The 111521-nt window shown below is 67.2% G+C and carries 103 protein-coding genes, 2 pseudogenes and 3 riboswitches; of the genes and pseudogenes, 61 read left to right on the forward strand and 44 right to left on the reverse strand.

What is annotated here, in order from left to right; all coding sequences use genetic code 11:
• Positions 1-112: 112 nt before the first annotated feature.
• Together AC5RUF_RS08660 and purB are read right to left on the reverse strand one after the other, a co-directional pair.
• A complete protein-coding gene (locus AC5RUF_RS08660; RefSeq protein WP_494130297.1) occupies positions 113-790 on the reverse strand; it encodes a PadR family transcriptional regulator in 678 nt (225 codons plus the stop codon).
• Between the two features lie 255 nt (positions 791-1045).
• Positions 1046-2461 carry an adenylosuccinate lyase gene (gene purB, locus AC5RUF_RS08665; RefSeq protein ID WP_494130298.1) on the reverse strand — a complete coding sequence of 472 codons (1416 nt, stop codon included), beginning with the start codon at positions 2459-2461 and terminating at the stop codon, positions 1046-1048.
• Positions 2462-2708: 247 nt separating this feature from the next.
• Between purB and AC5RUF_RS08670 the strand changes: the two genes are divergently transcribed.
• The 4 genes from AC5RUF_RS08670 to AC5RUF_RS08685 all read left to right on the forward strand — a co-directional run bounded on the left by AC5RUF_RS08670 (position 2709) and on the right by AC5RUF_RS08685 (position 5335).
• Positions 2709-2951, forward strand: coding sequence for a hypothetical protein (locus AC5RUF_RS08670; protein WP_494130299.1), 243 nt, complete (start codon positions 2709-2711; stop codon positions 2949-2951).
• Between the two features lie 4 nt (positions 2952-2955).
• On the forward strand, positions 2956-4242 hold the full coding sequence (locus AC5RUF_RS08675; protein ID WP_494130300.1) for a WXG100 family type VII secretion target: 1287 nt from the start codon (positions 2956-2958) through the stop codon (positions 4240-4242).
• A 622-nt stretch (positions 4243-4864) separates the two neighbouring features.
• The gene (locus AC5RUF_RS08680) at positions 4865-4987 is read left to right on the forward strand and encodes a hypothetical protein (protein WP_494130301.1); all 123 of its coding nucleotides are present in this window, start codon (positions 4865-4867) and stop codon (positions 4985-4987) included.
• A 75-nt stretch (positions 4988-5062) separates the two neighbouring features.
• The gene (locus AC5RUF_RS08685) at positions 5063-5335 is read left to right on the forward strand and encodes an integrase core domain-containing protein (protein ID WP_494130371.1); all 273 of its coding nucleotides are present in this window, start codon (positions 5063-5065) and stop codon (positions 5333-5335) included.
• Between the two features lie 525 nt (positions 5336-5860).
• On the opposite strand, the gene AC5RUF_RS08690 is transcribed toward AC5RUF_RS08685, so the two are convergent.
• The gene (locus tag AC5RUF_RS08690) at positions 5861-7153 is read right to left on the reverse strand and encodes a NucA/NucB deoxyribonuclease domain-containing protein (RefSeq protein ID WP_494130302.1); all 1293 of its coding nucleotides are present in this window, start codon (positions 7151-7153) and stop codon (positions 5861-5863) included.
• A gap of 180 nt (positions 7154-7333) precedes the next feature.
• Here AC5RUF_RS08690 and AC5RUF_RS08695 point away from each other — a divergent pair.
• Positions 7334-7512: pseudogene (locus tag AC5RUF_RS08695) on the forward strand (IS481 family transposase); the annotation flags it as partial.
• 126 nt (positions 7513-7638) lie between these two features.
• On the opposite strand, the gene AC5RUF_RS08700 reads toward AC5RUF_RS08695, so the two are convergent.
• Positions 7639-8052, reverse strand: coding sequence for a phage holin family protein (locus AC5RUF_RS08700; RefSeq protein WP_493997776.1), 414 nt, complete (start codon positions 8050-8052; stop codon positions 7639-7641).
• Positions 8053-8093: 41 nt separating this feature from the next.
• On the opposite strand from AC5RUF_RS08700, the gene AC5RUF_RS08705 reads away from it, so the two are divergent.
• The 4 genes from AC5RUF_RS08705 to AC5RUF_RS08720 all read left to right on the forward strand — a co-directional run bounded on the left by AC5RUF_RS08705 (position 8094) and on the right by AC5RUF_RS08720 (position 13209).
• Positions 8094-9233, forward strand: a complete 1140-nt coding sequence (locus AC5RUF_RS08705; protein ID WP_494130303.1) for a histidinol-phosphate transaminase — start codon at positions 8094-8096, stop codon at positions 9231-9233.
• Positions 9234-9377: 144 nt separating this feature from the next.
• A complete protein-coding gene (gene pdhA / locus AC5RUF_RS08710) occupies positions 9378-10628 on the forward strand; it encodes a pyruvate dehydrogenase (acetyl-transferring) E1 component subunit alpha (RefSeq protein WP_494130304.1) in 1251 nt (416 codons plus the stop codon).
• Positions 10625-11599 carry an alpha-ketoacid dehydrogenase subunit beta gene (locus AC5RUF_RS08715; protein ID WP_494130305.1) on the forward strand — a complete coding sequence of 325 codons (975 nt, stop codon included), beginning with the start codon at positions 10625-10627 and terminating at the stop codon, positions 11597-11599. Before pdhA ends, AC5RUF_RS08715 begins: the two co-directional genes overlap by 4 nt.
• A 71-nt stretch (positions 11600-11670) precedes the next feature.
• Entirely contained in the window at positions 11671-13209 is a 1539-nt protein-coding gene (locus tag AC5RUF_RS08720; RefSeq protein ID WP_494130306.1) for a dihydrolipoamide acetyltransferase family protein, read from the forward strand.
• Between the two features lie 80 nt (positions 13210-13289).
• Here the strand turns inward: AC5RUF_RS08720 and AC5RUF_RS08725 are convergent, their stop codons facing one another.
• Together AC5RUF_RS08725 and AC5RUF_RS08730 are read right to left on the reverse strand one after the other, a co-directional pair.
• Positions 13290-14585: an aminotransferase-like domain-containing protein gene (locus AC5RUF_RS08725; protein WP_494130307.1), complete on the reverse strand. Its 1296-nt coding sequence runs from the start codon at positions 14583-14585 to the stop codon at positions 13290-13292.
• A 71-nt stretch (positions 14586-14656) separates the two neighbouring features.
• Positions 14657-15625 (reverse strand): helix-turn-helix transcriptional regulator, encoded by a 969-nt coding sequence (locus AC5RUF_RS08730; RefSeq protein WP_493997248.1) that lies wholly within the window; start codon positions 15623-15625, stop codon positions 14657-14659.
• A gap of 469 nt (positions 15626-16094) precedes the next feature.
• Here AC5RUF_RS08730 and AC5RUF_RS08735 point away from each other — a divergent pair, with 469 nt between their 5' ends.
• Together AC5RUF_RS08735 and AC5RUF_RS08740 are read left to right on the forward strand one after the other, a co-directional pair.
• Positions 16095-17054, forward strand: a complete 960-nt coding sequence (locus tag AC5RUF_RS08735; protein ID WP_493997249.1) for a lantibiotic dehydratase C-terminal domain-containing protein — start codon at positions 16095-16097, stop codon at positions 17052-17054.
• 32 nt (positions 17055-17086) lie between these two features.
• Positions 17087-17275, forward strand: a complete 189-nt coding sequence (locus AC5RUF_RS08740; RefSeq protein ID WP_494130308.1) for a hypothetical protein — start codon at positions 17087-17089, stop codon at positions 17273-17275.
• A gap of 163 nt (positions 17276-17438) precedes the next feature.
• Here the strand turns inward: AC5RUF_RS08740 and AC5RUF_RS08745 are convergent, their stop codons facing one another.
• A complete protein-coding gene (locus tag AC5RUF_RS08745) occupies positions 17439-17999 on the reverse strand; it encodes an NADPH-dependent FMN reductase (RefSeq protein ID WP_494130372.1) in 561 nt (186 codons plus the stop codon).
• Positions 18000-18111: 112 nt separating this feature from the next.
• Here AC5RUF_RS08745 and AC5RUF_RS08750 point away from each other — a divergent pair, with 112 nt between their 5' ends.
• Positions 18112-18717: a TetR/AcrR family transcriptional regulator gene (locus AC5RUF_RS08750; RefSeq protein WP_494130309.1), complete on the forward strand. Its 606-nt coding sequence runs from the start codon at positions 18112-18114 to the stop codon at positions 18715-18717.
• Here the strand turns inward: AC5RUF_RS08750 and AC5RUF_RS08755 are convergent.
• Complete coding sequence (locus AC5RUF_RS08755; RefSeq protein WP_494130310.1) at positions 18714-19172, reverse strand: hypothetical protein; 459 nt, start codon at positions 19170-19172, stop codon at positions 18714-18716. The genes AC5RUF_RS08750 and AC5RUF_RS08755 overlap by 4 nt on opposite strands.
• A gap of 295 nt (positions 19173-19467) precedes the next feature.
• Between AC5RUF_RS08755 and AC5RUF_RS08760 the strand changes: the two genes are divergently transcribed.
• Positions 19468-20802, forward strand: coding sequence for an MFS transporter (locus tag AC5RUF_RS08760; RefSeq protein WP_494130311.1), 1335 nt, complete (start codon positions 19468-19470; stop codon positions 20800-20802).
• Between the two features lie 68 nt (positions 20803-20870).
• On the opposite strand, the gene ald is transcribed toward AC5RUF_RS08760, so the two are convergent.
• Entirely contained in the window at positions 20871-21989 is a 1119-nt protein-coding gene (gene ald, locus AC5RUF_RS08765) for an alanine dehydrogenase (RefSeq protein WP_494130312.1), read from the reverse strand.
• Positions 21990-22161: 172 nt separating this feature from the next.
• Entirely contained in the window at positions 22162-22626 is a 465-nt protein-coding gene (locus AC5RUF_RS08770; RefSeq protein WP_494130313.1) for a helix-turn-helix domain-containing protein, read from the reverse strand.
• Between the two features lie 164 nt (positions 22627-22790).
• Here AC5RUF_RS08770 and AC5RUF_RS08775 point away from each other — a divergent pair, with 164 nt between their 5' ends.
• Both AC5RUF_RS08775 and AC5RUF_RS08780 read left to right on the forward strand, forming a co-directional pair.
• A complete protein-coding gene (locus tag AC5RUF_RS08775; protein WP_494130314.1) occupies positions 22791-23954 on the forward strand; it encodes an alcohol dehydrogenase catalytic domain-containing protein in 1164 nt (387 codons plus the stop codon).
• A 1-nt stretch (position 23955) separates the two neighbouring features.
• Positions 23956-25065 (forward strand): alpha/beta hydrolase, encoded by a 1110-nt coding sequence (locus AC5RUF_RS08780; RefSeq protein ID WP_494130373.1) that lies wholly within the window; start codon positions 23956-23958, stop codon positions 25063-25065.
• Here the strand turns inward: AC5RUF_RS08780 and aceB are convergent.
• Positions 25062-26660 carry a malate synthase A gene (aceB, locus tag AC5RUF_RS08785; RefSeq protein WP_494130315.1) on the reverse strand — a complete coding sequence of 533 codons (1599 nt, stop codon included), beginning with the start codon at positions 26658-26660 and terminating at the stop codon, positions 25062-25064. The genes AC5RUF_RS08780 and aceB overlap by 4 nt on opposite strands.
• Before the next feature lie 116 nt (positions 26661-26776).
• Complete coding sequence (locus AC5RUF_RS08790) at positions 26777-27415, reverse strand: RNA polymerase sigma factor (RefSeq protein ID WP_494130316.1); 639 nt, start codon at positions 27413-27415, stop codon at positions 26777-26779.
• A 201-nt stretch (positions 27416-27616) separates the two neighbouring features.
• Between AC5RUF_RS08790 and AC5RUF_RS08795 the strand changes: the two genes are divergently transcribed.
• Genes AC5RUF_RS08795 through AC5RUF_RS08815 form a run of 5 tightly spaced genes read left to right on the forward strand, consistent with a single transcriptional unit; the run spans position 27617 to position 30057 of the window.
• Positions 27617-28210: an Asp23/Gls24 family envelope stress response protein gene (locus tag AC5RUF_RS08795; RefSeq protein ID WP_493997565.1), complete on the forward strand. Its 594-nt coding sequence runs from the start codon at positions 27617-27619 to the stop codon at positions 28208-28210.
• A 23-nt stretch (positions 28211-28233) separates the two neighbouring features.
• Positions 28234-28413 (forward strand): hypothetical protein, encoded by a 180-nt coding sequence (locus AC5RUF_RS08800; protein WP_493997566.1) that lies wholly within the window; start codon positions 28234-28236, stop codon positions 28411-28413.
• A complete protein-coding gene (locus AC5RUF_RS08805) occupies positions 28410-28814 on the forward strand; it encodes an Asp23/Gls24 family envelope stress response protein (protein ID WP_493997567.1) in 405 nt (134 codons plus the stop codon). Before AC5RUF_RS08800 ends, AC5RUF_RS08805 begins: the two co-directional genes overlap by 4 nt.
• Positions 28811-29425, forward strand: a complete 615-nt coding sequence (locus AC5RUF_RS08810; protein WP_494130317.1) for a DUF6286 domain-containing protein — start codon at positions 28811-28813, stop codon at positions 29423-29425. Before AC5RUF_RS08805 ends, AC5RUF_RS08810 begins: the two co-directional genes overlap by 4 nt.
• Positions 29426-29439: 14 nt before the next feature.
• Complete coding sequence (locus AC5RUF_RS08815) at positions 29440-30057, forward strand: alkaline shock response membrane anchor protein AmaP (protein WP_493999031.1); 618 nt, start codon at positions 29440-29442, stop codon at positions 30055-30057.
• 50 nt (positions 30058-30107) lie between these two features.
• Here AC5RUF_RS08815 and cycA read toward each other — a convergent pair whose 3' ends face one another.
• Positions 30108-31610, reverse strand: coding sequence for a D-serine/D-alanine/glycine transporter (gene cycA, locus AC5RUF_RS08820; RefSeq protein WP_494130318.1), 1503 nt, complete (start codon positions 31608-31610; stop codon positions 30108-30110).
• A gap of 287 nt (positions 31611-31897) precedes the next feature.
• A riboswitch (glycine riboswitch) is annotated at positions 31898-32005 on the forward strand.
• A gap of 147 nt (positions 32006-32152) precedes the next feature.
• Between cycA and gcvP the strand changes: the two genes are divergently transcribed.
• The 7 genes from gcvP to AC5RUF_RS08855 all read left to right on the forward strand — a co-directional run bounded on the left by gcvP (position 32153) and on the right by AC5RUF_RS08855 (position 40324).
• The gene (gene gcvP, locus AC5RUF_RS08825; RefSeq protein ID WP_494130319.1) at positions 32153-35002 is read left to right on the forward strand and encodes an aminomethyl-transferring glycine dehydrogenase; all 2850 of its coding nucleotides are present in this window, start codon (positions 32153-32155) and stop codon (positions 35000-35002) included.
• A 12-nt stretch (positions 35003-35014) separates the two neighbouring features.
• Positions 35015-36154: a glycine cleavage system aminomethyltransferase GcvT gene (gcvT, locus tag AC5RUF_RS08830; RefSeq protein ID WP_494130320.1), complete on the forward strand. Its 1140-nt coding sequence runs from the start codon at positions 35015-35017 to the stop codon at positions 36152-36154.
• Positions 36155-36476: 322 nt separating this feature from the next.
• The gene (gene gcvH / locus AC5RUF_RS08835; protein WP_493998582.1) at positions 36477-36854 is read left to right on the forward strand and encodes a glycine cleavage system protein GcvH; all 378 of its coding nucleotides are present in this window, start codon (positions 36477-36479) and stop codon (positions 36852-36854) included.
• Positions 36851-38158 (forward strand): serine hydroxymethyltransferase, encoded by a 1308-nt coding sequence (gene glyA / locus AC5RUF_RS08840; RefSeq protein ID WP_494130321.1) that lies wholly within the window; start codon positions 36851-36853, stop codon positions 38156-38158. The genes gcvH and glyA overlap by 4 nt, the downstream gene beginning before the upstream one ends.
• An 11-nt stretch (positions 38159-38169) precedes the next feature.
• Positions 38170-39585 carry an L-serine ammonia-lyase gene (locus AC5RUF_RS08845; protein ID WP_493998067.1) on the forward strand — a complete coding sequence of 472 codons (1416 nt, stop codon included), beginning with the start codon at positions 38170-38172 and terminating at the stop codon, positions 39583-39585.
• Between the two features lie 87 nt (positions 39586-39672).
• The gene (locus AC5RUF_RS08850; protein WP_493998068.1) at positions 39673-39906 is read left to right on the forward strand and encodes a hypothetical protein; all 234 of its coding nucleotides are present in this window, start codon (positions 39673-39675) and stop codon (positions 39904-39906) included.
• Positions 39899-40324, forward strand: a complete 426-nt coding sequence (locus tag AC5RUF_RS08855) for a ChaB family protein (protein ID WP_494130322.1) — start codon at positions 39899-39901, stop codon at positions 40322-40324. The genes AC5RUF_RS08850 and AC5RUF_RS08855 overlap by 8 nt, the downstream gene beginning before the upstream one ends.
• A gap of 16 nt (positions 40325-40340) precedes the next feature.
• Here the strand turns inward: AC5RUF_RS08855 and AC5RUF_RS08860 are convergent, their stop codons facing one another.
• Both AC5RUF_RS08860 and AC5RUF_RS08865 read right to left on the reverse strand, forming a co-directional pair.
• The gene (locus AC5RUF_RS08860) at positions 40341-40988 is read right to left on the reverse strand and encodes a hypothetical protein (protein ID WP_494130323.1); all 648 of its coding nucleotides are present in this window, start codon (positions 40986-40988) and stop codon (positions 40341-40343) included.
• A 62-nt stretch (positions 40989-41050) separates the two neighbouring features.
• Complete coding sequence (locus AC5RUF_RS08865) at positions 41051-41836, reverse strand: SDR family oxidoreductase (RefSeq protein WP_494130324.1); 786 nt, start codon at positions 41834-41836, stop codon at positions 41051-41053.
• Between the two features lie 222 nt (positions 41837-42058).
• Between AC5RUF_RS08865 and ctaD the strand changes: the two genes are divergently transcribed.
• From ctaD to AC5RUF_RS08895, 6 genes are all read left to right on the forward strand, one after another.
• Positions 42059-43813, forward strand: a complete 1755-nt coding sequence (gene ctaD, locus AC5RUF_RS08870; RefSeq protein ID WP_493998392.1) for an aa3-type cytochrome oxidase subunit I — start codon at positions 42059-42061, stop codon at positions 43811-43813.
• A 128-nt stretch (positions 43814-43941) separates the two neighbouring features.
• A complete protein-coding gene (locus AC5RUF_RS08875) occupies positions 43942-44406 on the forward strand; it encodes a DUF4383 domain-containing protein (RefSeq protein ID WP_493998391.1) in 465 nt (154 codons plus the stop codon).
• A gap of 304 nt (positions 44407-44710) precedes the next feature.
• Complete coding sequence (locus tag AC5RUF_RS08880) at positions 44711-46519, forward strand: L-lactate permease (protein WP_494130325.1); 1809 nt, start codon at positions 44711-44713, stop codon at positions 46517-46519.
• A 59-nt stretch (positions 46520-46578) separates the two neighbouring features.
• Positions 46579-47970, forward strand: a complete 1392-nt coding sequence (locus tag AC5RUF_RS08885; protein WP_494130326.1) for an FAD-binding oxidoreductase — start codon at positions 46579-46581, stop codon at positions 47968-47970.
• A gap of 95 nt (positions 47971-48065) precedes the next feature.
• Positions 48066-48947, forward strand: coding sequence for a Rieske (2Fe-2S) protein (locus tag AC5RUF_RS08890; protein ID WP_494130327.1), 882 nt, complete (start codon positions 48066-48068; stop codon positions 48945-48947).
• Positions 48948-48971: 24 nt separating this feature from the next.
• On the forward strand, positions 48972-49949 hold the full coding sequence (locus AC5RUF_RS08895) for an aldo/keto reductase (RefSeq protein ID WP_494130328.1): 978 nt from the start codon (positions 48972-48974) through the stop codon (positions 49947-49949).
• Positions 49950-49983: 34 nt separating this feature from the next.
• Here the strand turns inward: AC5RUF_RS08895 and AC5RUF_RS08900 are convergent, their stop codons facing one another.
• Positions 49984-51579 (reverse strand): Na+/H+ antiporter, encoded by a 1596-nt coding sequence (locus AC5RUF_RS08900; protein ID WP_494130329.1) that lies wholly within the window; start codon positions 51577-51579, stop codon positions 49984-49986.
• Between the two features lie 290 nt (positions 51580-51869).
• Between AC5RUF_RS08900 and AC5RUF_RS08905 the strand changes: the two genes are divergently transcribed.
• From AC5RUF_RS08905 to AC5RUF_RS08915, 3 genes are all read left to right on the forward strand, one after another.
• Positions 51870-52547, forward strand: coding sequence for a TetR/AcrR family transcriptional regulator (locus AC5RUF_RS08905; protein WP_493998702.1), 678 nt, complete (start codon positions 51870-51872; stop codon positions 52545-52547).
• A gap of 37 nt (positions 52548-52584) precedes the next feature.
• Entirely contained in the window at positions 52585-55110 is a 2526-nt protein-coding gene (locus AC5RUF_RS08910; protein ID WP_494130330.1) for an MMPL family transporter, read from the forward strand.
• A gap of 146 nt (positions 55111-55256) precedes the next feature.
• Positions 55257-55631 (forward strand): VOC family protein, encoded by a 375-nt coding sequence (locus tag AC5RUF_RS08915; RefSeq protein ID WP_493996539.1) that lies wholly within the window; start codon positions 55257-55259, stop codon positions 55629-55631.
• A gap of 70 nt (positions 55632-55701) precedes the next feature.
• On the opposite strand, the gene AC5RUF_RS08920 is transcribed toward AC5RUF_RS08915, so the two are convergent.
• Both AC5RUF_RS08920 and AC5RUF_RS08925 read right to left on the reverse strand, forming a co-directional pair.
• The gene (locus AC5RUF_RS08920) at positions 55702-56031 is read right to left on the reverse strand and encodes a hypothetical protein (RefSeq protein WP_493996538.1); all 330 of its coding nucleotides are present in this window, start codon (positions 56029-56031) and stop codon (positions 55702-55704) included.
• 210 nt (positions 56032-56241) lie between these two features.
• Positions 56242-58137 carry an ABC transporter ATP-binding protein gene (locus tag AC5RUF_RS08925; RefSeq protein ID WP_494130331.1) on the reverse strand — a complete coding sequence of 632 codons (1896 nt, stop codon included), beginning with the start codon at positions 58135-58137 and terminating at the stop codon, positions 56242-56244.
• 90 nt (positions 58138-58227) lie between these two features.
• Here AC5RUF_RS08925 and AC5RUF_RS08930 point away from each other — a divergent pair, with 90 nt between their 5' ends.
• Complete coding sequence (locus tag AC5RUF_RS08930; RefSeq protein WP_493996536.1) at positions 58228-58713, forward strand: MarR family winged helix-turn-helix transcriptional regulator; 486 nt, start codon at positions 58228-58230, stop codon at positions 58711-58713.
• A gap of 77 nt (positions 58714-58790) precedes the next feature.
• Here the strand turns inward: AC5RUF_RS08930 and AC5RUF_RS08935 are convergent, their stop codons facing one another.
• Positions 58791-59249: a MarR family winged helix-turn-helix transcriptional regulator gene (locus AC5RUF_RS08935; protein WP_494130332.1), complete on the reverse strand. Its 459-nt coding sequence runs from the start codon at positions 59247-59249 to the stop codon at positions 58791-58793.
• A 1-nt stretch (position 59250) separates the two neighbouring features.
• Positions 59251-61002, reverse strand: a complete 1752-nt coding sequence (locus AC5RUF_RS08940) for an MDR family MFS transporter (RefSeq protein ID WP_493996534.1) — start codon at positions 61000-61002, stop codon at positions 59251-59253.
• A gap of 320 nt (positions 61003-61322) precedes the next feature.
• On the opposite strand from AC5RUF_RS08940, the gene AC5RUF_RS08945 reads away from it, so the two are divergent.
• Both AC5RUF_RS08945 and AC5RUF_RS08950 read left to right on the forward strand, forming a co-directional pair.
• Positions 61323-62939 carry an ATP-binding protein gene (locus AC5RUF_RS08945; RefSeq protein WP_494130333.1) on the forward strand — a complete coding sequence of 539 codons (1617 nt, stop codon included), beginning with the start codon at positions 61323-61325 and terminating at the stop codon, positions 62937-62939.
• 101 nt (positions 62940-63040) lie between these two features.
• Complete coding sequence (locus AC5RUF_RS08950) at positions 63041-64420, forward strand: DUF2254 domain-containing protein (protein WP_494130334.1); 1380 nt, start codon at positions 63041-63043, stop codon at positions 64418-64420.
• A 77-nt stretch (positions 64421-64497) separates the two neighbouring features.
• On the opposite strand, the gene AC5RUF_RS08955 is transcribed toward AC5RUF_RS08950, so the two are convergent.
• Both AC5RUF_RS08955 and AC5RUF_RS08960 read right to left on the reverse strand, forming a co-directional pair.
• Positions 64498-65259, reverse strand: coding sequence for a sulfite exporter TauE/SafE family protein (locus tag AC5RUF_RS08955; RefSeq protein WP_494130335.1), 762 nt, complete (start codon positions 65257-65259; stop codon positions 64498-64500).
• A gap of 47 nt (positions 65260-65306) precedes the next feature.
• Complete coding sequence (locus tag AC5RUF_RS08960) at positions 65307-65897, reverse strand: rhodanese-like domain-containing protein (RefSeq protein ID WP_494130336.1); 591 nt, start codon at positions 65895-65897, stop codon at positions 65307-65309.
• A 140-nt stretch (positions 65898-66037) separates the two neighbouring features.
• Here AC5RUF_RS08960 and AC5RUF_RS08965 point away from each other — a divergent pair, with 140 nt between their 5' ends.
• A complete protein-coding gene (locus tag AC5RUF_RS08965) occupies positions 66038-66295 on the forward strand; it encodes a metal-sensitive transcriptional regulator (protein ID WP_493998252.1) in 258 nt (85 codons plus the stop codon).
• A 56-nt stretch (positions 66296-66351) separates the two neighbouring features.
• On the opposite strand, the gene AC5RUF_RS08970 is transcribed toward AC5RUF_RS08965, so the two are convergent.
• Positions 66352-67749, reverse strand: coding sequence for an MBL fold metallo-hydrolase (locus tag AC5RUF_RS08970; protein WP_493998251.1), 1398 nt, complete (start codon positions 67747-67749; stop codon positions 66352-66354).
• 170 nt (positions 67750-67919) lie between these two features.
• On the opposite strand from AC5RUF_RS08970, the gene AC5RUF_RS08975 reads away from it, so the two are divergent.
• Positions 67920-68105, forward strand: a complete 186-nt coding sequence (locus tag AC5RUF_RS08975) for a DUF8730 family Cys-rich protein (RefSeq protein WP_494130337.1) — start codon at positions 67920-67922, stop codon at positions 68103-68105.
• Between the two features lie 95 nt (positions 68106-68200).
• On the forward strand, positions 68201-68761 hold the full coding sequence (locus AC5RUF_RS08980; protein WP_494130338.1) for a GNAT family N-acetyltransferase: 561 nt from the start codon (positions 68201-68203) through the stop codon (positions 68759-68761).
• Here AC5RUF_RS08980 and thiD read toward each other — a convergent pair.
• The 3 genes from thiD to thiM form a co-directional block, all read right to left on the reverse strand.
• On the reverse strand, positions 68748-69623 hold the full coding sequence (thiD, locus tag AC5RUF_RS08985) for a bifunctional hydroxymethylpyrimidine kinase/phosphomethylpyrimidine kinase (RefSeq protein ID WP_494130339.1): 876 nt from the start codon (positions 69621-69623) through the stop codon (positions 68748-68750). The genes AC5RUF_RS08980 and thiD overlap by 14 nt on opposite strands.
• The gene (gene thiE / locus AC5RUF_RS08990; protein WP_494130340.1) at positions 69611-70297 is read right to left on the reverse strand and encodes a thiamine phosphate synthase; all 687 of its coding nucleotides are present in this window, start codon (positions 70295-70297) and stop codon (positions 69611-69613) included. Before thiE ends, thiD begins: the two co-directional genes overlap by 13 nt.
• Positions 70294-71175 carry a hydroxyethylthiazole kinase gene (gene thiM / locus AC5RUF_RS08995; protein WP_494130341.1) on the reverse strand — a complete coding sequence of 294 codons (882 nt, stop codon included), beginning with the start codon at positions 71173-71175 and terminating at the stop codon, positions 70294-70296. Before thiM ends, thiE begins: the two co-directional genes overlap by 4 nt.
• Positions 71158-71247: riboswitch (TPP riboswitch) on the reverse strand. Its footprint overlaps the gene before it by 18 nt.
• Before the next feature lie 103 nt (positions 71248-71350).
• On the opposite strand from thiM, the gene AC5RUF_RS09000 reads away from it, so the two are divergent.
• Positions 71351-72481 (forward strand): serine hydrolase domain-containing protein, encoded by a 1131-nt coding sequence (locus tag AC5RUF_RS09000; protein ID WP_494130342.1) that lies wholly within the window; start codon positions 71351-71353, stop codon positions 72479-72481.
• 66 nt (positions 72482-72547) lie between these two features.
• On the opposite strand, the pseudogene AC5RUF_RS09005 reads toward AC5RUF_RS09000, so the two are convergent.
• The 3 genes and pseudogenes from AC5RUF_RS09005 to AC5RUF_RS09015 all read right to left on the reverse strand — a co-directional run.
• Positions 72548-73141: pseudogene (locus tag AC5RUF_RS09005) on the reverse strand (maleylpyruvate isomerase family mycothiol-dependent enzyme); the annotation flags it as partial.
• A gap of 114 nt (positions 73142-73255) precedes the next feature.
• Positions 73256-73915, reverse strand: a complete 660-nt coding sequence (locus AC5RUF_RS09010) for a response regulator (RefSeq protein ID WP_494130343.1) — start codon at positions 73913-73915, stop codon at positions 73256-73258.
• 40 nt (positions 73916-73955) lie between these two features.
• Complete coding sequence (locus tag AC5RUF_RS09015) at positions 73956-75284, reverse strand: sensor histidine kinase (protein WP_494130344.1); 1329 nt, start codon at positions 75282-75284, stop codon at positions 73956-73958.
• Positions 75285-75420: 136 nt separating this feature from the next.
• On the opposite strand from AC5RUF_RS09015, the gene AC5RUF_RS09020 reads away from it, so the two are divergent.
• The 3 genes from AC5RUF_RS09020 (at position 75421) to AC5RUF_RS09030 (ending at position 78544) form a co-directional block, all read left to right on the forward strand.
• Positions 75421-76224, forward strand: coding sequence for a MerR family transcriptional regulator (locus AC5RUF_RS09020; RefSeq protein ID WP_494130345.1), 804 nt, complete (start codon positions 75421-75423; stop codon positions 76222-76224).
• A gap of 381 nt (positions 76225-76605) precedes the next feature.
• The gene (locus AC5RUF_RS09025; protein WP_494130346.1) at positions 76606-77487 is read left to right on the forward strand and encodes a hypothetical protein; all 882 of its coding nucleotides are present in this window, start codon (positions 76606-76608) and stop codon (positions 77485-77487) included.
• A gap of 211 nt (positions 77488-77698) precedes the next feature.
• Positions 77699-78544 carry an aldo/keto reductase gene (locus AC5RUF_RS09030; RefSeq protein ID WP_494130347.1) on the forward strand — a complete coding sequence of 282 codons (846 nt, stop codon included), beginning with the start codon at positions 77699-77701 and terminating at the stop codon, positions 78542-78544.
• An 82-nt stretch (positions 78545-78626) separates the two neighbouring features.
• On the opposite strand, the gene AC5RUF_RS09035 is transcribed toward AC5RUF_RS09030, so the two are convergent.
• The gene (locus tag AC5RUF_RS09035) at positions 78627-79166 is read right to left on the reverse strand and encodes a hypothetical protein (protein WP_493998097.1); all 540 of its coding nucleotides are present in this window, start codon (positions 79164-79166) and stop codon (positions 78627-78629) included.
• Positions 79163-79408 (reverse strand): hypothetical protein, encoded by a 246-nt coding sequence (locus AC5RUF_RS09040; protein WP_493998098.1) that lies wholly within the window; start codon positions 79406-79408, stop codon positions 79163-79165. Before AC5RUF_RS09040 ends, AC5RUF_RS09035 begins: the two co-directional genes overlap by 4 nt.
• 157 nt (positions 79409-79565) lie before the next feature.
• On the opposite strand from AC5RUF_RS09040, the gene AC5RUF_RS09045 reads away from it, so the two are divergent.
• Positions 79566-79829: a hypothetical protein gene (locus AC5RUF_RS09045; protein WP_494130348.1), complete on the forward strand. Its 264-nt coding sequence runs from the start codon at positions 79566-79568 to the stop codon at positions 79827-79829.
• Positions 79830-79888: 59 nt separating this feature from the next.
• Here the strand turns inward: AC5RUF_RS09045 and AC5RUF_RS09050 are convergent, their stop codons facing one another.
• Both AC5RUF_RS09050 and AC5RUF_RS09055 read right to left on the reverse strand, forming a co-directional pair.
• Positions 79889-81259, reverse strand: a complete 1371-nt coding sequence (locus AC5RUF_RS09050) for an FAD-binding oxidoreductase (RefSeq protein WP_494130349.1) — start codon at positions 81257-81259, stop codon at positions 79889-79891.
• Positions 81260-81439: 180 nt separating this feature from the next.
• Complete coding sequence (locus tag AC5RUF_RS09055) at positions 81440-82210, reverse strand: Ltp family lipoprotein (protein WP_494130350.1); 771 nt, start codon at positions 82208-82210, stop codon at positions 81440-81442.
• A 565-nt stretch (positions 82211-82775) separates the two neighbouring features.
• Here AC5RUF_RS09055 and AC5RUF_RS09060 point away from each other — a divergent pair.
• From AC5RUF_RS09060 to AC5RUF_RS09070, 3 genes are all read left to right on the forward strand, one after another.
• Positions 82776-85169: an ATP-binding cassette domain-containing protein gene (locus AC5RUF_RS09060; protein ID WP_494130351.1), complete on the forward strand. Its 2394-nt coding sequence runs from the start codon at positions 82776-82778 to the stop codon at positions 85167-85169.
• Positions 85170-85466: 297 nt separating this feature from the next.
• On the forward strand, positions 85467-87365 hold the full coding sequence (locus tag AC5RUF_RS09065; protein WP_494130352.1) for an FAD-binding monooxygenase: 1899 nt from the start codon (positions 85467-85469) through the stop codon (positions 87363-87365).
• A gap of 101 nt (positions 87366-87466) precedes the next feature.
• A complete protein-coding gene (locus AC5RUF_RS09070; RefSeq protein WP_494130353.1) occupies positions 87467-87979 on the forward strand; it encodes an ASCH domain-containing protein in 513 nt (170 codons plus the stop codon).
• On the opposite strand, the gene AC5RUF_RS09075 is transcribed toward AC5RUF_RS09070, so the two are convergent.
• A complete protein-coding gene (locus AC5RUF_RS09075; protein ID WP_494130354.1) occupies positions 87951-88559 on the reverse strand; it encodes a hypothetical protein in 609 nt (202 codons plus the stop codon). The two genes, AC5RUF_RS09070 and AC5RUF_RS09075, sit on opposite strands and share 29 nt — an antisense overlap.
• A gap of 307 nt (positions 88560-88866) precedes the next feature.
• On the opposite strand from AC5RUF_RS09075, the gene AC5RUF_RS09080 reads away from it, so the two are divergent.
• A complete protein-coding gene (locus AC5RUF_RS09080) occupies positions 88867-89694 on the forward strand; it encodes a hypothetical protein (protein WP_494130355.1) in 828 nt (275 codons plus the stop codon).
• Positions 89695-90006: 312 nt separating this feature from the next.
• Here the strand turns inward: AC5RUF_RS09080 and AC5RUF_RS09085 are convergent, their stop codons facing one another.
• Positions 90007-90744: an SDR family oxidoreductase gene (locus AC5RUF_RS09085; protein ID WP_494130356.1), complete on the reverse strand. Its 738-nt coding sequence runs from the start codon at positions 90742-90744 to the stop codon at positions 90007-90009.
• A gap of 112 nt (positions 90745-90856) precedes the next feature.
• Here AC5RUF_RS09085 and AC5RUF_RS09090 point away from each other — a divergent pair, with 112 nt between their 5' ends.
• A complete protein-coding gene (locus AC5RUF_RS09090) occupies positions 90857-91810 on the forward strand; it encodes an AraC family transcriptional regulator (RefSeq protein WP_494130357.1) in 954 nt (317 codons plus the stop codon).
• Positions 91807-92883: a hypothetical protein gene (locus AC5RUF_RS09095; protein WP_494130358.1), complete on the forward strand. Its 1077-nt coding sequence runs from the start codon at positions 91807-91809 to the stop codon at positions 92881-92883. The genes AC5RUF_RS09090 and AC5RUF_RS09095 overlap by 4 nt, the downstream gene beginning before the upstream one ends.
• Positions 92884-92915: 32 nt before the next feature.
• Here AC5RUF_RS09095 and AC5RUF_RS09100 read toward each other — a convergent pair whose 3' ends face one another.
• Complete coding sequence (locus AC5RUF_RS09100) at positions 92916-94295, reverse strand: LssY C-terminal domain-containing protein (protein ID WP_494130359.1); 1380 nt, start codon at positions 94293-94295, stop codon at positions 92916-92918.
• 59 nt (positions 94296-94354) lie between these two features.
• Entirely contained in the window at positions 94355-94852 is a 498-nt protein-coding gene (locus AC5RUF_RS09105; protein ID WP_493997734.1) for a GNAT family N-acetyltransferase, read from the reverse strand.
• A 260-nt stretch (positions 94853-95112) separates the two neighbouring features.
• Positions 95113-95179: riboswitch (guanidine-III (ykkC-III) riboswitch) on the forward strand.
• Between the two features lie 10 nt (positions 95180-95189).
• On the opposite strand from AC5RUF_RS09105, the gene AC5RUF_RS09110 reads away from it, so the two are divergent.
• The 3 genes from AC5RUF_RS09110 to AC5RUF_RS09120 are packed head-to-tail and all read left to right on the forward strand — an operon-like array spanning position 95190 to position 97788.
• Positions 95190-95504 (forward strand): DMT family transporter, encoded by a 315-nt coding sequence (locus tag AC5RUF_RS09110; protein ID WP_493997735.1) that lies wholly within the window; start codon positions 95190-95192, stop codon positions 95502-95504.
• Positions 95505-95535: 31 nt separating this feature from the next.
• Entirely contained in the window at positions 95536-96222 is a 687-nt protein-coding gene (locus AC5RUF_RS09115) for an ABC transporter ATP-binding protein (RefSeq protein WP_493997736.1), read from the forward strand.
• 3 nt (positions 96223-96225) lie between these two features.
• Positions 96226-97788: a DUF6297 family protein gene (locus tag AC5RUF_RS09120; protein ID WP_494130360.1), complete on the forward strand. Its 1563-nt coding sequence runs from the start codon at positions 96226-96228 to the stop codon at positions 97786-97788.
• On the opposite strand, the gene AC5RUF_RS09125 is transcribed toward AC5RUF_RS09120, so the two are convergent.
• A complete protein-coding gene (locus tag AC5RUF_RS09125) occupies positions 97707-98531 on the reverse strand; it encodes a DUF4386 domain-containing protein (protein WP_494130361.1) in 825 nt (274 codons plus the stop codon). The genes AC5RUF_RS09120 and AC5RUF_RS09125 overlap by 82 nt on opposite strands.
• A 70-nt stretch (positions 98532-98601) precedes the next feature.
• On the opposite strand from AC5RUF_RS09125, the gene AC5RUF_RS09130 reads away from it, so the two are divergent.
• Positions 98602-99342 (forward strand): TetR/AcrR family transcriptional regulator C-terminal domain-containing protein, encoded by a 741-nt coding sequence (locus AC5RUF_RS09130; RefSeq protein ID WP_494130362.1) that lies wholly within the window; start codon positions 98602-98604, stop codon positions 99340-99342.
• 77 nt (positions 99343-99419) lie between these two features.
• Here the strand turns inward: AC5RUF_RS09130 and AC5RUF_RS09135 are convergent, their stop codons facing one another.
• Positions 99420-100940 (reverse strand): GMC family oxidoreductase, encoded by a 1521-nt coding sequence (locus tag AC5RUF_RS09135; protein ID WP_493997644.1) that lies wholly within the window; start codon positions 100938-100940, stop codon positions 99420-99422.
• Positions 100941-101037: 97 nt separating this feature from the next.
• Complete coding sequence (locus AC5RUF_RS09140) at positions 101038-102465, reverse strand: aldehyde dehydrogenase family protein (RefSeq protein WP_494130363.1); 1428 nt, start codon at positions 102463-102465, stop codon at positions 101038-101040.
• Positions 102466-102638: 173 nt separating this feature from the next.
• Here AC5RUF_RS09140 and AC5RUF_RS09145 point away from each other — a divergent pair, with 173 nt between their 5' ends.
• On the forward strand, positions 102639-103178 hold the full coding sequence (locus AC5RUF_RS09145; RefSeq protein ID WP_494130364.1) for a dihydrofolate reductase family protein: 540 nt from the start codon (positions 102639-102641) through the stop codon (positions 103176-103178).
• 24 nt (positions 103179-103202) lie between these two features.
• On the opposite strand, the gene AC5RUF_RS09150 is transcribed toward AC5RUF_RS09145, so the two are convergent.
• Both AC5RUF_RS09150 and AC5RUF_RS09155 read right to left on the reverse strand, forming a co-directional pair.
• Entirely contained in the window at positions 103203-104714 is a 1512-nt protein-coding gene (locus AC5RUF_RS09150; RefSeq protein ID WP_494130365.1) for an APC family permease, read from the reverse strand.
• 134 nt (positions 104715-104848) lie between these two features.
• On the reverse strand, positions 104849-105856 hold the full coding sequence (locus tag AC5RUF_RS09155) for an AraC-like ligand-binding domain-containing protein (protein WP_494130366.1): 1008 nt from the start codon (positions 105854-105856) through the stop codon (positions 104849-104851).
• Between the two features lie 250 nt (positions 105857-106106).
• Between AC5RUF_RS09155 and AC5RUF_RS09160 the strand changes: the two genes are divergently transcribed.
• Positions 106107-106316, forward strand: a complete 210-nt coding sequence (locus AC5RUF_RS09160; RefSeq protein ID WP_493998579.1) for a hypothetical protein — start codon at positions 106107-106109, stop codon at positions 106314-106316.
• Positions 106316-106846 (forward strand): TetR/AcrR family transcriptional regulator, encoded by a 531-nt coding sequence (locus AC5RUF_RS09165; protein ID WP_494130367.1) that lies wholly within the window; start codon positions 106316-106318, stop codon positions 106844-106846. Before AC5RUF_RS09160 ends, AC5RUF_RS09165 begins: the two co-directional genes overlap by 1 nt.
• Positions 106847-106903: 57 nt before the next feature.
• Here AC5RUF_RS09165 and AC5RUF_RS09170 read toward each other — a convergent pair whose 3' ends face one another.
• Together AC5RUF_RS09170 and AC5RUF_RS09175 are read right to left on the reverse strand one after the other, a co-directional pair.
• The gene (locus AC5RUF_RS09170; protein WP_494130368.1) at positions 106904-107503 is read right to left on the reverse strand and encodes a TetR/AcrR family transcriptional regulator; all 600 of its coding nucleotides are present in this window, start codon (positions 107501-107503) and stop codon (positions 106904-106906) included.
• 130 nt (positions 107504-107633) lie between these two features.
• Positions 107634-109313, reverse strand: a complete 1680-nt coding sequence (locus AC5RUF_RS09175; protein ID WP_494130369.1) for an amidohydrolase — start codon at positions 109311-109313, stop codon at positions 107634-107636.
• A gap of 204 nt (positions 109314-109517) precedes the next feature.
• On the opposite strand from AC5RUF_RS09175, the gene AC5RUF_RS09180 reads away from it, so the two are divergent.
• Positions 109518-111452 (forward strand): primary-amine oxidase, encoded by a 1935-nt coding sequence (locus AC5RUF_RS09180; RefSeq protein ID WP_494130370.1) that lies wholly within the window; start codon positions 109518-109520, stop codon positions 111450-111452.
• Positions 111453-111521: the final 69 nt, after the last annotated feature.

Consider the following 111521-nt stretch of genomic DNA (forward strand, 5'->3'; position numbering starts at 1 on the left):
GGGCACAGTGCCCGGCCCCGCCGTCGTCTGTGGGCTGCCCGCAGGCAACCGGGTTTCCCCACGCCACGGGTTTCCTCGGGCTCGGGTTTCCTCAGACTTTGGCTTCCTCCGCTTACGGTGCCTCGTCCGGCCCGGCGGGGGTTTCGCCGGCAAGGATCAGGTACAGGGAGCGCTTCGTCTCGCCCAGCAGGGCCGCGGCGGCGGCCACCTGCTCCGGGTCCCCGGCCATTCCGACCTGGCGGGTGGCCGCTGCGAGCTCGTGCAGCAGGGCACGCAGGTCCGGGCCGCTGTGGGCCCTGTTGAAGTCGCCGAACGGGTCCGAGGTTTCGGCCTGGGCTGCGGCCCGCCCTTCCTCGGTGAGGCTGGCGAGTTTGCGGCCGCCGTTGACCTCGATGGTAACCAGCCCTTCATCCTCCAGCTGGGCCAGCGTGGGATAGATGGCACCCGGGCTGGGCTGCCAGCGGCCGTTGGTGCGTTCGCTGATGGCCTGGATCAGCTGATAGCCGTGCATGGGCTCCTGGGCCAGCAGCAGCAGGACGGCTGCGCGCACGTCGCCGCGCCCTGCCCGGCGTCCGCCCGGTCCGTGATGGCCCCTGCCGCGACCGCGCCACGGCATGCCGCCGGGCATGGCTCCTGCTCCGCGGGGGCCGCCCGGGCCAAAGCCGCCCAGCCCGCCCGGTCCGCCTGGCCCGAATCCGCCGAAGCCTGCCGGCCCTCCCGAGGTGCGGTGGCAGCGGCTCGGCTCCTGGGCCGCCTCCTGCGGGGTGTCAAAGGGATGGAATTTATGCATGGCCTTCTCCTTCTGAAGACGTTCGCACTGGCCGTCACGCGACCATCAGCCTGAGTCCTAAAGAAGCGCTTCAATAACATCACGATATATCGTGAGCAATCGTAAGTTCAAGGGTCTGCCGGTGTGTTCGTGGTACCGGATCCCGCAGGGGCGGACTGCCCCGGGAAAACGAGAAGGCACGATTTACCGTTTTTTGGCTGGAAAACGGTAAATCGTGCCTTCTCGTGTGTCAGACGCAGGGCCCGCAGCGGCGGACTACTTGAGGTGGTCCACCAGCTCTTCCGCGATTCCGGTGTACTTGCCTGGGGTGAGGGCCTGCAGGCGTTCTTCCGCTTCGGCGGGCAGGCCAAGACCCGCAATGAATTCCTTCATCCGGTCGGCGTCCACGCGGTGTCCGCGGGTGAGGTCCTTGAGGCGTTCATACGGGTTTTCCATGCCCGGCGTGCCGGCCACGGCTTCGGCGCGCATCACCATCTGGATGGCCTCGCCGAGCACCTCCCAGTTGGTGTCCAGGTCCGCGGCCAGGACGGCGTCGGCCACGTCCAGGCGCTCCAGGCCCTTCGCCACGTTCGAGATGGCCAGCAGGGAGTGGCCGAAGGCCACGCCGATGTTGCGCTGGGAGGAGGAATCGGTGAGGTCGCGCTGCCAGCGTGAGGTCACCAGGGTGGAAGCCAGGGTGTCCAGCAGGCCGTTGGAGATTTCGAGGTTGGCTTCGGCGTTTTCGAACCGGATCGGGTTCACCTTGTGCGGCATGGTCGAAGAGCCGGTGGCACCCTCCACGGGTACCTGAGCGAAGTAGCCGATGGAGATGTAACTCCACACGTCGGTGCAGAAGTTGTGCAGGATCCGGTTGAAGCGGGCCATGTCGGCGTAGAGCTCGGCCTGCCAGTCGTGGGATTCGATCTGCGTGGTGAGCGGGTTCCAGGTCAGGCCAAGGCCCTCCACGAAGCTGCGCGCCACCTGCTGCCAGTCGGCCTGCGGCACGGCCGCGTAGTGGGCTGCGTAGGTGCCGGTGGCGCCGTTGATCTTGCCCAGGAACTCGGTGTTCCGGATGCGGCGCAGCTGGCGGGAGAGGCGGTGCACCGTAACCGCCAGTTCCTTGCCCAGGGTAGTGGGGGTGGCCGGCTGTCCATGCGTGCGCGAGAGCATGGGAACGCTGCGGGTGTCCTCGGCCATGGCAGCGATTTGGTCCACCAGGTGCTGGGCGGCGGGGAGCCAGACGTTCTCTACGGCACCCTTGATGCCTAGTGCGTAGGAAAGGTTGTTGACGTCTTCGGAGGTGCAGCCGAAGTGCACCAGTGCCTTGAGCTCCTCGATGCCCACCCCGGCCAAACGGTCCGCAATGTAGTACTCCACGGCCTTAACGTCGTGAACCGTGCGCTTCTCGATCTCGCCGAGCTCCGTGACGGAATTGCCGTCGAACCCGGTGACGATTTCGCGCAGCTTGTGCTGCTGCTCCGCGTTCAGCGGCTTGGTGCCGGGAAGAACGGCGTTGCTGGTCAGGTGGATCAGCCATTCCACCTCCACGTGGGTCCGGTCGCGGTTCAGGGCGGCTTCGGACAGGTAATCCACCAGCGGTGCTGCAGTGCTGCGGTACCGGCCGTCCAGGGGGCCCAGGGCGATGGCGGGAGTCACGGAGGCAAGGGATACACGGGAAACAGATTCAGCCATGCGGCAATTCTTTCATGCCGGTGCGTCGGAACCGGTGTGTGACTTTCCGGGGGGGGGGGGGGCGACGTCGGCTGACCTCTCCTCCACAGAACCCCCGGTAGGAGCCGGAGGGTGGGGGAGTCCCCACCGCTGCGCCCGGTCATCGTCGGCGGCGGGCCGTGGTGCCTAACTTGAGTGGGGCGGGCACGGGCAGGGCCGGCACCAACACGGTATGTGAAAGAGCACAGCGGAGGAACGCATGAATCAAATGGCTGCGGCCGCATATGCACAGGAAACCGCGCATCAGTTGGTGTCCTGCGCCGGGGAAACGGACCAACGTGAGGACGAAGTGGCCGCGGCGGCGGGTGTCCGCTGGGTATCGCCTGCTGCAGATGCATTCCGGCACGCGTTGGCGGCATCTGTTCAGGAACTGCCGTGGGTGGCGGACCAGCTGCGGGCGGCCGCCGCAGATCTGCAACAGGACCCGACCACGATGATCGCGGGAGGCTGACCGGATGGGTGCCATCGGGGCTGCAGACAGCCTCCGCGATCAGCCGGCGTTCCAAGTGAGGGGTGGTTCGGCCGGACTGCTGGTGCAGTTGGAGGATCTTGCACGGGTGGCGGATCGGCTGGGAACCACTACGTCCATGCTGCGGAACCTTGAGCAACGGGTCAACGGCCTGTGGCTGGAGGCTGGAGCATGGGGAGGCGGCTCCGTAACCGCAGACCGTGTCCGGGCACGGATGCTTGACGCGTCTTTCGCCCTGCGGAGATCGGCGGCCGCCCTCGAGGAGCTCACCGAGGGCGTGCGGGAGAGCGCCCGCAGCTACGCCGCCACCGAGGGTCGGGTGCAGCTGCGGATGCCCTGGGCCGGCGCGGTGTCCCCCTGGCCGGCACCTCCGGCCAGCGGGGGAACCCTGGTGCCGACCCGCGGCCAAATGGAGGCCGCGCTGGGTTCCGTGGCTGACGAAGTGGCTCTGCAGGCGGCCCTGGCGCTGCTGAAGACCGCAGGGGTGACGGAGCTGCGGCCCGTGACGGTAACCGCGCTTCCCGGGAAGTCGGAGAACATCCGGCTGGACGGAACGGCGGCCGGCCTGCTCGCCCGGTCGCGGGTGCTCAAGGACGGAAACGATCCGGGAGTGGTCGAAGTCCTCCGTATTGAGGAGGGCGGCAAACACACCTTTGTCGTCGTCCTGCCGGGCACGCAGGGCTGGTTTTCCGACGGGGGATCCGTGCCGTTTGACCTCGCAGGAATGGGAGAGGCCCGGGGCCGCGAAAGCCAGTATGTTGCCGCTGCCGTGGCGGAAGCACTCCGGCAGGCAAACGCCGAAGCCGGCAATTCCGTGGTGCTGTCCGGATACAGCCAGGGCGGAGACCATGCCGCCAATGTCGCAGCGTTCCTCGCCACCGAGAGCCAGTATCAGGTGGACTTTGTGCTGACGGCCGGCAGCCCCACCGGCACGGCCAACCTACCGCCGGGTGTGCCGGCCCTGCATCTGGAGCACGAGCGGGACTGGGTCCCGGGGCTCGACAGCGTGCCCAATCCGGATACCCCGGACCGGGTCACCCTGACCCTGACGGATCCGGTTGCCACCCCCGGAGGGGAGCCGGCCGGCCTGGGCCCGGCGCACCGGCTGGAGAACTACCTCGACGGTGCGGCGCTCGCGGATGCCAGCGACGATGCTTCGGTGCGGACAGCGTTGGGGTCGCTGTCGTTGGCGGTGGGAGCGGGGCAGGCCACCAGGCACTTGTACCGTTTTGAGCGGGAACCGCTGCCGCAGCGGGAGGCATCTGCCCGCTAGCGCCGGCTGCAGCACGTGGTCCCGAACCGGGGTACACCTCAACGCCTGCCCCGCCGGTGAGACGGGTCTCGTCCAGGAGATGATCCCCGGTGCATTCGGGTGTTGGGCGCCGGCCGCTAGGTGTACTGAGACAGCACGTTAGTTACACGGGAAATGGGTGAAGACCTCTTAGATTTGGTGGTTACCACACACACCCGAAACCAAGAGGTCTTCATGTCCCCCCATAATGCCCGACTGGCTCCTGCCGGATGAATGATCCTGATCCAGCGCGTCACCGCGGGCCGGCCTGTTGCCCATGGGCCAAAGTCATTCAAGCCCGCATCGAGCACCGTTCCGGGCCCTCGGACCCGGCCGCCCGCACCGGCGTCGGTACCCGGACGGTGTCCAGGATCCTCGCCCGTGCTTTGATGCCCTAGCTTTGGGAACTGGGTCCGCTGACCGGGAGCAGGATCCGCGCCGCCCGGTCGACCGACTGCCGGTACGAACGCGACGCTCCCGGAGACATGATCCGCATCGACGTGAAGACACTTGGCCGGATCCCTGTCGGCGGCGGCTGGCGGGCAGACCCGAACCAGTCCGCCCGCAACCACAACGCCGGAGAGTCGGCTTCGACTACGTCCACGTGGCCGTGGACGACCACTCCCGGCTCGCGTTCGTCGAAGTCCATCCCGATGAGAAAGGGGCCACCTGCGACGGGTTCCTGGAACAGGCCGCGGCATTCATGGCAGCCCACGGGCACCAGTGAAACGGGTCATGACAGACAACGCCTTCGCGTACCGGCTTTCGAACGATTTCCAGTCCGTGCTGGCCGGTTTGGGCGATCAAGCCCCGGCATCCGTGGCAGAACTGCAAGGCCGAACGGTTCAACCGCACCCTGCAGGAAGGCTGCGCCTACCGGCAGGTTTTCGACTCCGCTGGTGCCTCGTTATCGTGCCTCGGTGGCAGGACTGCGCACCAATCCCACCAGCATCAATTCGACCGCTCATCTGGCCTGCCTCTGATGAGGTTCTCTACACGTCGAACTCACGTATCAAGGCCCTCCACAACTTGCGGGTCGTGGAGCATTTTCGCCGTCAAACTGCGAGGTTCATAATTGCCGCCGCCGTACGATGAGCCGCTGCGAAGAACTAACGGAGGTCGACCCAACGGTTCCGGCCAGCACTGGAGGAGGTAGCGTTCACTGGGCTCCTCTACTATCTGGTCTCGGTTGATGTCCCGACCGGAGGAGTAGATGCGGAATCTGTACCGATGATGGTCCTGACTCTCTAGTGAACCGATCATTATCGACCTGACTTCGTCATTACCCAGAGTGAGCGTGCCTTCACCGAGCTTGACCGATGTCTCCTCGACATCTTCCCAATGATCATTGGTAAGCAACGTGGGTGCCTCGCTCAATACTTCCAGATTGATTAGCACTGGCCCTCCCCAAATGCCCGTGACCACCTGCAGTCCCAAATCTTGGAGAGGATCAGGCTCGGCTTGGCGTCGAGACGCCATGAAGGCCTCTACAAGCCGAGCCTGATCGACAGGAGGAGGCGATACCAGTAAGGAGAATCTGTGGCTACTCGCAGGTACGATCCAGCTTCCAGATCTGATCACGCTATTGCCTCCAGCCGCGTTAGAGCGAAGTCACAACATAGAAAGGATCGTTGTTGATGACCCTTGCGGAGAGGTAGAAGGAACCCAGAGCAGTTCCGGCTTCTCGATTGAGCGCCGCTGGGATCATGCAGCGGCTGAATCCGAGTGGGCCGGTCGACCCTCCAGCTGGGAGGAAGCAGTTTTCAAAGACACGAGCAGTGCCTCCACTGGTGAAACCACCTTGATTTGTTGAAGCAAACGGGTACTCATCGCACTCGTACCCGGTTGGGCGTGTCAGGCTGCTCGGGCAGGAAGTAGACCTGTTTCGGTTCTGCAGCGTCGTATCCACGAGTCGAGTCAAAGGGTTCGCCGGGGAAGCACCTGGAAGACCTGAGGCTTGAGCCCTATTGATGTGGTCGCGGAATTCGTACCACTCAGTACCTTGGTAGTTTAGCCCGGGGGTAATCTGCGGGTTGATGCACCCCCAGCCGACGTTTCCGGGCAATGCGTTGTCACATCGGATAGCGATAGATTGCCGCGACGAAGTGACAGCATTCGTGATGCCGGGAGTTCTGAAGGTCGTCGTCCACGTAGTGGAACTGTTTTCGACTGCCCCGGCCGCGGTGGCGGTGGTGTTGAAGTAGGCCTCACCGGACACGTACTGGTTAACCACCAGCGCTTTGGTCGGCATCGACGAGCTGACTGTAGTGCAGCTGCCCGCGCAAGCTGCTGTACCAGTCACTGTGATCCCTGCTGCTTCTCCTGTGATAACGCTTGGAACGATTTCGTACTGGTGTGCCCAGGTCCCGCTTCGGGCGGAAGTGTAGATGTAACTTACTTCGAGAAACTCCATTGTTCCGGTGACGCGGGCAACACCATTCGTTGAGAAGACACCGCAGGAGTCTGTCCGGTTCGCAACATATCTGTTTGTCGCTTGTTGACAGAATGAAGGAACTGGTTGAATTGCGAAAGGCGTTATTTCGGGCTCACTGGGATTCGCGGCATCTTTTGCTTTTATTCGCTTCGACATTAAATCCGACACCGATTTGCTCTCGTCCTTGGGATTCGAGGTGATGCAGGAGACTGTTTGCCCTTCCAGGGGCTGAGGGCACTCCCCCTGGCCCTTCCTCGTTTCCAGACCGTTCGCTACTAATGACTGTGGCGTTACTTGTACAGGTGTGTCGATAAGCTCGGAGGAGCCACCGATCGTCGTCATCGAATCGACAGATGCAGTCGTATCGGATTGGGCTCCAGCCGGGCTGGGTCCTATAAACAAGGTAAGTACGAGCAGGGTAAATGCAGTCGAGAGCGTTTCCCTCATGATTTCCCCCAATTAAGAAAATATAGCCAAGCTGAGGGTAGGTATCTGAGCGTGGATTAATCAAGGGATAGCGATAATCGCGTCGGTACCCGGACGGTGTCCAGGATCCTCGCCCGTGCTTTGATGCCCTAGCTTTGGGAACTGGGTCCGCTGACCGGGAGCAGGATCCGCGCCGCCCGGTCGACCGACTGCCGGTACGAACGCGACGCTCCCGGAGACATGATCCGCATCGACGTGAAGACACTTGGCCGGATCCCTGTCGGCGGCGGCTGGCGGGCAGACCCGAACCAGTCCGCCCGCAACCACAACGCCGGAGAGTCGGCTTCGACTACGTCCACGTGGCCGTGGACGACCACTCCCGGCTCGCGTTCCGTGGCAGAACGGCAAGGCCGTAGCTAGACCTCTACAACCACCACCGCCCGCACGGCAGCCTCGGAGGCAAAACACCCATCACCCGTGTAACTAACGTGGTGCCTGAGTACAACTAGCGCTGCCCGCTAGCGCCGGCTGCGCCTCCGCGCGCCGGTCACGGTGTCCAGCACCATGGAAACAACACTAATGATGACCGCACCGAAAATGGCCGTCCAGAAGAAGGAATCAACGTCAAACCGGATAGGCGTGTAGCTGCTGAGCCACGCGGTGAGTTCGAGCATGGCGGCGTTGATGATGATCCGGAAGAGGCCGAGCGTCAGAATGGCCAGGGGTAAGGTGAGGCCCTGCGCTATCGGCCGGACCAGGGCGTTGACCAGCCCGAAGATCAAGCCGATGAAGAGGTACGCGAGCACCGTATCCCATGTGGAATTACCGGTCATGCTGCCCGTTTCCGCGGTCAGCGTCAGGCCGGGGAGAAGCCACGAGGCAATCCAAAGGGCTATGGCGTTCAAGACAATCCGCAGAAACAGTGTGACCATGCACTCATGCTGGCAGATAGCGGGCTATTAGTGTTAACGCCATGACCACTACCGAGAATGACATCGACGCCGCTGAAGTTCCCGCTCCCGCCATCTCACCGCGGCCCGTGGTGGGCCAACTGCCGCAGTACAAGGCGGGCAAGCCACCGGTCGTCGTCGACGGGTTGGAGAGCTACAAGCTTTCGAGCAATGAAAACCCGTACGCGCCGCTTCCCGCGGTCCTTGAAGCCATCAATGACCACGCCACCGTCAACCGCTACCCTGACCCGCTTTCCACGGCGCTCCGGAACGAGCTGTCCGCCTTCCTGGAGGTTCCTGCCGAGGACATCGTCACCGGCGGAGGCAGCCTGGGTGCGTTGAACCAGCTGCTGGCCACGTTCACCGGACGGAATCCGGACGGCACGGCGGACGAGGTGATCTACGCCTGGCGCTCGTTTGAGGCCTACCCCATCAGCGTCGGGCTGGCAGGCGCCGAAAGCGTGCAGATTCCGCTGAAGGCCGACGGTACCCATGACCTGGACGCCATGGCCGCTGCCATCACGGAACGCACCAAGGTCATTCTGCTCTGCACTCCGAACAATCCGACCGGACCGGTCCTGACCACGGCCCAGGTGGAGGACTTCCTGGGCCGCGTCCCGTCGGACGTCATTGTGGTCATCGATGAGGCGTATGAAGACTTCGTGCGCGATCCCGACGCCGTCAACGGAGTGGACATGTACCGCGGCCGTCCCAACGTGGTTGTGCTGAGGACGTTCTCGAAGGGGGCGGGACTGGCGGGTCTGCGGGTCGGTTACTCGATCTCGCACCCGCACATCACGCAGCACCTGCGCGTGGCGGCCGTGCCGTTCGCCGTCTCCACCATTGCCGAACAGGCAGCCATCGCCTCCCTGCGGCACCACGACCAACTTGTGGAGAGAATACAAGGACTGGTGGCGGAACGGACCCGCGTGGTCGAGGGCCTGCAGGCCCTCGGATGGGAGATTCCGGCCGCCCAAGGCAACTTTGTCTGGCTGGGGCTGGGTGAGGATACCCCCGAATTTGCGGCGCTGGCGGAGCAGCAGGCACTGGCCGTACGGGCCTTCGGCACGGAGGGCGTGCGGGTCACCATCGGCGAGGAGGAAGCCAACACCCGGTTCCTCGCTTTATGTGCGACTTATACAAAAGGCCCGAAGGTTTCCTAGCGGGTCCTAAGTAGGGTCGGAAGCCGCGCCGTCGTTAGGCTTTGGGGAGTAACTTCCACATATATGCAAAACAGGGAATGTATTCCCCGCAAGGCATATTTACAACGCAGGCGCGGCTTTCGGCTGTCCGGGCGAGGAGTAGGCATGGACGTAGGACACCTGCCGGCAAGTGAGTTCGACTCTGCCGGATCAGAGCAATCCCTGATGGGTGCACCCGAAGACAATCCTGTCCCGGATATGGTCCAGTTGCTCACCATCGACGGCCAGCTCCGGCAGGATGAAACGTACAGCGAGTACGTCAAGGACCTGAGCCCGGAGCAGCTGCGCGGGTTCTACCGGGACATGTTCCTGGTCCGGCGCTTTGATGAGGAGGCCACCGCGCTCCAGCGCCAGGGCGAACTGGTGATGTGGGTTCCGCTCACCGGCCAGGAGGGCGCCCAGATAGGTTCGGGACGCGCCTTGCAGCCCCAGGACTATGTCTTCCCCACCTACCGCGAACACGGTGTCGCCTACACACGCGGCCTGGAGCTGGCGCACCTGCTGCGCCGCTTCCGCGGTATCTCGCACGGCGGTTGGGATCCGCGTGAAGCAAACTTCCACCTCTACACACTGGTGCTGGCCGCGCAGGTGCCGCATGCCGTCGGCTACGCCATGGGCATGGCCCGCGACCGGCTGGTGGATCCCAAACTCCCCGAGGCGGCCACAGTGGCCTACTTCGGCGACGGCGCCAGCTCCGAGGGCGACGTGCACGAGGGCATGGTCTTCGCCGCTTCCTACAATGCGCCGGTGGTGTTCTTCTGCCAGAACAACCACTGGGCCATCTCCGTGCCCACCGAGGTCCAGTCCCGGATTCCGCTGGCCAACCGCGCCCAGGGCTACGGCTTCCCGGGCGTGCGCGTGGACGGCAACGACGTCCTGGCCGTCCACGCCGTCACCCGCTGGGCGCTCGAGCACGCCCGGTCCGGCGGCGGCCCCGTCCTCATCGAGGCCTTCACCTACCGCATGAGCGCGCACACGACGGCGGACGATCCCACCAAGTACCGCCTCAGTGCGGACGAGGAAGCCTGGCTGGACCGCGACCCACTGCTGCGGATGGAGAAGTTCCTGCGCAGCCAGGGCCTCGTGGATGACGCGTTCTTCGAAGAACTCCGCCAGGAGGGCGCCAGCATGGCGGTTCGGCTGCGGGAGAACGTGCAGCACATGGAAGCTCCCGGATTCGAGGACGCCTTCGCCGACGTATACGCCGAGGCACACCCGCTGATCCGCGAGGAACTGGACGCCCACCGCCGGTATGAAGCCGGCTTTGCCGACTCGGGGGACGACGCCGCACATCCGGCTGCCGGCACGGGCGCCGGTTCCACCACCACCTCCGCTTCCCGGGAGCACACTGCATGAGCACCATGACCATGGCCAAGGCCATCAACGCCGGACTGCGCGCCGCGCTCGAGACCCACCCCAAGTCGTTGCTGATGGGCGAGGACATCGGTTCCCTGGGCGGCGTCTACCGGATCACCGAAGGCCTCAAGGCGGACTTCGGTGCGGACCGCGTGATGGACACGCCCCTGGCCGAATCCGGCATCATCGGCACCGCCATCGGTCTGGCCCTGCGCGGTTACCTGCCCGTCTGCGAAATCCAGTTCGACGGTTTTGTCTTCCCGGGCTTCAACCAGATCACCACCCAGCTGGCCAAAATGCATTCGCGCAGCGAGGGCGCCCTGAGCGCGCCGGTGGTGATCCGCATTCCCTACGGCGGCGGCATCGGGTCCATCGAGCACCACTCGGAATCCCCCGAAGCCCTGTTCGCCCACACGGCGGGGCTGCGCATCATCACGCCGTCCAACCCGCAGGACGCCTATTGGATGATTCAGCAGGCCGTGGCCTGCCAGGACCCGGTGATCGTGTTCGAACCCAAGCGCCGCTACTGGCTCAAGGGCGAGGTCGATACGTCCGCGCCGACGTCGGACCCGTTCTCCGCGCACGTGGTGCGTGAGGGTTCCGATGCCACCATCGTGGCGTATGGCCCGCTGGTGCCCGTAGCCCTGGCCGCCGCTGCCGCAGCCGAAGAGGACGGCCGTTCCGTGGAAGTGGTGGACCTGCGCTCCATCTCACCCATCGATTTCGATACCGTCACCGCGTCGGTGAAAAAGACCGGCCGGCTGATCGTTACGCACGAGGCACCGACTTTCGGCGGCATCGGCGGCGAGATTGCCGCCCGCGTGGCCGAACGGGCGTTCCTGTCCCTGGAAGCACCCGTGCTCCGCGTCGGCGGGTTCCACATGCCCTACCCGGTGGCCAAGGTCGAGGAACACTATCTGCCGGACATCGACCGGCTCCTCGAGGCACTGGACCGCTCCTTCGCCTACTGAGGCATCCCGCCGTCCGACCCCAAGGCACCGCCCCGCTGTTTCCTCCCAGCCCAGACACAGATCGAGAAGCCATGACTGAAAAGACATTCAACCTGCCGGACGTGGGCGAAGGCCTGACCGAAGCGGACATCGTGCAGTGGAAAGTGCAGCCGGGAGACACGGTTGCCGTCAATGACGTCATCGTGGAGATCGAAACCGCCAAGTCCCTGGTGGAGCTTCCTTCGCCGTACGCGGGCACGGTTTCCGCGCTGATGGTGGCCGAAGGCGAGACGGTGGATGTCGGCACGCCCATCATCAGTGTCACGGTGGGCAGTGCGGGCGCCAACGCCGGGTCCGGCGCGGACGGCACCGGGGCAGGGTCCGCGGCAACCGGCGGGGCTGGAGGCACAACGCCCACGCGCAGCACCGGGGGAGGGGCCGCGACTGAAGCCGGTCCGGCTTCCGAAGCTCCCGCGGCGTCCCTGACGGGCACCGGTCCCAAGCCCGACGCCGTCCGCCGCCGCCCGCGCCGCGGCCCCACCAGCGCTGCGGCGCCGGACGCAGCGGCGAACCCGGCTGCCGTGCCGGCTCCGGCGGAAGCCGCGCACCCGACGGCCGCCCCTAAGCCTTCCACTCCCGCATCAACTTCCGCTGCGACAGCGCCCGCCGCCGTTTCCCCGGCGGCGGGGTCGGCGGCGTCCACCGCCACGACGGCAGCTGCCGTGGTCCAGGAGCGGGTTAACCGTTTGATCCAGCGGGTGCTGGCTAAGCCGCCGGTCCGGAAGGCCGCCAAGGACCTGGGCATCAACCTGGCGGACGTTCCCGCCACCGGGGCCAGCGGCGAAGTCACCAAGCAGGACCTGATGAGCTACCAGGCACAGCGCGAGGCCGAGCGGGAGTCCGCCGGCCGGTTCTGGGCCGCGGAAAACGGAAAGCGCGACTCCCGGATTGAGCGGATTCCTGTAAAGGGCGTCCGCCGGGCCACCGCAAAAGCCATGGTGGAAAGCGCCTTCTCTGCACCGCACGTCAGCATTTTCGTGGACGTGGATGCCTCGCGGACCATGGAGTTCGTCAAGCGGCTGAAAACCTCCAAGGACTTCGAGGGGATCAAGGTTTCCCCGCTGCTGGTCCTGGTCAAGGCGGTGATCTGGGCCGCCGCGCGGAACCCGTCGGTGAATGCCACCTGGGCCGGCGACGAGATCCTCGTGAAGCACTTTATGAACCTCGGCATCGCCGCAGCCACGCCGCGCGGGCTGATGGTGCCGAACATCAAGGATGCCCAGAACCTTTCCCTGAAGGAGCTCGCCGTTGCCATCAACACCCTGGCGGCCACGGCGCGGGAGGGTCGGACCCCGCCGGCCGACATGCAGGGCGGCACGCTGACCGTTACCAACATCGGCTCGCTCGGCATCGACACCGGAACGCCCATCATCAACCCGGGCGAAGTAGCCATCGTGGCCTTCGGCACCATCAAGCAGAAGCCGTGGGTGGTGGACGGCGAAGTGGTACCGCGCTGGATCACCACCCTTGGCGGGTCCTTCGACCACCGGGTGGTCGACGGCGACCTGTCGGCCCGCTTCATGGCGGATGTCGCGTCCATCCTGGAGGAACCGGCCCTGCTGCTGGACTGACGGGGATTTCCGGCTCTGCTCCGCGGGAGATACGGATCCCCGCACCTCCCGCGGACAGTGCTGCCCTAACGGATAGTGCCCTAGCGGACCCGCACGGCTTCGATCGCGGCCGTGAGGATCGGTGCCAGCCGGCGGACGCCTTCGGCAATGTCTTCGGAGGATACCGCGCTGAACGCCAGGCGAAGCTTGTTGGACGGACCCTCCCCGGGTGTAAATGCCGCTCCGGGGATGAAGACCGTGCCGGCGTCGATCGCTTGATAAAGCAGGGGGTAGCTGTCCACGCCTTCGGGCAGGGTCATCCAGATGAAGAATCCGCCGTCCGGGCGGGTCCAAGTGACTCCTTCGGGCATGTGCTCGTCCAGTGCCTCGAGCATGGCCGCGCAGCGCTCGGCATACAGTGCCCGGGAGTCGCGCACGTGCCCCATCCAGTCGTACTCACGCAGGTAGGCCGAGACGAGCATCTGGGTCAGCGGAGAGGGGCAGAGGACCACGGCTTCGCAGGCCAGGTAGAAGCGGCGGTAGAGGTGGCGGGGGATCAGTGCCCACCCGAGGCGTACCCCCGGGGCGAAGATCTTCGAGAATGAGCCCAGGTACAGCACGTCCTGGGGATTGTCCGCCCGCATGGGTGCCAGCGGTTCGCCGTCGAAACGCAGCAGGCCGTACGGGTTGTCCTCCAGGACCAGGATGTTGTGGCGGCGGCAGATGTCCACCACCGACTGCCGGCGCGCGGCGCTCAGCGTGACGCCGCTGGGATTGTTGAAACTGGGAATCGTGTACAGCAGCTTGATGGTTTTGCCCTCGGCGAGCAGTTCGCCGATGCGCTGCTCGAGCGCCTCGGGAACCAGACCGTCGTCGTCCATCGGAACGGACTGCACGTCCACTTCATAGGCCTCGAAGGCATTGAGTGCACCCACATAGGTGGGGTCTTCGCAGAGAATGACGTCGCCGGGATCGCAGAAAACCTTCGCCGCCACGTCCTGGGCCGACTGTGAGCCGGTGGTGATGACTATGTCCGCCGGATCGGCGTCGAGGATCCCCTCGGCGGCCATGACCTGGCAGGCCTGCGCCCGCAGCTCTTCCATCCCCTGCCCACCGCCGTACTGCAGCGCCTCGAGTCCGTGCTCGGCAATGATCTTCTGCGCCGTCCGGCCCAGGTCCTCCAGGGGCAGTGAGCGCAGGTACGGACTGCCGCCGGCCAGGGAAATCAGGCCGGGCCGGATGGAAATATCGAACACGTCACGGACTGCTGACTGCTTGATATGGAAGGCACGGTTGGAGAACAGCATTTCATGGCGGTGGGAGCCGGCCGCACGCTCCAGGGCGGCCATGGTGTCGACGGGCAGTTCTGCGGCATCGGAGAATTCCTCGCGGGTCATGCCTCCCATGCTAACCCCGCAGGTTGACTGCTATGCAACGGCTGTTTCGTACACCTGGCGTTCGAGGGGGTCTAAATCCAGCCCGCTTTGTGTGCCTTGATTCCGGCCTGGAAGCGGCTTTCCGCTCCGAGCTCTTCCAGCATCCAGGCAATGTGCCGCCGGCAGGTCCGGACACTGATGCCCACGCGCCGGGCAATCGCCTCATCCGAATACCCGGCGGCGAGGGCGGTGAGGACCGAACGCTGCGTGCTGGTGAGCTCGTCCCGTCCGGGGCTCTCGGACAGGAACGGCTCGGCCAGCCCCCAGGCGAAATCGAACAGCAGGCCGAAAATCCGGATCAGGTTTGGATCCCGGATGACCAGGCCCGCGACGTCGCCGGGATGCAGCTGGCGGGCCACCACGGCCACCTTTTCGTCGAAGATCAGGGTGCGCAGCGGCATGTACGGCAGGGTGCGGAACTGGCCGCCGGCGGCGGTAATGGTTTCCACCGCTTTCCGGGTGGGGACATGGTCCCGGGTGCTGGAGTGGTACAACGTCTGCCGGCGGACGCCGCTGCGCAGCAGGTCCAGGTCCTTCTGCACGCTCTCCTCATGGATATCGGCATTCGCGCCCTGGCCCGGACGGGCAATCAGGACCCGGTCCGTGGCGCTGCGCCCGTATTCGATCAGCACCCGCTGGACCTTGTCCTGGTCCTCCACCACTTCCACGGAGGAGTCCGCCGCGAGGCGCTTGCGCGCCTCCACGTAGGCGGGCGTCAGTGCGGCCATTTCCCGGCGCCGCGCGTTGATCCGGCTGCGCAGTTCCAGCAGGGTCCGCTCGTCCGGATCCACCAGCTCGGCCAGCGCCACATCCGGGGAAACCGCCGTGTAGCTGGGGCAGTCGGTAGCCTGGGCCAGCAGCAGGCACCGGGACGTGAGTTCGGCGATGGCGGCATCAATAGCCCGGCTGGTATATCCCAGTGCCTCCGAAGCGTCCTCGGCCGTCCATCCCGGACGGCTGACGGCAAAACGGTAGACGTCGAGCGAAACCTGAGACAGCACGGCGCATCCTTTCAAAGCAAGGTGGAATCCCCAATCGCTACCCTACCCAGCAGACCCCGATTCCGGACCGCACGTGACGAAAGTGCTTTATGTCGACAACACACTGCAAAAAGTCGGACATGGCCGGTTAATGCCAACGACGGCGTGCGCTCCCACAAGGGACGACAGTCCGCCGGGTCTCCCATGGGCTGTGTGCTCTTGAGGGAACGCCAGGCAGCGTCCGGGGTCCGGAACCGGACATGTCCGGAACCGGGCAGCGGAGGCTATTTACAGTCCGGCCGATGGCGGGGGAAGCTTTCGGAGTCATATCAAGGCGCCGGCTGAGCAACAGCCAAGAGACACAAGGGGGACAGCAATCATGAAGAGCTGGGATTGGTTCTAACCATCGGCCCCCGGTGGGCCGAACACAGGAAATAACACAAGCAGGTCCGCCCAGCGGCGGTAACCGACCCCGAGGGGAAAGACACACATGAGCCAGCTAGCTGCAGTTCGACCAGCCTCACGGACGCAAACCGGCACTCATTGGTGGTCTCTCTCCGTCCATACGGGGGGCTTCGATGTAGCGGACGGCATCATTGGAGAACTGGTTACCCCGCTGGCGGCACAGGCCCAGATCCTCGGAGCACAGCGGTGGTATTACACGCGCTGCTCGGATCCGGCCTTCGCGCACGTCAAGATGCGCGTGCTGGCCACAACCGAGACCCTGGATCGGTTGCAGTCACTGTTGGTGGCGCTGCAGGAACAGTCCAGCGGAGTCATCGGCCATCTGGAGACCAGCCAGCAACTTTCCGAACCCGCCACGGACCGGCTCAGCCCCGGCGGCGGGGAGCCCCAGGATCCGCGGGTGGAAGCGGACCTGGCCAAGTACGGCGGAGTGGAAGGCCTCTCCCTCGCCGAAGAAGTGTTTGAACTGTCCTCGGACCTCGCCAGCTGGGCCACTGCCCGCTTCCCCAAGGTCCAGAACCGCTGGGCACTCGGTTCACTGCTGCTTTTTGATGCCGCGCGGAGCATGATGAAGGGTCCGCGGGCCTCGGCCTGGCCGGACCGGCGCCGCCTGTCATGGGACTACTACTGGGACAGCCACCTGCGCAGCTGCACGGCCGGCTTCGGCCCGCGGGCAGCCGGGGTGCGGCAGGCCATGCAGGTGCAGGTAGGCGCCAAGGTCATGCCCACGCACAGGCTCATGGCAGCCACGGCAGCCGAATCGGCCGTGGAAAACTGGCGCCGCCGCTGGTTCCGCGGCATTGACACTTATCTCTACCGGGCCGACAAAGCCCGGCTCAGCCGCAGTGCACAGCACCTGACGGTGTACCAGGCGCACATGCTCCTCAACCGTTTGGGCCTCAGCCTGCGGGAGGAAGCAGCCATGGGGCTCTATGCGCGGACCTGGAGCCCGGAACGGGAATCCGCAATGCTGGACAAACGCTGATCGTGGACACATTTGGGAAGGGGGCCCATCCGGTGGCCGATGCAGAAGAGGTAGTGGTGGCAGACGCCCAGGAGCTCGGGACAGTCCTGGGCTGTTCGGAGGATCTGCTGGCCGACATGCGGGACATAGGAGTCCTGGAACCGTTCGGCGAGGCCTGGAACGTTGCGCCGGCGCGTGAGTACCTGCGGGACGCCGCCTGGGCAGACCAGGCCTGGTACTGAGGCGGACCGGGCATTCGCGACTGAAGGAACGGCAGCGTTCCCCGCAAAGCGAAGCTTAGAGAGAAAGCATAAAGAGAAGGGACGGGCCGCAACGGTCCGTCCCTTCTCTTTGGGCTGTTTGTGCCCACCTGGTTTTGAGGCAGCAGGAACTGCAGGCACCGTCCTAGCCGACGGACACGGAAGCCTCGGCAAGGATCCGGACGGCCTCGTTGAGCTGCGCCACGGTATCCGGATCATCCTTGGGGTGCACCTCGGCGTACCGCGTGACCGAACCGCCGATGGCCAGGCGCACTTCTTCCACTACGCGGGCGCCGGCGATCCCCACGGACTTCCGGGCGTCGTCCTGGGCCCAAACGCCGCCGTACTGGCCGAAGGCCGCGCCGATGACGGCAGTGGGCATCCCGGACACGGCACTGGCACCGAACGGGCGGGACAGCCAGTCGATGGCGTTCTTCAGGACCGCAGGCATGGTGCCGTTGTACTCGGGGCTGATCAGGAGCAATCCGTCGGAGGACGCAGCCGCTTCGCGCAGGGCAACGGCGCCCTCGGGGACCAGCCCCTCGGCGTCGATGTCCTCGTTGTAGAAGGGGATCTCACCCAGCCGGTCAAAAACCAGGACGTCAACGCCTTCAGGGGCGCCGGCCGCGGCCACTTCGGCCAGTTGGCGGTTGATGGATCCGGCACGGAGGCTGCCGACAAGGGTCAGGATGGTGGTGCTCAAAATTTGGAACTCCTGTCTAGGCCGTGCTCTCCCCCAAGGCACGGACGCGGGTCTGTCTTCGAACGCTTAAACGGACCATGGTCCGGATATATTCCCGGAGGGTTACAATGACGCCGTGACAGGGAGCACACGCGGGGCAGGCGGCGTGCGGAAGGATGCGGCCCGCAACCACCGCCTTCTGCTGGAGGCAGCCACGCAGCTGTTGGCCGAGGACGGTGCGGATGCCCTCACCATGGACCGGCTGGCCCGCCGGGCCGGTGTGGGTAAGGGCACGGTGTTCCGCCGCTTCGGAAACCGCGCCCGGCTGATGCAGGCGCTGTTGGAGCAGGTGGAGCGGGGTTTTCTTGCCGCATGCTTCTCGGGACCGCCGCCCCTGGGTCCAGGCGCCCCGCCGGCGGCGCGGCTGGAGGCTTTCGGCATACAGAGGCTGCGCTTGCTGGCCGCCAACAGTGAGCTGGCGCGGGCGGCCGACGTCGATCCGCGGGCCCGGTACCGGCATCCTTCGCGCCGCGCCGCCCTCGAGCATGTCACCGGGCTGCTGCGGCTGGCCGGATCGGTGCCCGATCCGCAGCTGGCCGGCTATCAGCTGGCAGCCTTCCTGGACGCCGGCCTGTTGCTGCATCTCCGGGAGGACGCCGGCATGACCCAGGAGCGGCTCGAAAAGGCCTGGGCGGATCTGGTGGGCGCCGTGACCGGGAAAGGCGGACAGCCGGCCGGCTAGCGGTCCGGCTGCTCCAAGCCCAGCGAGGCGATCAGGGAGCGCAACGCCTTACGCAGCTCCTGGCTGTCCTCGGCGTCCAGGGTGATTTCCGCCTCGGCCAGCTGTGCGCACTTCACTACCTTGCGGCCGGTGTCCGTGATGGACCAGGAGTCCTCCCCGGCAACGTACCCGGAGGACTGCAGGGCAAGGAGCTCCTGGCGGACGGCCTGGCGTGTCAGGCCGGCACGTTCAGCCAGGACGCGTTCTCCGGCCGGAGCCGTCTCGAGGTGGCCCAGGATGGCGAAACTGCTGCGGTTGAGGCCGAAACGTTCCAGCGCGCCGTCGCTCGCGACGTGCGATACCAAGGCCGCCGCTGAAAGCAGCCGGGGAAAGTAGCCGGGGGATACATCCGGGGTGGAGGAGTCCGGGTCCGACTGGCGGCGTGCATCATCGTCCGGATCGAGAGCGGGGTTCACCGGGACACCGCCGGGGCAAGGATCCGGGCGGAGGCTGGCACGTGCGAAATGGGGATGGCGTCCGGGGGACTGACGTGGCGAAACGGCACTTGTTCCTAGGAAGTAAAGGGGATACGGCTGTGCAAAAACAGCTGGCCACGTCTTGACCAGAGATGATCATATTGTGAACTTCGCGGGCTGACAAGCGAGTCTGCCGCCGCCGGGACAAGCGCCGGGAGCGGATGCGGCAGGTGGGTTCCCGGTCATGCAGGGACCCGAATGCGGGTGTGAGGCAAACCTCGGTTAGCTTTGTCTGATGCACCTCAAGGACCGGATCGAAGCTGCCCCGATGAGCCCCCGTCAGGTGGCGATCATCGGCATCTGCACAGCCCTTTACATGATTGACGGTTTCGACGTCCTGGTCATGGCCTTCAGCGCCAGCCATGTGGAGGCGGAATGGGGGCTCAACGGCGCCCAGTTGGGCTACCTGCTCAGCGCTGCGCTGATCGGCATGGCAGTTGGATCCATCTTCGTCTCCACCGTGGCTGACATCATCGGGCGCCAGCGGACGCTGCTGATAGGGATATGCGTTGTGGGGGCCGGAATGCTGGCGTCCTTTTTCGCCCCCAATTATGCGGTGCTGATGATCCTGCGCCTGGTGACCGGCGTCGCCATCGGCACGCTGCAGGCCACCATCAGCGTGTTTGCCTCCGAGTTCTCCAACGCGAAACGGCGTTCCACGGCGCTGGCGATCGTCAGCATCGGCCAGCCCATCGGCGGCGTGCTGGGCGGTTTGATCAGCGGCGTGCTGATCAGCCACTACGGCTGGCGTTCGGCCTTCCTGTTCGGCGCGGTGGTGACCTTCCTGATGATTCCGCTGGTGCTGAAGGTCTTTCCGGAATCGGTGGACTATCTGCTGGCCCGCCGGCCGGCGGGAGCCCTGGCCCGGGTCAATGCCAGCCTTCGCGCCATCGGGCAGCCGGCAGTGGAGCTGCTTCCGGAGCCGGTGATCCGCGAGCAGAAAAAAACATCCCGCTTCGCAGATGTGCTGACCGGCTACAACGCCCGGCGCACCATCCTGCTGGCCCTGGCCTATTTCGTCCTGATGGGCAGTTTCTACTTTGCGAACTCCTGGACGCCCAAGCTGATCACCGCCAGCGGCTTCACGGCCCAGGACGGCATCAACGCCGGTGTGCTGTTCAGTGTGGGGGCGATCGTGGGAGGGGTGATGCTGGGCCTGTTCGGAGCCCGGTTCCCCATGCGCAAAGTCCTGGCGGTGTTTTTCCTGGCCGGCGCGGCCTCGTTTGTGGTTTTTGCCAACTCAACCACCGGCTCACTGGGCTGGGCGCTGTTCGCCGCCGCCCTGGTGGGCTTTGGCTCCAATGCGCCGATTGCCGGCATGCTGGCCATCAGTCCCACCTATTACACCGGCGAGATCCGCGGCACCGCGCTGGGCCTGGTGATCGGAATGGGACGGGTAGGCGCCATCGCTTCCCCCATCCTGGCCGGCGCCCTGATGGACGGCGGCTGGACTCCCGGGGACCTGTACTTCCTGTTCGTGATCCCGATGGCGCTGGGCGCCGTCGTTATTTCCCTGCTGGGCCAGCCGGTGCTGCGTGAGCCGGCCAGGGAGGCCGCGCCGGCGCACTAGCGGCAGGTGCGGCGGAAGCCGGGCGGGTCCGGGAGCGCGAGAGTCCCCGGATCCGCCCGGCGCTGCCGCTACGAGGCCACGAGTTCGGGCCAGTCCGCGGCCAGCTCCAGCCCGTGTGCGGCCGAAACGGAGGAATGCGTGACCCGGCCGCCGGCGATGTTCAGGCCGTGGGCCAGGTCCGGGTACTTCTCGAAGGCAGCGGCGACTCCGAGATTGGCCAGCGCCACCGCATACGGCAGGGTGACGTTGGTCAGCGCGTACGTGGAGGTGTTGGGCACCGCCCCGGGCATGTTGGCCACGCAGTAGAACAGCGATCCGTGCACCCGGAAGGTGGGATCCTCGTGCGTGGTGGGGTGGCTGTCCTCAAAGCAGCCGCCCTGATCCACCGCAATGTCCACCAGGACGCTGCCCGGCTTCATGCGGGACACCGTGGAATTGGTGACGAGCTTGGGGGCCTTTGCCCCGGGAACCAGTACCGAGCCGATCACCAGGTCGGCGTCCACCACGGCCCGTTCGATCTCGAACGCGTTGGAGGCAACCGTCTTGATCCGGCCTGCGTACAGTTCGTCCAGTTCACGGAGGCGGTCAATGTTGATGTCCAGGACCGTCACATCGGCGTGGGCTCCGACGGCGGCCGCCGCCGCGTTGGTCCCGGCAACTCCTGCGCCCAGCACCACCACCTTTGCCGGACGTACGCCCGGTACGCCGCCCAGCAGCAGGCCGGGCCCGCCGGCAGGAGCCATCAGGGACTGCGCTCCCACCTGCACCGAAAGGCGTCCGGCGACTTCGGACATGGGGGCCAGCAGCGGCAGGGTGCGTCCGCGCTGCACGGTTTCGTAGGCAATCGCCGTGACGCCGCTGTCCAGGAGCGCCGCGGTGAGCTCCGGCTCGGCAGCCAGGTGGAGGTAGGTGAAGAGGATCAGGCCCGGCCGGAAGTGCCGGTATTCGGACGCCACCGGCTCCTTGACCTTGAGGATCATGGCAGCCTGGGCCCAGACGTCGTCGGCTGAGTCGAGGATCTGCGCTCCGGCCGCGGTGTACTCCGCGTCCGTAATGTTGGAACCGGTGCCGGCACCGCTCTGTACCAGCACCTGGTGGCCATGGGTGCGCAGCTCATGCACGCCCGAGGCTGTTATAGCTACGCGGAATTCATTGTTCTTGATTTCCTTGGGGATACCGATGATCACAGTATTGCTCCGTCAGTAGGGTCAGCCGGCGGGGTGTCCGCCGACACAGCCCCAGCATAGATGCCCGCCGTCCGCACGGGCAGGCCGCCCCCTCACCAGTTTCCGCCCGGTCCCGGCGCCGGAGACGCTTTCCCCAAACACGCCCCGCGCGTGGTCCGCGTCCGGACCGTGCCTAGCCGGCGGCCGGACCGGCGGGCGGGTTGTGTGCCTGCAGCCGGGCGGCCTTGGCCTCCTTCGCCGCTTTCTGGGAATCCAGCCAGGCCTGGACATCCTCCATCCGGATGCGGCGGTGGGAACCGCGGTACTCCACCGGAATGATGCCCGCATCGGTGAGGTTGCGCAGGTAGGTGTGGGAAATGCCTGCCGCGGCGGCCGCCTGCGAGGTGGTCAGCAGCGGCATAGGCCCGGCGGGCAGCGGCACGGCCTCCGCCGGAGCGGCGGCAGCCGCGGAGATGCTCACCGGGTTTCCGTCCGCCAGGCGCGAGAGCAGCTCCAGCACGGCATCCCGGGCGGTGTCCGGCAGGCGCAGCGCGGTGCCGTCCACGAAGACTGTGACATCACCGGCGGCCAGTGCCCGCTTCAGCGCGCGGATGTCCTTGTCCGGCAGTGCCGGTATGGTTCGGGAACTCTCACTCATGGCCCTAATCTTGCCAAAGGAATGCACCGCCTTCAGGCACCGGTGCCGTGTTGGAACGGGCCGGACATGATGGAATGGCGGAAGGAAGCGATCCGCGGCCGGCAACCGGCCCGCGGCACGCGTCGGCACAGCAGCAGCACGGCAGGAATTTCAAGGGAGAGTTCATGGCCAGCAACGGCACCAGATCCATCCGCGGAGCGGTCCTGGAAACCATCGGCGCCGAGCGCCCCTATGCCCGGTCGCGGCCCGTGGCGGTCCGGGAGCTGCAGCTGGACCCGCCGGGCCCCGGGGAAATCCTAGTCCGGATCGAGGCGGCCAGCCTCTGCCACTCGGACCTGTCCGTGGTGAACGGCAGCCGCGTGCGGCCGCTGCCCATGCTGCTGGGACATGAGGCCGCCGGCAGGGTCGAAGAACTGGGCGAGGGCGTGCAGGACCTGGCGGTGGGACAGCGGGTGGTGATGGCCTTCCTGCCCCGTTGCGGCGAGTGTGCCGGCTGCCGGACGGATGGGAAGATGCCGTGCATTCCGGGGTCGGCCGCGAACAATGCCGGCACCCTGCTGGATGGTGGAATGCGCCTGCACGGTCCTGACGGGGAGGTAGTGCGCCACCATCTGGGGGTCTCCGGCTTCGCCACCCACGCGGTGGTCAACCGCAAGTCCGTGGTTCCGGTTGATGACGACATTCCGCCGCACGTGGCCGCCCTGCTCGGGTGCGCCGTGCTCACCGGCGGCGGCGCGGTGCTGAATCCCGCCCGGCCGGGCAAGGACGACGACGTGGCGATTGTGGGCCTGGGCGGCGTCGGAATGGCGGCACTGCTGACCGCGCTGTCGCTGGACGTGCGCAGCGTGATCGGCATTGACGCCCTGCCCGAAAAGCTCGCGCGTGCCCGGGAACTGGGCGCCACCGCCGCCTACACCCCGCAGGAAGCGCTCGACGCCGGAATCCGCCCCGCGCTGGTCATTGAAGCAGCAGGGCACCCGCGGGCCTTTGAAACCGCCGTGCGGCTCACCGCTCCCGGCGGAACCACCGTGACCGTGGGCCTCCCCGGCCCGGACCAGACGGCCGAAATCACCCCGCTGACCCTCACCGCGGAGGCGCGGACCGTCATCGGCAGCTACCTCGGCTCCGCCGTTCCGGCCCGCGACATCCCCGTCTACGCACAGCTCTGGCGGGAGGGGAAGCTGCCGGTGGAGGAACTGGTCTCCTCAACCATTGCGCTCGAAGACATCAACGCCGCCATGGACACCCTCGCAGATGGGAAGGCTATCCGGCAGGTCATTCTGTTCGGGGAGCACGGACAAGACGGGGACGCCGGAACCCGTGACTGACCTGCACGGGCAGCACCGCTGGCAGCCGGACATTCTGGGACCGGGGTTCGAGCAGCTGACCTTGGACCTGCCCGGCGGCAGGGTGGCGACCCTGGTCCGCTACACGCCGGAGCACGCCGCGGTCCCGCTCCCGGACGGCGTGCTCCCGGACGGCGTGCTCCCGGACGGCGCGCTTCCCGACGGCGTGCGGCAGTTCCCGGCCACGTTGCGGGAAGGCGGGCCGGATGTGCTCTACGTACACGGCTGGTCCGACTACTTCTTCCAGACCGAACTGGCCTATTACTGGGCGGCGCAGGGTGCCCGGTTCTTCGCCCTGGACCTGCACAACTACGGCCGCAGCCTGCGTCCGGGGCAGGAACCGGGGTATGTGCAGAACCTCAGCGACTATGACGCGGACCTGGAAGCCGCGCTGGAGGCCATGGGCCAGCGTGCCCCGGACGCGCCGCCGCTGATCCTGCTGGGGCACTCCACCGGAGGGCTCATCCTCGCCACCTGGGCCTACCGCCGTCCGGGCCGGGCCGACGCCCTGATCCTGAACAGCCCGTGGCTGGAGTTCCAGGCCACGGAACTGGCCCGCCGCATGATCTCCCCGCTGGTCAGCCTGCAGGCCCAGCGCCGCCCGCGCATGCCGCTGCCCCCGGTGGATCCGGGCATCTACACCCGTACGGTGTCAGCGGCGTTCGGCGGCGAGTGGCATTACAACACTGAGTGGCGGCCGGTCCGGGGGTTCCCTGTCACGGTGGCGTTTTTGAACGCGGTCTTTTCCGCGCAGGCCACGGTGGCTGCGGGCCTGCGGCTGGAGATGCCCGTGCTGGTGCTGCTTTCGGACAAAAGCTACCTGCATCCGCGGTGGTCGGAGGATGCCGAGCGCTCCGACGTCGCGCTGGACGTGAACGTGGTGGCACACCGGGCGCTGTCCCTCGGCTCCACGGTGAGCGTGGTGCGGATCCCCAACGCCATGCACGACGTGTTTCTCTCCGCCCCACCGGTCCGCGCGCACGCCTTTAATGCCATCACCAGTTGGGGCGGCGGCTATCTGCGCGACCTTCCCGGCCGCAGCAGGACCCGCGGCCGGGCCGCGGATCCTGCCGTCACGGACACCGGCTCCTAGTCGATCAGCTCGTAGGCCGGCAGCGTCAGGAAGTCCGGGTAGTCCGGGGACAGGCTGATTTCGCCGATCATCCGGCTTGCCGGCTCGAAGTACCCGGTGAACATGTCCTCGGACACCTCGCTGCGGAGCCGCTCGGTTTCCTCGGCCAGGATCCGGGTGACCAGCTCCTCGGTCACGGTCTCGCCGGTGTCTTCCAGCACCACCTGGTTGCGGACCTGCTGCCAGACCTGCGAGCGGGAGATTTCCGCGGTGGCGGCGTCCTCCATCAGGTTGCGGATGGCCACGGCGCCGTTGCCCGAGAGCCAGATGGCCACGTAGTTCACGGCCACGTACAGGTTGGAGCGCAGTCCGGCCTCCGTAATGGAGCCTTCCGCGGTGCTGACGTCCAGCAGATCCGAGGCGGTGACGGAAACGTCCTCGCGCAGGCGGTCCACCTGGTTCGGCTTGTCGCCGAGCACTCCGTCAAAGACCTCCTGGCAGGTAGCCACCAGGTCCGGGTGGGCCACCCAGGAGCCGTCGAAGCCGTCGCCGGCCTCGCGGGTCTTATCCGCCTTGACCTTCTCAAGCGCGCTCGCCGTGGTTTCGGGTTCGCGCCGGTTGGGAATGAAGGCGGCCATGCCGCCCATGGCGAAGGCACCGCGGCGGTGGCAGGTCTTGACCAGCAGCTCGGTGTAGGCGCGCATAAACGGCGCGGTCATGGTGACGTCCGCCCGGTCCGGCAGGAGGAAGGACTTCCCGGCATCCCGGAAGACCTTGATCATGCTGAACAGGTAGTCCCAGCGGCCGGCGTTCAGGCCCGAGGCGTGGTCGCGCAGCTCGTAGAGGATCTCCTCCATCTCGAAGGCGGCCGGAATGGTTTCAATCAGCACCGTGGCGCGGACCGAGCCGTGCGGCACGCCCACGTACTCCTCGGCGAAGGTAAAGACGTCGTTCCAGAGCCGGGCCTCGAGGTGGCTCTCCATCTTGGGCAGGTAGTAGTACGGACCCTGTCCGTTCTCCAGCAGCTGCTTGGCGTTGTTGAAGAAGTGCAGGCCGAAGTCCACCAGCGCACCCACGGCGCGTTCGCCGTCGATCAGCACGTGCTTTTCGGGCAGGTGCCAGCCGCGCGGACGCATCACGACGACGGCGAGCGGCGCGTCGGAGCGCAGCGCGTATTCCTTGCCCTCGGGCGAGGTGAAGGAAAGGTCTCCGCGGGCCGCCCGGTAGAGGTTCACCTGGGAATCAACGACGTTGTGCCAGGTGGGGGTGCAGGCATCCTCGAGGTCGGCAAGCCAGACCTTGGCCCCGGAGTTCAGGGCGTTGATGGCCATCTTCGCGGGGGAGGCCGGGCCGGTCATTTCCACGCGGCGGTCCTGCAGGGCTGCGGGAGCCTCGGCGACCTTCCAGTCGCCGTTGCGGATGTCTGCAGTCTCGGGCAGGAAATCCAGGGTGCCGCTGGCGGAGACTTCCTGCCGGCGGACCGTGCGTGCGGCAAGGCGCTCGTCGCGGGTGGCGCGGAACCGGCGGTGGAGTTCTTCGATGAATTCCAGCGCCTCGGGGGTCAGGATGTGCTCCGATCCTTCCGCGGGGGTTGGATCGGTTACTTCAATGGCCATGATGCTTCTCCTGTGAACGGTGCCCCGGTGGGGTGCGGATAGGTGATCCCGGTTACTTCTTCCGTATCGTGGATATTATTATCTGGTTAGTGGAAGTTCAAGGGTGTTCCTCAGTGTTACTGCCATTGCGTCATGGCCGCCGCCAGATGGTCGCGGGCCCTTGCCAGCCGTCCCCGTACCGCCTGCGGAGTGATGCGCAGGGCGGCGCCTATCTCCGCATAGCTCTGGCCGTGCACTTCGCGCAGGAGCCAGCACGCCCGCTGATCCGCGGGAAGCCGGGAAAGCGCCCGGCGCAGGGTTTCCCATTCGGCGGCAACTTCTGCGGTGTGGTGCGGGTCCGCCCCGCGGCCGGCCTGCTCCGTGCCGGGTACGGCTGCAAGGTTCTCACTGCCGGGCAGGTCCTGCGGGTGGGTGGTGCGGTGGCGCAGGATGTCCAGGCAGCGGTTCGTTGCGGTGCGGTAGACCCAGCCGCCAAACGCTTCCCCGCGCTGGAGGGAAGGCAGTACCCGCCAACCGGCCGTGAGTGTGTCCTGGACAACGTCCTCGGCGTCTCCGCGGTCCCGGAGCATCCGGTAGGCCAGCCGGAACAGGCGCGCCTGATAGAGGGCTACCAGGTATTCAAAAGCGGGAAGGTCGCCGTCCCGGGCCTGCGCCACCAGTACGGCCTCGTCCAGGCGGGGGAGTCCGTTCCCGGAACGGCCGCGCGTGGAATCCCTGCCCTTGTGTGCCGCCTGCGGCAGCTCGGATTCTGCCATGGTGTTCCTGTTCCTTCCGGCAGCGACCGGACCTGCACCGATTTTCCCAGAGGCGGCGCCGGGGCGGAACCACCGGGCCCGGAGCGGCAGGAAAGATGCCCAAACTTTGGCTTCCGCCGTGACGATCCCGCCCGCTGTACGTCATTACCTGTGTAAGGGACGTGCGCGGCGCGGCCGCACCTAAAGCAGGAGATGATTTCCATGGCAGATCCGTCAAAGGCACCCACGCCTGCAACGGCCAATCCCCGCGGCGCGCAAAGCGTCGGCACTGTGCAGGACAGCCACCAGGGCGTATCGGGGTCGCAGGGCCTGCAGGCGTCCGAAAGCCCGGCCGGGCAGGGTGCGGCTGCGTCCGGCACGGACAGCCAGCGCCGGTCGGGGCCGCTGCAGACACCCCGCGGAGATACCACCATCGAGGAAACCGTGGTGCAGAAGCTTGCCGGCATGGCCACCCGGGAAGTGCCCGGCGTATACGCCATGGGCAATGCCGCGCGCCGGGCGTTCAGTTCCATGACCGAACGGATCCCGGGCTCGCAGACCAACGTCAGCAACGGCGTCAGCGTGGAAAAGGGGGAGCGGCAGGCAGCGGTGGACGTGAGCATCGTGGTGGAGTACGGGTACTCGGTGGTGGAGGTCAGCCAGGGGATCCGCCGCAACGTGATCCGCTCGGTGGAAAACGCCACCGGGTTGGAGGTCCTGGAGGTGAACGTCAATGTCACCGACGTGCACCTCCCGGAGGAGGACCAGGACCGGGACGAAGGCCAGGACGCAAAGCCGTCCAAGAGCCTTGAGTAAACAACAACCAAAAGGAGGACTCCATGTCCGCAACGCGGTGGTGTCTGGTAATCGGGCTGGTGCTGGGGATTGTGCTCGCCTTCGGTGGTTGGGTGCCCTTCCTCATCACGCTCCTGTTCGGCCTGATCGGACTGCTGGTGGGGCTGGTGGCCGATGGGAAGGTGGATGTGCAGGGAATGCTCGGTAGAGCGTCAAGCCGATGAGCAGCCCCTCGACGCAAGCGGCGCTGCGTCCGGCGCGGGACATCAATGACCGCGGCGAGACGGTGCTGGCCCGGCGGGTGCTGGAAAAGACCGCCAGCCAGGTGGCCCGCGACGAAACCTTTGCCGGCGGCAGTTCCGGGGGCTTCCTGGGCATCGGCGCGCGGGCCGACCTGTCTGCCCGCCCCGATGCGAGCGTGGAGCTGGCGGGAAACGTCGCCAGCCTCAGGGTCACGGTGGGACTGCCCTATCCGGTACCCCTGCGCCAGGCCACTGAGCAGCTGCGCCGGCGGATTACGGAACGGGTCACGGCCCTGACCGGGGTGCAGGTCCGGCAGGTGGACATTACGGTGTCCTGGCTGCGTCCGCCGGACTCCGGGCCCCGTCGAAGGAAACTGCGGTGAGCGCCGGTATCCGGCCGCCGGTGTCCATGCGGCGCCGGCCTAGCCGGTCCGTCCCGGCAACCATCACCGCGGTCCTGATGCTGGCCCTCGGGGTGGCGCTCGCCTGGGCGGCCGTGGTCCGGCTGGCCGACGGCACCTGGCCGGTGTTCGTCACCGAGCCGCTGCGGTGGCTGCAGGAGACCACCTGGGACAGCAGCCGGGGGTGGACTGCGGCCGTTGTCCTCGGGGTCCTGGGCCTGATCCTGCTGTTGTGTGGGATCATTCCCGGCGAATTCCGCGCACTGCCCCTGCGGGCCACCCGCGTGGACATGCCGGGCCTGCCCGGAGCGGGCGATACGGGCGGGGTGCCGTCGGTGCGGGGCGGGGAGACAGTGGTGATGAGCCGGCGCGCGGTCGCGCGGCTCGCGGCGTCCACATGCGACCACATTGACGGGGTCGCTTCGGCCTCGGCAACTGCCTCCTCGCGACGGGTCCATCTGGACGTGACAACGGCGCTGCGCGGCACATCGGATCTGCAGCACTGGGTCGTGGACGGGGTGCGGTCCCGGCTGGCGGCAACCGGCCTGGACCCGGTGCCTGAGGTTACCGCTTCCATCCGGACTCAGGAGTAGGAAAGGGAACGCGCATGAGACAACATGCCGGAGCAGCCAACCGGACCTGGCTGATCGTCCTGGGAATCCTGCTGCTTGCCGCCGGAGTGCTCACTGCACTGATCGCCGGCGGTGCGCTGAAGGACACGGCCGCAGCGAAACCCTCCGAATCCGTGTTGCAGGACGGGGACAGCTTCCTCGACGGGCGGTACGCACCCTGGGGTGTCCTGCTTGCCGGTGTAGTGCTGGGCCTGCTGGGTTTGTGGTGGCTCCTCGCGCAGATTCCGCGGAGCCGGGCAGCGGGGACGTTCAGGCTGCAGGAGGATCCGGCGCGCGGGATCACCGTCTGCGACCCGCAGGTGCTCGCCGCCGCCGTCGGCCGGGAAACGGACCTGCTTCCGGGCGTGGCGGGTTCCACGGTGCGCCTGCGCGGCAGTGCCGACGAGCCCGACCTGGCCATGAAGGTGACGGTGAATTCCGACGCCGACGTGCAGGGCATCATTGCGCGGATCCAGCACGAGGTGGTGCCGCACCTGGTCTCGGCACTGGAAGTGCCGCTGAATACCTTCGGGCTGGAAATCGACGCCACCAGCAAGGCAGGCGCCTCGGGAAGCGGAGCTGCGGTCAGCTCCCGGGGCACCGTGGTCTACTAGCCGCCTTGTTGTGCGGTTGCCAGGCGTCAGCGGCCCGGCAACCGCCGGCGTTACTTAGCGCTGCCGGATCCCTTGGCGGCCAGTTCCGCGTACTCGCGGGCCACGGTGTCGCGGTGTGCCGCCACGCGTGCCTGGTGCACCGGCGTGCGCCGCAGGACCGCGTAGGCAAGGCCGAGCAGCGCGAACCAGATGGGGGTCACCAGCAGGGCCTGCAGGGTGTCCGGCTGGGTGGTCAGCGCCCACAGGATGAACGCGAAGAAGGCGAACACCACGTAGACCATCACCACGCCGCCGGGCAGCTTAAACTTCGAGGCTGCGTGCAGCTGCGGGCGGCGCTTGCGGTAGACCAGATAGCTGGCCAGGATGACGGACCAGACGAACATAAAGCACAGTGCCGAGATGGTGGTCACCAAGGTGAAGGCGGCGCTGACGGATTCGCCGGCGTACAGCAGCACCACGCCGGCCAGCAGGAAGGTGCAGGAGAAGAACAGGGCGTTCTGCGGCACCTTGCGCCGGGACAGCTTGCCGAAGGCGCGCGGCGCATCGCCGTCGTGGGCCAGGCCGAAAACCATGCGCGACGTGGAATATATCCCCGAGTTCGCCGAGGAGGCGGCGGAGGTCAGGACCACGAAGTTCACGACGGCGGCCGCGGTGCCCAGCCCGGCAAGCGTGAACATGCTCACGAACGGGCTGTCATCGGCGCTGAACTCGTTCCAGGGCACCACGGCCATCAGGACAGCCAGGGCGCCTACGTAGAAGAGCAGGATGCGGATCGGAATGGAGTTCACGGCCCGGGGCAGGTTCTTCTCGGGGTCCTTGGTTTCGGCAGCTGCGGTGCCCACCAGCTCGATGCCGACAAACGCGAACACGGCAATCTGGAACCCGGCCACAAAGCCCATGGGGCCGGTGGGGAAGAAGCCGCCGTGCTCCCAGAGGTTGCCGAAGCCCGCCGTGACGCCGTCGCCGTGGGTGAAGCCGGTCAGGATCATCACCATGCCCACCACAATCAGGGTCAGAATGGCCACGATCTTGATCAGCGCGAACCAGAACTCCGTCTCGCCGAAGGCCTTCACAGTGGGCAGGTTCAATGCCAGCAGCACCGCGATGCAGGCCAGTGCCGGGATCCACAGCGGCGCGTTGCCCCACCAGAACGTCACGTAGTGGGCAATGGCCACCACGTCCGCGATGCCGGTGACCACCCAGCAGAACCAGTAGGTCCAGCCCGTGAAGAAACCGGCCCAGGGGCCGAGGAGATCGGCGGAAAAATCGCTGAAGGACTTGTAGTTGAGGTTCGAGAGCAGCAGTTCGCCCATGGCCCGCATGACGAAGAACAGCATGAAGCCGATGATCGCGTAGACGAAGATCACGGACGGGCCGGCCACGGAAATGGTTTTGCCCGAGCCCATGAACAGGCCGGTGCCGATCGCGCCGCCGATGGCCAGCAGCTGGATGTGGCGGCTCGAAAGGGAGCGGGCCAGATGCGGCTCGGAAGAGTTGTTTTGCGGCGCTGAAACAGGGCTGTCGCTCGGTGGGCGGGTAATGCGCTCAGACATCAAAATCCTTCTAATAGGCACCCGCCGGCAGCTAACCGCCGTATTCGCCTATGCCGCTCCCGGAGGGGACAGCACCTTGCTGTTGGCGCTGCCGCCGACATTTCAGTTTGGAAGCCGGTTGCTGGCCCCGTCAAATCAGGGGATTGTGACGTTGCAGGTCACAGGGCACATGGCGGGCCGGCGGCCGCCCCGCGGTCGGGTGTGTCGAGGGGTTGAGGCGGTGCAGGCGGCGGGTTAGAGTTTGCTGTGTCACATGCGTGTGACACCTACAAATGAACATGCCTTTATCAGCCGTGGCGGGAGAGTCCTGCCGGATGCACATGAGCATCGCGCCGGGCGCCGTAGGAGCAAACCCTCCCCGGGAATCTCTCAGGCACCTGTACCGCCAGGGCGAGGCAACTCTGGAAAGCAGTTCCGGCCCGGCCGGAGCTCACCGACGGTGCAAGCGGAAGTACACCCGCGGAATCTCTCAGGTCCAATACAGAGCGGGGAGGAGCCTTCGTTAGTTGGCGTACCCCCGTCTGCCTTTCCTGGAGCCTCACATGCCTGTAGAACCGTCCTCCTCCACTCTTGCCGCCGCGTTTGCGGACCGGCACATCGGTGCCCGCGGCAACGCCGTCGAAACCATGCTCAAGGCCGTGGGGTACGACACCCTGGACGGGCTGGCGGACATGGCCGTCCCCGCCGCCATCCGGCAGGGCTTCCCGCTGGTGCTGGATCCGGCGAAATCCGAAGAGGAGACCCTGGCCGCGCTGCGCCGCATTGCCGGGAAGAACAAGACCGCCGTGCAGATGATCGGCCAGGGCTATTACGGCACCCACACCCCGCCGGTGATCCTCCGCAACGTGGTGGAGGACCCTGCCTGGTACACCGCCTACACCCCGTACCAGCCGGAGATTTCCCAGGGCCGGCTTGAGGCGCTGCTGAACTTCCAGACCATGGTGCAGGACCTCACCGCGCTGCCCATCGCCAACGCGTCCCTTCTGGATGAAGCCACCGCCGTGGCCGAAGCCGTGCTGCTGATGCGCCGGTCCAACAAGGCGCACGGCAACGGTGCCGTTGTGCTGGATTCCGAAGCCTTCCCGCAGACCATCGCCGTGGTGAAGGGCCGCGCCAAGGCCCTCGGCTTCGACGTCGTCGTCGCGGACCTGTCCGCCGGCCTGCCCGACGGCGACCTGGCCGGCGTCGTCCTCCAGCAGCCCGGCGCGTCCGGCGTGGTCCGCGACCAGGCCGCACTGATTGCCGAAGCCAAGGAACGCGGCGCGCTGGTCACCGTGGCTGCGGACCTGCTGGCCCTGACCCTGATCACCCCGCCCGGTGAGCAGGGCGCCGATATTGCCGTGGGCTCCGTGCAGCGCTTCGGCGTTCCGCTGTTCTTCGGCGGCCCGCATGCCGCTTACATGGCCGTTCGCAAGGGCCTGGAGCGTTCCCTGCCCGGCCGCCTGGTGGGCGTGTCCAAGGACTCCGCCGGCACCCCCGCCTACCGGCTGGCCCTGCAGACCCGCGAGCAGCACATCCGCCGGGAGAAGGCGACCTCCAACATCTGCACCGCACAGGCTTTGCTGGCCATCGTCGCCTCCATGTATGCCGTCTACCACGGTCCCGAAGGCCTGACGGCGATTGCCCGCCGCGCACACGAATCGGCCCGCTCGCTGGCCGCCGCCCTGCAGGCTGCCGGCGTCGAACTGCTGCACGAGACCTTCTTCGACACCGTCACTGCCCGGGTTCCCGGCAAGGCCGCGGACGTCATTGCCGCCGCCGAGGCCCGCGGCATCAACCTGCGCCGCATCGACGCGGACACCGTGGGTATCTCCGCGGATGAGACGACGACGCCGACCGTCATCGCCGACGTCGCCGCCGCCTTCGGTGCCTCCCCGGTGGAGACGGTGGAAGGCTTCGAGCTGCCGGCCGGACTGCTGCGCACCTCGGAGTTCATGACGCACCCCGTGTTTGCCTCCTACCGCTCCGAAACCCAGATGCTGCGCTACCTGCGCCGCCTCTCGGACCGGGACCTGGCCCTGGACCGCACCATGATTCCGCTGGGCTCCTGCACCATGAAGCTCAACGCCACCGCTGAAATGCAGGCCATGACCTGGCCCGAGTTCGCCTCCATCCACCCCTTCGCCCCGGATTCCCAGACCGAAGGCTGGCGGGAACTGATCGCCGACCTGGAGGAAAAGCTCGCGGTCATCACCGGGTATGACACCGTCTCCATCCAGCCCAACGCCGGCTCACAGGGTGAACTGGCCGGCCTGCTGGCCATCCGCGGCTACCACCACTCCCGCGGCGACGAGCAGCGTTCCGTCTGCCTCATCCCCGCCTCCGCGCACGGCACCAACGCCGCATCCGCCGTCCTGGCCGGCATGAAGGTAGTGGTCGTCGCCACCGCCGACGACGGCGCCATCGACCACGCCGACCTGCGCGCCAAGATCGATGCGCACCGGGAAAACCTTGCCGCCATCATGATCACCTACCCGTCCACCCACGGGGTGTTCGACGACGACGTCCGCGACGTCTGCGAGGCCGTGCACGAGGCCGGCGGCCAGGTCTACATTGACGGCGCCAACCTCAATGCCCTCGTCGGTCTCGCCCAGCCGGGCGAATTCGGCGGCGACGTGTCCCACCTGAACCTGCACAAGACCTTCTGCATCCCGCACGGCGGCGGCGGTCCCGGCGTCGGGCCCGTAGCCGCGAAGGCGCACCTGGCACCGTTTATGCCCGGTGACGCGGCCACCTGGACCGACGGGGATGACATTCCCGTCTCGGCGTCGCGCTTCGGCTCCGCCGGCGTGCTGCCCATCTCCTGGGCCTACGTGAACCTGATGGGCGGCGAGGGCCTGACCAGCGCCACCAAGCACGCGCTGCTCGCTGCGAACTACGTGGCTGCGCGCCTGAACGAGTACTACCCGGTGCTCTACACCGGCAAGGGCGGGCTCGTGGCGCACGAATGCATCCTGGACCTGCGCGAGCTGACCGCGAAGACCGGTGTCACTGCCGAGGACGTGGCCAAGCGGCTGGTGGACTACGGCTTCCATGCCCCCACGCTGTCCTTCCCGGTGGCCGGCACCCTGATGGTGGAACCCACCGAGTCCGAGGACCTGGGCGAAATTGACCGCTTCATTGATGCGATGATCGCCATCCGGGCCGAAATCGACCAGGTGGCCTCCGGTGACTTCAGCCTGGAACAGAGCCCGCTGCGCAATGCCCCGCACACCGCCACCGTGGTGGCCGGCAACGAATGGGACCGCGCCTACCCACGCGAGCAGGCAGCCTTCCCGCTGCGCTCCCTGCGGATGGACAAGTACTTCCCGCCGGTGGGACGCATTGACGGCGCCGCCGGTGACCGGAACCTGATCTGCTCCTGCCCGCCCATCGAAGAGTTCGAGAACTAGGGGATCCGCACCATGACTGAGAAGTACACCGCGCTGTACGAGGCGCACAAACAGCTGGGCGCTTCCTTCACCGACTTCGGCGGCTGGCAGATGCCGCTCAAATACAGTTCCGAGCTGGCCGAACATCGGGCGGTGCGCAGCGCTGCGGGCCTGTTCGACCTTTCCCACATGGGCGAAGTGGAGGTCACCGGCCCCGATGCCGGCGCTTTCCTGGATTACGCGCTGGTGGGCAAGCTCTCCGCCGTGAAGCCGGGCCGGGCCAAGTATTCGCTGATCACCAACACCGACGGCGGGATCATCGACGACCTGATCAGCTACCGGCTCGCCGAGGACGCCTACCTGGTGGTCCCCAACGCAGGCAACGCCGACACGGTGGCTGCCGAACTGGCGGCCCGGGCCGAGGGCTTCGACGTCACGGTGAACAACGTTTCCGGTGAGACCTCGCTGGTTGCGGTTCAGGGTCCGGCCGCGGAGGCCATCCTGCTGGCACTGGTGCCTGCCGGCCAGCACGACGCCGTCACCGGCATGAAGTACTACGCCGCCGACACCGTGGACCTTGCCGTCGGTGGCGGGGCAGTGGGGGAGCGGACGCTGAACCTGCTCGTGGCCCGCACCGGCTACACCGGCGAGGACGGCTTCGAGATCTATGTGCCCAACGACGACGCCGCGGCCCTGTGGTCCGCGCTGCTCGCCGCCGGTGCGGACTCGGGCCTGATCCCGGCGGGGCTGGCCTGCCGCGATTCGCTCCGGCTCGAGGCCGGCATGCCGCTGTACGGCAACGAACTGACCCTGGATACGGACCCCTACGCCGCCGGCCTGGGATCCGTCGTCGCCCTGTCCAAGGAGGGCGATTTTGTGGGCCGTGAGGCCCTGGCCGCCCGCAAGGAAGCCGGTCCCTCCCGGAAACTCGTCGGCCTCAAGGGCTCCGGCCGCCGTTCAGCCCGGTCACACTACCCGGTTTTGAAGGACGGCGCCGTCATCGGTGAAGTCACCTCGGGCGCTCCCAGCCCCACCCTCGGCTTCCCGATCGCCCTGGCTTACGTGGATGCCGCCCATTCAGCCCCCGGCACCCTCCTCGACGTCGACCTCCGCGGCAAGTCCGAGCAGTTCACGGTGGTCGACCTTCCGTTCTACCGGCGCGGGCAGCGGTAAAACGAAAAAACAAAAGATTCTTGTGACGGCGGCGCCGGAGGGTTCGCTGTCGGTCACCTTCCTGCGAGCGTCTCATGTGGGTACGTGGGTGTGAGCATAGTAAGGCGGGACGAACGCGTCGGACGCGGGGCATTCTGTGTAGCCCGCATCGCCGAGCGAGGAACGAGCGAGGCAGTGACAGATCCAGGGTTCCCTCTCCGAGCTTGCGAGGAGGAGGGCAGGATCTCGAACGCTAAGGGCGGCAGAATGCCGCGCTTTCGGCGCCCCGGCCTAGACTTTGGACTAACGAACAGCCCGACAAAAAGCTTCGAAAGGCAAACAGATGAGCAAAGTAAACGCAGGACTCCGTTACTCCGCCGAGCACGAGTGGGTGGACTCCTCCAGCCCGGTCCGCGTCGGCATTTCCGCCGTGGCCGCGGACGCCCTGGGAGACGTCGTCTACGTTGACCTGCCCGCTGTCGGCGACACGGTCACTGCCGGCGAAACCTGCGGCGAGGTTGAGTCCACGAAGTCCGTGTCGGACCTCTACGCGCCGGTTTCGGGCGAAATTGTGGAGATCAACCAGGAAGCCATCGACAACCCGGCGCTGCTGAACGAGGACCCGTACGGTGCCGGCTGGCTGTTCACGGTTAACGCCACCGCCGAGGGTGAGCTGCTCAGCGCCGAGGAGTACGCCGAGAAGAACGGCGGCGACCTGTGAGCGATTTCCTCAACTCGTCCCTCGCGGAGGTTGATCCGGAGGTAGCCGAGCAGATCGACAACGAGCGGCGCCGCCAGCAGCAGGGCCTGGAGATGATCGCCTCGGAGAACCACACAGCCGTGGCCATCATGGAAGCCCAGGGCTCCGTGCTGACCAACAAGTACGCCGAGGGTTACCCGGGACGCCGTTACTACGGCGGCTGCGAGTACGTGGATGTCATCGAGCAGCTGGCCATCGACCGTGCCAAGGACCTCTTCGGTGCGGGCTTCGCCAATGTGCAGCCGCACTCCGGCGCGCAGGCCAACGCTTCGGTGATGCATGCCCTGATCCGGCCGGGCGACACCGTGCTGGGGCTTTCCCTGGCTGACGGCGGCCACCTCACGCACGGCATGAAGATCAACTTCTCCGGCCGGCTGTACAACATCGTCCCCTACGGCGTGGACGAAAAGACCCACACCGTGAACATGGGCGACGTCGAGCGGCTGGCCCGCGAACATCGGCCGAAGCTGATTGTGGCCGGCTGGTCCGCGTACGCCCGCCAGCTGGACTTCGCCGAATTCCGCCGCATCGCTGACGAGGTGGGTGCCTACCTGATGGTGGACATGGCGCACTTCGCCGGACTGGTGGCCGCAGGGCTGCATCCCAGCCCGGTCCCGCACGCTCACGTGGTCACCACCACCACGCACAAGACCCTGGCCGGTCCGCGCGGCGGCATCATCCTCTCCAACGACGCCGACATCGCCAAGAAGATCAACTCGGCCGTGTTCCCCGGACAGCAGGGCGGTCCGCTGGAACACGTGATCGCCGGCAAGGCCACGGCATTCAAGATCGCCGCCACCCCGGAGTTCCGCGAACGGCAGCAGCGCACGCTGGCCGGAGCGCGGATCCTCGCTGAGCGCCTGCTGGCCGACGACGTCGCCGCGGCCGGCATTTCGGTGGTCTCGGGCGGAACCGACGTGCATCTGGTGCTCGTGGACCTGCGCAACGCCGAGCTCAACGGGCAGGAAGCCGAAGACCGGCTGGCGCAGATCGACATCACCGTGAACCGCAACGCCGTTCCCTTCGACCCGCGCCCGCCCATGGTCACCTCCGGCCTGCGGATCGGCACCCCGGCCCTGGCCACGCGCGGCTTCGGCGAGGACGCGTTCCGGGAAGTCGCGGACATCATTGCCTCTGCGCTGATAGCCGGACCGGAGCAGGACCTGGCACCGCTGCGTGACAGGGTGTCCGCCCTGGCCGCATCCCACCCGCTGTACCCGGAGGTCGCGGATCTTTCCGCGGCACCCGCTGCGGCCCACCGTTAGGAAGCATTACTTTGGCTGTTGGCGTTTTTGATCTGTTCACCGTGGGCATCGGCCCCTCGAGCTCGCATACCGTGGGCCCGATGCGTGCCGCCGCCGTGTTCGCGGAAGAACTGGTCGACGCCGGCAGCCTGGCTGCCGTGGCCGGACTCCGCGTGGACCTCTACGGGTCCCTCGCGGCGACCGGCCGCGGCCACGGCACCATGACCGCAGTACTGCTGGGACTGGAAGGTTTCGCGCCTGAACTGATCCTGCCCGAGCAGGTGGAGGAACGGCTGGCGGACATCCAGGCCAGCCGCAAACTGCAGCTGTGCGCCCAGGTGCCCGGCGCCGTCGCCCGCCCGCTGGAATACGGCGAGGCGGACATTGTGCTGCACCCGCTGACCGTCCTGCCCCGGCACACCAACGGCATGAAATTCGCCGCACTGGATGTCGACGGCACCGTCATCCGGGAGGCAACCTTCTTCTCCGTGGGCGGCGGCTTCATTGTCCGCGAGGGTGAGGAACGCGCGGATGCCATGGAACTGGAGGCCAGCAAGTCCGAGCTGCCGTATCCGTTCCGCACCGCTGCCGAACTGCTGCAGCACTGCACCCGGACCGGCCTGGGCATCAGCGACATCATGCTGGCCAACGAGTGCGCCTCCCGCCCCGAGGCGGAGATTCGGGAGGGTCTGCTGCACATCCGCGATGTGATGGAGGAGTGCAAGAACTCCGCCATCCGCCGCACCGGCCTGCTGCCCGGCGGCCTGAAGGTCCGCCGCCGCGCACCCGGCTGGCACACCCGCCTGCGCGCCGAGGACCCCGACCGGGATCCGAAGTTCTGGCAGGAGTGGGTCAACCTGGTGGCGCTGGCCGTCAATGAGGAGAATGCTTCGGGCGGACGGGTGGTCACCGCCCCCACCAACGGCGCCGCCGGCATCATCCCTGCGGTCATGTTCTACGCCACCCACTACGGGCCGGGGATGGACCGCGCCACACCGGAGCAGCGCGACGACGTCGTGGTCCGCTTCCTGCTCGCTGCCGGTGCCGTGGGTGTGCTGTACAAGGAACAGGCATCCATTTCCGGCGCCGAGGTGGGTTGCCAGGGTGAGGTGGGATCGGCGTCGTCGATGGCTGCCGCCGGGCTCGCCGAGATCCTGGGCGGCACGCCGGAGCAGGTGGAAAACGCCGCCGAGATTGCCATGGAACACAACCTGGGCCTCACCTGCGATCCCATCGGCGGGCTGGTCCAGGTGCCCTGCATCGAACGCAACGCCATTGGCGCCGCGAAGGCGGTCAACGCCGCGAAGATGGCGCTCTGGGGCGATGGCGAGCACCGGGTGTCCCTGGACGAGGTCATCGTGACCATGCGCGAGACCGGCCGGGACATGAGCTCGAAGTACAAGGAAACGGCACTTGGCGGTCTGGCCGTGAACGTGGTGGAGTGCTGATCCCGCGACCGTAACGGGTTGAGCCCGCGACGCCCCGATGGTAGACAGTAAGTACGCTTAGTATCGACTGCCGGAAGGAAGAACGTCATGGCGGAACGCGGCAACAGCACCCACGGGCGCCGGCTCGACGAGGAAATGAAGACGGAAACGTCGGGGCTGACCAAAAACACCTTCCCCGACCATGTGGAGGAATGGCGCCAGCCCGAACCCATGCCCGACGAAACGGATCCGGACGACGTCCTGGCCGCCATGGACCCGAATGACACTGCCGGCACCGCCGCAGGCGGCCCGGAAGCAGGTGAGGAGGCCGACAATGCCTAAGACAGCGAAAAACGGTTCGCCGATCAAGGATGAGCTGCCCTCCACCCTGCAGCGCTCGGACAAGAAAGCGCAGGACACCTTCGCCAAGACGTACGACTCCGCCATGGAGGAGTACAACGACGGCGAGCGGGCCGCCCGCACGGCCTACGCCGCCCTGAAGCACACCCACGAAAAGGTGGGGGACCACTGGGAGGAAAAGGCGGAGAACGGCCCGTCCGATGCCCGGGCAGCCGAAGGGGGCCGCAATTCGTCCCAAAAGACCGCTGGCGGCGTGGATGCCAACGCCACCAAGGAGCACCTGTATGGCCTCGCGTCCAAGCTGGACATTTCCGGGCGCTCCACAATGACAAAGGACGAACTGGTGGATGCGCTGCAGAAGGCCAGCGCGAAGGAAACCCGGAAGGCGCGGAAGGGCTGAGCCTCCCGGATCGGCTTTAGCTTTTCGCCGGAGCCGCGTTGGCCGCCAGGGCGTTGATTTCCGCCTCCAAGCGGGGCAAGCCCAGCTCCCTGCGGTAGTCCGGGCGGGACAGCAGGCGGTTGAGGACAAAGGCCGTGCTGTGCGGTTCAAGGCAGGAGATGCCGGGGATCGACATGGTCTGCGCAGGCCCCTCCTTATGCGGATTGGGGTACGGCGAAGTCAGGTCCGCAACCAACTCCTCCCGGCTGCGGACACGCTCCACCCGGAACCCCCGGAAGTTTTCCCAACCCAGCGAGTGCGGTCTCGTCATCACATGGAACTCCACGCCGGCGTCGGTGACGGTCATCCGGGGATGCAGCTTTCCCCAATCCTTCCGCACCAGTGGAAAGTGCCAGAAGGGGACGGATACGAGGAAGAGTCCGAGGAGGAGGGCGAGTGCCGCGGTGGTCGCCCCCTCATCGCGCCTCACGGGCTTTCCCGTCTGCAGGGAGTGCAACCCGTCATAGGCCATGAACCCGCCCAGCAACAGGAGGAAGGTCCACAGCGCCACCCAACCCCAGCTGAGACGGAACGGCGGTGCCGGTTCGCTGGGATTCCGCTGGAAAAGTTCAAGCTTGTTCGGTGTGGCCCGCCAGTACCCGGGCCCGGTGTCTTTCATCCCCATGGCCGCCAGCATATAGCTGCCCACCGGGAGTGGACTTAGTGGCGCGCGGCGTCAAACTGTCCCTAACCCCGCCCGCCGAAAGGCATGCCGGCGGCGGTGACCACCAGCGAGCGGACGTTGGCCGACGCTGGCGCGGACGCCATGAACAGCACCGCCGCGGCGGCTTCCTCTGCCGGGAAGGCGGGCTCCTGCGCCCGGGTCCCGTTCGCCTGCAGCGCGCCCTGGCCGCCGCCGATCCCGCTGAGCAGCTCCGTGGCGGCATTGCCGATGTCGATCTGCCCGCAGGTGATGCCGAAGGGCCGCCCGTCCAGGTCCACGGACTTGGTCAGCCCTGTCACGGCGTGTTTGGTGGCCGTGTAGGCGGCTGAGCAGGGCCGGGGCGTGTGCGCGGAGATGGAGCCGTTGTTGATGATCCGGCCGCCCTGGGGCTGCTGCGCTTTCATGTGCCGCACCGCCGCCGCCGTACAGAGCATGGTGCCGGTGACGTTGACCGCCAGGGTCCGGTTCCAGTCCTCCAGGGTCAGCTCGTCAATGCTGCCGGTGGGCCCGAACGTCCCGGCGTTGTTGAACAGCACGTCCACCCGGCCGAAGGTGCCGGCGGTAACGGCGAAAAGCCGCTCGACGTCGTCGGGCACCGTAACGTCGGCCGGCACTACGAGCGCCGCCGGGTGGCCGCCGGCGGTCTCCTGCAGTTCCGCTTCGTGCCGGCCTGCCAGCACCACTGAAAACCCGGCGGCCAGGAATGCCCGGGCGGTGGCGCGGCCGATTCCGGAGCCTGCGCCGGTGATGACCGCGGTGCGCGGGAGGCCGGTTTCGTTATCAGTGGCAGGGCGGGTACTGGAGTCCATCCCTAGATTCTGCCTTGCGTTCCGTCCCCGCCGCACCGGTTGCCCGAACCGGCGGGCCGGCTCCCGCTCCCGCGGCGGTTCGCGGCGGACATCCGCGGATTGGCGTCGGGGTCTGGCGGGTGCTGCGGCGCCGCCCTACGATACCAAGCACACAGTCTCGGCGGTTATGAAGTGCGAAACGAAGTGCTCGGCAGTGCACCAACGGCGGATCGGGATCATTCCATGTCGACAGTGAAGTACACCGCGGAACCGGATGGAACCTTCGTTGCACCCCGGGTGGTACCGGTGTCCAAGGGACGGATAGTCGTCAGCTGGATCACCTCCACCGACCATAAAACCATCGGGTTCATGTACCTGATCGCATCCTTCATCTTCTTCATCCTGGCCGGTGTGATGGCGTTGCTCATCCGCGCGGAGTTGTTCGAGCCCGGGATGCAGATCCTGCAGACCAGGGAGCAGTACAACCAGCTGTTCACCATGCACGGAACCGCGATGCTGCTGATGTTTGCCACCCCGCTCTTTGCAGGGTTTGCCAATGTGATGATGCCCCTGCAGATCGGGGCACCGGACGTGGCTTTCCCACGGTTGAATGCCCTGGCCTTCTGGTTCTTCCTTTTTGGATCCAGCATCGCCATGTTGGGTTTCCTGCTGCCCCAGGGTCCCGCGTCCTTTGGGTGGTTTGCCTACACGCCGCTTTCTAATGTCACGTTCAGCCCCGGCCTTGGCGGGGATCTGTGGGTCTTCGGGCTGGGGCTGTCGGGCTTCGGGACCATCCTGGGCTCGGTAAACTTCATCACCACCATCATCTGTCTGCGTGCTCCCGGCATGACCATGTGGCGCATGCCGATCTTCACCTGGAACACACTCGTCACTTCGATCCTGGTGCTGATGGCGTTCCCGCCCCTGGCGGCCGCGCTGTTTGCGTTGGGTGCAGACCGGCGGTTCGGGGCGGAAATCTACAACCCGGAACGCGGCGGGTCCATCCTCTGGCAGCACCTGTTTTGGTTCTTCGGCCATCCCGAGGTGTACATCATCGCGCTGCCGTTCTTCGGCATCGTGTCCGAGATCTTCCCGGTCTTCAGTCGCAAGCCGATCTTCGGTTACAAGGGGCTGGTCTTTGCCACCATTGCCATCGCCGCCTTGTCCGTGACCGTCTGGGCGCACCACATGTACGTGACCGGTGCGGTGATGCTGCCCTTCTTCGCTTTTATGACGATGCTGATCGCGGTGCCTACCGGGGTAAAGTTCTTCAACTGGATCGGCACCATGTGGCGCGGATCGCTCACGTTCGAAACCCCCATGCTGTGGAGCCTCGGCTTCCTGATCACCTTCCTGTTCGGCGGCCTGACCGGCATCATCCTGTCCTCCCCGCCGCTGGACTTCCACGTTTCCGACACCTACTTCGTGGTCGCGCACTTCCATTACGTGGTGTTCGGCACGGTGGTGTTCGCAATGTTCGCCGGTTTCTATTTCTGGTGGCCCAAGTGGACCGGGAAAATGCTCAACGAGCGGCTGGGAAAACTGCATTTCTGGCTGCTGTTCCTGGGCTTCCACACCACCTTCCTCATCCAGCACTGGCTGGGCGTTCTGGGTATGCCGCGGCGTTATGCGGACTATCTGGTGGAAGACAATTTCACCGGCATGAACCAGCTCTCGACCATCGGTTCGTTCATCCTGGCGGTATCCATGATCCCGTTCTTCTGGAACGTGTACATCACCTGGCGCCACGGCAAGAAGGTTGAAGTGGATGATCCGTGGGGGTTCGGCGGTTCCCTCGAGTGGGCCACGTCCTGCCCGCCGCCGCGCCACAACTTCACGTCCCTGCCGCGGATCCGTTCGGAACGGCCCGCGCTGGACCTGCACCACCCGGAACTGATGGCCCGGGCCAACCAGGGAACCGATTCGCCGGCTGAGAAGCTCTTCGGGGCAGCGGACATGGGCAGCGAAGAACCACGCAACCCTGATCCCCGCCAGTAGGTTCGCGCCCCCGGAGGTTGGCGGGCGCTATTTGGTTAATCGATAATAAGTATGCTTATTATGTTTCTAGATTATCCCTGCTGAATTCCAGCGGGGTGGAGACAAATAACGAAGGATAGGTATACGCAATGTCGAACCACGGCAACACTGTCACCACGTCCCGACGCACCAATGTCCAGAAGGCGGCCCTGGCCTTTGGCGTGGTTTTCCTGCTGGTGGGAGTGATGGGCTTTATCCCGGGAATCACCACCAATTACGAGGATCTGTCCTTCGCCGGCCACCACTCGGACGCGCACCTGCTGGGAATCTTCCAGGTCTCGGCCCTGCATAACATCGTCCACCTGCTCTTTGGTATTGCCGGCATCGCTTTCGCCCGCACCGTTTCGGCGGCCCGCAACTACCTGATCTGGGGCGGCGTGGTTTACGCCCTGCTCCTGCTCTACGGACTGTTCATCGGCCACGATTCCTCCGCCAACTTTGTTCCGCTGAACACCGCGGACAACTGGCTGCACGCCGTCCTGGCCATCGCCATGATCGGTTCCGGCCTGGCCCTGACCCGCGACCGCCGGGACGCTCCCGCCGCCCGCGCCTAGTCACCGACGGGCCGGTCCGCGCCTGGCCCGGACCGCCTGCGCACCCTGCCGACAGCCGCCGGGACCCCGCCCTTCACGGACGGGAGTCCCGGCGGCTGCTGCGTTTCAGCCAGTCTCCCTGCGGCAGGCCCGCCCCTTTTCCGACTCCCCGTCCGGCCCCGCACCTGCGTGAACCGTTGACCCTGCCGGTGGCCCGGGCCTAGTGTCGGACCCATCCTCCACCGCGATTGTTTCCCGGATGAAAAAGCGGAAACCGGAACGGCGAAAGACCAAATGGTGTGGAAACAAAAACAAGGGAGTTTTTGTGAAGACGCAGGTAGCCGCATTTCAACAACCGCTCGAGCCCATCGCCGGATCGCTTGCCGTTTCCGCCATCCTGGCAGCACTGCCGCTGCTGATCCTGTTTGTCCTGCTGGGCGTTTTCCGGATGAAGGCCTACCAAGCTGCCCTGATCAGCCTGGCCCTGTCCATCATCCTGGCCATTGTCGGCTGGCAGATGCCGGTGGGGCAGGTTCTCTCCGCCACCGGGCTGGGCGCGTTTTATGCCATCTTCCCGATCCTGTGGATCCTCATCAACGCGCTATGGATCTACAAACTGACGGTCGCCACGCCCTGGTTCGAAGTCCTGGGCCGCACCATCCGTTCCATTTCCGATGACCTGCGCATCCTGTCGATCCTGATCGCCTTCTGCTTCGGCGCCCTGCTGGAATCCCTGGCCGGCTTCGGCGCGCCGGTCGCCATCGCCGCGGCCATGCTTATGGCGGCAGGCATGAAGCCCTTGAAATCCGCCGTCGTCGCCCTGCTGGCCAACACCGCACCCGTGGCCTTCGGTGCCATGGCCGCACCCATCATTGCCCTGAACGGCGTCACCGGTATCCCGCTGCAGGAACTGTCCGCCATGACCGGCCGGCAGACTCCCTTTATCGCCCTGGTGGTGCCGCTGATCCTGGTCTTCCTGGTGGACGGCAAACGCGGGGTGCGGCAGACCTGGCCGGTGGCGCTGGTGGCCGGAGCGGCGTTCGGCCTGTCGCAGTTTGTCGCCTCGAACTTCTTTATTGTCGAACTCACCGATGTGGTGGCGGCCGTAGTGACGGTGGTGGTGGTGCTGCTGATGCTGCGGGTCTGGCAGCCTGCGGAAATCATCGGCATGACCGGGGAAACCCGCGAGGCAGAGAAGGCGGGGGAGCAGGTGCCCCAGGCCGAAGCCGCCGGCACGGACACCCTGACCGGCCCCGGACGCGGGGACACTCGCGCTGCCGGAGGAGCAACCGCCGTCGGCGACGGCGGGAGCCTCGCCGCGGACACTCCGTCCCGTGGCTCCGGGGATACGGGAGGCGGAGCTGAAACCGGCCACGGCACCGGACGGCCCCCGGGCCACGATGTCTGGATGGCCGTCGCGCCGTACCTGGTCATCATTGCGGTGTTCTCCCTTGCCCAGGTCCCCGGGATCAAGACCTGGCTGACGAGTATCGGCAGCACCACCTTCTCCTGGCCCGGGCTGGACGTCACCGGTTCCAACGGCAAGCCGGTGGCCGCGCAGACCCTGCGTTTCGACCACATCCGGGCCACCGGCACCCTGCTGCTTTTCTCCGGCATAATCACCATGGTCCTGTACCGGATTGCTCCCCGCCGGGGCGTGCAGGTCTACGGCCAGACCCTGATGCAGCTGCGCTGGACCATCCTGACCGTCTGTGCGGTGCTGGCGTTGTCCTTCGTGATGAACCTGTCCGGCCAAACGACCACACTCGGCGTCGCCCTGGCCTCGGCCGGCGGCTTCTTTGCCCTGCTCTCACCGCTGCTGGGCTGGATCGGAGTGGCACTGACCGGCTCGGACACCTCGTCCAACTCGCTGTTCGGTGCCCTGCAGGTGGCTGCCGCCAATGAGACCGGCCTGTCGCCGACGCTGATGGCGGCGGCGAACTCCTCCGCGGGTGTGATGGGCAAGATGCTCTCGCTGCAGAACCTGGCCATCGCGTCGGCAGCCGTGGGGCTGGATGGTGCCGAGTCCACCCTGCTGCGCAAACTCATCGGCTGGAGTCTGGGCCTGCTCGCGTTCATCACGCTTCTGATCTGGCTGCAGTCCACCTCGATCCTGGGCTGGATGGTGCCCTGACCCTTTCCGGCCCGCCCGCGAGGCGCCCCGCGCGCCGAACACTATAAGGAGATATCCCCGTGAGCACGCACTCCCTCGACCCGGAGCTGGGCGACACCGCTGTCCGCTCCGCCAGTACCGTCCTCGGCAGCTTCCCCTCTGTGTCCCTTCTGGAATCGGACCGGCAGCGGGTCAGTACCGACCGTTCGGGTTTTGTGCCCGAGTCCCTGCCCGACGGTGTGGTGTCCGCCCGCACGGTCGACGACGTCGTGACCACCCTGCAGCTGGCCAGCCGGCACCGCATCCCCGTGGTCCCGCGCGGCGCCGGTACGGGACTGGCGGCGGCGTCCTCCTCCCGGGCAGGAGAACTGGTGCTGGACGTCTCCGGCATGAACCGCATCCTGCGGATTGACCCGGAAGAGCAGCTGGCGGTGGTGGAACCCGGCGTCCTGAATGCGGACCTGAATGCCGCCGCCGCGGAATACGGACTCTTCTACGCCCCGGACCCGGCCAGCACCGCCATCTGCAGCATCGGCGGGAACATTGCCACCAACGCCGGCGGCATGCGCTGCGCCAAGTACGGCGTCACCCGGGAATCGGTGCTGGCCCTGCGCGTGATCCTGGCGGACGGGCGCGAGCTGCGCACCGGCCGGGAAACCATCAAGGGGGTCAGCGGCTACGACCTCAACGCCTTGATGATCGGCTCCGAAGGCACCCTCGGCGTGGTGGTGGAAGCAACCCTGCGGCTGCGCCCGCTGCCGGTGCACACCGCCACGGTGGCGGCGTTCTTCCCGGACGTGACTGCCGCCGCAAGGGCCGCCTCCGCCGTCGTCGCCGCCCGCATCCAGCCCTCGGTCATGGAGCTGATGGACGGACCCACGCTGGAAGCAGTGGATATGGCGATGGGCACCGATTACCGCTCCAAGGGCGGGGCGTTCCTGCTGGTGCAGACGGACGGGTACGGCGCCTTCCTGGAGCAGGACGTGGTGATGGATGTCGTCTCGCCGCTGGGCAGCTGTGAAAAGGCGGTCGATGACGAGCATGCCGCCGCGCTGCTTACCGCCCGCCGGGAAGCGATCCCGTCTTTGGAGAAGCTGGGACGGGTCTCCATCGGAGACATCGGGGTGCCGCGGGGGAAGCTGGCCGAAGTGGTCAGCGGGCTGCAGGACATCTCGGCCCGGACCGGGGTGCGGATCTTCACCATTGCGCACGCCTCGGACGGCAACCTGCATCCGATGATCGTGATGGATCCGGAGGATTCCGTGACCACCGGCCCGGCCAAGGTTGCCCTGGGCGAGATGTTCCACCTGGCGCACCGGCTGGGCGGAACCCTGACCGGGGAGCACGGCGTCGGGCTGCTCAAGCGGGACTGGCTGGAAGAGGAACTGGGCGGAACCTCGCTGGAGGTCATGAACACCATCCGCACGGCGCTGGATCCACTGGGCATCCTCAACCCGGGCAAGGCGCTCTGAGCGGCCCCGGGCCCCGTTTCGGTGGCGCCGCCACCGCCGGGCACCTACCCTGTGTCCCTGCGCCGTTGTTGTCCACACCATGCCCAGGAGAAGCCATGCGCCGACTGCCCGTTGTTACCGTTGCCGACAAGCTGGAGCATGCCGGCTGGCTGGACCCGGCCGCCACGTGGGTGGCACGGACGGTACGCACCGTCCTTCCCGTTCCCGTACGGGACCTGCTGCACGGCGTGCCGCTGGGCCATCCGCTGCATCCGCTGATGATCGTGGTTCCACTGGGGGCCTGGGTGTCCGCCGCAGCGCTGGATGTGCTGCCCGGCAATGAACGTGCGGCCCGCACGCTGGTGGGAGTGGGAGTACTCTCCGCGGCGCCTACCGCCCTCGCCGGGGCAGCGGATTTCTCCCAGCTGGACACCGAGCAGCAGCGGACCGGAATAGTCCACCAGGCATCCAACGCGATGGCCGTGGTGCTTTACGCCGCTTCCTGGCTTGCCCGCGGCCGGGGGAGCCAGGGGGTGGGGCGGGTGCTGGGCTTCGCCGGCCTGACGGTAAGCATGGCCGGCGGATTCCTCGGCGGGCACCTGTCCTACCGGCAGGGCGCCGGCGTGAACCGCAACGAGGACCTGCCCGAGGAGGTTCCCTCCGGCTGGCATTCGCTGGGGCCGGTGGATTCCTTCGCGTCAGGGATTCCACAGCGGGCGATGCTCGGCGAGGTGGGCCTGATGGTGCTCAAGCGGACCGACGGCGCGGCGGACGGGGCCATCTCCGTGCTGGCGGACACCTGCAGCCACCTGGGCGGACCGCTGCACGAGGGGGAACTGCGCCAGGAAAAGGGCCAGCTCTGCGTGGTCTGCCCCTGGCACGGCAGCACCTTTGCCGTGCAGTCCGGCGAAGTGGTGCACGGCCCGGCCACGGCTCCGCAGCCGAGCTTCGCCACCCGGGTCCGGGACGGACTCCTTGAAGTCAACCTGCACGGATAAACGGATAAGTAGGAGGAAACCCTTATGCGCACGACCACTCTGGGAACCAACGGCCCCGAGGTGGGCGTCATCGGCCTGGGCTGCATGGGTATGAGCTACGCCTATGACATGGACAGTGAACGGGATGAGGACACGTCCGTCTCGGTGATCCGCGGTGCGGTGGAGCTGGGCGTCACTTTGGTGGACACCGCTGACGTGTACGGGCCGTACACCAATGAGGAGTTGGTGGGGAGGGCCTTGAAAGACGGCTACCGGGAACGTGTGGTGCTTTCCACCAAGGTGGGCCTGGAAGTCAGCAATGCGGCTCCGGCCGCCGGAACCATGCCCGGGCTGGTGAAAAACGGCAGCCCGGAGCATATCCGTAAATCCATCGACGGCAGCCTGCGCCGGCTGGGCACCGACCACGTGGACCTGTACATTCTGCACCGTGTGGATCCGGACGTTCCGCTGGAGGAATCCTGGGCTGCCATGGCCGCCACGGTTCAGGACGGCAAAGCCCGGGCCATCGGCCTGTCGGAGGCCACCGTGGAAGAGATCGGGCGGGCCCAGGCGGTTCATCCGGTGACGGCGGTGCAGTCCGAACTCTCACTGTGGACGCGTGACCGGATGGCCGACGTCGTGCCCTACTGCGAGGAGCACGGAATGGCGTTCCTGCCCTTCTCGCCGCTGGGCCGCGGTTTCCTGACCGGCCGGTTCACCTCCTTTGACCAGCTCCCGGCAGATGATATGCGCCGGCGGCTCCCGCGCTTCCAGCAGGAAAACATCAAGGCGAACCTGGCCATAGTGCAGCGGGTGCGCGACGTCGCGGAACGGGTGGGCGCGACGCCGGCCCAGGTGGCACTGGCGTGGGTGGTGGCCCAAGGCCGGCGGGTCATTCCGATCCCGGGTACCAAAACCCCCAAGTTCCTGCGGGAGAACGTCGCGGCAGGGGAGCTGGTGCTCAGCGACGAGGACCTGGCCATGCTGGACACCGCGCCGCAGCCGGAGGGCGGCCGCTACTAGGCGGCCGGGCCCGCGCCTCCGGGGCACGTGCCGGTTATTCCGGGGCGGCGGGCGGGTTGAGCCGTACTTCCTCGAGGTCCAGTTCGTATTGGATTTCGCGCAGCACCGCGTCGTCGATGCGGTGCTCGTCCCTTAGCCGCAGCAGGCTGGCACGCTTTCGCGCCAGCAGTGCCAGATGCAGGTCCCGGTACTGCTGCCGGTGGCGTACGGCCGGGTCCTGTTGGCCCGGGCCCCGCACCTCGTGCAACCGGCCCTCATATTCCCGCCGGAGCACATCCACCACCTCCTGGTCCGTGTCCAGCTGCCTGGCCACCTGCTGCAAGGACGTCAGGGCATCGGATGTAATGGTGATATCCGCCAGCCGGCGCTCGCTGTCCCGGATGTGCCGGTCTTCGGGCAGGTGTGCCCAGCGGGCAACAACCGGCAGTAGCGGACCCTGCACCACCAGGGTCACTACAATCACGCCGGCGGCTATGAAGATGATCAGGTTCCGGTCAGGGAAAGGCTCCCCGGAGGCCACCGCGGCGGGTGTGGCGAGCACTGCTGCGAGGGACACAGCGCCGCGGAAACCCGCCAGGCCGTTCACCACCCGGGACCGGTCACTCACCCGCCGCAGGCGTTGCGAGGGCCGCCGGTCCACCAAGCGGATCAGGTAAGTGGAGGTGAAAATGAAAGCCAGCCGCACTGCTACGAGCATTAAGGCCACCACGGCCACGGCTACCAGCCCGCGGGTCAGCTCCTCGGTGTTCCGCAGATGCCGGATGGTGTCCTGGAGTTCCAGACCCACCAGGACAAACAGGGATCCGTTGAGCATGAAGGTCGACAGTGACCAGAAGGCCTCGGACCGCTGGCGGGTTTCCGCCCGCATAACGCGGGAGGCGAGCTGGGACATTGCCAGCCCGCACACCACAACGGCCAGCACCCCGGAGGCATGGACAAGTTCGCCCAGCACAAAGGCGGTAAACGGGGTAAGGACCGTGACCACGTTGCCCAGCACCGGGTCCTGCACATAACGGCGCAGGACCACGCCAAGCCAGGCACTCAGCAGCCCGGCGGCCGCTCCGCCGGTGTAGGCCAGCAGGAACAGGCCGGAAATCTCCAGTCCGGACAGGCCGCCCCCGCCCACGGTGATGGTCACGGCAACGCCGTAAACTACGAGGGCGGTGCCGTCATTGATCAGGGACTCGGCCCGCAGCAGCGTCACGTCGCGGTGCGGCAGTGCCCGGGCCATGGAGGCCACAGCGGTGGCGTCCGTCGGGGCGATGGCCGCCCCCAGCACCCATGCGGCACCCCACGGCAGTCCCAGCGCATGGCCGACTACGGCGACGGCGGCGGCCGTGAGCACCACCAGCGCCGTGCTCATCAGCACGATGCCGCGCAGGTTCCGCCGGATCATCCGAAGCGAGGTGGTCAGCGCCTCCCAGTACAGAAGCGCCGGGAGGAACAGGAGCAGGACGGCTTCCGGCGGCAGCTGCACCGCGCGCAGGGCCGGGACGAAACCAAGCAGGACCCCGGCGCACAGCAGCAGGATGGGTGCCGGCGTACGGAGCCGGCCAGAAGCCAGATAACAGGCCAGGACGCTGATGCCCAGGATCAGGACCAGCTCCGGGCCGAAAATGTCCGGCTGCATAACGCGTCAGCCCCGGACGGCCGTCGCCTGCCGGATCCGGTTCCCGCTCCGGTTTCCGGGCCCGGAAGAGGATATCCGGAGTGTCCCCGGTGTCAGTCTGCTGCTCATGGCACTCCCGCTCCACCTGTTGGCTTCCGGCTTCCGCGGTTGCCGCCCGGCCGCTCGCCCTGGCTCCGTTTGCCGCACTGTTAATGGAACAGGGCGCCGTCCCGTTTGGGGAGGGCGGGCGGGAATGCGGCGCTTCAGGGCATCGTTTGCACCCAGTGCAACCGTGCACGTAGTGTAGAAACATGCTGACCAGTGTTCCGGCGGAAGACCGCCGCAAGGCGCTCAAGGACCGTCACCGGCAGGCCATCGTGGCCGCCGCGGCGGCGCTCATGCATGAGCGGCAGACCACCGATTTTACGGTGGACGAGTTGGCGCAGCGCGCCGACGTTTCCCGCCGCACGGTCTTCAACCATTTCGCCTCCGTCCGTGACATCGTGTCCGAGGTCTGCAGCGACGTCCTCAGCGCCGCGGTGGAGAGCCTGATCGCCGTCCCCCGCTCCGACACCGGACGGCCGGGCATGCTGGATGAGATAGCCGAAACATTCCGCACCGCGGATTTGGTGGCGCCCATGGCCTATCTGACCCGGCTGCTCGGCGGCGGACCCATTCCGCCGCCTGCCCAGACCCAGGCGCATCCCATCGCCTTGCGCGCGTTCACCGAGCTGAACGAACGGCTCTCGGCTGCCTTACTGCACCGCTATCCGGATGCGGACAAGCTCGGCGTGCACCTGCTGGTGAGCGCCATGACCAGCGGACTGGGGGTGCTGTACCACCACTGGCACTGCGCCACCGGCGCCGTCGACACCCCCGAGTCACGCCGCGTCTGGGCGGAACTGCTGGATGCGCTCCTTGAAAAAGTGCGGTTCGGCTTTGCCGCCGGACCCGGCTCCCGTCCCACCCCCGATTCACTCCACCCGTAGATTCCCACCCATCCCCATAAAAGGACAGACCCTCAAAATGGCTGAATTCCTCTACCGCCTCGGAGCCGCGGCCGCCCGCCGTGCGAAAACCGTGCTCGCGGCCTGGCTCGGAGTGCTTGTGCTGGCCGGAGCGGCTTTTATGCTCTTCGGCGGCACGCTCGCCACCGGCTTCTCCATCCCGGACACGCCCACCACGCAGGTCACCAACCACCTGCAGGACAAACTCCCCCAGGCCTCCGGCGGTACCGGATCGGTAGTGGTCCAGACCGAAGACGGGTCCGCCTTTACCGATGAACAGAAGCAGGACATTTCGGCCGTTATAGCCGATGCGTCCGATGTCGACGGCGTCGAAACCGTCGTCGACCCGTTCGCCACCGAATCAGACCGCGCCGCCCAGGCCCAGCAGCTGCAGGAGGGTCAGGCGCAGGTCGAGGCCGGCCGCACGCAGATCGAGCAGGGCCGTGCCCAGCTTGAGGGCGGCCAGGCCCAGCTCGACGCCGCCCGGCAGCAGGCCGAAGCGGCCGGCGCCCCCGCGGAAATGCTGGCCCAGCTGGATGCCCAGCAGGCCACCCTGGACGCCAGCCGTGCCGAGCTCGACGCGAAGAGCGCCGAGCTGGAAGCCGGTGCCGTGCAGGCTGAGCAGGGTGCTGCCCTGCTGGAGATGGCCACTGAAATCCGCACCGTGTCCGAGGACGGCAGTGCGGCAGTGATCAACGTGGTCTTCAGCGAGACCCAGATGGAGGTCCAGCAGGAAACCAAGGACGCCCTGGTAGCGGCCTTTGAGGACGAGCCGGTCGACGGCGTGAAGGTGGATTTCTCGGCTGAGGTATCCGCAGGGGTCCCCAGCATCCTGGGCGTGGGCGAGGTGGTCGGCCTGGCCGTTGCCGCCGTCGTACTGGTGGTTATGCTGGGCACCTTCATCGGTGCCGGCCTGCCGCTGGTGACCGCGATCATCGGTGTGGGCATCGGTGCAGCAGGCGCGCTGGCGTTCTCCGGCGTCGTCGAAATGGCGTCCGTTACCCCCATCCTCGGCGTGATGCTCGGCCTGGCCGTGGGTATCGACTACGCCCTGTTCATCGTCAACCGGCACCGCCGCCAGCTCAAGGCCGGCTACAGCCTGTCTGAATCCATTGCGCTGGCCAACGGTACCTCCGGCAACGCCGTGGTGTTCGCCGGAACCACCGTGTTCATTGCCCTGCTGGCGCTGAATATCACCGGCATTCCCTTCCTGGGCCTGATGGGCACCGTGGGTGCGGCCTGTGTTGCCATCGCCGTGCTGGTGGCCACCACCCTGACCCCGGCACTGCTCAAGCTGGCCGGCATGAAGATCCTCAGCCGCAAGGAGCGCGCGGCACGGGAGAAGGAACACGGCGCGTCCGCCTCGGCGGGCAAGCCGGAAACCATCCCGGTAAAGCAGATGTCCACCGTCCGCGCGGTGCTGACCGTGGTGCTGTCCATCGCCGGTCTGCTGGTGATCGCCATCCCGGCGCTGGACCTGCGCACGAACCTGCCCGACGGATCCTCCGAGGCCCACGACACCACCCAGTACCGGGCCTATGAAGCCGTCTCGCAGAAGTTCGGGGAGGGCCAGAACGGCTCACTGCTGGTGGTCGCGGACCTGCCCGGCAACCCGAGCGAAGAAGACGTGGCGGTGACCCAGGGCGAGATTGCCCGGACGCTCTTCGACCAGGAGGCCGTAAAGGCCGTTGCCCCCATCGGATCCTCCGAGGACCGCACCGTTGTCGCCTTCCAGGTGATTCCGGACGAGGGCCCCACCAGCGAGTCCACCCAGGAACTGGTGCACACGCTGCGCGACCTGTCCCCGATCAGCACCGACGACGGCGACGTGCAGCTGGGTGTGGCCGGTACCGCCAGCGGCAACATCGACATTTCCGAGAAGCTCTCCGAAGCCCTGCCGATCTACCTCGGTGTAGTGGTGGGCCTGTCCCTGCTCATCCTGATCCTGGTGTTCCGGTCCATCTTTGTTCCGGTGATCGCGACGCTGGGCTTCATCCTGTCCTACTTCGCGGCCATCGGCGGTGTGGTGGCTATCTACCAGTGGGGCTGGCTGGCCGGTATCTTCGGCGTCGAAACCCCGGGCCCGGTCCTGAACTTCCTGCCGACCATCCTGGTGGGCATCCTGTTCGGCCTGGCCATGGACTACATGCTCTTCCTTGGCTCGGGGATGCGCGAGGCCTTCGTCCACGGATCGCCGGCGCGTGTTGCCGTGATGCAGGGCTTCCGGGCCGGCCGCTCCGTGGTCACGGCTGCGGCGATCATCATGATCTCCGTCTTCGGCGGCTTCATCTTCTCGCACAGCACCATGATCCGGCCCATCGGATTTGCCCTGGCCTTCGGCGTCCTCGTGGATGCCTTTGTGGTGCGGATGCTGCTGATCCCGGCCCTGATGCACCTGGCCGGCGACAAGGCCTGGTGGCTGCCGAAGTGGCTGGATAAGATCCTGCCTGACGTCGACGTCGAAGGCGCGTCCCTGGAACGCCGCCATCCGCAGGCGGAGGGCCAGCCGGCGTCGGACGACGTCGAGGCGCCCGTCCGCGGCTAGTCTGCACGCTGACAACGGCAGGTGCCGCTTCCCGGAAAAGGGGAGCGGCACCTGCCGTCTTTAATGGGTGCCGCCATGCAGCCGATCACGGACTGGGGCAACGGAGGGTCTAGCCGAAAGCAGCGAAGGGCCCTAGGCTTCCGGCCATGGCTATTGCACGCAACCCCACCACTGTCCTCGACTGCCCAGACGCGGCTGCCCTCGCCACCTTCTACGGTGCCCTCCTCGACTGGAAGGTGAACCTGCACGAGGATGACCCGGACGGCGACTGGACCGATATCGCCGACGACGCCACCGGCCAGCGCTACTGCTTCCAGCAGGTGGAGAACTACACGGCGCCCGTCTGGCCCGAGCAGGACATTCCGCAGCAGATGCACATTGACGTGGATGTGGATGACCTGGACGAGGCCGAAGCTGCCGTGCTGCTGCTGGGGGCCACCAAGCACCCCTATCAGCCGGGCGAAAGCTTCCGGGTCTTCCTGGACCCGGCCGGGCACCCGTTCTGCCTCTGCCAGGGCTGACGGGCTGCGCTTCTGCTGCCGGTTAGAACCGGCAGCAGAAGTTAGAACCGGCCGCTGCTGTGCGTGAGCTCTATTCGACGGAGCTCAGGTCGCAGGACTCATCGAGGCGGTCCATCGCGTCTTCGTCTTCCGGGCTGATCTCGTTGTCCGGTCCGGCGGAAATGATCCTGCCGGCGGTCTCGACGTCGTCCTTGAGCGTCTTCGAGCTCTCCTTCGCGAGATCCTTGAACTGGTTGCCGATCTCCTCCAGTTCCTTGTCTGAAGGCTGCTCATCCGGGAAATCGGCGACGATGGTGCGAAGCTCGACGCAGGTGTCCTCGGTGCTCAGTTCGGACGAGCAGGCGCTCAGGCTTACGGATGCAAAAACAGCCAAAGCGACGGCTGCAACGGTTTTCTTCATGGTTCCCCCATAGTGATGTGTTGAATACGGCGGCTTCAGCCTACCTGCCGACCCGGACATCGAACGCCGGGCCGGGAACTGGCCGGGACAGGCAGGGTTTCGCTCCCGTTTTGCACATTTGCTGCCGGTTTGGGCGCTTGCTGCCGGTTTGCGCGGCAGCGATTTCCCCAACTGGCAGCAAAATCCCCAGCCGGCAGCAGAATCCGGGCTTCAGCTCCGTGCCGGTGCGTCCTCGCGTTCTGCACTGTGCGATGCCAGCCGGGCGAAGGGTCCATCCGCAGCCAGCAGTTCGGCCGGGGTGCCGCGTTCCACGATCCGCCCCACGTCGAGTACCACCACCTGGTCAGCGTTCTCCACGGTGGAGAGCCGGTGCGCAATGGTCAGCGTGGTGCGTCCGGCGGAGAGGTGTTCCAGGGCGGCCTGCACCTGTGCTTCGGTGGTGTTGTCCAGTGCGGAGGTGGCCTCGTCCAGCACCAGCACCGGCGGGTTGCGCAGGATGGTGCGGGCAATGGCCAGCCGCTGCTGCTCGCCCCCGGAGAAGCGGTGGCCGCGTGCACCCACCAGGGTTTCCAACCCCTCGGGCAGGGCGCCCACGGTATCGGCCATCCGCGCGGCAGCCAGGGCAGACCACAGCTGTTCGTCGCCGGCGTCGGGAGCGGCCAGCAGCAGGTTCTCGCGCACGGAGGCGTGCACCAGATACGTCTCCTGGGAGACCACCCCGACAATCCGGGCCAGGTCCTCGGCGGCCAGCTCGCGGACATCCACACCGTCAATCCGGACCGTGCCGGAGCCGGCGTCGTTGAGCCGGGGCAGCAGTGAGGCCAGGGTGCTCTTGCCGGAACCGGTGGGCCCGACGACGGCGGTGGTCGTCCCCGGCGGAAGCGTCAGGTCGATCCCGCACAGGACGTCCGCGCCGTCGTCGTACGCGAACCCCACGCCCTCGAACCGGACCTCGCCGCGCACCCGAGCGGGGTCCAGCCGGACCGGGGTGGCGGCCGGCCGGATCTGCGGCACCAGGTCCAGGTATTCGAAGATCCGGCTGAAGAACGCCAGCGCGGTCACCCACTGCACGCCGATGTTCAGCAGGCCCATGACCGGACGGAAAATCGCGCCCTGCAGGCCGGTGAAGGCCACCAGGGTGCCGATGGTCATTCCGCCGCTGGTGGCGGGGAAACCGGCGGCCAGATAAATCACCGCGGGGATCGCGGCGAAGACAATCTGCATGGTGGCCATCCGCCAGCGGCCGGCCAGCTGGCTGCGCAGTTCCAGGCCCACGAGCTTTTCGGAGCGGTCGCGGAACCGGGCGGCATCGCGCGGGACGGTGCCGAGCGTCTTGGCCAGCCGGACACCGGAGACCGAAAGGCCTTCCTCCACCTGGGTGTGCAGGGCAGCCAGTTCACGCTGGCGTTCGTCGGTGACCTCGCGGCGGATCTTCGCCACCCGCCGGGACAGCCAGATCGCCGGCGGCAGCACTACCAGCGAGATCAGGCTCAGCCCGGGGGAGAGGGCCACCATCGCCACCGCCGTGGCCACCGCCGTCGTGAGGTTGGCAGCAACACCGGTGGCGGTGGAGGTGACCACGGACTGCATGCCGGAGATATCGTGCGTGAGCCGGGACTGCACTTCACCGCCGCGGGTGCGGGTGAAGAAGCCCAGCGACTGGGCCTGCAGATGCGTAAAGAGATCCACGCGCAGGGTGTGCATCACCCGCTGGCCCATCCGGGTGGCCAGCCAAGTCTGCACCACGCCGATCACCGCGGTCACGGCGGCCACCAGCACCATGGCGGCGGTGAGGAGCGCGAGCAGGCGCAGGTCCTGCCGGGGCAGGGCGGAGTCGATCACGCCGCGGACCAGGAACGGCTGGGCCAGGTTCACCACGGAGGAGGCGCTGATGAGCAGCACGACGACGGCGATGGTGCCCTTGTGCGGGGCGAAAAGCGCGGCGATGCGGCGCAGGGATACGGGGTGCTGTTTGAGCTGCTTTTTGTCGGCCGGGTTGAGTTTGGCGGGGCCGCGGCCGCCTGATGCGCCGGGAATGCCGGTGCGTCCGCCGTCGCCATTCGGGCCGCCGGCCGGGCGGCCGGTCTCGATTCCGGGTAGAGTCACGGGTCCTCCTTTGCTGCCGGGAAGGTCTGCGGCAGCTATTGCAGAGGTTACCTCACTATGTGGTTACCGCGAAATGGGTAAACTGAAGCCATGACTGATGTTCCTGCCGATCCGGCGGCCCTGGGTGAAATGATGCACGCGGCCTTCCGTGGGCTGCGGAAGCGCTGGATGCTCCAGCTGGCGCCGTTCGAACTGACCCCGCACCAGTTCCGCGCACTCAACGCCGTGGGCCGGGCGGCCAAATCCGGGCATGGCGGCGGGGAAGGCGAAGAGCAGGGCATGCGACTGAAGGAACTGGCAGAGCGTCTGCACATTGCTCCCCGCTCCGCCACGGAGGTGGTGGATCTGCTCGCCGCCAAGGGACTGGTGGAGCGCCGGACCCACCCCGAGGACCGGAGGGCCACGCTGCTCGCCCTGACCACGGCCGGGCAGGCACTGCGGGAAAAGGTGCTGGCGGACCGCAAGCGTGAAGCGGATGAGTTCTTTTCCGTGCTTGAGCCGCAGGACCGGGTGGAGCTGGCGCGGATCCTGCGTGAGCTGGTGCCCGACGGCCGGGCGGTCGGCTCCGGGGGTTAACCCGGCGAAGGATCTGGGGCTCCAGCGCAAAAAGCGGCCGGCAACCCGAAGGTTGCCGGCCGCAGGATTAACCGAATTCAGTCCCGCTCGTTGAGCTTGTTCAACAGCTCCGCGAGCCGCTCCACCTCATCCGTGTGCCAGCTCTCAAGCCGGGTCCGCAGGCGGGAGCGCTTGGCCGAATGCGAGGACTCGAACCGGGCCCTGCCCTCCGGCGTCAGGTCCAGGAGCTGGGCGCGTCCGTCGGACGGATCAGCCCGGCGGCACACCAGCCCCAGGGCCTCCAATTGGGAGACGGTCCGGCTCAGCAGTGCCTTATCCACCTGCAGGGTTTCCGCCACGGCGCCCTGCTGGCATTCCGTGCCCTGATAGAGGGTCATCATGACGGTAAAGCCCAGCGGCTGCAGCGAAGGATGCACGGCCAAAGCGGATTCCTTGAAGGTGCGCCGCGCAGCGGCCAGCATGTGCGCAAACTGCCGTTCCACCTTCGCGACCGATGACTGGTGGGTGGCCCCGGCGGATTCCGCCGGCGTCGTCATGCTAGTTCCCGCCCTTTCCGGCCGGAATGTCCGGGTTCTGCCCGGCGGCTGCTTCCGCATCCGCGGCCACCCGTGCCGCGGTACCGCCAGCGGGCTCTCCGGCGGATTCCACAGCTGGTTCCGCGGCGCTTCCGCCGGCAGCGGCTGCACGCTTCTCTTCGGCCTGCATCTTCTCGTGCCGGGTCATGCTGCCCAGTTCGAGGTTCGGCAGGAACAGTACGGCCAGCAGGGTGAGCACGCCCAGCGGGGCGGCGATCAGGAAGATGTGTGCCACCGAGGAGCCGTAGGCGGATTCCACGATCACCCGCACGGACTCGGGCAGTGCGCTCACGGCGGGGATGCTGCCAGAGGCCAGCGAAGCGGCAATTTCCTTGCCCTGGTCCCCGAGGGCGGCAATGGCACCCATCAGTTCGCCCTGCTTCTCCGCCATCCGGTCGGTCACCTGGGTGGCCAGCACGGCGCCCAGTGCGGAGACGCCGATGGTGCCACCGATGGTGCGGAAGAAGTTGATGCCGGAGCTGGCCACGCCCAGGTCGCGGGTGGGGACGTCATTCTGCACCACCAGCACCAGGTTCTGCATGACCATGCCCACGCCGGCACCCAGCAGGAACATGTAGAGGGAGACCAGCCAGAAGTTGGTGTCATATTCGATGGTGCCCATCAGCACCAGGGCCACCGTGAGGATGATCGACCCGGAGACCACATAGGCCTTCCACTTGCCGGTCTTGGTGATCATCTTGCCCACGAGGGTAGAGACGATCAGCAGGCCACCCATCATCGGAATGGTCATGATGCCGGACATGGTTGCCGAAGCGCCGCGGGCCAGCTGCATGTACTGGGACAGGAACACCGAAGTGCCGAACATCGCCACGCCGACGGCGAGGGAGCCGATCACCGAGAAGGTGAAGGTGCGGTTGCGGAACAGGGTGAGCGGGATGAGCGGCTCGGAGGACTTCAGTTCCACGAACACAAACGCGGCCAGGCCCACGAGGGAACCGCCGACCATCCACGCGGTGGCGGCACTGAGCCAGTCAAAGTCGGTCCCGACCAGGGAGACCCAGACCAGCAGTACCGAGACGGAGGAAGCCAGCAGCACAATGCCGGCGTAGTCAATGGTGACCTTGCGCTTCTTCAGTGCGGGCAGGTGCAGGGTCTTCTGGATCATAAAGAGCGCGACGGCGGCCAGCGGCACCGCAACGTAGAAGTTCCAGCGCCAGTTGGCGGAGTCGGTGATGACGCCGCCGATAAGCGGGCCGCCCACGGTGGACAGGGCCATCACGGCGCCAAACAGGCCCATGTAGCGGCCGCGCTCTCGCGGGGAAATGATGTCCGCCATGATGATCTGGGTCAGCGCGCCCAGACCGCCGGCGCCGATGCCCTGGATGACGCGCATGGCGATCAGCCAGTCGGTGTTCTGTGCAAAGCCGGCCGCGGCACTGGCGACAATGAAGATGATCAGTGCCAGCTGGACCAGGACCTTGCGGTTGAGCAGGTCGGCAAGCTTGCCCCAGATGGGCGTGGACACGGCGGTGGCGAGCAGGGTGGCGGTGACCACCCAGGTGAACGCGGCCTGGTCGCCGTTGAGGTCGGAAATGATCACCGGCAGCGAGGTGCTCACCACGGTGCTCGCCAGCATCGAGACGAACATACCCAGAAGCAGGCCGGTCAGGGCCTGGAGGACTTCCCGGTGTTTGCGTTTTGCCGCGGCTTCAGCCTCGGCGCGGGCATCCTGCAGGGCAGGGGAGACGGACATGCACACTCCAAAAGTGGTTGACTCAGGTCAAAGGTTGATTTACGTCAACTATAAACCCGGGGCGGGAAGAAAGGCTGTATACCGGCCGGGGAAGTGGTTGAACTAACACCTCCCCCGCCGGGAGCCCGTCATGCGGCCCGAGGGTTGCGGGACGGTTACGGGCGGCCGGGGGTGGCCGAATCCTGATAGGTTCAAGTGGGGGAAACGGTAAGTATGCTTCCCGGGTGCAGCCCTGACGGGTTGCCGGCGGTGGCATGGTCTCAACGTAAGGTCACTACTCTTGATGGTCCAAGGCACTGGCAAGTCGCAGGCAGGTCCCCATGACTAGCACCGCCAGCGGCGCGGGCACCAAAGCCGGTGCGTCCCCGGCCCGGTGCGACTACGAAGCGCACTTCCACGAATCGGCGTCCGGCTATCTGGTCCTCAGCACGGACGGAACCATCCTGGACGTGAATCGGAAGCTGGGCTCATGGACCGGACACTCCCCGGACGAACTGATCGGCGGCAGGGCCCTAGACCTGTTGCCAGCGGGGGAGCGTGCGGATTTCGCTTCCCACGTAACGGAGCAACTGGCGGAATCCGGGTGCTTCAACGAGATTGCGGTGGACCTGCTGACCGCTGAAGGGCACCGGATCCCGGTACTCCTTTCCGGCGTCCGCTCCGAAGGTGACGGCGACAGCGCTACTCCAACCCTCGACCGGATTTCCGTTTTCAACGCCTCCGAACGCCGGCGCTATGAGCAGGAATTGATAGCCGCCCTGCACAAGGCCGAAACGGCAGAAGCAGCGCGCGCGGCGGCCGAAGCAGAACTCCGGGAGAACCAGAAGGTCCTCGAAGAGAAGGACCGTGTACTGCGGAACAACCTGAGGGAAAGCCGGAAGCGCGAGGCGCTGCTGGACAATGTGCTCAATACGGCAGACGTCGCTTTGCTGGTGCTGGATGCCCAGGGCCGGACCATGCTGACCAACGCCCATCTCGATTCCACCTGGCGCCGCGTAATGGGCGAGGCCAATGCCGCGGAGGGCGAGCCGGTGGTGTTTGGCCCGGACCGCGTCACCCCGGTCCCGCAGGAAGAGCGGCCTGTGGCCCGTGCGGCTGCCGGCGAGGCTTTTTCCAACCAGGTGGTGTGGTTTGGTCCTGCGGATGAGCGCCAGCTGGCGTTGAATGTCTGCGCCCGGCCGATCATGTCGGACGGGGTGTTCTCCGGATCGGTGATCGCCATCAGCGATGTCACGCGGCTGGTCCAGGCGGTGGCGGCGCAGGAGGAGTTCGTGGCCAGTGTCTCCCACGAATTGCGGACACCGCTGACCTCCATTCTGGGGTACCTGGACATGGCGATGGAGGACGAGGGCCTTTCCGACCAGGTGCGCACCGCACTGGATGTTGCCCTGCGCAACGCCGAGCGGTTGCTGGACCTCGTCTCGGACCTGCTCTCAGTCGCCTCCGGTGCCACGAAGATGGAGCGGCGTGCGGCAGACGTGTCCGACGTCGTGCGGGCGGGCCTGCTCTCGGTGGCGCCCCGTGCCGCGGCGAACCGGGTGGAACTGATACAGGACCTGCCCACCTCGCTGACCGCGGAGGTGGATCCGCAGCGTTTGGCCCAAGTGGTGGACAACCTGCTCTCCAACTCCGTGAAGTACTCCCCGGACGGTGGAACCGTAACGGTACGGCTTTGGCAGGAAGGGAAGGTTGCCCGGCTGCAGGTGGCCGACACGGGAATCGGCATGAGCACGGCCGAACAGGCGCAGGTCTTCACCAAGTTCTTCCGCAGCAACCGGGCCGTCGCCTCGGCTGTTCCCGGCGTCGGCCTGGGACTGGTGATTGCCCGGAACATTGTGGAGGCACACGGCGGAACCCTCACCTTCACCAGCGCGGCCGGGCAGGGGACCGTCTTTACGGCAGCCTTCCCGCTGAGCGCGGAAGGCACGGGACAGTAGCACCACCGGGACCGGCCCGCGCCGGGGTTCCCGAGTGGAAGCAGGTCGATACGCGGGGCACAATGAAACCACGCTCATTTCCATGTTCTAAAGGGGTGCTGATGGCCCAGTCCGTGCACGGATCCGCTGCCCTGCCCGATCCCCACGGTCCGGAACCCCGGTTCCGGGTCACCCGCGATGGCCTGCGCGCCACCCTGTGGTTCTGGCCCAGCTGCGCTTCGCTGGCGGCTCTGCTGCTCGCGCTGCTGCTGATGCCGGTCCGCCCCGGCGACGACGCCGCGTGGGCGCGCTGGATCTGGCCCAGCGGGGTGGACGCGGCCAGTTCCCTGCTGCAGACTGTGGCCACCAGCGTGATGACCGCCGCCACCGTGACGTTTTCCCTCACCGTGGTGGCCCTGCAGCTTGCCTCGCAGCAGTTTTCCCCGCGGCTGCTGCGCGAATTTGCCCGTGACGTGCGGACCCAGGGTGTGCTGGCGGTGCTGCTGGGCACGTTTCTGGTCAGCATTACCGGCCTGCACGGGATGGACGCGGACCGCCCGGTGCCGGTGCTGGTGGTTGGCCTGGTGTATGTCCTGGGCATCGCCTCGGGGATTGTGCTGCTGCTGTTCATCGGGCACATCGCCCGCTCGCTGCGGGTGGACACCATGATGCGCAACGCGCACCAAGGCTGTCTGGCGGTGCTGCAGGAAACCTACCCGCCGTCCGAGGCCGGCGAAGTGCAGCACTTCGCGGAACCTGCCGGGGGCACCTTGGTGCCTGCGGGCCGCAGCGGCATCGTGCAGGCCGTTGACGCGCGGCCCCTGATGGAAATGCTTCAGCAGCACGGCCTGAGCATGCGCGTTATGGTCCAGCCCGGCGACCACGTCACGCTCGGCTCGCCGGTGGCGCGGGTGTGGACGGACGACGGCGGGGAGGTGCCGCTGGCGGTCGTGCGGAAATGCTTGGCAGACGCACTCGAAGTCGGGTACGAGCGGACCCCGGAGCAGGACGCCGCACTGGGGCTGCGCCAGCTGACCGACATCGCCGTCAAGGCCATCTCGCCGAGCATCAACGATCCGATAACCGCAGCGCACGCCACGGGCTACTGTGCGGACCTTTTGGTGGACCTGCAGCGCCGCCGGCTGGGTCCGGAGGCGCACCAGGACGGCTTCGGCGTGCAGCGACTGGTGACCGAAGGCAGGGACTACCGCTATTTCCTCGACCTGGTCTGCGGTCCGGTGCGTCGGTTCGCCCATTCCGAACCGATTGTCCTCACGGCGGTGCTGCGGCTGCTGCGGGACTGCGCCGCCACTGCCGTCAACGACACCCAGCGCGAGGAGATCCGCCGGCAGAACTCGCTGGTCCTGGACTCCATGGGGAGCGGACTCGTGGTAGCCGACGAGGAGGAGATCCGGGACATGGGCCGCCGGGTCGAGGAGGCGCTGGTCGGTGACCTGACGGCGGCGTTCTCCGACCGGGCCGGGGAGACACGCTCGGTCTGACGGCATGCGGAAAGGCCGGCCGGGATGCCCCGGCCGGCCTCTCGTTTGCGCTCAGTCCGTTGTAACTCAGCTCCTGCTCAGCGCAGGCCGAGCAACTCCTGGCCCAGGACGAAGATGCCCATGACCAGTACAAAGATGCCGAAACCGCGCCGCAGTGCGGCCTCCGGGATCCGCCCGGCCAGCCGGGCGCCGATCAGCGAACCCAGGATGGCTGCAAGGGTCACGGCCGCAATCAGCGGCCAGTTCAGCGTCACGGTGGTGAGGTAGCCGCCGAGACCGGCGAAGGACTTCATGGCGATCACCACCAGCGAGGTGCCCACGGCCACGGGCATGGAGAGCCCGCCCAACAGGGCGAGGGCCGGAACCACCAGGAAGCCGCCGCCGGCACCCACCAGCCCGGTGACCAGGCCGACCACCAGGCCCTCAACGATGACCTTGCCGACGCGGAGTTCGCCGTCTGAAGCGGGCGGAACGTTTTTGCGGCCGCGGATCATGGCGGCCGAGGTGGCCACCATCATCAGGGCAAAGGCGATCATCAGGATGGTCCCGGGGATCCGGCCGCCCAGCAGCCCGCCGCCGACGGCGCCGGCCATGCCCGCGGCGCCGAACAGCAGGCCGGTACGCCACTTGACCCTGCCCTTGCGGGCATGCCCGATCGCGCTGAACGCCGAGGTTACTCCCACCACGAACAGCGAGGACGCAATGGCTTCGCGCGGGCTCATTCCGGCCACATAGGTCAGGATCGGAACGGTGAGGATGGAGCCGCCGCCACCGAGCAGGCCGAGTGACAGCCCGATCAGTACGGAGAGCAGCAGCGTCGCCGCGAGGGTGATGGTCATGGCTTAGGTCCTTAGGTTGCGGATGCGGGTGCCGGCGGCTGCCGGGGTCAGCGTGATTCGGGCAGCTGGCCGATGGCCGACGCCGCGGTGGGCTCCGAAGCGGTCTTGTTCCACGGCATCTTGGCCAGCGCCTGGCCCATGGCGCAGGTGTTGGTAGCCGCGGAGAAGGTGAGGCCGGCGCCGATGGCCCCGGCGAGCAAGCGGACCTTGGGGGAGACGAACCGTCCGCCGGCCAGGCCGGTTACCACGAGGGTGCCCGCCGCCATGCGTACCTGGCGTTCCAGGGACCAGCGCTGCGCGCCGCGGACGACGTCGCCGCCGGCCGCCGCGTACGCGGGCACGCCGCCGGTCAGGACCTGGGCGCTCTCGACGCCGGCCCCGGCCAGATGGGTGCGGGCCTGTTCTGCGCGGACACCGGACTGGCAGACCAGCACCACGCGGCCGCCGAGGCGTTCGGCCAGCTGGTTGGAGTGCTCGGACAGCAGCGGCAGCGGCACGTTGTAGGAGCCGCGGATGTGCATGGATTCGAACTCGGCGGCCGAGCGGACATCGATGACCACCAGATCATCGGCGGTCCCGGCCAGGTCCCGCAGGGTGGCGGCGTCGAGTTCGGTTACGGTCGGGGTTGCGGAGGCCATGGGGGTCTCGTTTCTGTGGTTGGTAATACTGGATTTCGGGGGAATTTGGGGGATGAAGGGGTGCGTCCGGGGGACTTGGACTGCTGGCTCAAGAAACCCCCAGGGGTATACTGGAGGGAGAACCTACCGAAGGAGTGTCCATGCAGCTCGACAACACAGAACTTGCGCCTGTGGTCAACCGGCTCAAGCGTGCCCAGGGCCAGCTGGCCGCGGTCACCCGGATGCTGGAGGAGGGCCGGGACTGCAAGGACATCGTCACGCAGCTTGCCGCGGTCTCGAAGGCCTTGGACAAGGCCGGGTTCGCGATTATTGCAGCGGGACTGGAGCAGTGCCTGATCAGCGAAGACGGCTCAATGGACAAGAAGGAAATGGAAAAGCTTTTCCTCTCCCTCGCCTGACCGGCGTCGGAAAGGGGGTGCTCCGCACGGCGGGGCACCCCCTTTTTTGCGTCAGGTTAGGCCTGCTGGCCGGCCTGCCACTGGCTCCAGCCGGCGTAGCTGCCGTCCAGTTCGACGACGTCGAATCCGGCCCGGCGCAGGGCGCTGGCAGCTACCGAGTTGCGTACGCCGCTCTGGCAGTAGGTGACGATGGTGCCGTCCTTGGGCAGCTGGTCCTGGTTCCACAGGACCCGCCCGGCGCTGAGCTGCTTGGAGCCCGGGATGTGCCCGTCGGAGTGTTCGGTCTTGTTCCGGACGTCCAGGACCAGGGCAGCGTCGAAGCTGTCCAGTTCCGCCGGCTGGATGGTCCGCGGGGTGTCCAGGGGCAGCCCGTCCAGGCTGGTGGCGTAGCCGGCCACGCGGTCAATGCCGACGCGGACCAGATGGTCCCACATCTCGGCGGCGGAGTCCTGGTCGGCTGCCAGCAGCACCAGCGGGCGCTCGTCCGTTTCCGGATCCACGGCCCATGCGCCGAAGCTGGCCGTCTTCTTGCCGGCGGGAATGTTGACCGCACCGGTTACCGTGCCCTCGTGTACGGCGGAGTGCGGCCGGGTGTCCACGAAGGTGATGCTGTCCTGCTCCAGCCCGCGGACGACGTCGTCGGCGGACAGCTCGGCCAGTGGCGGGCGCTCGCCCATCACAGCCGGGCCCTGCCGGTTTTCGCGCTTCATCCGCCCGAAGTAGGCGTGCGCGTCCGGCTGGCCGTCGAGCAGTTCATCCACGAAGCCCTGCTCGTCATTGGACTCAAGGTACTTGCCCCACCAGGCGTAGTGGCGTTCGTAGCCCACGGTGGTGGAGGGGAGGGCGCCCAGCGCCTTGCCGCAGGCACTGCCGGAGCCGTGGCCGGGGTAGACCATAACGTGGTCGGGCAGGGTCAGGAACTTCTCCTGCAGGCTGCTGAAAATCTGCTTTGCGCCCTCGAAGCGGGTGTCCACACCGCCGGCGGCTTCGTCCAGCAGGTCGGGGCGGCCCAGATCCCCGGAGAAGACGAAGTCGCCGGAGAGCAGGTAGCCGGGGTCGCTGCTGAAAGCGCCGTCGGCGACCAGGAAGGAAAGGTGTTCCGGGGTGTGGCCCGGGGTGTGCAGCGCCTTCAGGGTGATGTTGCCCAGGGCGACCGTGTCGCCGTCGTGGAGGCGTGCTGCCTCGAACCGGTACTGCCAGTCGGTGCCACCCTCGCCGGATACGTACATCTTGGCGCCGGTGGCGGCGGCGAGCTCGCGGGTGCCGGAGAGGTAGTCGGCATGGATGTGGGTCTCGGTGACCGCCACAATCCGCATGCCGTTGGCGGCGGCCAGGTCCAGATAGGTGCTGATGTCCCGTCGGGCGTCCACCACTACGGCCTCGCCCTTGCGCTGGCAGCCGATGAAGTAGCTGGCCTGAGCCAGGTCCTCGTCGTAGATGCGTTCGAGCAGCATGTGTGTCTCCTTTGAGTTGCGGGCCGACACCCCGGGGGGTATCCGTTCTGCGTCCACGGTAATACCCAAGGGGGTATACGAGCAACTCGGCGCCGGCTGTTTTGCATACCCCAGGGGGTATCTGTCACGATGGATGGGCAAGCAGGATTTTCGTAAAGATGGAGTTGGAAATGTGCAGGGCAGCAACGTGCAGGAAGTGCGGTAAGACCACCTGGGCAGGATGTGGCAACCACGTGGACCAGGTGATGCGGAATGTGCCGAAGGGTGAGCGCTGCACCTGCAGCACTGACGCCCCCGCGCCGGGTGCCCAGGCAGGCGGAGCCGGCTGGCTCGGAAAGCTGTTCGGCCGGAAATAGGCCGTAAGAGCCAGCAGGTCCGGATCCGGCAGGAATTCCCGCCCCGCCGGGCCTCAGCCCTAGGGGAGGGCGCGGAGCCGTGGCAGGCTGTGGCCATGGAAACTACCACCGGTATTCCGGCGTGGCCGTCAACGGACCCAACCTGCGGCGACGTCCGCCTGCGGATCTTCCGCGACGAAGATGCGGCCATGGTGATGGAAATGGCCCAGGACACCTACATCCCCACGGTGGGCAGCCTGCCCGCCCGCGCCACCTATGAGCAGGCCCTGGAGTGGCTGGAACGGCAGCGGAGCATGCACGTGCGGGGCTCCGGGTTTTCCTTCGCCATCGCCGACGCCGGCACGGACCGGGCCGTGGGCCAGATCGGCCTGTGGGGCTGGGAACTGGTGCACGGCCGCACCGAGGCGGGCTACTCCGTGGCCCCCGGCGCCAGAGGCTCCGGTTATGCTTCCGCCGCGCTGCGGGCCCTGACGGACTTCGCCTGGACCGTTCCGGAAGTCCACCGCGTGGAGCTGCACATTGAGCCGTGGAACACCGCCTCGATCCGCACCGCCGAGCGCGCCGGTTTCGACCGGGAGGGCCTGATGCGCAGCTACATGGAAATCTCCGGGCAGCGGCGGGATCTGCTGCTGTACGCGGCCGTCAGGGAACCGTAGGTTCCGGTGCCGGAACCGACGGCAGGTTCACGAGGCCTCGTGCCCAGAGACCGTGGAAATGGTTGACCGGCCCGTGGCCGGACCCGACCTCGAGCTCGTCCGCCGTTTCCAGGGCCTCCTGCAGCCAGGCCTTTGCCAACTGCAGCGCCGTGCCCCAGTCGCCGGAGCGGGCATACAGCGTGGCCAGCGCGGAGGATAGCGAGCAGCCGGTGCCGTGCGTGTTGACGGTATCCACCCGGGTTGACCGAACCTCGGCTACCTGTAGTGCGCCGTCGTCATCGAAGCGGAGCAGCGCATCCGGAGCCGCGGCGCCCGACAGATGCCCGCCTTTCACCAGCACCGACAACTTGTAGGCGGCCGCAAGGCGGGCGCCCTGCTCCAACGCTTCGTCCCAGGATCCGGCCTGCTTTTCCCCAAGCAGCACTGCTAGTTCGGGAAGGTTCGGCGTCACCAGGTCCACATGGGCCAGGAGGCCCCTCAACGCTTCTTCGGCGTCCGAATCCAGGAGCCGATCGCCGCTGGTGGCAATCATTACCGGATCCAGCACCACGGCAGGCGGTCGGAAGGTATCCAGCCAGCCGGTGACGGTCCGGATGGCATCGGCGGTCCCGAGCATGCCGATCTTTACGGCGTCGATGACCACATCGTCACTGACCGCGGTCAGCTGTTCGTGCAGGAAAGACACCGGCGGTGTGTGGACCGACCGCACGCCCCGGGTATTCTGCGCCACAAGTGCCGTCACCACGGCCATCCCGTAGCCGCCGGTGGCCGCAATGGACTTCAGGTCCGCCTGAATGCCGGCGCCGCCGCTGGGGTCGGTCCCGGCAATGCTCAGGATCCGGGGGATTCTCACCGGTTCCATGCTGACACCAGCTCCTCGGCGGCGCGGCGCGGATCGGCTGCGGCGCAGACGGCGGACACCACGGCTGCGCCCGAGGCTCCGGCGGCGTGCAGCGGCCCGATATCGGCTGGGCGGATCCCGCCGATCGCGACACAAGGGAGCGGGGATGCCTGGGCGAAGGACCGGAACCCTTCCAAACCCAGGGGTTCCGGATGGTCGGGTTTGGTGCTGGTAGGCCGGATGACCCCGGCGCCCAGATAGTCCACGGTTCCCGCGGGCAGGATCCGCACCGCCGCCAGATGCGCGTCCGTGTTCGCTGTAAGTCCGACGACGGCATCCGGGCCCACGAGCTGCCTCACCGCCTTAACGGGCAGGTCGCTTTGGCCTACATGCACCCCGTGGACCGCAGCTCCGGCGGCACGCGCGGCCAGATAAACATCCACGCGGTCATCCACCAGCAGCACCGCTTGATGGCCGACGGCCGCGGCCACGGCCAGCACCAGCGAGTGGAAGTCCGCAGCGGAAACATGCTTCTCCCGCAGCTGCACGGTGCGTATACCGCCCGCGACAGCGGCCCGTACGGTGTCGACCACGCCGCGGGTTCCGCACTGGAGGGTGTCGGTGACCAGGTAGATTCCGGTATTTCGGGCGGCGTCCCGGGGCCGGCCGGTAGCAGGGGCGGTAACGGTGCTCATGCGGAGGCCAGCCGTTCGGCGATTGCGGCAGCGTCCAGGTTCCACAGGGCGTCAAGGAATGCGGGGGCGAAGCTTCCCGGACCGGATACGGACGCTGCTGCCTGCTCCGCGGCCACGGTGTACGCGGCGGTGGCGGAGGCCACCGCCGCCAGCCTGGCGCCGTCGTCGGCTGACGAGCGCCCGGGTTCCGGAGCGGCCGCTTCTGAACCGCCAGCGGGAACCGGACGGTCCGCCACAGCCAGGAAAGCAGCGGTGACGGCGCCCAGGGCACAACCGCCGCCGGTGACCTTGGTGAGCAGGGGGCTGCCGTTGGACTGCCGAAGCGTCACGGTGCCGTTGGTAACCACATCCGTAGCGCCGGAGACGGCCACCACGCTGCCGTACTTGCCCGCGAGCAGGGCGGCTGCGGGGAGGGCCGCTTCAGGGTCGTCGGTTGCATCCACACCGCGACCGCCGCCGCCCAGGCCGGCGAGCGCTATGATCTCGGAAGCATTCGCCCGGATCGCGGTGGGGCGCATCTCCAGCAACTCGGCGGCCAGGGCGGTGCGGACCGGCAGGCTGCCAACCGCGACCGGGTCCAGCACCCAGGGGATCCCGGCGTCGTTGGCTGCTTCGGCTGCTTCGAGCATGGCGGCGCGTTGTTCCCCGTGCGGGGTCCCCAGATTGATCAACACGGCGGAGGCCATCCGGGCAAACGGGCCGGCCTCGCCGGGAATGTCGGTCATGGCCGGTGCTGCGCCCACTGCCAGGAGCACGTTGGCGGTGAAGTTCGTGACCACGGTGTTGGTCAGGCACTGCACAAGCGGCGGATCGGCACGCAGGCGCGCCAAATGGTCGGAAACGGTTAACGGTGTGAGGCGAATAGTCATTCGCGACATCCCTTCGCTAGTTCTAACTAGATCAGGTTCAACGGGTTTCATCTCAGCCGTGCGGCACCCCGTGTCACTGCAGATGACTCTACGAGCGGCGGAGCCCAAAGGCAAAGGGGCCGCCGGAGCCGGTTGGGCCGCGCCAGGCGTTGACTGGCCCGGTCCGCGTGCGCAGAGTTGAGCCATGCCCGGGATAGCCAAACCCCTGTGGGACCGCCTGGCCGAGACCGTCAGCTCCGGCTGGTGTCCCGGGCTGGTGGCGGGGGTTCGGATTAACGGCGAATCGGAAATTTTCGCCACCGGATTCCTGGATGCGGGCGGAACCGCACTCATGGACGAGGACACCCCGTTCCGGATCTCCTCGCTCAGCAAGCCCGTTGGCGGCGCCCTGGCGCTGTCCCTGCTGGCGGACGGCACGCTGGAACTGGAGGAAGACATTTCCCGTATGTTCCCCGCGCTGGGACACCTGCGGGTGCTCGCCACCCCCGATGCGCCGCTGTCCGTGTCAGTTCCCGCCCGCGGGCCGATCACCGTACGCCACCTGCTGACCTTCACTGCGGGATTCGGCATCGATTTCGGGTCCACGCCCTACGCCGCGGCCACCCGGGATTTGTTGTGGGGGCCGAACCCGCCGGACCTGACACCCGAGGAGTATCTGGCCCGCCTCGCTGCCCTGCCGCTGGCGCATCAGCCCGGTGACCTTTGGATGTACCACGCGTGTGCGGACCTGCTCTCGGCAGTGCTGGCCAAGGCCGGTGACGCGTCAGTGGCAGAGCTGCTGCAGGAGCGGATCAGTAAGCCGTTCGGGCTCACCGGCACCGGGTTTCCGACCGGGAAAGAAGTGTTCCCGGCCGTCTACGGGGAGGCCGACGGCGGGCTCCGGGAAATGGTCTCCTACCGGGATGCCATGGCGGTGCCGCCCAAGTTCGAGTCCCTGGCAGGCGGACTGGTGTCCACGGCGCCCGACTACCTGAGGTTCCTGGCGCAGCTGGCCGACGACGCCGTGCTGCCCGCCGAGCTGCGGCAGCAGATGACCGAAGACCAGCTCACCTCTCCGCAGCGGGTGGGAATGACGGAAATGTCCGGTCCGGACGAGTCCTGGGGTTTCATGACCGCGGTGCAGACCGGGCTGGGAGCGCCGTGGTCCGAACCGGGTATGTGGGGCTGGGCCGGCGGAACCGGGGTCAGTGCCGCCGTCTATCCGAACGGGGACATCGGCGTGGTGTTCACCCAGCGGTTTATGGGTGGGCCGCAGGACAGCTTTGACTACTTCTGGGAGCCGTTCGGTGCGCTGCGGGAGACTGTATACCGGTAGTGGCGGGCTGAGGGTCCGTTCCGGACCCACCGGACCACCAGTCACCAAGGGGCCAGTGCCGGTGTCGAGAGGGCCCCGGCCCGCCAGCCAGGCCATGAACCTCCGGCGGTCGCCGGCGGAGCCGAGCCGCTCCGGGACCGTGGCCAGTAGCACCGGCAGGTCCCAGGCGACATACTCCTCGGGCCAGTCCGCCGGCCCGTAGCCGAGACCCAGATCCGCGTGGTGCATCTCCACTTCGCGCAGCCGGTGCGCGGGGCATTCCATCACCCCGTAATGCTCCCCGCCGAGGAAGTGGCCGTTTGGGAAGCCGGCCTCGGCGTAACGGGCCAGAACGGCCTCGAGCGCTGTTTGGCTGGCCGCGAGATCACTGATGATCTCCGGTGCGGACCTGCCGGACCCGGCTTCGATCTCACCCTCGCGCTGCGCCGTGCCGCCAGGGTACTTGGGGAGGTCGAGACCCTCCAACGCCCCGGAGAGGCGCCGCCCGATCCCGTCGGCATTGCGGGCCAGATGGGTGAGGACATGCCCGACTGTCCAGCCGGGGAGCAGGCTTGGCGCACGGACATCGTTGTCGGCCAGGCCGGACACGGAACGCATCAACCGCTCCTGGGCTTCGATGCACAGCTCGGCTGCCCGTCCCGGATTGCTGTCGAGAGTCATAACCACACCGTCCTTCGCCCGGGATGACCGGGATTGCCGTTAAGCCGCCAGCCTAGCCGCCCGATGCCAGGGCGGGTCGGCAATGACCGCCGATGCACTTGGGATGCACGCAGGCTAGGCCGACTGCAGGTACGCCAGCACCGCGAGGACGCGCCTGTGGTCCTCCGGACTCTGTTGCAGGCCCAGTTTGGCGAAGATGGAGGTGATGTTCTTTTCCACCGCCCCGGCGGAGAGGAACAGGGTGCTCCCCACGGCGGCATTGGCGCGGCCCTGGGCCATCAGTTCCAGGACCTCCCTCTCCCGCGGGGTCAGGCGCTGGAGGTCCGTGCGGTGTCGGGAGGCGCCCATGAGCTGCTGTACCACCTCGGGATCCAGCACGGTCTCGCCGCGCGCCAGGCGTGCCAGGGCAGCCAGGAAGTCGCCGACGTCGGCCACCCGGTCCTTGAGCAGGTAGCCGACCCCGGCGGGATGACCGGCCAGCAACTCAGCGGCATACCGGGTCTCCACATACTGCGAGAGCACCAGCACGCCCACCTCCGGATGGGTACGGCGCAGTGTCAGGGCCGCTTGGATGCCCTCGTTGGTGAAGGTTGGCGGCATCCGGTTGTCCAGCACCACAACATCGGGCAGTTCGCCGTCGTCGGCCGCGTCCAGGGCGGCGAGCATGTCCGCGGCGTTGTCGACGGCGGTGACCACCTCGTGTCCCCGGCTGGTCAGCAGCTCGGTCAGGCCCACACGCAGCAGCGTGGAATCCTCGGCCAGCGCAATTCTCATGCGGCAGCAGGGGCAGGGCAGGGAAGGCGGCGCTGGGGAATCATGCCTTCGACGATAGCGGAAGCTCCACGGTGATCCGGGTGGGCCCGCCCGCCGGTGAGGCGATGTCCAGCCATCCGTCCACCGCCCCGGAACGTTCCTGCAGCCCGGCCAGCCCGGTGTGGTGGCCTGCACGGCGGCCGACGGCGGCACCGCCCCGCCCGTCGTCGGCGACGGTCAGCAGCAGCCCCTCGCCGTCGTTGTGCGCGGTAACGGAGATTTCGATCCGGCTGGCGCGGGCGTGTCGGGCAGCGTTGGTCACCAGCTCGGCGGCGCAGAAGTAGGCAATGGCTTCAATGGCCGGATCCGGCCGGCGGGCCAGGGCGTAGGTCACAGTGGTGGGCAGGGCGGCACCTGCGGCCAGGGTTTCCAATGCAGTGTCCAGGCCGTCCTCCAGGGCAGCCGGCCGGATGCCGCGGGCCAAGCCCCGCAGATCCGTCAGGGCCTCCTTCGCGGTGCCGTTCGCGCTGTCCAGCAGGGCGAGGACCTCGGGAGAGGCATCTTGGACCGCGAGGCGCTCGCGGACATCGCCGACCTTCATGGCGATGGCCACCAGTTGCGCCTGCGTGCCGTCATGCAGGTCCCGCTCAATCCGTCGAAGCCGCGCATCGGCGTCATCAACGGAGGCGCTGCGGGACTGTTCCAGCGTCCGCACCCGCAGGCTCGAAGCCGTCGGTGCCAGCAGCGCCACGGCCAGCAGGGCCTGGAGCCGGGCGGTGACGTTGTTGACCCACGGCCAGACGAAGAACAGCAGGACCAGGCCTACTGCGGCGTAAATCCACTGCCACATGGGGGTGTCGGCATAGACCTCGGGAAAGACCTGGGTGCCGCGGTGCCAGGAGCCGTCGGCACTTTGCTGCAGCGGGATGAACCGGTACCAGAACCAGTGCGTGACCCCGCCCAGGCCTGTGGCCAGGAACGTCACGCTGAGTGTGAAGGCGATCATCGACAGGACAAAAGACAACACCATGTGCGCCAGTGCCCGCCATCCCGCCCCATCTGTCAGCCCGCTGCGGAGGAACCCGACAAAGCCGCGGCGGGGTGTAAACGGCACCGGGGTCGGCAGATCGGTGCCCAGCAGGTGTCTGGCCAGGTTGCGGTTGAGGCTGCCCCAGCCGCGGGCTCCCACAATCATCGCCGCCGGAATCACGAGTCCGGCCCAGGTGAACGCCAGTGAGGCGCCCAGCGACACGGTGGTCACTGCGTAGGTGAAGGCGAGCGGCGTGAGCAGCAGGGAAAGCCAGTGGTAGCCAAAGGCGCGCCAGGTCTCCCCGCGGAAGAGGGCGGGAACTCCGGGTTGGCGGGAGGCGGCGGGCAGTGATTGCGTCATGATCCAAGTCTGCCGGTGCCCGATGGCCTGCGGACACCGGGCACGCCGCCGGGCCGGGGTAGGGAAAACCCCCGTTATGGAGCGAATCGGAGGCGATACTTGACCCTGACACAGTGGCAGACGGGAGAACTGAAGCATGTTATCCATTGGAGCGTTCGCACAGATCGGCCAGGTGACCCACCGCATGTTGCGGCACTGGGACACCGCCGGCCTGCTTGTGCCCGCACACGTGGATGAGTTCAGCGGTTACCGCTCCTATGATCCGGCGCAGTTGGAACGGCTGCACCGGGTTGTCGCCCTTCGCCAGCTCGGTTTCGGCCTGGAGGACATCGCTTCCATTCTCGAGACCGGTGTCGACGCCGGCCGGATTGCGGACCTGCTCCGCATCCGCCGTGCCGAGGTGGAACGCGAGCAACGGACGGCAACCGCCCGGCTTATCGACGTCGAGCGCAGGCTCCACCTCATTGAAAAGGAAAATGCCATGTCGCAGATCGAAATCATCTCCAAGTCCCTGCCCGCCGTCCGGCTGGCCGCCCGCACCGCCGTCGTTGCCGAACAGCCGGAAGTGGCCGGCGTCGTTGGTCCGCTTTTCGACGCCGTGGGGGAAATCCTGTCCGCTGCGGGCGCTTCCCTGGAAACTCCGATTGCCCAGTACGAGATGGGCGAGGACGGCATGCGCATAGTTGCCGGGTACGCCGTTGGCCAGGCTGTGCCGGACGGGGTGGCAGCCGTTGACCTGCCCGCCGTGCCCACGGCAATCTGCGGCGTGCATCTGGGGACCATGGACCGGATCGGAGAAAGTTGGCAGGCCGTCCACGCGGAAATCATCGCCCGTGGTTTTGCGCCGTCCGGCCCGTGCCGCGAGGTGTACGTCCGGGCCGTTTCCGCAGACCAGTCGGACTGGGTGACGGAGCTGCAGCAGCCGGTGGAGCGGGCGTAAGAGACCCGCGGGCCGGCGCCTCGGTGCCGGTCCGGCTGGGGCAGGAGCGATGGGTGGAGAGTTGTGGATATTCCGCCGGAATCGGTGTTAGTCAGTTGACAGAACAGCGGCTTTTCTAATACCCGCAGAAAAGTGAGAACTACTGGGAGCAGTATGTGCAAATGCTCTATTGCGCTACTTGGCTCCCGCGTAATGTCAGTCCAGCTAGCAGCAATTCACCCGGAGTTTGTCACCCCAGCAGGGCCGGCGGATTAGCGGGCAGGCCATGCCTCCCGCCATCGGTGTTAAGTCCGAGTTTCCCCGCCGGGCCTGCATACGGGCATACCTGCTAGGCGGGTATGCCCTCCCCAGTGCACCCTCATCGGTAGGAGCGCCAGCGCCATGAAACGAACCCGTCAATTCCGTGTACTCAGCCTTTTCGCCGTTTTTGTGCTCGCTTTCCTGGGAATCGCAGGCCCCGCACAGGCGGTGAATATTCCGGCGCAAACTGCCCCCGCGCTGGGGGCGGGCAAGGTCACCATTTGCCACCACCCGCAGGGCCAGCCACCCGAGGTCTACAACTACCAAAGTGTGAGCACGTCCTCGGTGTTCGGCGGCAACGGCCACGACAGCCACCAGGGGGACATTGTTCCACCCTTTGAGGGCTACGCCGGAAGCGCCACATGGCGCGAGGACCCGGTCCGGGCCGCACAGTTCCTAGCCAACGGCTGCTCGGATGTTCCGCCCACCACCTCACCGGCCCCCACGCCGTGCCCCACCACCGATACGCCCACGCCTTCCCCCACCACTGATACGCCGACGCCGTCGCCCACCACCGATACGCCGACGCCGTCGCCCACTACGGGGACGCCGACGCCGGACCCGACTACGGGGACGCCGACGCCGGACCCGACCACTGGCTCGCCGACAACCGGCACTCCGACCACGGGCCCCACAACCGGCACCGCCACACAGGGCGGTTCCGGCGGGGGCGGGGCCGCAGGGGGCGGCGGAGGCGCTGCCAACTGCACCTGCCCCGACATTGCTGCAGCTATTTCAGCGGCCGCCGCAGCCGGCCAGCCTGTTGGAACCATCGGCCCCGACGGTTCGGTGGTTGACCCGGTCAGTGGCAACACAGTCCGCCCCTGCCCCCAGGTGCTGGCGGACACCGGTATCGAGTCCAGCGGGCTCCCGGCCGGGATGACGGTCCTGGGCATAGGCACTTTGGTGGCCGGTGTGGCGGTCCTTGTGCTGACCCTGCTGCCGCGCGGCCGGCACAGTTAGCCCCATGCACGGTGCCGGCAGGGTCCTTGCGGGCTCCGCCGGCACCCTTGCGGGACCGGGCCGGTCCCAACCCGGCAGGGGTTCCCCGGCCCGCCCGGCGCTTGTACTGTCGAAAGACCCGAAGCAGGACGGATCCCGGCCCGCCGGACACACCCGATATGCCGGCCACGGACGGCGGGCCGCCTAAGGCAAACCACGGAAGGAACCCCTGATGGAGACCGTGACCCTGAACAACGGCGTCGAAATGCCGATCCTGGGCTTTGGCGTGTACCAGGTCCCGCCGGACCAGACCGAAGCCGCCGTCACCCATGCCCTGGAGGCGGGCTACCGCTCCCTGGATACTGCCGCCGCCTATGAAAACGAGGATGCGGTGGGCCGCGCCGTGCGGCAATGCGGCATTGCCCGCAACGAGCTGTTCATCACCACCAAGCTCTGGATCCAGGACAACGGGGACGCCACCACCATGCGGGCGTTTGAAACCTCGATGCAGAACCTGGGTATGGAGTACGTGGACCTGTACCTGATCCACCAGCCCTACGGCGATGTCTACGGGGAGTGGCGGGTGATGGAGCAGATCTTCAACGACGGCGGCGCCCGGGCCATCGGGGTTTCCAACTTTTCCTCGGACCGGCTGCTGGATCTGATCATGCACAACAACGTCACGCCGGCAGTGAACCAGATTGAAACAAACCCGTATTTCCAGCGGGCAGTGGAGAGCCAGCTGATGCGTGACCGCGGGGTGGTGCACGAGTCCTGGGCACCGTTCGCTGAAGGCAAGAACAATCTCTTTGCCGATTCGACCCTGTCCGCCATTGCTGACACGCATGGGAAGTCCATCGCGCAGGTGGTATTGCGCTGGCTGATCCAGCGGCGCATTGTGGTGATCCCCAAGTCGGTGCGGCCGGACCGGATGGAGCAGAACCTGGCCGTGTTCGACTTCGAACTCAGCCCGCAGGAAATGGCCTCCATCGCGGATCTGGACACCGGAACGTCCCAGTTCTTTGATCATCGGGACCCGGAGGCCGTGGCCCGGCTCAGCGGCGTCACGATGGAGTAGGACCCTGCTCCAAACGACGACGGCGGCAGGTCGGGCCCGCCCTGCCTGCCGCCGTCGTTGCGCTCCAAAAGCGAAACCCGGCCTAGCTGCCTTCCGGTGGCAGATGCAGGTCCCGCACCAAATACAGCCAGGGGAAGGCGCGGCAGCCCAGCTGCCAGCCGTCGGTCAGGTAGTGATGCACCGGCCGGGTCCAGAGCACGCGGCGGTGTTCCCATTGGGTGTCGGTCTGCAGCATCCGGTGCCTCAGCATCTCGGCACCTACCGTGCGCCACCCCATCCGCCCTGCCAGTTCCAGCTCGGGCATCTCATCAAATGCGGTGACCGGGCCCAGCCAGCGCTCCCGGCCTTCGGGTGCGGCGTCTTCCGCCCGGGTGCCGAAACGCTGCTGCACCGCCTGCCGGGACATGCCGAGTTCCCGGCCCAGTGCTGCCCAGCTGATTCCGGCGCCGCGGGCCGCTGCAACCGTTCGTCGCTGGAGTTCCTGGCTTGCCTGCTCGGCGGCTGCGGCCCGGGCAACCAGGGCAAGGTGGTCCGCTTCGCTGAGGGAGCCGGCAGCGCCGTAGCCGTCCAGGATTAATGCGCCGATCTGCTGGTGCAGGTCCGCGGGCGGCTGGTTGCTCACGGGTTGTCTCCGCCGTCACGGCTGGGCAGCCAATAGTCGGTGCCGGTGGTGTCGGTATTGCCGCGCCAGACGTACATAACGGTGAAATAAATGCTGCCAAGCAGCAAGGTGGCTCCGCCGCCCAGGCAGAAGCCGTTAGGAAAACCGTCCAGGTCCAGCAGCAGCCAGGCAGCCAGCAGTGCGGCACCGATCAGGAACATAGCGGCTGCGTATACGGCGTTGAAGGTGCGAGACATTTTCATGCGTCAATCAAATCTTGACACCGTCCATGTGTCAACGTTTTCTTGACGTTGATTTCCCCGTGCTGATGGGTGTCCGCGACAGGAGGAACCGTGCAGGCTAGGGTGGGGGCGTCACCGGCAAGAGCAACCGGCCGGAAGCGGCGCGGAAGGGGCGGTCATGGAACGGTCGGTATTGTCGCTGTGGTCCTCAGGCTCGGTGTTATCCATCGGGTCGCGGAACTCAGTACTGTCCATCGGCAGCGTGGGCTCCGCCTGCTCCATTGGCTCCATCGGGTCCTTCGGGTCGGTACTGGCCGTGGGTTCCGCCCTGTCCGCCTTCGCAGTGATGTCCTGGCTGTCCGCTGGATCGGTGATGTCCGCCCGTTCTGTGGCCGGAGTCATGGCAGCCGGGAAGACGGCGGGCCGTGGGCGCCGAAGCTGACCTCCCGGTTGGCTGGCCACCCTCCCCTCAAGACCATGCACCCGGTACTGCGGATCCGCTCACAGTACGGGGAACGGCACGGCGTGCCCGAAGCGGAACAGGTTCTGCGGGTCGTAGATGCCTTTGGCTTCCTGCAGCCGGTCAAAGGCCGCCGGCTCCCAGGCGCGCCGCCGGTCCGCCGCATCGCCGGCCGGACCGTGCATATTGATGATTGAACCGCTGGAATACGCGGCCGTAGCTTCGGTGAGCCGGTCCAGGGCAGCAGCCGTGGCCTCGGCAACGGGCGGCGCGTTGAGCCCCAGGGCAAACAGGTTGAACGCGGAGTCCCGGCCGGACACCACGTCTTCAAACTCCGGTTCTGCGGCCATGGCTCCGCCCATGAGCCGTATCTCGGCCATCAGTAACGGTGTATCCGAACCCGGACCAACCTGCTGCAGGAACTCCTCCGCCGGCAGGGAGGACAGCAATGCGCCGCGCTCCAGAACGGGCACGGGCTCATCCGGGTCCATGTGGATGCTGCCCACATTCTGATAATCCATGGGTCCCACGGTGTCCATAATCGGTGGGGCCGCCCGTCGCATGGGTTCGATCAGCAGGTCTCCCTCCTCGCCGCTGCCGAACAGCCCGAACCGCAGGTGCACCGGGGCGGAGCCGCGCAGCTCTTCGGGCAGGAAGGGTGCATCCGGCAGGCGCATAAAGGCCAGCGATGCCGAGGCGTCCGAGGGCAGCTGTGCCGTCCAGTCGAGGAAGGCGCTGAGCACCTCGGCACCGGCGGTCTCCGGATACATCAGGCCGCCGCCGTAAAACTCCTGGAACGGGGTCAGCTCGTACGTCATGGAGGTGAAGATGCCGAAGTTCCCCTTGCCGCCGCGCAGCAGGGTAAACAACTCGGCGTCGTCACCCTCAGGCTCCACCAACCGCAGGCGCCCGTCCGGGGTGACCACCACGATGCTGCGCACGTGGTCGCTGGCGAAACCCAGTGCGCGGCCCATCACCGGCAGCCCGCCGCCCGCCGCGTAGCCCACCACACCCACGGTTCCGGAGGACCCATGGGCGCCGGTCAGGCCCAACGGCACGCTCTGCTGCAACAGGGAGCGCCAAGGGACGCCCGCCGCCACGGTGGCGGTGCCGTCGTCGGGGTTTACCGCCATGTCCTGCAGACGGGAGGTGTTGATCAGCAGTCCCTCGCCCATGGGCGAGGAAACAGAGTGGCCGGTGGCCTGGACCGCCAGCGGAATGCCGCGCCCGCCGGCCCAGCGCACCGCGGCCTGCACGTCAGCGGCATCCGCCGCGCCCAGCACGGCATCGGGGCGGTGGACCAGCGTGGGGTTCCGGGTGGGGGTGCCGGCGTCATACGCGGGGTCTCCGGGGGAGCTGACTGGTCCCCGGACGGTGGCACGGAGGGCATCAAGATCGGTGTCGGTAAGCATGGTATTTCCCTGGGTCGGGCGCATGCGCGCGGTGCGGGAGACCACCCCGGCAGCCGGTTTAAACGCTAGACAAGCTGCGGCTGCGTTGTACATATCCCCGGAATTTCCGGGCAGGAAAAAGGGCCGGAGGCATGCCCTCCGGCCCTATCCCGACGGTGCCGAACACTCGGCCCGGGCAGACTACTTCAGGTTCGCAATGGCATAGTCGGCTTCCTCCGGCGTGAACCGCTCACCGTACTCGCTGACGAGCATGTGGTGGATCTCCTCGGGGGAGTCGCCCCACTCCTTGTACTCCTGGGCCTTCAGCAGTGCCTTCTCCTTGAAGTCCACGTCCAGGTTGTCCACCGCATACTGGGCCTGTTCCGAGGTGTATCCCGTAAAGGTCAAGAAGTCGATCATCTCGGCCTTGCTCTTGTTCATGTAGAGATAGCCCTGCGCGCTCTGCATGACCTCCCGGTACTCCTCCGGAACGGACGGGTCCAGGGTCGGCGCGTCCGACACGAACGGGACGTACTCCTCGGCCTGAGTCGGGGTCGGATTCGAAGCCGGAGCCTCGGTCACCGTGGTGGTGTTGCGTTCCTGGGCGGCTGTGCCGCTTTCCTCGACGGCGGAACCGAATGCCAGCGCTCCGGTGACGAGCATGATCATGGAAACCACGGCGTTGAGGACCCAGACCACGACGGTGACAATCCATGCGGTCTTTTTGTTCTGCTGGTAGCCGTCCAGTGGACGTCCCTGCTTGTCCTTCTGGTTCCCGGTCAGGGTGATGATCAGGTCAACCAGTGTCCAGATACCGAAGCCGCCGAGCGTCAGGAGCTTCAGGACACCGGTGCCGATCTTGCCCAGGTAGAAGCGGTCTGCGCCCAGGGTGCCCAGCAAGAGTGCGAGCAGCCAGGTTACGACGAAGGACTTTGTGGTGGTCGTAACCGGCGGGTAGGTGGTGGTGCTCATGAGGGAAGTGCCTTTCCAATGGTGAGAGTTGTGCGTTGGGTGTGAATCTGCAGGGTTCACCCGGACGGGCGGACTGCAGACGGGCAACACTGCATTGGGGGTGCCGTGAAGAGAGCGGTGCCGTCCGGGCCGGGGAGTTGCTGCGGCCGGCGGCAGTACTTGGATGTGCAGGCGGCACCGAAAGACCCGAAGAAGACAGGGTCGCCGGGGCGCAGGCACGGCTCAGAGTGGGCGGCGGAGACCCTGGTAATGATGATCCACGCGGCGCTGCGTGCCGGATCTCAGAAGGTTGTCTCCGTGCTGCGCCGCCCCCGGGATTCGAAGAGCAGCCACATCACAGGGCGCGGCGGACCCGATCAGGTCCTCCGCCGTCCGTGTTGCTCCTGTTTCCAGGAGGATGTCTCTGCGCATGCACCGAATAATGCCATGCAGATTCGGCCGTACGAAACGGGCGCGCCCATGGCGGTGGCCAGCCGCCGTCGTTCCGGTAAAGCGTTGCCGCCCCGGAAGGGAGCAGGCAGAATCGGAGCGACGGCGGGCGGCCCGCCGGCAGAGGGAGAAATCCATGAGCACGGATACCGGCATGCGTCCGGAGGCAGGGACGGTGCACGCGGCGGACAGCCACGACGTGATCCGGGTGCAGGGCGCACGGGTGAACAACCTGCGGGACATCAGCATCGAGATTCCCAAGCGGCGGCTGACGGTATTCACCGGCGTCTCCGGATCCGGGAAAAGCTCGCTGGTGTTCGGCACCATCGCCGCGGAATCCCAGCGGCTGATCAATGAAACCTACAGTGCCTTTGTGCAGGGCTTTATGCCCTCCTTGGCCCGCCCCGATGTGGACCTGCTGGAGGGGCTGACCACGGCGATCATTGTGGACCAGGAACGGATGGGCTCGAATCCGCGCTCCACGGTGGGGACCGCCACCGATGCCAACGCCATGCTGCGCATCCTCTTCAGCCGGCTGGGGCAGCCGCGCATCGGTCCGCCCAATGCGTACTCCTTCAACGTGCCCTCCGTGCGGGCCTCCGGTGCCATCACGGTGGAGCGCGGCGACGGGAAAACCCGGGCGGAAAAGGCGGTGTTCAACCGGCTCGGCGGCATGTGTCCGCGCTGTGAGGGCACGGGCGCGGTAACCGACTTTGACCTCACCGCGCTGTACGACGACGCGAAGTCCCTGGCCGAGGGTGCGATCACCGTGCCCGGCTACAGCATGGAGGGCTGGTTCGGACGGATCTACGCCGGCTCCGGATTCTTCCGCATGGACAAACCAATCGGAAAGTTCAACAAGCGCGAGCTGCACGACCTGCTCTGGAAGGAGCCGATCAAAATCAAGGTGGAGGGTATCAACCTCACCTACGAGGGCCTCATCCCGAAGATCTCCAAATCCATGCTGTCCAAGGATCCCGAGTCCATGCAGCCGCACATCCGCGCTTTTGTGGAGCGGGCCATCACCTTCAGCACCTGCCCGGACTGCGACGGCACCCGGCTGGCCCCGGAAGCGCGGTCCTCCAAAATCGGCGGCAGAAACATCGCCGATGTCTGTGCCATGCAGATCAGTGACCTGGCTGGCTGGGTGCGCGGGCTGAAGGAACCCTCGGTGGCGCCGCTGCTGGCCGGGTTGCAGCACCTGCTGGACGCCTTCGCGGAGATCGGGCTGGGCTACCTCTCCCTGGACCGGCCCTCCGGCACCCTCTCCGGCGGCGAATCGCAGCGCACCAAGATGATCCGGCACCTGGGATCCTCGCTGACGGACGTCACCTACGTTTTCGATGAGCCGACCATCGGCCTGCACCCGCATGACATTGCGCGGATGAACCAGCTGCTGCTGCAGCTGCGGGACAAGGGCAACACCGTGCTGGTGGTGGAGCACAAACCCGAAACCATTGGCATTGCGGACCACGTGGTGGACCTGGGTCCCGGCGCCGGCAGCGGAGGCGGCACCGTCACCTACGAGGGCCCCCTGGACGGGCTGCGGGACAGCGGGACCCTGACCGGCCGGCACCTGGGCGACCGGGCGCGGCTCAAGGACACCGTGCGCCCGGCGTCGTCATTCCTGGAAGTGCGCGGTGCGGACACCAATAACCTGCGCAACGTCGACGTCGACATTCCGCTGGGCGTGCTGGTGGTCCTCACCGGGGTGGCCGGATCGGGCAAAAGCTCGCTGATCAACGGGTCGGTGTCCGGACGGGAGGGCGTGGTGACGGTGGACCAGGGGGCGATCCGAGGCTCGCGCCGGAGCAACCCGGCCACCTACACCGGGCTGCTGGAACCCATCCGGAAGGCGTTCGCCAAGGCCAACGGGGTCAAACCGGCCCTGTTTTCCTCCAACTCCGAGGGCGCCTGCCCGTCCTGCAACGGCGCCGGAGTGATTTACACCGAGCTGGGTGTCATGGCCACGGTGGAATCGGTATGTGAAGACTGCGGGGGCCGCCGCTTCCAGGCTTCCGTGCTGGAATACCGCCTGGGCGGCAAGGACATCGCCGAGGTGTTGGACCTGTCCGTGGCGGAGGCGCAGGAGTTTTTCGGCGCCGGCGAGGCCCGCACCCCGGCCGCGCATAAGATCCTGAGCCAGCTGGCCGACGTCGGGCTCGGCTACCTGCACCTGGGCCAGCCGCTGACCACCCTCTCCGGCGGCGAGCGGCAGCGGCTGAAGCTGGCCACGCACATGGGCGGCAAGGAGGCCGTGTTTGTCCTGGACGAGCCGACCACCGGACTGCACCTGGCCGACGTCGAGCAGTTGCTGGCGCTGCTGGACCGGCTGGTGGATGCCGGCAAGTCCGTGATCGTGATTGAGCATCACCAGGCGGTCATGGCGCATGCGGACTGGATCATCGACCTGGGACCCGGGGCCGGGCGCGACGGCGGATCCATCGTGTTCGAGGGCGCGCCGGCGGACCTGGTGGCCGGCTCCTCCACGCTGACCGGGGAGCACCTGGCCGCCTACGTGGCCGGGTAAGGCCTGCTGCTGGTTTGCGATTCTGCTGCCGGTTTGGGAAATCCCTCCGCTGCGAACCGGCAGGGATCTCCCAAAGTGGCAGGGATTTCCCGAACCGCCAGCAATTCCGGATGACGGACGGCAGCCGCCAAACCCGCAGCCGGCGTCACACCGCCTACAGCCGCTTGTGACCCACGTCATGTCTCCCGTACAGTAGCTACACCGCCGGGTTTCGACTATCGAACGGGCTGTTCAAATATCGAACACCACGGCCGAATATAGCGGCGGCACCTACGGCACAACGAAGTGAGGACACCCGTGCAGTTCCACCACCACGGCTACGTATCCGGCGATCCGCGCATTGAGCCGGCCGCCGGCGTCGGCATCAACCGCCCCGACGAGCTTCCGGAGGAGGTGGATGTCCTGATCGTCGGTTCCGGCCCGGCCGGCATGCTCGCCGCCGCGCAGCTGGCACAGTTCCCCAACGTCACCACCCGGATTGTGGAGCGCCGGGACAGCCGCCTCGTCATCGGGCAGGCCGACGGCATCCAGGCCCGCAGCGTGGAGACCTTCCAGGCTTTCGGCTTTGCCGAGGAGATCATCGCCGAGGCCTACCGGATCACCGAAATGTGCTTCTGGCGCCCGGATCCGGAAAACCCGGAGAACATTGTCCGCTCCGGCCGCGCCCTGGATGACCCGGCCGGGATCAGCGAGTTCCCGCACCTGATCGTGAACCAGGCCCGGGTGCTGGACTACTTCGCCCGGTTCATGGCGAACTCGCCGGCCCGCATGAAGCCGGACTACGGCTACGAATTCGTGGGCCTCGAAGTCAACGACGACGCCGAGTACCCGGTCACCGTCACCCTCCTGCACACGGCCGGCCCCCGCGAGGGCACCGAACGCACGGTGAAGGCCAAATACGTGGTGGGTGCCGACGGTGCACGCAGCAAGGTCCGCGCCTCCATTGGCTGCACCCTCGAGGGTGACTCCGCCAACCACGCCTGGGGCGTCATGGACGTGCTGGCCAACACCGACTTCCCGGACATCCGCACCAAGTGCGCCATCCAGTCCTCCAACGGCGGCAGCATCCTGCTGATCCCGCGCGAGGGCGGGCACCTGTTCCGCATGTACGTGGACCTGGGTGTGGTTCCCGAAAACGACAACGGGTCCGTCCGCAAGACCACCATCGAGCAGATAATCGCCAAGGCCAACGCCATCCTGCATCCCTACACCCTGGATGTACGCAACGTGGCCTGGCACAGCGTCTACGAGGTGGGCCACCGGCTTACCGACCGGTTCGACGACGTGCTGCCCGAAGACCTGGGCACCCGCACCCCGCGGGTCTTCATCACCGGCGACGCCTGCCACACGCACAGCGCCAAGGCCGGCCAGGGCATGAACGTCTCCATGCAGGACGGCTTCAACATTGGCTGGAAGCTCGGCCACGTGCTGGACGGCCGCAGCTCCGAGGCGCTGCTCTCCACCTACTCCGCCGAACGCCAGGTAGTGGCCAAGAACCTCATCGATTTCGACAAGGAATGGTCCACCCTCATGGCGAAGAAGCCCGAGGAATTCGAGAACCCCTCCGATCTGGAGGACTTCTACGTCCGCACGGCCGAATTCCCGGCCGGGTTCATGACTGAATACACCCCCTCCCTGCTGGTGGGCGAGCCCCGCCACCAGGACCTTGCCAGCGGCTTCCCGCTCGGCAAGCGGTTTAAGTCCGCGCCGGTGCTGCGGGTCTGCGACACCAACCCGGTACAGCTGGGCCACCAGGCGAAGGCCGACGGCAAGTGGCGGATCTACGTCTTCGCCGATGCCGCGAAGGCCGGCGAATCCTCCGCGGTGGCCGAGCTGGCGGAATGGCTGGACAGCGCCCCGGACTCGCCGCTGGCGGCGACGCCGGCCGGGCTGGACCGCGACGCCTGGTTCGACGTGAAGGTGATCTACCAGCAGGACCACACCGGAATCGATATCAACGCCGTCCCGGCCGTGTTCAAGCCGCAGGTGGGCCCGTTCCAGCTCACCGACCTGGCCAAGGTCTACGGCACCGACCCGGCAGCGGACATCTTCGAGGCGCGCGGGATCTCCCGCGACGGCGCCGTGGTGGTGGTCCGCCCGGACCAGTACGTGGCCAATGTGCTGCCGCTGACGGCTAGGGCCGAGCTGGCGGACTTCTTCGCTCCGTTGCTCCCGGCCCGCGAAGTGCAGCACTAGGCTTCAAGGCCACAGCAAGGCAACGACGACGGCGGCAGCTCGGGTGCCGCCGTCGTCCTGCGTTAAGCGACGGCCTGGCCGGAACTGGCAGACTTGCCGGTATGGATACCGCTTCTGACCCCACCCTGGACTACGACGCCGCCGCGCAGCTCTGGGATGCGTACGCCGCAGCCTTCCCCGAACCGGCCGCGGCCGCCGGGGAGTACAGCGTGGAAGCGTTCGGCGATTCCCCGCAGCTGGCCGACGAACTGCTGGGCCTGGTGCTGGACGGCACCAAGCGCGCCACCAGCTCGCATGTTGCGGAGTACGTGGACGAGGGTGAGCCGCTGCCCCGGATCGGCGTCCACTGGATTGTGTGCGACGGCGCCGGAGCGCCGAAGGTGGTCCTGCGCACTACCGAACTGCGGCTGGGGACCTTCGCCGACGCCGATGAAGCCCTTGCCTTCGACGAGGGTGAGGGTGACCGGACCCTGGCCTACTGGCAGCGCGAACACCGGAAGTTCTGGGAGCGGACGGCTGCGGCGCGCGGCGGCACCTGGTCTGAAGCAGACGAGCTGGTGTTCGAGCGCTTCGAGGTGGTCTGGCCTACCGGCGGTAGTTCGAGCAGCTCTTGAAGTATTCCCGCAACTTGGCGGGATCCCCGGCCTGCGCCGGCGCGATCACGGTTTCGTCAAAGACCTCGGGGTTGACCAGATAGGCCTGTGTTGAGGGCAGGCTCGTGTACTTGGCCAGGGCGGCCATGCCGTCTGCCTGGCCAGCGGCGTTGTTGCCGTCCACGGCCTGCAGATAGGAATCCGTCCAGGCGCAGAGCCAGTACTCGGCCACCAGGGTGTCCTGGACGCCATTGGCGATGGAGATGTTGCCCAGGTCCGGGTTCACCCGCGGGTCCATGTAATCCACGGTGTGTATCTGCCAGTCCTTGCCGTCCGGCAGCGGTTCCGGGAATTCCTCGATGGCCTGGGCCACGGCCTGGTCGAAGCAGTCCGGCTTAATGCTTTCGATGGTGCCCGAGGCATCCCATTGCAGGATTTCACCGCCCGGGCAGGGCCGGGGTTCCCAAGGCGTCGGCACCGCATTGGATCTCGCGTCAGCCAGGGCGCGTGCTTCGTTGACCTCGGCATCGGTTGCGCCGCAGCCGGCCAGCAGTGCGCCCAGCAGCACCGCCCCTACGGCGCCGGCCGTTCTCGTCCCCATGGAATGCGTCCCCCGTCGTCAGCTAAGCCGACACTAGTGGGTCAGGGGCAACTTGAACAGGACAGGTGACGGTGCCTCAGCCCGTACCGGCTACCAGGGCAGGGGACCGCCCCTATTGCTGAAGGTGCCGCGGGGATGGTGGCCACCCGGACGGCGGCCCGGGCAGGCACGGGTTCCCACCTTCGCGAGGGCCCCGCCGCGACTTTCAGCCGGCCATTCCGAGCCGATAGACATCTGCAGGAATCACCATCGAACGTTTCGTCCAGGGCCATCGAGTGCCACGGACCCCTGACAAAGGAAATCCATCATGAGTGAAAGCACCCAAGCCCCTCCGAGCCGGAAGAAGAAGCTCATCATCGCCGGCCTCGGCGCTGCTGCAGTTATCGTGCTGACGGCCGGCACCATCGTGGGCGTCAACGCCAGCAACGGCAAGACCAAGCAGCTCTGCACCGAGGCCGCCACCGCGTCCCAGGGCGCACTGAAGGCGGTCAAGACTTCGGCGGAAAAGGCCACCGCGGTCCGGACCCAGGCTGACGAGACCGAAGGCTACGCCCAGCATGACGGAGCAGCTGCTCTGCTGAAGGGCTTGAACACCGCCAAGGCTGATCTGACCAAGATCAAGCTGGCCGGCGACTGCGACAGCCGCGACGCCGCGACGTCCATCCAGGACAAGAATGCCGCCGCCAAGAAGCAGATCACCACGCTCGACGTTGCGACGAAGAAGCTGACCGATGACCTCACCGCCTATCAGGCAGAGGCCAAGCGCGTCGCCGACGAAAAGGCTGCCGCTGACGCCAAGGCCGCCGAGGCAAAGGCTGCCGAGGAGAAGGCTGCCGCTGACGCTGCTGCTGCCGAGCAGGCCGCTGCTGAACAGGCTGCGGCCGACGCTGCTGCCGCTGCTCCCGCACCGGCGCCCGCTGCACAGCCGCAGAATGCAGGCGGCGGCTTCGGCTATGCGCCCGCTCCGCAGGCACCGCGGTACAACGCTCCTGCTCCGTATGTGCCTGCTCCGGCTCCTGCGCCTGTTACCGGGGGCGGTGGAACCGGTGGCTGGACTCCCCCGCCCATGGGCGGAGGCGGAAATTCGAGCGGTTGTGTGAACGTCGGGGGAGTCGTCTCCTGCAGCGGTGGCTAACCCTGCCCTCCCGAAAGAACCCCGGCGTCATGGCCCAAAAAGCTGTGGTACCGGGGTTCTTTTTTGGACTTCTCTAAGACAAGGTGGCACCACTGGCGGCGCGGTTGTCACGCTGCGTGAAATGTGTGTGGGAATTGCTTGGGCCATAGGCCGCGCCCACACCGGATTCAGCCGACCGACCGCCACAGCAAGACAGCTGCGTCTGGGAAACCTATATGGATGACAGTGGGCGTTCACGGACCCAGGTGTCAATGTCTTCCGGGAACTCCTCGGTGCATGGGGCCAGCGGCCGACGGCCTCAGTCCGCTTCGGTTACCAGGGCAGGGGACCCTCCTCGTCGCTGAAGGTCCCCGTGGGCCCGCCGGCGGGAATCGTGGCCATCCGCACCGCGGCCCGTGCTCCCTGCTCGGGGGTGCGGGTGCCGCGGAAACCGTTCAGGTCCGTGGCCACGAAACCGGGGCAGACCGCATTGACCAGGATCCCTTCCGGTGCCAAACCCTTGGCGTACTGCAGCGTCAGGGAGGTCAGGGCGGTCTTGGACGGGGCGTAGCCGGCGGCGATCGGATCGGTGTTGGCCGGATCGGACACCGCGGCCAGGGAACCGGCCACACTGGAGACGTTGACGATCCGCGGGGCCTCGGAAAGACGCAGCAGGGGCAGGAAGGCAGCGGTCACGGAAATAACGCCGAAAAAGTTGGTCTCGAAGACCGAACGGATTTCGTTCACGTCCGCCGAGCCCGGCTGCTGGGCGGCAAAGCTGACACCCGGGGTCGCCACAATCCCGGCATTGTTCACCAGCGCATCCAGCCGGCCGAACCGGCGTTTGACCTCGTCCGCCGCGGCCGCCGCGGAGGCGGGGGCGGTGACGTCCAGGACGACGGCGACCGCGTCCCCGCCTGCCGCGCGCAGTTCCGCCGCGGCCTGCTCGCCGGCGTCGGCGTTCCGTGCAGCCACCACCACGGTGTGGCCCAGTGCCGCCAGCTGGCCGGCAATCTGGCGTCCGATGCCCTTATTGGCACCGGTGACAAGGGTAATCATGTTGTCATTCAAGGGGACTCCTAGGAAGAACGGCTTTCCGGTTTCGGAACACCTTCCACTCTGCCCCGGGAATTGCGGACGAGGAATAACATAAAGTCCGGGTTTCTTGCCCTAAAGTACAGGAATGGGAAATGACCGGTTGTCCGAAGTCCTCGACTTCATCAGCGTCCAGAGCATGATCTCCGGCGGCACCGCTGTGCGCGGGCCCTGGGAATCCCGCGCACGGTTAGATGAAGACCTGAAGTTCTTTGCCGTGGTGCAGGGCAGTATGCGGCTGACCACCGACGGACTTGAGGTGCCGGTGGCGCTGGCGGCCGGCGACGTCGTGCTTCTGAACGGACGCACGAAGCTCCTGCTGGAGGGCGGCAGCGGCGAGGGCCTGACGACCCGTCTGGATCCTCCGGCCAGCGGCACCTTTGTCCGGGCCGGAGACGGCGACGGCGCCGAGGACATCGTGATGGGTGGCCGGGTGACGGTCAACGCCGCCGGACGCGAACTGCTGCTGCAGGCCCTGCCTCCGGTGGCGCACATCCGCTCCGGGACCCCGGCCGCCCCGCAGCTGCACGCCCTGATAGGGCAGCTGTTCGGGGAGCTGTCCGGGCAGCGCGTGGGCTGGGAATTCGCCGTGCGGCAATACGCGCAGTTGCTGCTGGTGGAGGTGCTCCGGGCCTTTGTGGCGGAGACGGACCTGCCCCGGGGGTGGCTGAAACTGCTCGCCGATGACCGCCTGCGCCCCGCACTGGCACTGATCCATGCACAGCCGTCCCGTCCCTGGAGCCTCCAGGACCTGGCCCGCGCGGCGTCGATGTCCCGTACCGCTTTCACGGAACGGTTCCGGGAGGTAGCCGGCACCCCGCCGCGGGCGTATCTGAACAACTGGCGGATGCTGGTGGCGCAGCGGGAACTGCGGTCCGGCGATGCCCGGATCCGTTCCTTGGCATTCGACCTGGGCTTTTCCTCCGAGAGCGCGTTCAGCACCGCGTTCAAGCGCAGCGTCGGGGAGTCGCCGTTGCAGTATCGGACACGGATGCGGGCGGCCGCCCGGAAGCGCGCACACATCTCCGGGGGGAACCAATGAGTCACAGTGCTGCAGCGTCCGACAGGCCCGACCGTAACCGGCCGGGCGCCCGGCGTGGGGACGTCCGGCACCGGGCAACCGAGTACGGGTATGCCGGCGACGGCAGCGGCAGCGGTGCTGACGACGACGCCGCGCTGCAGGGGCAGGACGACGGCGGCCGGAACCATCCAACGCCGGCGCTGGTGCTGATCGCGTTGGGAATCGGCGTGTTTGCCGGCCTGATGGGGCTGGCTCCGTGGATCGGTACGGGCATGGTGCTGCCGGTGCAGAATCTGTGGGCCTTCCAGACCCTGCCCGAGGACATGCCGGTTTCGTTGCTGCCGCTCAGCCAGTACCTGGTTATCCGGCTGGTGGCGCTGCTGGTGACGGGCGGACTGGTGGCTGCCCTGGGCCTGCGGTGGTGGGACCCGGCGCGCCGCCGGCTGGCCGCGGGATGCGTGGCGGCGGGGCTGCTGCTGGTCCAGATTATCGCCACGGTCCAGTCCTTCACCGTCCTGAACAAGGGGCTGATCGGCAGCACGGACGAGGCCTATGACGTGCGCTCCACCGGCAGCATGAGTGCCCTCTATTTTGGCGGCTTGCTGGCCGGGACAGTGGCGGCGATGGCGGCGGGCGTGCTGGTGTTCCTGGCGGTGCGCTCCCGGCGGAAAGCAGCGGCGGCTCTGGGAATCGGCCTGGTGGCGGTGCCGGCAGGGGAGTGGATGTCCGCCTGGGGCGAGGTGTTCTGGGAGTCCTTTGACACCCCCGCCGCCGTGTACCACCTGGGCAACTGGTTCCCCGCGGCTTTGGTGGGTTTGGCGCTGGCCTGGTGTCCGCCGGACCGGATCGGGCGGGCTGCCGTGTGGGTGGCCGACCTGGCGCTGCTGTGGATTGTCCCGGTCCTGTTCGACGCCGTTGCCGGGGCCCTGGGCACTCGGGTGTTCCGCGGGGACGTGGCACAGATGCAGGAGTACGCCGGGAGTTCCTTTGCCTCCACGCTGGGAGCACCCGAAGCTGCCGGCACGGTGGTGCTGGCCGCCGCCCTGGGGGTAGCTGGCGTGCTTCTCCGGATGGTTGCCCGCCGCAAGGCCTAGACCGCCGCCCGGGTCGCCATTTTCGCTGCCACCTATCCTGCGAGGACCCGCCGACGGCGGCGGTGCATACGAGCGTAGATTCGAGCGCGGTCGCTCGACAGGGCGAGGATGAGCAGGATGTCAAAGGAATACCCGAACAGGTTGGCGCCCAACGGAACATCCGGGGTGGCGAAGAACGTCACCACTTGCAGCGAGATGGCTACGGCGCTCAAGGACATGGCGGTGACCCGGGCGACGTTGCTTCCGCGCAGGATCAGCACGGCGAGGATGGCCTCCAATGCCGCAAAGACGGCAAGGGATACGCTGGCCGGTGCGTAGGCGCTGCCCATGTCGGCGAGCCCGCGGCTCTGTTCGCCCAGCAGCTGGGTCACCCAAGGGGCGTTGGCGAACCGGGTCAGGAACGGTGCCGCGACCGTCAGCGCCGCGACGCCGCGCAGGAATACCAGCACCGCGCCAAACACCACCGGCGCGGGCCGGCGCAGCGGAAGGCGCGAGAGCGTGGAGATGCCCGTCCGGTTAATTGCCGCCAGTTCCTCCTGCTCCGCGGGTGACTCGGGCAGGCGGGACAGATCGACCACCGGCAGGTCGCCGTCGGTGGCAATCGAATCCCCGCCGCCGTTGCGGGAGTGGTAGCCGGAGGAGAAATTCCTGATGACATTTACGGAGACGTCGGGTGACGTCTGCTGGAGGGTGGACACCAGATAGTCCCGTTCGGCGTCGATGTTTTCACCCACCCGGTGGGTGACCTGCAAAGTGAACAAGGATAGGCCCACGGCTCGGTCAAAGGAAGCCGCCGCCAGCCAGTCTGAGGAGATGCCGCCGGGCAGCAGCCAACCTTCCGGGCACCGCCAGAACCGCACGTGGTGGCGTTGGCGCGGGTTGCCGTCCACCTCCTGTTCATAGGCGAAGTCCTGCTCCCGGCCAAACAGCAGCAGCGGGCTGACGGGTGCATGGCCGTAGCTGCGGTGCATCAGGGTTGAAGAGACAATCCGCCAACTGCTGGCCAGGGTCACCGGGTCCGCCAACTTCCAGCCGGACCGGTCCAGTGCCCCGCGCAGCTGGTCCTCGGAACCCAGGAACGCAAGGTTCACGGCGTCGCCGAACAGCCCTGCGTTGGTGCGGGTCCGGCCCATGAAGTAGTCCGGAATGAAAATCTGCGTGAGGATACGGTCCACCCGCGGCAACACCAGGTAGGCCAGTGCGGCCCAGAAGACAATCAGGAACCCGATGTGTCCCAGCTCCACCGATTCTTCAAGCAGCAGCACCACGAGCCAGATGGCGGCCAGGCCGCTGAAGGCGAAAAAGGCCCCGTCCAGGGCGGTTGCTGCCGCGGCGGAACCTTGATCGGCCTCCGCTTCGGCGTCCGGCGCAGGTACGGCGCCGCCGTTGCCCGCAGCGCCCGGCTGAGTCATAAATCCACGCTGACCGGTGCGGCGCGGAACGTCAATGCACCCACGCCGCTGATGGGTGCCTAGGTCCTGATGATGTACCGCCGCAGCCGGCCGCCGTCGTTGGTGCCCGCGGCGTCGTTTCCCGCCAGACTTCCGCCGGCGTGCTCAATGGTCCGGGCTGATGCAGCGTTGCCCTGCTCGCAGATCGCCAGAACCTGCTCCAGTCCCAGGCTGCGTGCCTCGGCCAGCATCTCCCGCACTGCCCAGACCGCGTGGCCCTGTCCGCGGGCGGAGGGACGGAGGCCGTAACCCAAATGCCCTGCCCGGGGCACGGCCGGATGGTTTGCATGCCGCAGGGCAATTCCGCCCAGCACCCGGCCGTCCTCGATGATCCACCGGTAGGTGCAGCCGGTGTCCGCGGCCAGGCGCCGGAGCCATGCGGCGAATCCGGCGGAAGTGTCGACGTCGTCCTCCGGACGCAGACCGAAGCCGTCCTCGTGGATGCCCGGCCCCCAGTCGGCGCGTGCCTCGCGCCAGGCTGCCTCGAAGGCCGCGGCGGGAGCAATGAGCTGGGGCATGGGGCCACACTAGCGGTCCGGAAGCGGGTGTCGTCGGATCGAGAAGGCACGAATTACCGTTTTTCGGCCGAAAAATCGGTAAGTTGTGCCTTCTCGAACCCCGCCACGGTAAGTTGTGCCTTCTCGAATCCCGCAACGGTAAGTTGTGCCTTCTCGATCCCCGCAACGGTAAGTTGTGCCTTTTCGATCCCCAGCGGCACCGGACGGGACGCGCCCAACCCGCCCGAGTTGCCCCGGGAACGCCGGCGTGCGACCTTGGAGGGGAGGCCGCATCACGGTCTCCCGGACGAGGGGTGCCGTACCCGGTGTGCGACAAGACGGCCCGTGGGAGATTGCTATGTCATGGGTTGTTTTGGTGCTGTCCGGCATGATGGAAGCGGTATGGGCCACCGCCCTGGACCGGTCGCAGGGTTTCAGCCGGTTCTGGCCCTCCACGATTTTCGTGGTCGCCCTGCTGGCGAGCATGGCCGGGCTGGCCTACGCCATGCGTGAACTGCCGCTGGGCACTTCGTACGCCGTCTGGGTGGGGATCGGCGCCACGCTGACCGTCATCTACGCCATGATCACCGGGGCCGAATCCGTGTCCCTGCTGAAGATCCTGTTCCTGGCCATGATTGTGGGCGGCGTCATCGGGCTGAAGTCGCTGCATTAGGACGCCGGCCCGCTCCGCTACATTGGACGGCATGACTGCTGCGGGGGCCGTGCTCGAGATTTCCAATCTGTTGGTGGGCTACGCCGGTGCACCTGTCTGCGGCGCCATCACCGCTCGCGTGGATGCCGGGGAGATCCTCGGCGTCGTGGGCTTCAACGGTGCCGGGAAATCCACTGCTGCCCGCACCATCGCCGGCAAGCAGCTGATGCTCGACGGCGAAGTGCGGGTACACGGCCTGCCCGCCAATGAGGACGCCATCCCGTTCCGCCGGCAGGTGGCCGCACTCTTCGATGAGGACGCGTTCTTCCCGTCCCTTTCACTGCGCGAACACCTGCAGCTGGTGGCCCGCGGCCACGGTGTTCCGGACCCGGACACCGCCGTCGACGCGGAACTGGACTTTTTCGGCCTGCAGGACCGCGCCGACGCCGTCCCGGAGTCCGTCTCCTCCGGCCAGCGCCGCCGGCTGCTGCTCGCCTCCGCCCTGATCCGGCCCTCCTCACTGCTGATCCTGGACGAACCCGAGCAGCGCCTGGACCCGGTCATGCGTGAACGGGTGGGGACCCGCATCCGGGACTACGCCGACGACGGCGGCACGGTGCTGCTGGTCACGCATGATCCCGCGCTGCTCCTGGCGACGGCGGAACGCTGCCTGCTCATTGATGACGAGGTGCGGGAGATCGAACCGGCCCGCGCCGCCGCCGAAATCGCCGGGAAATAGCGGATGGCCCGCACCACCGCCGCGTCCGCGCTGCCGGAGTTCAACCCCGCCCGTTACACCCGCACCATCTCGCGCAGCCACCGGCGCGGCAGTACCCGCCTCCGGGAGGTGCTGCTGGACGCCTACACCACGGTCCTGGGGGTAGGCACCGTCCTGGCGTTAGCCGGGGGACTGGTCCTGGCGCTGCGGAACGAGGTGGCGCTGGCGCTGGGGTCCGGTGCCGGTGCCCGCCGGACCATTGTTGCCACGCAGTGGATGGGCCTGCCCGACGGCGCGACGGTCACCTTCCTGCTGTTCACCGCACTGGCCGCAGTGCTGGCCGGGGCCCGGAAGCTGGGCCCGGTGGCGGTGGCTCCGGCTGAGGGGTACTGGTGGCTGAGCCTGCCCGTAGACCGCAGCCCGTTCCTCGCCGGAAGGCTGCTGCGCCGGACCGGACTGGCCTGGGCGGCGGGTACAGTCCTGTACCTGCCGGTGGGCATCATCACCGACCTGCAGGCAACGCCCGCGGGTCAGGCCGCCGGTGCCGCCGTTTTTGGCCTGGCTGTGGTTTGCGCGCTCTTGCTGAATGCGCTGGGACAGGCGGCGGCGGGCCGGGCGTCCGCGGGCAACAACTTTCCGGCCGGGCCCGCCGGTACGGCCGCCGCCCTGGGACTGCTGGCTGTGCTGAGCTTCCTTCCCGGGCTCGCCGCGGACGGAGCACTTTGGCCGGCCGCCGCGGCGCTGGCCGTCGTCGTCGGGCTGTGGTGGCTGGTGTTCGCCCGGATGGAGTCCATCCCGCGCCGTGAACTTATCCGCGGCGGCGGGGTCTCCGGGCATGCCGGGGCAGCGCTGTTCCTGATGGACACCAATGAGCTGGGGCGGGCGTTCGCCGCCGCCCCGGGCGCCCGGACGTCCCGCCGGGCCCGAAGCTGGTATGCCAAGGGGGCCCGCTCGCCGTTCGGCGCCCTGCTGCGGGCGGATGCCACCGCGTTCCTGCGCACCCCCGGCCTCTGGGGCCGACCGGTGCTGCTGCTCCTGCTGTGTGTTGCCGTGCTGCTCACTGCCGGTTCCCAGCCGGCCCTGATGCAGCTGGCCGTCATCCTGCTCACCGTCTGCGGGACGGTTCCAGCGCTGGGAGCCCTGGCCCGGCAGACTGCCATCACCCCGGGACTGGAGGCGCTGCTGCCGTTGTCCCCGGCGCTGGTGCGGCTCAGCCGGACGGCGCTGCCCGCTGCCGCACTGGTCCTCTGGTCCGCTGCATTCTGTGCCGTCCTGGTACTGCTGGGCGCGGGCAGTCCGGCTTTGATCGGGCTCGGAGCACTCGCCGGGGCGGGATTCGGTGCCGCGGCGGTGCGCGATGCCTACCGTCCGCTGCCGGACTGGACCGTACCGCCGGCGGAAACCGTGTTCGGTCCGGTGCCTACGGCCCAGACGGGGTCGCTGGCCGAGGGGCTGGATGCCACGCTGCTGGCGGCGGTGCCGCTGCTGCTGGGCCTGTTCCTGGGCTATGTTCCCGCAGTGCTGTTCCTGGTCCAGGCGGTCTTTTCCACCGCCTGCGTCCTGTTGGCGATGTACTCGCGGAAGTGACGGTCGGGTGATTCATGCCGTCTGCGGACTGCGGACTGCGGACTGCCGACGACGCCGGCCTCCCGGTCCGCGCCGGTCTTGCGCGGCCGGCGGAACCCGACCGCCGTCAGGTACAGACCCAGCGAGGCTTCCCAGATGATCTCCGGCAGGGTGGCCAGGGCCGAGGGCACCGAGGACTGCCCGTAGGCGCCGAACAGCACGGCCAGGCCGGAGAGCGACATCAGCGGACCGCCGATCAGGCCGAACAATGCCAGGGGCCGCGGCACCAGCCGCGAGCGGTACATCAGGAACCCCAGCAGCAATCCGTTGCCGATGCCGACGACGAAGCCGGGGCCCAGCAGGAAGGTCCAGTCGTGGATGGACACCAGGGCCCGGGCCACCGGCAGGTACCCGTCGGCGTCGCCGCCGGCCCTCTGGCGCAGGCTGAGGACGGCCAGCACGCTGAGGATGCCAACCGCTATCAGGGCGCACTCCATGATCCGCGCGGCCACGTAGCCCAGGGCGGCCGTCTCGCTGTGCCGGCGCAGAACGGGAAACAGGACGACGGCGGTGCCGATGTTGGCGATGATCAGCACCAGTTCGCACACGGCACCCCAGAGAATGCGGGTGTCCGTTCCGGGGCCGGCGACGTAGCCCGGGTTGGTGAGCAGCGGCGCATACAGGGCTGCTCCGGTGATGGCGGAGACGAACGTGATCAGGAACAGGACCCCGGCGGTCCGGGGGGTGTGCTGGGACGGGTGCATGGTGCTCCTCCAGGCCAAGAGGTGTACGACGTACACCGAATGAGATGACGGTAGGTGTATGCCGTACACTTTGTCAATCACTTCCGACCGCCAGGAGGAACCCGTGCCGCCCGCCCCCGAGCCAAAAATGCCGCAGCAGGAGAAACCCGCACGCCGCCCGCGCCTGAACCGGGCGGCCGTGCTGCGCGCCGGCGTCGAACTGGCTGACTCGGTGGGGATTGACGGCCTGACCATGCGGACGCTCGCAGAGGAACTCGGCGTGGTGCCCATGGCGCTGTACAAACACGTGGCCAATAAGCAGGAACTGCTCGAGGGCATGGTCGACCGGGTCTGGGCGGAGGTCGCGGAGCCGCATAGCGGGCCCGGATGGAAACAGGCGATGCGCGATCGTGCGCTGTCCTTGAGGGCTGCATTGGTCCGGCACCGCTGGGCCATCGGGCGGATGGAAGCCGCCGGCCGCCCGGGGCCGGAGAACCTGCGCCAGCACAACGCCATGCTGGGCTGTCTGCGGCAGGGCGGGTTTTCATTCCGCACCACCGTCCACGTGACCAGCCTGCTGGATGCCTACGTGTACGGTTTTGCCCTGCAGCAGCAGACGCTGTCCTTCGAGACGCCGGAAGAGTCAGCCGAGGCAGCAGCCGCCACCCGGAACGCGCAGCCCGAGGACGTTGCCGCCCGGTATCCCTATCTGCTGGAAGTGGTGGGCGAGCTGGCCAAGGAGGGCTATGACTACGACGCCGAATTCACGGTGGGACTGGATGTACTGCTGGATGGCGTCGAGCTGCTGCGTGGGTCCTGGCGCATAAGCTAACGCCACCGGAACGGGCGCCGGCGCCGGACCCGGTGCCACCGGAATGAAATCCGGGCCCGGGTTCGGTGCAGCGGAAATCAGCCGGCCAGGATCATCTGTGCAGCGCGCTCGGCGATCATAATGGTGGGCGCATTGGTGTTGCCCGTGGGCACCAGCGGCATCACGGAGGCGTCCGCAATGCGCAGGCCGGGCAACCCGTGCACCTGCATGCTGCGCGGATCCACCACGGCCAGGGCGTCCAGGCCCATCTTGCAGGTGCCGACCTGGTGGTGGTAGGTCACCGCGGTGTCCCGCACATACTGTTCCAGGTCGCTGGCGCTGTCCGTGACCTGCGGGCCGGGATAGATTTCCTCGGCGCCCCATTCCCCGGCCAGGGCGGAAGTGCGGCCCAGCTCGCGGCACTGGCGCACCGATGCCGCCAGGGACTCGACGTCGGCCTGCTCGGTGAGCGCGCCCAGGTCAATGCGGATCGGGTCCTCGGGAGCCGGACCGGACAGGGTGATCTCGCCGCGGCTGAGCGGGCGGACAATGCCGGCCACCAGGGAGAAGCCGTTCTCCGGACCGGTCATTGAATCCAGGAAGTACATGGGCAGGGAGAAGTGAATCGGCTGGGTGTCCGGCACGGCCAGGTCCGGCCGGGATTTCCAGAACAGGTGCGTCTCCGCCGCCCCTACCTCGCAGTCGGGCACCGGCTTGGCGGTGGTGGTGAAAATGACCGGGGAGAGCAGGTGGTCATGCAGGTTCTTGCCGACGCCGGGCAGGTCCAGCACGGGCTCCACGCCGGCCGCCCGCAGTTCCTCCGCCGGGCCGATGCCCGAACGCAGCAGGATCTCCGGGGATCCGATGGCACCGCCGGCCAGCAATATTTCCTCCGCGTGAAGGGTCTTGACCTGTCCGTCATGGTCAAACTCCACCCCGGTCACGGCGCCGTCCTCGATCAGCAGCCGGCGGACCGTGGCACCGGTGAGCAGGGTCAGGTTCGGGTTATCCGCCACCGGCCGCAGGTAGGCGTGCCAGGTGTTGAACCGCTTCCCGTCCCGAACGTTCAGCTGCATCTTTGAGGCACCCTCAACGTCGCCGGAGTTGTAGTCCTCATTGATCTTGATGCCCATTTCCGCGGCACCGGCCAGGATGGATTCCTGCACCGGATTCATCGGGAAATCACCCACGACGTCGAGCGGGCCGTCGGTGCCGCGCGAGTCGGAGGCGCCGCCGTCGTAGTTCTCAATGGCGCGGAACACCGGGAGTACGTCCTCCCAGCCCCAGCCGGGGCAGCCGAGATAGTTCCAGGTGTCGTAGTCCTGCTTGGCGCCGCGCACCCAGATGGTGGCGTTCAGTGCGTGAGAGCCGCCCAGCACCTTGCCGCGGGGCAGGTGGATCCGCCGGTTCGAGGCGCCGGGCTGTTCCACCGTGTAGTAGTCCCAGTCCTCCGGGCCGTGCCAAAGCCCGCCTGCCTCGTGCACGTTGGCGATGATGGGATTGGTGTCATCGCCGCCCGCCTCGAGCACGGTGACCCGGTGCCCGGCGTCCAGCAGCCGGCGGGCCAGGACACAGCCGGCCGAACCGGCGCCGATGACAATGTAGCTGGAGGATTCCACGGGAAGCGGCCTTTCGGTAAAGCGGTACAGCGGAGAGAAGTGGAAGCGGTGCCGGGCTAGTGGGGGCTACGGCCCGGCACCGCGGTTCTGGGGCAGGTCAGTAGCTGATGACCTGCGGGGCGCCGAGGTGTTTGAGGCCCTCGACGCCGAATTCGAGCCCGTAGCCGGACTGCTTGGCGCCGCCGAAGGGGATGCGCGGGTCCACGGTGCCGTGTTTGTTGATCCACACGGTGCCGGCGGTGATCCGGGCAGCCACCTCGCGGGCGGCGTCCTTGTCCGAGGACCAGACGGAGGCGCCCAGGCCCACGTCCAGGCCGTTGGCCATGTCCACGGCTTCGTCCACGGTGGAGTAGCGGATGATCGGCAGGGCCGGGCCGAACTGTTCCTTGGCGACCAGCGGGTTGCTGTTGTCGATGTCCGCCACCAGGGTGGTCGGGTAGAAGAAGCCGGGCTGGTCCGTGTCCGGGTTGCCGCCGAGCACAATGCGGGCACCGGAGTCCCGGGCAGCGTCAACAAGGTCCGCCACGATGCGGTACTGCGCCTCGTTCTGCAGCGGACCCAGCACATTCTTCTCGTCCAGGCCAACGCCCATCGGCATCTTCTCGGCAACGGCGGCGAGGGCGGTGACCACGTCGTCGTAGATGTCCTCGTGCACGTACAGCCGCTTCATGGCCGCGCAGGTCTGTCCGGTGTTGATGAACGCGCCCCAGAATAGGTCCTCCGCAATCGCCTGCGGGTCGGCGTCGGGCAGCACGATGCCGGCGTCATTGCCGCCGAGTTCAAGTGTCAGGCGCTTCACGGTGTCCGCGGAGGAGCGGATGATCGCTTTGCCGGTGGCGGTGGAGCCGGTGAACATGATCTTGTCCACGCCGGGGTGTCCGGCGAGGGTTTCGCCGACGTCCCGTCCGCCGGAAACCACGTGCAGCACGTCCGCCGGCAGCGCCTGGTTGATCACGGCGGCCAGTGCCAGTACGGACAGGGGCGTGTATTCGGAGGGCTTCATCACCACGGTGTTGCCCATCCGCAGCGCCGGGGCCAGCTGCCAGACGCTGATCATCATGGGCCAGTTCCACGGACCGATGGCGCCCACGACGCCCAGGGGGCGGTAGTGCAGTTCGGCGCGGCCGCCGTCGTCGTCCACCAGCACTTCAGGCTCGAGGTCGAACGACGCCGCGGCGCGCAGCCAGGCAGCGGCCCCGCCCACCTCGAAGCGGGCGTTGGGTCCGTTCAGCGGCTTGCCCTGTTCGCGGGAGAGGAGTTCGGCCAGGGCTTCGGCGGAGGCGTCGATGGCGTCGGCGGCGCGCATCAGCGCTTCACGGCGGGCGGTATGGCCGAGACCGGCCCAGGCCGGCTGTGCCGCGCGAGCCGCCGAGATGGCGTTTTGGAGGTCTTCGACGCTGTGCTCCGGGGCTTTGCCCACCAATTCCCCGGTGGCTGGATCCAGGATGTCCCGGCCCCCGTTGGCGGCGGCAACCGCGTCGAGGAGGTCCTGGTAGGAGGAAAGTGTTGAGTTGGCGAGAGGCATGTCCTGCTCCTTTGCTGGATGGCGGCCCGGGGTGCTCAGTTAACTGTGGCCCAGGTCATAGCGCCACCGGTTGGCTTTGCGTGAGCAGTGCTTGGCAAACCGTGCACGCCCGGTAAGCCGGCACCCTTGTGCAGGAACAGTGGGCGGAGTTGGCTGGAGTGATGGGAAAGCTGATGTACTCCATTAACTGCTCGCTGGACGGGTACAGCGCCGACGCTGACGGCAACTTCGCCTGGATGGCGCCAAGCGGGCAGTTCATTGCCTCACACGCGCAGGACCTGGAGGACGCGGCCACCGCGCTTTACGGGCGGCGGATGTACGAAGCCCTGGCGGTCTGGGAAAACGATCCGGGCCTGGCGGCCGGCTCGCCGGAGGAGGGCCGGTACGCCGCGGCGTGGACGGCGGTGCCCAAGGTGGTGTTTTCCTCCACCCTGCCGGAGGTCTCCACCGGCCGGACCACTCTGGAACCTGCCCTCACTCCCGAAGCCATCGAGCGCGCCAAGGCCGCCGGTAACGCCACCATCGGCGGCCCGGAGCTGGCCAAAAGCGCCCTGCGGATGGGGCTGGTCGACGTCGTCTCGCTGGTGATCTGCCCGGTGATCGTGGGCGGCGGAACGCGGGCGCTGCCCGACGGCCTGTTCCTGGACCTCCTCCTGTTGGGGGAGGAACGGTTCGACAACGGGACGGTCCGGGTCAGTTATGCGGTGCAGTGACCCGGACCGGCCCGCGGTTACCGGTTAGGCCCTGCGCCCGGCCACGGCGGACAGCTCGTCCGCTTCCGGTTCGTCCCCGCCGTAGCCGATTCCGGCGTACACTTCCGGCCGGCGGCGCCGCAGCACCACCGCCCAGAGCATGCCGAGCAGGCCCGGCACCAGCACAATGGCCGGCAGCAGCCAGCCCAGTACGCTCGCCTCCTGCAGGCCGATCAGCACATCGAAGTTGGCCACGATCATTGCAAACACTGCGGCCAGGGCAACGCCCGCCGTCATCGGCGCCACCAGCCGGGTCCAGGTGCCGTACCAGGCGGCGTGCCGGTTCAGGTAGCCCACCACCGCAAAGGACGTCAGCGCCATCAGCAGCACCAGCCCAAACGCGCCCATATTGGTCAGCCAGGTGAACAGGGTGAGCACCGGGTACAGCGCCCCGGTTTCGTGCCCGTTCCCGGCGACGGCGAACACGGCCAGGACCACGACGGCGATGGCGGACTGCGCCAGGGATCCCGCCACCGGCGCCTGGGTGCGCGCGCTGGTGCCGGCCAGCGCGCGGGGGAGCACGCCCTCGCGGCCGAGGGCGAAGAAGTAGCGGGCCACCACGTTGTGGAAGGCCACCAGGGCCGCCAGCAGGCTGGTGACGAAAAGCAGCGAGGACAGGTCCACGGCCCAGTCCGGGATGCGTTCGGCCAGGAAGGCGAACACGAGGTCCGGACCCAGCTCGGTGGAGCGGGCAATGACCTGGCTGTCACCTTCCCCTACGGCCATGGCCCAGGCGGAGAAGGCATAGAAGCAGGCAATCACCACAATGGCGATGAAAGTGGCCCGGCGGGCGGTGGTGCGCCGGTCCTTCACTTCCTCGTTGTAGATGGCACCGGATTCAAAACCCATAAACGCGGCAATGGAGAAGGACAACGCCGCGCCCACTCCGGCAGTGAACAGGCCCGACGGCGCCAGGGAAGCGGCGCTGATGCCCTCCGGCGCCGCAGCCACGGAGAGGAGGTCATACACAATCACCACCAGGAATTCCAGGGCGACCAATGCCCCCAGCACCTTGGCGGAGAGGTCCACCTTGTTCACGCCGAAGACGGCCACCACCACCCAGGCCGCCAGGGCGCAGAGCCACCAGGAGGGTTGCGCCCCGGTGAGGCCGGTGATGAAGGAGGACGCGGCGAAGCCGAACATCCCGTAGATCCCGATCTGCATGGCGTTGTAGGCCAGCAACGCCACCCAGGCCGCACCCACGCCCGCGGGCTTGCCCAGTCCGCGGGCTACGTAGGCGTAAAACGCCCCGGCGTTGTGCACGTGCTGGCTCATGGCGGAGTAGCCGACGGAGAACACCAGCAGCACCGCGCCCAGCACAATGAAGGACAGCGGGATGCCGGGCAGGGCGGTGACCGCGTAGTTGCTGGTCACCCCGCCGGCCACCACGGTCAGCGGAGCGGAGGCGGCAATGATCATAAACACGAGCGCCGGCACTCCGAGGCGCCGCTGCCCCAGGCCGGTGCCCGGGCTGTGCTGCTGGGCAGTAGTGGACACGGTGGTCTCCTGACGGACGGATCGGAGCTGGTGCACCCGGGGCGGGTCTGAGACAACTGTGGTCTACGTCATACTCCGACCGCTTGTCTTTCAGTGAGCACTGATTGGCTAACCGTGCACTTGCAACGCTCCACTTACGTGCGTTGGCGGTATGTGGAGGGAGAGCAGCCATGCGCGGTGCGGAAGATCCGGCTGAAGTGTGCCGGATCCGGCAGGCCCCAGCGGGCACCAATGGCGGAGATCGGCACGTCGGCCAGCAAGGGGTCGGCCAGGTCGCGGCGGGCACCGGCCAGCCGGCGCTCGCGGATCCAGGCCGCGGCCGTGGTGCCGCTGTCCTCGAAGAGTTTGTGCAGGCTGCGGGTGGAAATGTAATGCGCGGCGGCCACGTAGCCGGGGGTGAGGTCCGGGTTGGAGAGCTGTCCGTCAATGAACAGTTGGATCCGGCGCAGCATCCGGGCATGTCCGGCCCCCTCGGGGACAGGGCGGGCATAGGCCTCGTCCGCAAGCAGGGTGGCCAGCAGGTCCACGGTGTTCATGGCCAGCCGGTGGGCAATGGGGCCGTCGAGTTCGGGCAGCATCCGCGCAGTCTGGGTCAGGAACGGGACGACGGCGCGGCCCAGCCGGTGCTCCTTGCCCAGCGGGAGGGCGGTCAGTCCGCTCATCTGGTCCGCGGACAGGCCCACCAGGTGTTTGGGGAACATCAGCACCAGCGTGGAGAAGCTCTGGTCAAAGCGCAGGGTGTACGGCTGGCCGGTGTCATAGATGGCCAGCTCGCCGGGGGTCAGCACCGTCTCCCGGCCGCTCTGGCAAAGCACCCCGCTCCCGGACAGCTGGAGATTCAGCTTGTAGAACCCGGACCCGCCGGCGGCAATCAGCGCCGGGGTGCGTTCCACGGCATGGGGCATGGCGTCCACCTGCACAATCGCCAGTTCGCGCAGTTGGTGGCTGGTGAGCTGTCCGGCAAAGGCGGACTCCGGATGCGGACCGGCGGGCGCGGTCTCCAGGGGCACAAAGGACTCCGAGATCAGGCGCTTCCACTCGGGGAAGGACTGGGCGCGGACGACGGCGCCGGAGGGCGCGGGTGCCGCCGGAGGGTCCGGCGCGGCTGCGGCCGGGGGAGTGGAGGTTTGCAGGCTGGTCATGGCCGTCCTTTCCCTTTGCCGCAGTGAACCGGATCACGTTTCAGGAAACTTACGCGTTTTTTCTACGGTTGTCGAAGATTTTCTCCATGTGTCGACCTTCCCGGGCCCCGGGCGCGTGTCGCCGCCGGCTCGTACGCCGATGCCCCTGAATGGCAAAGAACCAGCAAGAACTCATTCAGGGGCAGACAAACTCCCCATACATCTGTACTGTACGACTGTATGGTAAGTACTTCGACGCACAGGAGGAATCGTGGGGAAACAGACTAAAGCCGCGGCTGCCGGAATCGGTATGGTCGTAGTCGGCGCAGCGATGTTTGTGGTGTTCGGTTATTTCGTAGAGGTACGGACCCCGGTTATCGGGCTCCGGCAGGTCGGAGCGGTGATTGCGGTGCTGGGCGTGATCGAGTTGGTGGCGTTGCGGTGGGGCGGCGCCAGTAAAAGGAAGGACGATCTCATTTAATGGCACAAGAGCGCATCCTCGGTGCGGTGCTGGACGTACTGGCCGACCATGGGGTCGACAAACTCAGCATCAGGACCGTGGCGCAGGCGGCGGATGTTTCCCCCGCCCAGGTCCAGTACTACTACCGCACCAAGCGGGACCTGATCCGAGCGGGGTTCGAGTATTCCAGCAGTCAGTTCCTCGCCGCCGTTGCGGCCGCAAAACCGAAGACACTCCGTGAGTTGACCCTGCAGTGGCTCCCGTTGGACGAGGTCCGGGAGCGCCGTGCACGTGTCTGGCTCGCTTATACAGAGATGGCTGCCGGGGATGACCAACTCGCCGGGGAAGCTGCCCGTACCGACGGGGAACTGCGTCAGTGGTTCGTCGGTGCAGGTGTCCCGGAGGCGCAGGCGGCAATGCTCCTGGCTCTTATAGACGGCGCCACGGCACAGTGCCTGGTCCTGCCGATGCCCCGGCGCCAGGAGCTCGTGGAGAACACGCTGCTGGCATTTCTGGACCAGAATGACCTCGATCTGAAGCTTAGGCAGTGAGCTAACCGGGGCCGTACAGCGCCTGGATCCGGTTGCGGTGAACACCTGCCCCGGCGCCTACCCGCGCAGCAGCGCCAACTGCCCGTCCAGCTGCGCCACCAGCTGCTCCGGAGAGTTGAAGGCGGGATCAAACACGGCCGCCACCTGGGCACCCAGCAGGAAGGTCAGCAGTGTCTCTGCGGCAACCTCCACCGGCGGACGTCCGCCGTCTGCCGCGCCGCCGTCGGCGTCGCGAGCCGCCGAGAGCCAGCTACGGATACCGCTGCGCCACTGCAGCATGGCTGCATCATTGACCTCGGCCTGTGCCGGATCGTGCAGTGCCTGCTGCCAGAAGGCGATGACCACCCGCGCTTCGTCGAGCCGGTCCGCATCCAGGGGGAGTACCTCAAGGCAGAAGGCCCGCAGGGCCTCGAGGCCGGTGAGCCCCTCGGTGGCTGCGTTGCTGCGGGCATTGGTGCGGGAGAAGACATGCCGGAAGGTGGCTTCCATCAGGTCCGCCTTGGCCGGGAAGTACGGCTTGATGGCACCGTTGGCGTAGCCGGCCTCGGCCGCGACCTCGCGGAGCGTGGCGCCGTCCAGGCCGCGCCGGGCAATGACCCGCCAGGTGGTCTGCACAATTTCGGCACGCCGTCGCTCATGGTCGACGATTTTCGGCATTCTTTCCTTCCGGCGCCGGCCCCCGCGGCCGCCAAGCCTCCGGCCATCCTAGCCATCCGGGAGCCGGGGCGGCGCACCAGGCGGGCGGAGGCAGTCGGTCTCGGGGGCCGGCGCCGGCACCGCCCCGGGCCTAAGCTGCCGCCGTGGCCTCCGGCCTCGACAGGGCATCAAAGACCTGCCGCCCGGCGAACCAGGTCTGCCGGGCCGTGAGCGCCGGGACCTGTTCGATGTCCACGGCAAACGGATCCGCTGAAAGCAGTACGAAATCGGCGGACTTCCCGGGGGCCAGTGTTCCGGCGACGTCGTCCAGTCCCATTGCCCGGGCGCAGTCCACCGTGTAGATGCGCAGCGCCTCCTCCAGGGCCACCGCCTGCTCGGGCCAGAGCGTGCCGGGGAACTCGCCGGTGGGATCCTTCCGGGTGACCAGGCCGTAGATGCCCTCCCACGGGTTGGGGGAGACGCTCACCGGCCAGTCCGACCCGGCGGCCACCAGGGCGCCGGCATCCAGCAGGGCACGGTTGGGCTGCATCTTCTCCGCGAACTCGGCCGGCAACACCGTTTTCATGGCCTCCGAAATCACGCCGGGGAACCACAGCGACGGCGAGATGTCGGCCGTGACGTTCAGCTCGGCGAAGCGCGGGATGTCGCTTTCCTGCACGAACTGCCCGTGCGCAATGTGGTACCGGGTATTGGTGAAACCCGCCTCGCGGACCTTCTGCACGGTGTCCAAAACCAGCCGCACGGAGGCGTCCCCCGTGCAGTGGATCTTGGCGGAAATGCCGCGCTCGGCGGTGCGCAGCAGCCAGCCCTCAAGCTCTTCCGGCTTCATGGTGGTGGTGCCGCAGGAGCAGCCGGACGCGCCTTCCTCCGGCAGGTACGGCTCCAGGAAGGCACCGGTGCGGGCCGGGGGAACACCGTCCAGGAAGATCTTGATGAAGTCCGGCCGGTGGCGGGCCGAACGCAGGCCTTCCCGGTGCTCAATGATGCCCTCGCCCAGCGGCTGGGTGCCGAAAATAAAGTCATTGGCAGCCATGGAGGTGACCACCCATGCCTGCAGCCGGCCGGCGTCGTCCAGGTATTTGAGTGCCTGCAGCAGCTGCAGGGAACTGGCCGCATCCTGGAAGCCGGTGATGCCGTAGGCATGCAGCATTTCGATGCCGCGTTCGGCGGCACGGGCCAGATCCTCGACGGCGTCCGCCTGGCCGTCTGCGGCGCGGGCCTTTTCCACCAGCACGCCGGCGGCCTCGAACAGGACGCCGGTCGGGCGGCCTGCGGGATCGTGCAGGATGCGCCCGCCGTCCGGGTCCGGGGTGCCGGCGGTGATCCCTGCGGCCCGCAGCGCCGCGGAGTTGACCCACCGGTTGTGCAGGCTGTCATCGCGCAGCATCGCCGGGTGTCCTGCGGTGGCGGCGTCCAGCCGGGCCAGCGCCTCCGGGGTGCTGATCTCCTCCAGCAGGCCCGAACCCCACTGTCCGCCGATCACCCAGGCTCCCTCCGGCAGTCCGGCGGTCCATGCCGCCACCGCGTCCAGGAACGCGTCGAGACCCGCGGTGGGTGGAATGCGGCACTCGAAGAGGTCCGCCTGCCCTGCGGCCGAGTGGTGGTTGTGTACGTCCATGAGTCCGGGCATCACGTACCCGCCTTCCAGATCAACCACCCGGTCGGCGTCCGGGGCCAGGGCGGCGGCGTCGTCACCCACCGCCAGCACGACGCCGTTGGCCACGGCCAGGGCGTGGGTGCGCCCGAGTGCCGGGTCCAGGGTGTCGATGATGCCGTTGAGCAGTACCAGGTTCGGGGCAGTTCCGGGCATGTGGTGGGCCTTTCCGCAGAAGTTCCCTCCAGCTTTGCCGCCGCGGCCGGGCCGGGTCTTGCCGCCCCGCGACGGCCCCTTGACGTTCCGTGCACGCCTTCCGCCGCCCGCCCGGAATCACGCCCTCTACCCCTTGTAACCCCCATCACAGCCAGTTATTGTCTACAGCCATAGAAAAACCGCTGCGTAGAACCGGAGACCTCCATGAGCTCGTGCCATTCCACCCCCGCAACCGGGCCCGCCGAAACCCCCGACGCGGACGCAGCGGGCGCCTACGCCCTCGCCACCCCGGAGGAAATCACCACGGTCCGCGAGACCCTCGAAGCCGCCGGCCTCTTCCCGGAGACCGCCCGGATCGCCTACCTCGGGCTGGTGGACCCGCCGCGCGGAACGGAAACGGCAGAAGACCGCCGCTTCCGCGTGTTCCTGCTGGACACCGCCGGCGGCAAGCCGCACGACGTCGTCGTTTCCGCCACCGCCCGCGAACTGGTGAGCGACACCGTCCTGGACACGGCCGTCACCGGCGAACTGCCCGTGCTCGAGGAGGAGTTCGAGGTGGTGGAACAGATCCTGTCCACCGATCCGGACTGGCTCGCCGCGCTGGAGAAGCGCGGACTCGACGTCGCGCAGGTCCGGGTGGCCCCGCTCTCCGCCGGTGTGTTCGAATACCCCGAGGAAAAGGGCCGGCGGATCCTGCGCGGCCTGGCCTTCCTGCAGACCCACGCCGAAGACTCGGCCTGGGCGCACCCCATTGACGGCCTGGTGGCGTACGTGGACGTCACCGCCCGCACCGTGGACCAGGTACTGGACTTCGGCGCAGTCCCGGTGCCGGAGGAACACGGCAACTACACGGACCCGGCCCTCACCGGACCGCTGCGCACCACGCAGAAACCCATCAGCATCACCCAGCCGGAGGGGCCGAGCTTCACGGTCACCGGCACCAACCACGTGGAGTGGGAAAAGTGGCACCTGGACGTGGGCTTCGACGTCCGCGAGGGACTGGTGCTCTACAACATCGGCTTCGAGGACGGCGGACAGGTGCGCCGGATCCTCAACCGCGCCTCCATTGCCGAAATGGTGGTCCCGTACGGCGATCCCGCGCCCACCCGTTCCTGGCAGAACTACTTCGACACCGGCGAATACCTGGTGGGGCAGTTCGCCAACTCGCTGGAACTTGGCTGCGACTGCCTGGGCGAAATCCACTACATCTCGCCCACGGTCTCGGATTCACGCGGCAACCCGCGCACCATCCGCAACGGCATCTGCATGCACGAGGAGGACGCGTCCATCCTCTCCAAGCACTCGGACCTGTGGTCCGGCATCAACTACACCCGCCGCAACCGCCGCCTGGTGATCAGCTTCTTCACCACCGTGGGCAACTACGACTACGGCTTCTACTGGTACCTGTACCTGGACGGCACCATCGAATTCGAGGCCAAGGCCACCGGCGTCGTCTTCACCAGCGCCTACCCGGGCAAGGACTACCCGTACGCCTCCGAAATGGCGCCGGGCCTGGGCGCCCCGTTCCACCAGCACCTCTTCGGCGCCCGGTTGGATTTCGCGCTCGACGGCGGCCCCGGCCGGGTGGAGGAGGAGGACGCAGTGCGGGTGCCGGTGGGTCCGGAGAACCCGCGCGGCAACGCCTTCACCCGCAAGCGGACCGTGCTGGCCCGCGAGTCGGAGGCCGCCCGTGACGCCGCTCCCGCCGTCGGCCGCACCTGGGTGGTGACGAATCCCGAAAAGACCAACCGGCTGGGCGAACCGGTGGGCTACAAACTGCATCCCGAGGGCCAGCCCACCCTGCTGGCGGACGAGGACTCCTCCATTTACCGGCGGGCGACCTTCGCGTCCAAGGCGCTGTGGGTGACCCGGCGGGACGAGTCCCAGCGCTACCCGACCGGCGACTTCGTCAACCAGCACGCCGGCGGCGGCGGCATTCCCGAATGGGTGCAGGCGGACCGGGACATCGACGGGCAGGACATTTCCGTGTGGCACACCTTCGGGCTGACGCACTTCCCGCGGGTGGAGGACTGGCCGATCATGCCGGTGGACACCACCGGCTTTAAGCTGCGGCCCGAGGGGTTCTTTGACCGCTCGCCCGTGCTGGACGTGCCGGCCCCGGAATCCGGCGGGACATAACCGATGCCGGGTGCGCAGCTGACACCGCCCTCGCGCGGGGCAAGCAGCCCGGCAAGGCATTTGAGCAAG

The organism is Arthrobacter sp. Y3224198 (assembly GCF_059090025.1).

What these genes read in the sequence shown, in the direction of transcription:
- thiM (WP_494130341.1), bottom strand. Translation starts at nt 71,175, where the DNA reads ATGTCGCGAATGACTATTCGCCTCACACCGTTAACCGTTTCCGACCAT.
- AC5RUF_RS09180 (WP_494130370.1), top strand. Translation starts at nt 109,518, where the DNA reads ATGAGCTCGTGCCATTCCACCCCCGCAACCGGGCCCGCCGAAACCCCC.
- thiD (WP_494130339.1), bottom strand. Translation starts at nt 69,623, where the DNA reads ATGGAACCGGTGAGAATCCCCCGGATCCTGAGCATTGCCGGGACCGAC.
- AC5RUF_RS08890 (WP_494130327.1), top strand. Translation starts at nt 48,066, where the DNA reads ATGCGCCGACTGCCCGTTGTTACCGTTGCCGACAAGCTGGAGCATGCC.
- AC5RUF_RS08670 (WP_494130299.1), top strand. Translation starts at nt 2,709, where the DNA reads ATGGCTGCGGCCGCATATGCACAGGAAACCGCGCATCAGTTGGTGTCC.
- AC5RUF_RS08790 (WP_494130316.1), bottom strand. Translation starts at nt 27,415, where the DNA reads ATGGCAGAATCCGAGCTGCCGCAGGCGGCACACAAGGGCAGGGATTCC.
- AC5RUF_RS09080 (WP_494130355.1), top strand. Translation starts at nt 88,867, where the DNA reads ATGAGTGAAAGCACCCAAGCCCCTCCGAGCCGGAAGAAGAAGCTCATC.
- AC5RUF_RS09145 (WP_494130364.1), top strand. Translation starts at nt 102,639, where the DNA reads ATGTACTCCATTAACTGCTCGCTGGACGGGTACAGCGCCGACGCTGAC.
- AC5RUF_RS08850 (WP_493998068.1), top strand. Translation starts at nt 39,673, where the DNA reads ATGGCGGAACGCGGCAACAGCACCCACGGGCGCCGGCTCGACGAGGAA.
- AC5RUF_RS09125 (WP_494130361.1), bottom strand. Translation starts at nt 98,531, where the DNA reads ATGCACCCGTCCCAGCACACCCCCCGGACCGCCGGGGTCCTGTTCCTG.
- AC5RUF_RS08675 (WP_494130300.1), top strand. Translation starts at nt 2,956, where the DNA reads ATGGGTGCCATCGGGGCTGCAGACAGCCTCCGCGATCAGCCGGCGTTC.
- AC5RUF_RS09070 (WP_494130353.1), top strand. Translation starts at nt 87,467, where the DNA reads ATGGATACCGCTTCTGACCCCACCCTGGACTACGACGCCGCCGCGCAG.
- AC5RUF_RS09055 (WP_494130350.1), bottom strand. Translation starts at nt 82,210, where the DNA reads ATGAGCACCACCACCTACCCGCCGGTTACGACCACCACAAAGTCCTTC.
- AC5RUF_RS08930 (WP_493996536.1), top strand. Translation starts at nt 58,228, where the DNA reads ATGACTGATGTTCCTGCCGATCCGGCGGCCCTGGGTGAAATGATGCAC.
- AC5RUF_RS09050 (WP_494130349.1), bottom strand. Translation starts at nt 81,259, where the DNA reads ATGCTTACCGACACCGATCTTGATGCCCTCCGTGCCACCGTCCGGGGA.
- thiE (WP_494130340.1), bottom strand. Translation starts at nt 70,297, where the DNA reads ATGAGCACCGTTACCGCCCCTGCTACCGGCCGGCCCCGGGACGCCGCC.
- AC5RUF_RS09155 (WP_494130366.1), bottom strand. Translation starts at nt 105,856, where the DNA reads ATGACCAGCCTGCAAACCTCCACTCCCCCGGCCGCAGCCGCGCCGGAC.
- purB (WP_494130298.1), bottom strand. Translation starts at nt 2,461, where the DNA reads ATGGCTGAATCTGTTTCCCGTGTATCCCTTGCCTCCGTGACTCCCGCC.
- AC5RUF_RS08905 (WP_493998702.1), top strand. Translation starts at nt 51,870, where the DNA reads ATGCTGACCAGTGTTCCGGCGGAAGACCGCCGCAAGGCGCTCAAGGAC.
- AC5RUF_RS09120 (WP_494130360.1), top strand. Translation starts at nt 96,226, where the DNA reads ATGGCCCGCACCACCGCCGCGTCCGCGCTGCCGGAGTTCAACCCCGCC.
- AC5RUF_RS08940 (WP_493996534.1), bottom strand. Translation starts at nt 61,002, where the DNA reads ATGTCCGTCTCCCCTGCCCTGCAGGATGCCCGCGCCGAGGCTGAAGCC.
- AC5RUF_RS08775 (WP_494130314.1), top strand. Translation starts at nt 22,791, where the DNA reads ATGGCCAGCAACGGCACCAGATCCATCCGCGGAGCGGTCCTGGAAACC.
- AC5RUF_RS09060 (WP_494130351.1), top strand. Translation starts at nt 82,776, where the DNA reads ATGAGCACGGATACCGGCATGCGTCCGGAGGCAGGGACGGTGCACGCG.
- cycA (WP_494130318.1), bottom strand. Translation starts at nt 31,610, where the DNA reads ATGTCTGAGCGCATTACCCGCCCACCGAGCGACAGCCCTGTTTCAGCG.
- AC5RUF_RS09175 (WP_494130369.1), bottom strand. Translation starts at nt 109,313, where the DNA reads ATGCCCGGAACTGCCCCGAACCTGGTACTGCTCAACGGCATCATCGAC.
- AC5RUF_RS08800 (WP_493997566.1), top strand. Translation starts at nt 28,234, where the DNA reads ATGTCCGCAACGCGGTGGTGTCTGGTAATCGGGCTGGTGCTGGGGATT.
- AC5RUF_RS08855 (WP_494130322.1), top strand. Translation starts at nt 39,899, where the DNA reads ATGCCTAAGACAGCGAAAAACGGTTCGCCGATCAAGGATGAGCTGCCC.
- AC5RUF_RS09105 (WP_493997734.1), bottom strand. Translation starts at nt 94,852, where the DNA reads ATGCCCCAGCTCATTGCTCCCGCCGCGGCCTTCGAGGCAGCCTGGCGC.
- AC5RUF_RS09165 (WP_494130367.1), top strand. Translation starts at nt 106,316, where the DNA reads ATGGCACAAGAGCGCATCCTCGGTGCGGTGCTGGACGTACTGGCCGAC.
- AC5RUF_RS08980 (WP_494130338.1), top strand. Translation starts at nt 68,201, where the DNA reads ATGGAAACTACCACCGGTATTCCGGCGTGGCCGTCAACGGACCCAACC.
- AC5RUF_RS08815 (WP_493999031.1), top strand. Translation starts at nt 29,440, where the DNA reads ATGAGACAACATGCCGGAGCAGCCAACCGGACCTGGCTGATCGTCCTG.
- AC5RUF_RS09045 (WP_494130348.1), top strand. Translation starts at nt 79,566, where the DNA reads ATGGAACGGTCGGTATTGTCGCTGTGGTCCTCAGGCTCGGTGTTATCC.
- pdhA (WP_494130304.1), top strand. Translation starts at nt 9,378, where the DNA reads ATGGACGTAGGACACCTGCCGGCAAGTGAGTTCGACTCTGCCGGATCA.
- AC5RUF_RS08860 (WP_494130323.1), bottom strand. Translation starts at nt 40,988, where the DNA reads ATGGGGATGAAAGACACCGGGCCCGGGTACTGGCGGGCCACACCGAAC.
- AC5RUF_RS08910 (WP_494130330.1), top strand. Translation starts at nt 52,585, where the DNA reads ATGGCTGAATTCCTCTACCGCCTCGGAGCCGCGGCCGCCCGCCGTGCG.
- AC5RUF_RS09095 (WP_494130358.1), top strand. Translation starts at nt 91,807, where the DNA reads ATGAGTCACAGTGCTGCAGCGTCCGACAGGCCCGACCGTAACCGGCCG.
- AC5RUF_RS09115 (WP_493997736.1), top strand. Translation starts at nt 95,536, where the DNA reads ATGACTGCTGCGGGGGCCGTGCTCGAGATTTCCAATCTGTTGGTGGGC.
- gcvT (WP_494130320.1), top strand. Translation starts at nt 35,015, where the DNA reads ATGACTGAGAAGTACACCGCGCTGTACGAGGCGCACAAACAGCTGGGC.
- AC5RUF_RS08960 (WP_494130336.1), bottom strand. Translation starts at nt 65,897, where the DNA reads ATGGCCTCCGCAACCCCGACCGTAACCGAACTCGACGCCGCCACCCTG.
- AC5RUF_RS09025 (WP_494130346.1), top strand. Translation starts at nt 76,606, where the DNA reads ATGAAACGAACCCGTCAATTCCGTGTACTCAGCCTTTTCGCCGTTTTT.
- AC5RUF_RS08760 (WP_494130311.1), top strand. Translation starts at nt 19,468, where the DNA reads ATGCACCTCAAGGACCGGATCGAAGCTGCCCCGATGAGCCCCCGTCAG.
- AC5RUF_RS08875 (WP_493998391.1), top strand. Translation starts at nt 43,942, where the DNA reads ATGTCGAACCACGGCAACACTGTCACCACGTCCCGACGCACCAATGTC.
- AC5RUF_RS08735 (WP_493997249.1), top strand. Translation starts at nt 16,095, where the DNA reads ATGAGCCAGCTAGCTGCAGTTCGACCAGCCTCACGGACGCAAACCGGC.
- AC5RUF_RS09110 (WP_493997735.1), top strand. Translation starts at nt 95,190, where the DNA reads ATGTCATGGGTTGTTTTGGTGCTGTCCGGCATGATGGAAGCGGTATGG.
- AC5RUF_RS08965 (WP_493998252.1), top strand. Translation starts at nt 66,038, where the DNA reads ATGCAGCTCGACAACACAGAACTTGCGCCTGTGGTCAACCGGCTCAAG.
- AC5RUF_RS09010 (WP_494130343.1), bottom strand. Translation starts at nt 73,915, where the DNA reads ATGAGAATTGCGCTGGCCGAGGATTCCACGCTGCTGCGTGTGGGCCTG.
- AC5RUF_RS08955 (WP_494130335.1), bottom strand. Translation starts at nt 65,259, where the DNA reads ATGACCATCACCCTCGCGGCGACGCTGCTGCTCTCCGTACTGATCGGG.
- AC5RUF_RS08950 (WP_494130334.1), top strand. Translation starts at nt 63,041, where the DNA reads ATGGCCCAGTCCGTGCACGGATCCGCTGCCCTGCCCGATCCCCACGGT.
- AC5RUF_RS08700 (WP_493997776.1), bottom strand. Translation starts at nt 8,052, where the DNA reads ATGGTCACACTGTTTCTGCGGATTGTCTTGAACGCCATAGCCCTTTGG.
- AC5RUF_RS09170 (WP_494130368.1), bottom strand. Translation starts at nt 107,503, where the DNA reads ATGCCGAAAATCGTCGACCATGAGCGACGGCGTGCCGAAATTGTGCAG.
- AC5RUF_RS09075 (WP_494130354.1), bottom strand. Translation starts at nt 88,559, where the DNA reads ATGGGGACGAGAACGGCCGGCGCCGTAGGGGCGGTGCTGCTGGGCGCA.
- AC5RUF_RS08805 (WP_493997567.1), top strand. Translation starts at nt 28,410, where the DNA reads ATGAGCAGCCCCTCGACGCAAGCGGCGCTGCGTCCGGCGCGGGACATC.
- AC5RUF_RS08895 (WP_494130328.1), top strand. Translation starts at nt 48,972, where the DNA reads ATGCGCACGACCACTCTGGGAACCAACGGCCCCGAGGTGGGCGTCATC.
- aceB (WP_494130315.1), bottom strand. Translation starts at nt 26,660, where the DNA reads ATGGCCATTGAAGTAACCGATCCAACCCCCGCGGAAGGATCGGAGCAC.
- AC5RUF_RS08705 (WP_494130303.1), top strand. Translation starts at nt 8,094, where the DNA reads ATGACCACTACCGAGAATGACATCGACGCCGCTGAAGTTCCCGCTCCC.
- AC5RUF_RS08720 (WP_494130306.1), top strand. Translation starts at nt 11,671, where the DNA reads ATGACTGAAAAGACATTCAACCTGCCGGACGTGGGCGAAGGCCTGACC.
- AC5RUF_RS09090 (WP_494130357.1), top strand. Translation starts at nt 90,857, where the DNA reads ATGGGAAATGACCGGTTGTCCGAAGTCCTCGACTTCATCAGCGTCCAG.
- AC5RUF_RS09020 (WP_494130345.1), top strand. Translation starts at nt 75,421, where the DNA reads ATGTTATCCATTGGAGCGTTCGCACAGATCGGCCAGGTGACCCACCGC.
- AC5RUF_RS08975 (WP_494130337.1), top strand. Translation starts at nt 67,920, where the DNA reads ATGTGCAGGGCAGCAACGTGCAGGAAGTGCGGTAAGACCACCTGGGCA.
- AC5RUF_RS08945 (WP_494130333.1), top strand. Translation starts at nt 61,323, where the DNA reads ATGACTAGCACCGCCAGCGGCGCGGGCACCAAAGCCGGTGCGTCCCCG.
- AC5RUF_RS08865 (WP_494130324.1), bottom strand. Translation starts at nt 41,836, where the DNA reads ATGGACTCCAGTACCCGCCCTGCCACTGATAACGAAACCGGCCTCCCG.
- AC5RUF_RS09100 (WP_494130359.1), bottom strand. Translation starts at nt 94,295, where the DNA reads ATGACTCAGCCGGGCGCTGCGGGCAACGGCGGCGCCGTACCTGCGCCG.
- AC5RUF_RS08715 (WP_494130305.1), top strand. Translation starts at nt 10,625, where the DNA reads ATGAGCACCATGACCATGGCCAAGGCCATCAACGCCGGACTGCGCGCC.
- gcvH (WP_493998582.1), top strand. Translation starts at nt 36,477, where the DNA reads ATGAGCAAAGTAAACGCAGGACTCCGTTACTCCGCCGAGCACGAGTGG.
- AC5RUF_RS08795 (WP_493997565.1), top strand. Translation starts at nt 27,617, where the DNA reads ATGGCAGATCCGTCAAAGGCACCCACGCCTGCAACGGCCAATCCCCGC.
- AC5RUF_RS09000 (WP_494130342.1), top strand. Translation starts at nt 71,351, where the DNA reads ATGCCCGGGATAGCCAAACCCCTGTGGGACCGCCTGGCCGAGACCGTC.
- AC5RUF_RS08915 (WP_493996539.1), top strand. Translation starts at nt 55,257, where the DNA reads ATGGCTATTGCACGCAACCCCACCACTGTCCTCGACTGCCCAGACGCG.
- AC5RUF_RS09030 (WP_494130347.1), top strand. Translation starts at nt 77,699, where the DNA reads ATGGAGACCGTGACCCTGAACAACGGCGTCGAAATGCCGATCCTGGGC.
- AC5RUF_RS08725 (WP_494130307.1), bottom strand. Translation starts at nt 14,585, where the DNA reads ATGACCCGCGAGGAATTCTCCGATGCCGCAGAACTGCCCGTCGACACC.
- ctaD (WP_493998392.1), top strand. Translation starts at nt 42,059, where the DNA reads ATGTCGACAGTGAAGTACACCGCGGAACCGGATGGAACCTTCGTTGCA.
- AC5RUF_RS09040 (WP_493998098.1), bottom strand. Translation starts at nt 79,408, where the DNA reads ATGAAAATGTCTCGCACCTTCAACGCCGTATACGCAGCCGCTATGTTC.
- AC5RUF_RS08660 (WP_494130297.1), bottom strand. Translation starts at nt 790, where the DNA reads ATGCATAAATTCCATCCCTTTGACACCCCGCAGGAGGCGGCCCAGGAG.
- AC5RUF_RS08770 (WP_494130313.1), bottom strand. Translation starts at nt 22,626, where the DNA reads ATGAGTGAGAGTTCCCGAACCATACCGGCACTGCCGGACAAGGACATC.
- AC5RUF_RS08920 (WP_493996538.1), bottom strand. Translation starts at nt 56,031, where the DNA reads ATGAAGAAAACCGTTGCAGCCGTCGCTTTGGCTGTTTTTGCATCCGTA.
- AC5RUF_RS09140 (WP_494130363.1), bottom strand. Translation starts at nt 102,465, where the DNA reads ATGCCTCTCGCCAACTCAACACTTTCCTCCTACCAGGACCTCCTCGAC.
- AC5RUF_RS09015 (WP_494130344.1), bottom strand. Translation starts at nt 75,284, where the DNA reads ATGACGCAATCACTGCCCGCCGCCTCCCGCCAACCCGGAGTTCCCGCC.
- AC5RUF_RS08900 (WP_494130329.1), bottom strand. Translation starts at nt 51,579, where the DNA reads ATGCAGCCGGACATTTTCGGCCCGGAGCTGGTCCTGATCCTGGGCATC.
- gcvP (WP_494130319.1), top strand. Translation starts at nt 32,153, where the DNA reads ATGCCTGTAGAACCGTCCTCCTCCACTCTTGCCGCCGCGTTTGCGGAC.
- AC5RUF_RS08935 (WP_494130332.1), bottom strand. Translation starts at nt 59,249, where the DNA reads ATGACGACGCCGGCGGAATCCGCCGGGGCCACCCACCAGTCATCGGTC.
- AC5RUF_RS08970 (WP_493998251.1), bottom strand. Translation starts at nt 67,749, where the DNA reads ATGCTGCTCGAACGCATCTACGACGAGGACCTGGCTCAGGCCAGCTAC.